Source organism: Enterobacter cloacae complex sp. OE43NF (assembly GCF_023544405.1).
Classification (GTDB): Bacteria; Pseudomonadota; Gammaproteobacteria; order Enterobacterales; family Enterobacteriaceae; genus Enterobacter; species Enterobacter cloacae.
Window position 1 is genome coordinate 55,530 of the sequence record NZ_JAMJFW010000002.1, and the last position, 113,648, is coordinate 169,177.

At 55.6% G+C, this 113,648-nt stretch carries 114 protein-coding genes, 1 other RNA gene, 1 pseudogene and 1 other annotated feature (2 of these 117 cut by a window edge); of the genes and pseudogenes, 47 read left to right on the forward strand and 69 right to left on the reverse strand.

All coding sequences use genetic code 11. From position 1 onward, the window contains the following. From M8370_RS01615 to M8370_RS01640, 6 genes are all read right to left on the reverse strand, one after another. Positions 1-260, reverse strand: partial view of a DUF1996 domain-containing protein gene (locus M8370_RS01615; protein WP_023620676.1) — the 5' portion only. The gene continues 1,147 nt to the left of window position 1, outside the view; only the first 260 of its 1,407 coding nucleotides appear in the window; it begins with the start codon at positions 258-260; the stop codon falls past the left edge of the window. Between the two features lie 144 nt (positions 261-404). Further along, the gene (locus M8370_RS01620) at positions 405-572 is read right to left on the reverse strand and encodes a hypothetical protein (RefSeq protein WP_013096943.1); all 168 of its coding nucleotides are present in this window, start codon (positions 570-572) and stop codon (positions 405-407) included. 118 nt (positions 573-690) lie between these two features. Then, a complete protein-coding gene (fumD, locus tag M8370_RS01625) occupies positions 691-900 on the reverse strand; it encodes a fumarate hydratase FumD (protein WP_013096944.1) in 210 nt (69 codons plus the stop codon). A gap of 109 nt (positions 901-1,009) precedes the next feature. Next, positions 1,010-1,822, reverse strand: coding sequence for a MetQ/NlpA family ABC transporter substrate-binding protein (locus tag M8370_RS01630; RefSeq protein ID WP_047352554.1), 813 nt, complete (start codon positions 1,820-1,822; stop codon positions 1,010-1,012). 24 nt (positions 1,823-1,846) lie between these two features. Continuing rightward, positions 1,847-2,515: a methionine ABC transporter permease gene (locus M8370_RS01635; RefSeq protein WP_013096946.1), complete on the reverse strand. Its 669-nt coding sequence runs from the start codon at positions 2,513-2,515 to the stop codon at positions 1,847-1,849. Beyond that, positions 2,508-3,530: a methionine ABC transporter ATP-binding protein gene (locus tag M8370_RS01640; protein WP_250020402.1), complete on the reverse strand. Its 1,023-nt coding sequence runs from the start codon at positions 3,528-3,530 to the stop codon at positions 2,508-2,510. Before M8370_RS01640 ends, M8370_RS01635 begins: the two co-directional genes overlap by 8 nt. Before the next feature lie 398 nt (positions 3,531-3,928). Between M8370_RS01640 and M8370_RS01645 the strand changes: the two genes are divergently transcribed. The 5 genes from M8370_RS01645 to lpp all read left to right on the forward strand — a co-directional run bounded on the left by M8370_RS01645 (position 3,929) and on the right by lpp (position 8,793). Continuing rightward, complete coding sequence (locus tag M8370_RS01645; RefSeq protein ID WP_250020403.1) at positions 3,929-5,299, forward strand: pyridoxal-phosphate dependent enzyme; 1,371 nt, start codon at positions 3,929-3,931, stop codon at positions 5,297-5,299. Between the two features lie 10 nt (positions 5,300-5,309). After that, positions 5,310-6,455, forward strand: coding sequence for a trans-sulfuration enzyme family protein (locus M8370_RS01650; RefSeq protein ID WP_250020404.1), 1,146 nt, complete (start codon positions 5,310-5,312; stop codon positions 6,453-6,455). Between the two features lie 73 nt (positions 6,456-6,528). After that, entirely contained in the window at positions 6,529-6,825 is a 297-nt protein-coding gene (gene ynhH, locus M8370_RS23550; protein WP_418250441.1) for a protein YnhH, read from the forward strand. A gap of 7 nt (positions 6,826-6,832) precedes the next feature. Further along, positions 6,833-8,245: a pyruvate kinase PykF gene (gene pykF / locus M8370_RS01655; protein WP_058651509.1), complete on the forward strand. Its 1,413-nt coding sequence runs from the start codon at positions 6,833-6,835 to the stop codon at positions 8,243-8,245. A 311-nt stretch (positions 8,246-8,556) separates the two neighbouring features. Beyond that, complete coding sequence (gene lpp, locus M8370_RS01660) at positions 8,557-8,793, forward strand: murein lipoprotein Lpp (protein WP_001082307.1); 237 nt, start codon at positions 8,557-8,559, stop codon at positions 8,791-8,793. Positions 8,794-8,854: 61 nt separating this feature from the next. Here lpp and ldtE read toward each other — a convergent pair whose 3' ends face one another. The 9 genes from ldtE to M8370_RS01705 all read right to left on the reverse strand — a co-directional run bounded on the left by ldtE (position 8,855) and on the right by M8370_RS01705 (position 17,935). Next, complete coding sequence (gene ldtE, locus M8370_RS01665; protein ID WP_023620680.1) at positions 8,855-9,868, reverse strand: L,D-transpeptidase LdtE; 1,014 nt, start codon at positions 9,866-9,868, stop codon at positions 8,855-8,857. Positions 9,869-9,965: 97 nt separating this feature from the next. Continuing rightward, the gene (sufE, locus tag M8370_RS01670; protein WP_013096952.1) at positions 9,966-10,382 is read right to left on the reverse strand and encodes a cysteine desulfuration protein SufE; all 417 of its coding nucleotides are present in this window, start codon (positions 10,380-10,382) and stop codon (positions 9,966-9,968) included. A 14-nt stretch (positions 10,383-10,396) separates the two neighbouring features. Further along, entirely contained in the window at positions 10,397-11,617 is a 1,221-nt protein-coding gene (sufS, locus tag M8370_RS01675) for a cysteine desulfurase SufS (RefSeq protein WP_250020405.1), read from the reverse strand. Beyond that, positions 11,614-12,885 (reverse strand): Fe-S cluster assembly protein SufD, encoded by a 1,272-nt coding sequence (gene sufD / locus M8370_RS01680; RefSeq protein ID WP_136374256.1) that lies wholly within the window; start codon positions 12,883-12,885, stop codon positions 11,614-11,616. Before sufD ends, sufS begins: the two co-directional genes overlap by 4 nt. Beyond that, positions 12,860-13,606 (reverse strand): Fe-S cluster assembly ATPase SufC, encoded by a 747-nt coding sequence (gene sufC, locus M8370_RS01685; protein ID WP_013096955.1) that lies wholly within the window; start codon positions 13,604-13,606, stop codon positions 12,860-12,862. Before sufC ends, sufD begins: the two co-directional genes overlap by 26 nt. 9 nt (positions 13,607-13,615) lie before the next feature. Beyond that, entirely contained in the window at positions 13,616-15,106 is a 1,491-nt protein-coding gene (sufB, locus tag M8370_RS01690) for a Fe-S cluster assembly protein SufB (RefSeq protein ID WP_013096956.1), read from the reverse strand. 8 nt (positions 15,107-15,114) lie between these two features. Continuing rightward, a complete protein-coding gene (gene sufA, locus M8370_RS01695) occupies positions 15,115-15,483 on the reverse strand; it encodes a Fe-S cluster assembly scaffold SufA (protein ID WP_250020406.1) in 369 nt (122 codons plus the stop codon). 312 nt (positions 15,484-15,795) lie between these two features. Continuing rightward, positions 15,796-16,524 (reverse strand): MerR family transcriptional regulator, encoded by a 729-nt coding sequence (locus M8370_RS01700; RefSeq protein ID WP_058681469.1) that lies wholly within the window; start codon positions 16,522-16,524, stop codon positions 15,796-15,798. A gap of 190 nt (positions 16,525-16,714) precedes the next feature. After that, positions 16,715-17,935, reverse strand: a complete 1,221-nt coding sequence (locus M8370_RS01705; RefSeq protein ID WP_013096959.1) for a diguanylate phosphodiesterase — start codon at positions 17,933-17,935, stop codon at positions 16,715-16,717. 341 nt (positions 17,936-18,276) lie between these two features. On the opposite strand from M8370_RS01705, the gene ycgZ reads away from it, so the two are divergent. The 4 genes and pseudogenes from ycgZ to fdhF all read left to right on the forward strand — a co-directional run bounded on the left by ycgZ (position 18,277) and on the right by fdhF (position 21,494). After that, positions 18,277-18,516, forward strand: a complete 240-nt coding sequence (ycgZ, locus tag M8370_RS01710) for a regulatory protein YcgZ (protein ID WP_013096960.1) — start codon at positions 18,277-18,279, stop codon at positions 18,514-18,516. 4 nt (positions 18,517-18,520) lie between these two features. After that, complete coding sequence (locus M8370_RS01715) at positions 18,521-18,841, forward strand: hypothetical protein (RefSeq protein ID WP_058684468.1); 321 nt, start codon at positions 18,521-18,523, stop codon at positions 18,839-18,841. Between the two features lie 29 nt (positions 18,842-18,870). After that, positions 18,871-19,149, forward strand: coding sequence for a biofilm development regulator YmgB/AriR family protein (locus tag M8370_RS01720; protein WP_013096961.1), 279 nt, complete (start codon positions 18,871-18,873; stop codon positions 19,147-19,149). Between the two features lie 175 nt (positions 19,150-19,324). After that, positions 19,325-21,494 (forward strand): annotated as a pseudogene (gene fdhF / locus M8370_RS01725) (formate dehydrogenase subunit alpha). A gap of 47 nt (positions 21,495-21,541) precedes the next feature. Here the strand turns inward: fdhF and fliB are convergent. The 7 genes from fliB to M8370_RS01760 all read right to left on the reverse strand — a co-directional run bounded on the left by fliB (position 21,542) and on the right by M8370_RS01760 (position 28,864). Beyond that, the gene (gene fliB / locus M8370_RS01730; RefSeq protein ID WP_250020407.1) at positions 21,542-22,759 is read right to left on the reverse strand and encodes a flagellin lysine-N-methylase; all 1,218 of its coding nucleotides are present in this window, start codon (positions 22,757-22,759) and stop codon (positions 21,542-21,544) included. A gap of 88 nt (positions 22,760-22,847) precedes the next feature. Continuing rightward, positions 22,848-23,492, reverse strand: a complete 645-nt coding sequence (locus M8370_RS01735) for a helix-turn-helix transcriptional regulator (protein WP_013096964.1) — start codon at positions 23,490-23,492, stop codon at positions 22,848-22,850. A 51-nt stretch (positions 23,493-23,543) separates the two neighbouring features. Continuing rightward, a complete protein-coding gene (locus M8370_RS01740) occupies positions 23,544-24,032 on the reverse strand; it encodes a fimbrial protein (RefSeq protein WP_100168537.1) in 489 nt (162 codons plus the stop codon). Positions 24,033-24,067: 35 nt separating this feature from the next. Further along, positions 24,068-25,015: a fimbrial protein gene (locus M8370_RS01745; RefSeq protein WP_149896460.1), complete on the reverse strand. Its 948-nt coding sequence runs from the start codon at positions 25,013-25,015 to the stop codon at positions 24,068-24,070. 1 nt (position 25,016) lies between these two features. Beyond that, positions 25,017-27,554, reverse strand: coding sequence for a fimbria/pilus outer membrane usher protein (locus M8370_RS01750; RefSeq protein WP_250020408.1), 2,538 nt, complete (start codon positions 27,552-27,554; stop codon positions 25,017-25,019). Positions 27,555-27,598: 44 nt separating this feature from the next. Then, positions 27,599-28,276 (reverse strand): fimbrial biogenesis chaperone, encoded by a 678-nt coding sequence (locus M8370_RS01755; RefSeq protein WP_058684475.1) that lies wholly within the window; start codon positions 28,274-28,276, stop codon positions 27,599-27,601. Between the two features lie 57 nt (positions 28,277-28,333). Next, the gene (locus M8370_RS01760) at positions 28,334-28,864 is read right to left on the reverse strand and encodes a fimbrial protein (protein ID WP_029882031.1); all 531 of its coding nucleotides are present in this window, start codon (positions 28,862-28,864) and stop codon (positions 28,334-28,336) included. Positions 28,865-29,220: 356 nt separating this feature from the next. On the opposite strand from M8370_RS01760, the gene M8370_RS01765 reads away from it, so the two are divergent. Then, positions 29,221-29,880, forward strand: coding sequence for a helix-turn-helix domain-containing protein (locus M8370_RS01765; protein WP_013096970.1), 660 nt, complete (start codon positions 29,221-29,223; stop codon positions 29,878-29,880). Between the two features lie 66 nt (positions 29,881-29,946). Then, complete coding sequence (locus M8370_RS01770; RefSeq protein ID WP_114518701.1) at positions 29,947-30,576, forward strand: helix-turn-helix domain-containing protein; 630 nt, start codon at positions 29,947-29,949, stop codon at positions 30,574-30,576. A 44-nt stretch (positions 30,577-30,620) separates the two neighbouring features. On the opposite strand, the gene M8370_RS01775 is transcribed toward M8370_RS01770, so the two are convergent. The 3 genes from M8370_RS01775 to ydiJ form a co-directional block, all read right to left on the reverse strand. Then, entirely contained in the window at positions 30,621-30,815 is a 195-nt protein-coding gene (locus M8370_RS01775) for a YdiH family protein (RefSeq protein ID WP_013096972.1), read from the reverse strand. An 85-nt stretch (positions 30,816-30,900) separates the two neighbouring features. Next, positions 30,901-31,311, reverse strand: coding sequence for a 1,4-dihydroxy-2-naphthoyl-CoA hydrolase (gene menI / locus M8370_RS01780; protein ID WP_023620692.1), 411 nt, complete (start codon positions 31,309-31,311; stop codon positions 30,901-30,903). Beyond that, positions 31,308-34,364 carry a D-2-hydroxyglutarate dehydrogenase YdiJ gene (gene ydiJ, locus M8370_RS01785; protein WP_250020409.1) on the reverse strand — a complete coding sequence of 1,019 codons (3,057 nt, stop codon included), beginning with the start codon at positions 34,362-34,364 and terminating at the stop codon, positions 31,308-31,310. The genes menI and ydiJ overlap by 4 nt, the downstream gene beginning before the upstream one ends. Before the next feature lie 199 nt (positions 34,365-34,563). Between ydiJ and ydiK the strand changes: the two genes are divergently transcribed. Both ydiK and rprA read left to right on the forward strand, forming a co-directional pair. Beyond that, a complete protein-coding gene (ydiK, locus tag M8370_RS01790) occupies positions 34,564-35,679 on the forward strand; it encodes an AI-2E family transporter YdiK (protein WP_250020410.1) in 1,116 nt (371 codons plus the stop codon). Between the two features lie 208 nt (positions 35,680-35,887). Then, positions 35,888-35,995, forward strand: an RNA gene (gene rprA, locus M8370_RS01795) — antisense sRNA RprA. A 5-nt stretch (positions 35,996-36,000) separates the two neighbouring features. Here the strand turns inward: rprA and M8370_RS01800 are convergent. The 3 genes from M8370_RS01800 to ppsA form a co-directional block, all read right to left on the reverse strand. Further along, positions 36,001-38,376, reverse strand: coding sequence for a glycoside hydrolase family 3 N-terminal domain-containing protein (locus tag M8370_RS01800; RefSeq protein WP_250020411.1), 2,376 nt, complete (start codon positions 38,374-38,376; stop codon positions 36,001-36,003). A 3-nt stretch (positions 38,377-38,379) separates the two neighbouring features. Continuing rightward, positions 38,380-39,780, reverse strand: coding sequence for an MFS transporter (locus tag M8370_RS01805; protein ID WP_250020412.1), 1,401 nt, complete (start codon positions 39,778-39,780; stop codon positions 38,380-38,382). Between the two features lie 233 nt (positions 39,781-40,013). After that, positions 40,014-42,392 carry a phosphoenolpyruvate synthase gene (gene ppsA, locus M8370_RS01810; protein WP_250020413.1) on the reverse strand — a complete coding sequence of 793 codons (2,379 nt, stop codon included), beginning with the start codon at positions 42,390-42,392 and terminating at the stop codon, positions 40,014-40,016. Between the two features lie 335 nt (positions 42,393-42,727). Between ppsA and ppsR the strand changes: the two genes are divergently transcribed. The 8 genes from ppsR to M8370_RS01850 all read left to right on the forward strand — a co-directional run bounded on the left by ppsR (position 42,728) and on the right by M8370_RS01850 (position 50,871). Continuing rightward, positions 42,728-43,561 carry a posphoenolpyruvate synthetase regulatory kinase/phosphorylase PpsR gene (gene ppsR, locus M8370_RS01815; protein WP_023620693.1) on the forward strand — a complete coding sequence of 278 codons (834 nt, stop codon included), beginning with the start codon at positions 42,728-42,730 and terminating at the stop codon, positions 43,559-43,561. 152 nt (positions 43,562-43,713) lie between these two features. Next, a complete protein-coding gene (gene aroH / locus M8370_RS01820) occupies positions 43,714-44,760 on the forward strand; it encodes a 3-deoxy-7-phosphoheptulonate synthase AroH (RefSeq protein WP_038980294.1) in 1,047 nt (348 codons plus the stop codon). A 210-nt stretch (positions 44,761-44,970) separates the two neighbouring features. After that, positions 44,971-45,153 (forward strand): hemin uptake protein HemP, encoded by a 183-nt coding sequence (hemP, locus tag M8370_RS01825; protein WP_020688348.1) that lies wholly within the window; start codon positions 44,971-44,973, stop codon positions 45,151-45,153. Positions 45,154-45,229: 76 nt separating this feature from the next. Beyond that, positions 45,230-47,215, forward strand: a complete 1,986-nt coding sequence (locus tag M8370_RS01830; RefSeq protein ID WP_038980292.1) for a TonB-dependent hemoglobin/transferrin/lactoferrin family receptor — start codon at positions 45,230-45,232, stop codon at positions 47,213-47,215. 45 nt (positions 47,216-47,260) lie between these two features. After that, a complete protein-coding gene (locus M8370_RS01835; protein WP_108453528.1) occupies positions 47,261-48,289 on the forward strand; it encodes a hemin-degrading factor in 1,029 nt (342 codons plus the stop codon). Then, entirely contained in the window at positions 48,286-49,107 is an 822-nt protein-coding gene (locus M8370_RS01840) for a heme/hemin ABC transporter substrate-binding protein (protein WP_045295838.1), read from the forward strand. The genes M8370_RS01835 and M8370_RS01840 overlap by 4 nt, the downstream gene beginning before the upstream one ends. Next, positions 49,107-50,099, forward strand: a complete 993-nt coding sequence (locus M8370_RS01845; protein WP_023620696.1) for a FecCD family ABC transporter permease — start codon at positions 49,107-49,109, stop codon at positions 50,097-50,099. The genes M8370_RS01840 and M8370_RS01845 overlap by 1 nt, the downstream gene beginning before the upstream one ends. Next, positions 50,092-50,871, forward strand: a complete 780-nt coding sequence (locus tag M8370_RS01850; protein ID WP_250020414.1) for a heme ABC transporter ATP-binding protein — start codon at positions 50,092-50,094, stop codon at positions 50,869-50,871. The genes M8370_RS01845 and M8370_RS01850 overlap by 8 nt, the downstream gene beginning before the upstream one ends. On the opposite strand, the gene M8370_RS01855 is transcribed toward M8370_RS01850, so the two are convergent. Continuing rightward, entirely contained in the window at positions 50,850-51,761 is a 912-nt protein-coding gene (locus tag M8370_RS01855) for a LysR family transcriptional regulator (protein WP_250020415.1), read from the reverse strand. The two genes, M8370_RS01850 and M8370_RS01855, sit on opposite strands and share 22 nt — an antisense overlap. A gap of 140 nt (positions 51,762-51,901) precedes the next feature. On the opposite strand from M8370_RS01855, the gene M8370_RS01860 reads away from it, so the two are divergent. From M8370_RS01860 to M8370_RS01880, 5 genes are read left to right on the forward strand one after another with little or no spacing between them, the layout of a single operon-like run. Beyond that, the gene (locus M8370_RS01860) at positions 51,902-52,609 is read left to right on the forward strand and encodes a CoA transferase subunit A (RefSeq protein ID WP_020688355.1); all 708 of its coding nucleotides are present in this window, start codon (positions 51,902-51,904) and stop codon (positions 52,607-52,609) included. Between the two features lie 2 nt (positions 52,610-52,611). After that, positions 52,612-53,268 (forward strand): CoA transferase subunit B, encoded by a 657-nt coding sequence (locus tag M8370_RS01865; RefSeq protein WP_020688356.1) that lies wholly within the window; start codon positions 52,612-52,614, stop codon positions 53,266-53,268. 9 nt (positions 53,269-53,277) lie between these two features. After that, a complete protein-coding gene (locus tag M8370_RS01870) occupies positions 53,278-54,459 on the forward strand; it encodes an acetyl-CoA C-acetyltransferase (protein ID WP_250020416.1) in 1,182 nt (393 codons plus the stop codon). 43 nt (positions 54,460-54,502) lie between these two features. Beyond that, positions 54,503-55,894: a GntP family permease gene (locus tag M8370_RS01875; RefSeq protein ID WP_250020417.1), complete on the forward strand. Its 1,392-nt coding sequence runs from the start codon at positions 54,503-54,505 to the stop codon at positions 55,892-55,894. A 10-nt stretch (positions 55,895-55,904) separates the two neighbouring features. Then, positions 55,905-56,675 carry a 3-hydroxybutyrate dehydrogenase gene (locus M8370_RS01880; protein ID WP_250020418.1) on the forward strand — a complete coding sequence of 257 codons (771 nt, stop codon included), beginning with the start codon at positions 55,905-55,907 and terminating at the stop codon, positions 56,673-56,675. Between the two features lie 39 nt (positions 56,676-56,714). On the opposite strand, the gene selO is transcribed toward M8370_RS01880, so the two are convergent. The 14 genes from selO to thrS all read right to left on the reverse strand — a co-directional run bounded on the left by selO (position 56,715) and on the right by thrS (position 69,410). Further along, positions 56,715-58,157, reverse strand: coding sequence for a protein adenylyltransferase SelO (gene selO, locus M8370_RS01885; protein ID WP_250020419.1), 1,443 nt, complete (start codon positions 58,155-58,157; stop codon positions 56,715-56,717). 64 nt (positions 58,158-58,221) lie between these two features. Next, entirely contained in the window at positions 58,222-58,932 is a 711-nt protein-coding gene (locus M8370_RS01890; RefSeq protein ID WP_020688361.1) for an EAL domain-containing protein, read from the reverse strand. Positions 58,933-59,225: 293 nt separating this feature from the next. After that, a complete protein-coding gene (locus tag M8370_RS01895) occupies positions 59,226-59,690 on the reverse strand; it encodes a C40 family peptidase (protein ID WP_023620702.1) in 465 nt (154 codons plus the stop codon). A 74-nt stretch (positions 59,691-59,764) separates the two neighbouring features. Beyond that, on the reverse strand, positions 59,765-60,520 hold the full coding sequence (gene btuD, locus M8370_RS01900; RefSeq protein ID WP_038419165.1) for a vitamin B12 ABC transporter ATP-binding protein BtuD: 756 nt from the start codon (positions 60,518-60,520) through the stop codon (positions 59,765-59,767). Then, positions 60,520-61,071 carry a glutathione peroxidase gene (locus tag M8370_RS01905; protein ID WP_020688363.1) on the reverse strand — a complete coding sequence of 184 codons (552 nt, stop codon included), beginning with the start codon at positions 61,069-61,071 and terminating at the stop codon, positions 60,520-60,522. The genes btuD and M8370_RS01905 overlap by 1 nt, the downstream gene beginning before the upstream one ends. 22 nt (positions 61,072-61,093) lie before the next feature. Then, on the reverse strand, positions 61,094-62,074 hold the full coding sequence (gene btuC / locus M8370_RS01910; RefSeq protein WP_038980278.1) for a vitamin B12 ABC transporter permease BtuC: 981 nt from the start codon (positions 62,072-62,074) through the stop codon (positions 61,094-61,096). A 103-nt stretch (positions 62,075-62,177) separates the two neighbouring features. Then, a complete protein-coding gene (gene ihfA / locus M8370_RS01915) occupies positions 62,178-62,477 on the reverse strand; it encodes an integration host factor subunit alpha (protein ID WP_013097001.1) in 300 nt (99 codons plus the stop codon). A 4-nt stretch (positions 62,478-62,481) separates the two neighbouring features. Beyond that, positions 62,482-64,869 (reverse strand): phenylalanine--tRNA ligase subunit beta, encoded by a 2,388-nt coding sequence (gene pheT / locus M8370_RS01920; protein WP_045295826.1) that lies wholly within the window; start codon positions 64,867-64,869, stop codon positions 62,482-62,484. A gap of 15 nt (positions 64,870-64,884) precedes the next feature. Beyond that, positions 64,885-65,868, reverse strand: coding sequence for a phenylalanine--tRNA ligase subunit alpha (pheS, locus tag M8370_RS01925; RefSeq protein ID WP_013097003.1), 984 nt, complete (start codon positions 65,866-65,868; stop codon positions 64,885-64,887). Between the two features lie 62 nt (positions 65,869-65,930). Beyond that, positions 65,931-66,055, reverse strand: a sequence feature (Phe leader region). Beyond that, positions 66,006-66,050, reverse strand: a complete 45-nt coding sequence (gene pheM, locus M8370_RS01930; protein ID WP_001386830.1) for a pheST operon leader peptide PheM — start codon at positions 66,048-66,050, stop codon at positions 66,006-66,008. It overlaps the preceding feature by 45 nt. A gap of 178 nt (positions 66,056-66,233) precedes the next feature. Continuing rightward, positions 66,234-66,590, reverse strand: a complete 357-nt coding sequence (gene rplT, locus M8370_RS01935; RefSeq protein WP_000124850.1) for a 50S ribosomal protein L20 — start codon at positions 66,588-66,590, stop codon at positions 66,234-66,236. Positions 66,591-66,640: 50 nt separating this feature from the next. After that, entirely contained in the window at positions 66,641-66,838 is a 198-nt protein-coding gene (rpmI, locus tag M8370_RS01940; protein ID WP_001124225.1) for a 50S ribosomal protein L35, read from the reverse strand. A gap of 97 nt (positions 66,839-66,935) precedes the next feature. Further along, positions 66,936-67,478 carry a translation initiation factor IF-3 gene (gene infC, locus M8370_RS01945; RefSeq protein ID WP_023616141.1) on the reverse strand — a complete coding sequence of 181 codons (543 nt, stop codon included), beginning with the start codon at positions 67,476-67,478 and terminating at the stop codon, positions 66,936-66,938. A gap of 3 nt (positions 67,479-67,481) precedes the next feature. Then, on the reverse strand, positions 67,482-69,410 hold the full coding sequence (gene thrS, locus M8370_RS01950) for a threonine--tRNA ligase (protein WP_013097005.1): 1,929 nt from the start codon (positions 69,408-69,410) through the stop codon (positions 67,482-67,484). A 306-nt stretch (positions 69,411-69,716) separates the two neighbouring features. Between thrS and yncL the strand changes: the two genes are divergently transcribed. After that, positions 69,717-69,809: a stress response membrane protein YncL gene (gene yncL, locus M8370_RS01955; protein WP_023620707.1), complete on the forward strand. Its 93-nt coding sequence runs from the start codon at positions 69,717-69,719 to the stop codon at positions 69,807-69,809. An 85-nt stretch (positions 69,810-69,894) separates the two neighbouring features. Then, positions 69,895-70,002, forward strand: a complete 108-nt coding sequence (yniD, locus tag M8370_RS01960; protein ID WP_008500658.1) for a small membrane protein YniD — start codon at positions 69,895-69,897, stop codon at positions 70,000-70,002. 107 nt (positions 70,003-70,109) lie between these two features. Here yniD and M8370_RS01965 read toward each other — a convergent pair whose 3' ends face one another. Together M8370_RS01965 and M8370_RS01970 are read right to left on the reverse strand one after the other, a co-directional pair. Next, positions 70,110-70,319: a hypothetical protein gene (locus M8370_RS01965; RefSeq protein ID WP_013097006.1), complete on the reverse strand. Its 210-nt coding sequence runs from the start codon at positions 70,317-70,319 to the stop codon at positions 70,110-70,112. A gap of 261 nt (positions 70,320-70,580) precedes the next feature. Beyond that, the gene (locus M8370_RS01970; protein WP_013097007.1) at positions 70,581-71,339 is read right to left on the reverse strand and encodes a DUF481 domain-containing protein; all 759 of its coding nucleotides are present in this window, start codon (positions 71,337-71,339) and stop codon (positions 70,581-70,583) included. A gap of 295 nt (positions 71,340-71,634) precedes the next feature. On the opposite strand from M8370_RS01970, the gene pfkB reads away from it, so the two are divergent. The 3 genes from pfkB to M8370_RS01985 all read left to right on the forward strand — a co-directional run bounded on the left by pfkB (position 71,635) and on the right by M8370_RS01985 (position 73,927). Continuing rightward, positions 71,635-72,567, forward strand: a complete 933-nt coding sequence (gene pfkB / locus M8370_RS01975; protein ID WP_020688369.1) for a 6-phosphofructokinase II — start codon at positions 71,635-71,637, stop codon at positions 72,565-72,567. A 103-nt stretch (positions 72,568-72,670) separates the two neighbouring features. Continuing rightward, positions 72,671-72,961, forward strand: a complete 291-nt coding sequence (ghoS, locus tag M8370_RS01980; protein ID WP_013097009.1) for a type V toxin-antitoxin system endoribonuclease antitoxin GhoS — start codon at positions 72,671-72,673, stop codon at positions 72,959-72,961. A 105-nt stretch (positions 72,962-73,066) separates the two neighbouring features. Further along, the gene (locus tag M8370_RS01985) at positions 73,067-73,927 is read left to right on the forward strand and encodes a fructosamine kinase family protein (RefSeq protein ID WP_013097010.1); all 861 of its coding nucleotides are present in this window, start codon (positions 73,067-73,069) and stop codon (positions 73,925-73,927) included. Positions 73,928-73,960: 33 nt separating this feature from the next. Here the strand turns inward: M8370_RS01985 and M8370_RS01990 are convergent, their stop codons facing one another. Next, positions 73,961-74,497, reverse strand: coding sequence for a YniB family protein (locus M8370_RS01990; protein WP_013097011.1), 537 nt, complete (start codon positions 74,495-74,497; stop codon positions 73,961-73,963). A gap of 148 nt (positions 74,498-74,645) precedes the next feature. On the opposite strand from M8370_RS01990, the gene hxpB reads away from it, so the two are divergent. From hxpB to tcyP, 4 genes are all read left to right on the forward strand, one after another. After that, positions 74,646-75,317 carry a hexitol phosphatase HxpB gene (hxpB, locus tag M8370_RS01995; protein ID WP_013097012.1) on the forward strand — a complete coding sequence of 224 codons (672 nt, stop codon included), beginning with the start codon at positions 74,646-74,648 and terminating at the stop codon, positions 75,315-75,317. Positions 75,318-75,446: 129 nt separating this feature from the next. Beyond that, complete coding sequence (gene kduD, locus M8370_RS02000) at positions 75,447-76,208, forward strand: 2-dehydro-3-deoxy-D-gluconate 5-dehydrogenase KduD (RefSeq protein ID WP_038979918.1); 762 nt, start codon at positions 75,447-75,449, stop codon at positions 76,206-76,208. 93 nt (positions 76,209-76,301) lie between these two features. Further along, complete coding sequence (locus tag M8370_RS02005; protein WP_250020420.1) at positions 76,302-76,892, forward strand: metal-dependent hydrolase; 591 nt, start codon at positions 76,302-76,304, stop codon at positions 76,890-76,892. A gap of 127 nt (positions 76,893-77,019) precedes the next feature. Beyond that, a complete protein-coding gene (gene tcyP, locus M8370_RS02010; RefSeq protein ID WP_038419159.1) occupies positions 77,020-78,411 on the forward strand; it encodes a cystine/sulfocysteine:cation symporter in 1,392 nt (463 codons plus the stop codon). 53 nt (positions 78,412-78,464) lie between these two features. Here tcyP and cedA read toward each other — a convergent pair whose 3' ends face one another. Continuing rightward, entirely contained in the window at positions 78,465-78,713 is a 249-nt protein-coding gene (cedA, locus tag M8370_RS02015) for a cell division activator CedA (RefSeq protein WP_071829998.1), read from the reverse strand. A 188-nt stretch (positions 78,714-78,901) separates the two neighbouring features. On the opposite strand from cedA, the gene katE reads away from it, so the two are divergent. Next, positions 78,902-81,151: a catalase HPII gene (gene katE / locus M8370_RS02020; RefSeq protein ID WP_038979915.1), complete on the forward strand. Its 2,250-nt coding sequence runs from the start codon at positions 78,902-78,904 to the stop codon at positions 81,149-81,151. Positions 81,152-81,240: 89 nt separating this feature from the next. Here katE and chbG read toward each other — a convergent pair whose 3' ends face one another. From chbG to osmE, 7 genes are all read right to left on the reverse strand, one after another. Beyond that, positions 81,241-81,990, reverse strand: a complete 750-nt coding sequence (chbG, locus tag M8370_RS02025; protein ID WP_187170925.1) for a chitin disaccharide deacetylase — start codon at positions 81,988-81,990, stop codon at positions 81,241-81,243. A gap of 11 nt (positions 81,991-82,001) precedes the next feature. Beyond that, complete coding sequence (locus M8370_RS02030) at positions 82,002-83,357, reverse strand: 6-phospho-beta-glucosidase (RefSeq protein ID WP_045295823.1); 1,356 nt, start codon at positions 83,355-83,357, stop codon at positions 82,002-82,004. A 110-nt stretch (positions 83,358-83,467) separates the two neighbouring features. Next, complete coding sequence (chbR, locus tag M8370_RS02035) at positions 83,468-84,286, reverse strand: transcriptional regulator ChbR (RefSeq protein WP_013097020.1); 819 nt, start codon at positions 84,284-84,286, stop codon at positions 83,468-83,470. Between the two features lie 29 nt (positions 84,287-84,315). After that, positions 84,316-84,663 carry a PTS N,N'-diacetylchitobiose transporter subunit IIA gene (gene chbA / locus M8370_RS02040; RefSeq protein ID WP_013097021.1) on the reverse strand — a complete coding sequence of 116 codons (348 nt, stop codon included), beginning with the start codon at positions 84,661-84,663 and terminating at the stop codon, positions 84,316-84,318. 48 nt (positions 84,664-84,711) lie between these two features. Continuing rightward, positions 84,712-86,070 carry a PTS N,N'-diacetylchitobiose transporter subunit IIC gene (chbC, locus tag M8370_RS02045; protein WP_013097022.1) on the reverse strand — a complete coding sequence of 453 codons (1,359 nt, stop codon included), beginning with the start codon at positions 86,068-86,070 and terminating at the stop codon, positions 84,712-84,714. A gap of 79 nt (positions 86,071-86,149) precedes the next feature. Then, a complete protein-coding gene (gene chbB, locus M8370_RS02050) occupies positions 86,150-86,467 on the reverse strand; it encodes a PTS N,N'-diacetylchitobiose transporter subunit IIB (RefSeq protein WP_013097023.1) in 318 nt (105 codons plus the stop codon). Positions 86,468-86,748: 281 nt separating this feature from the next. Next, positions 86,749-87,093, reverse strand: a complete 345-nt coding sequence (gene osmE, locus M8370_RS02055; RefSeq protein ID WP_003857836.1) for an osmotically-inducible lipoprotein OsmE — start codon at positions 87,091-87,093, stop codon at positions 86,749-86,751. A 232-nt stretch (positions 87,094-87,325) separates the two neighbouring features. On the opposite strand from osmE, the gene nadE reads away from it, so the two are divergent. Further along, positions 87,326-88,153 (forward strand): NAD(+) synthase, encoded by an 828-nt coding sequence (nadE, locus tag M8370_RS02060; RefSeq protein ID WP_013097024.1) that lies wholly within the window; start codon positions 87,326-87,328, stop codon positions 88,151-88,153. A 137-nt stretch (positions 88,154-88,290) separates the two neighbouring features. After that, positions 88,291-89,181, forward strand: coding sequence for an excinuclease Cho (gene cho, locus M8370_RS02065; RefSeq protein ID WP_020688382.1), 891 nt, complete (start codon positions 88,291-88,293; stop codon positions 89,179-89,181). On the opposite strand, the gene ves is transcribed toward cho, so the two are convergent. From ves to astC, 7 genes are all read right to left on the reverse strand, one after another. Continuing rightward, a complete protein-coding gene (gene ves / locus M8370_RS02070; protein WP_013097026.1) occupies positions 89,159-89,716 on the reverse strand; it encodes an environmental stress-induced protein Ves in 558 nt (185 codons plus the stop codon). The two genes, cho and ves, sit on opposite strands and share 23 nt — an antisense overlap. A 287-nt stretch (positions 89,717-90,003) precedes the next feature. After that, a complete protein-coding gene (gene spy, locus M8370_RS02075; protein WP_047023728.1) occupies positions 90,004-90,495 on the reverse strand; it encodes an ATP-independent periplasmic protein-refolding chaperone Spy in 492 nt (163 codons plus the stop codon). Between the two features lie 337 nt (positions 90,496-90,832). Further along, complete coding sequence (gene astE, locus M8370_RS02080; RefSeq protein WP_248058070.1) at positions 90,833-91,798, reverse strand: succinylglutamate desuccinylase; 966 nt, start codon at positions 91,796-91,798, stop codon at positions 90,833-90,835. A 10-nt stretch (positions 91,799-91,808) separates the two neighbouring features. Beyond that, positions 91,809-93,134: an N-succinylarginine dihydrolase gene (gene astB / locus M8370_RS02085; protein ID WP_250020421.1), complete on the reverse strand. Its 1,326-nt coding sequence runs from the start codon at positions 93,132-93,134 to the stop codon at positions 91,809-91,811. After that, complete coding sequence (astD, locus tag M8370_RS02090; protein WP_250020422.1) at positions 93,121-94,608, reverse strand: succinylglutamate-semialdehyde dehydrogenase; 1,488 nt, start codon at positions 94,606-94,608, stop codon at positions 93,121-93,123. The genes astB and astD overlap by 14 nt, the downstream gene beginning before the upstream one ends. After that, positions 94,605-95,639 carry an arginine N-succinyltransferase gene (gene astA / locus M8370_RS02095; RefSeq protein WP_250020423.1) on the reverse strand — a complete coding sequence of 345 codons (1,035 nt, stop codon included), beginning with the start codon at positions 95,637-95,639 and terminating at the stop codon, positions 94,605-94,607. The genes astD and astA overlap by 4 nt, the downstream gene beginning before the upstream one ends. Then, positions 95,636-96,856, reverse strand: coding sequence for a succinylornithine/acetylornithine transaminase (gene astC, locus M8370_RS02100; protein ID WP_250020424.1), 1,221 nt, complete (start codon positions 96,854-96,856; stop codon positions 95,636-95,638). Before astC ends, astA begins: the two co-directional genes overlap by 4 nt. A gap of 433 nt (positions 96,857-97,289) precedes the next feature. Here astC and xthA point away from each other — a divergent pair, with 433 nt between their 5' ends. Continuing rightward, positions 97,290-98,096 (forward strand): exodeoxyribonuclease III, encoded by an 807-nt coding sequence (gene xthA / locus M8370_RS02105; protein WP_023620719.1) that lies wholly within the window; start codon positions 97,290-97,292, stop codon positions 98,094-98,096. 6 nt (positions 98,097-98,102) lie between these two features. Next, entirely contained in the window at positions 98,103-98,777 is a 675-nt protein-coding gene (locus M8370_RS02110; protein ID WP_250020425.1) for a TVP38/TMEM64 family protein, read from the forward strand. Positions 98,778-98,872: 95 nt separating this feature from the next. Here M8370_RS02110 and M8370_RS02115 read toward each other — a convergent pair whose 3' ends face one another. After that, positions 98,873-99,436 (reverse strand): hypothetical protein, encoded by a 564-nt coding sequence (locus M8370_RS02115; RefSeq protein WP_250020426.1) that lies wholly within the window; start codon positions 99,434-99,436, stop codon positions 98,873-98,875. Then, positions 99,417-99,869: a hypothetical protein gene (locus tag M8370_RS02120; RefSeq protein ID WP_250020427.1), complete on the reverse strand. Its 453-nt coding sequence runs from the start codon at positions 99,867-99,869 to the stop codon at positions 99,417-99,419. The genes M8370_RS02115 and M8370_RS02120 overlap by 20 nt, the downstream gene beginning before the upstream one ends. A gap of 332 nt (positions 99,870-100,201) precedes the next feature. On the opposite strand from M8370_RS02120, the gene M8370_RS02125 reads away from it, so the two are divergent. The 4 genes from M8370_RS02125 (at position 100,202) to M8370_RS02140 (ending at position 104,865) form a co-directional block, all read left to right on the forward strand. Beyond that, on the forward strand, positions 100,202-101,362 hold the full coding sequence (locus M8370_RS02125; RefSeq protein WP_409244199.1) for an ABC transporter substrate-binding protein: 1,161 nt from the start codon (positions 100,202-100,204) through the stop codon (positions 101,360-101,362). Continuing rightward, complete coding sequence (locus M8370_RS02130; RefSeq protein ID WP_250020429.1) at positions 101,335-102,864, forward strand: ABC transporter permease family protein; 1,530 nt, start codon at positions 101,335-101,337, stop codon at positions 102,862-102,864. Before M8370_RS02125 ends, M8370_RS02130 begins: the two co-directional genes overlap by 28 nt. Beyond that, positions 102,864-103,484 (forward strand): ATP-binding cassette domain-containing protein, encoded by a 621-nt coding sequence (locus M8370_RS02135; protein WP_038419146.1) that lies wholly within the window; start codon positions 102,864-102,866, stop codon positions 103,482-103,484. Before M8370_RS02130 ends, M8370_RS02135 begins: the two co-directional genes overlap by 1 nt. 73 nt (positions 103,485-103,557) lie before the next feature. Beyond that, entirely contained in the window at positions 103,558-104,865 is a 1,308-nt protein-coding gene (locus tag M8370_RS02140; RefSeq protein WP_250020430.1) for a sulfurtransferase, read from the forward strand. Here the strand turns inward: M8370_RS02140 and M8370_RS02145 are convergent. Next, positions 104,862-105,479 carry a CDP-alcohol phosphatidyltransferase family protein gene (locus M8370_RS02145; RefSeq protein WP_250020431.1) on the reverse strand — a complete coding sequence of 206 codons (618 nt, stop codon included), beginning with the start codon at positions 105,477-105,479 and terminating at the stop codon, positions 104,862-104,864. The two genes, M8370_RS02140 and M8370_RS02145, sit on opposite strands and share 4 nt — an antisense overlap. Continuing rightward, positions 105,472-106,041 carry a carboxymuconolactone decarboxylase family protein gene (locus M8370_RS02150; protein ID WP_250020432.1) on the reverse strand — a complete coding sequence of 190 codons (570 nt, stop codon included), beginning with the start codon at positions 106,039-106,041 and terminating at the stop codon, positions 105,472-105,474. Before M8370_RS02150 ends, M8370_RS02145 begins: the two co-directional genes overlap by 8 nt. 75 nt (positions 106,042-106,116) lie before the next feature. Here M8370_RS02150 and M8370_RS02155 point away from each other — a divergent pair, with 75 nt between their 5' ends. Next, complete coding sequence (locus M8370_RS02155; protein WP_062857261.1) at positions 106,117-106,533, forward strand: pyrimidine (deoxy)nucleoside triphosphate diphosphatase; 417 nt, start codon at positions 106,117-106,119, stop codon at positions 106,531-106,533. Here M8370_RS02155 and M8370_RS02160 read toward each other — a convergent pair. After that, positions 106,493-106,765 (reverse strand): YnjH family protein, encoded by a 273-nt coding sequence (locus M8370_RS02160; protein ID WP_250020433.1) that lies wholly within the window; start codon positions 106,763-106,765, stop codon positions 106,493-106,495. The two genes, M8370_RS02155 and M8370_RS02160, sit on opposite strands and share 41 nt — an antisense overlap. A gap of 228 nt (positions 106,766-106,993) precedes the next feature. Here M8370_RS02160 and gdhA point away from each other — a divergent pair, with 228 nt between their 5' ends. Continuing rightward, the gene (gene gdhA / locus M8370_RS02165) at positions 106,994-108,337 is read left to right on the forward strand and encodes an NADP-specific glutamate dehydrogenase (RefSeq protein ID WP_020688396.1); all 1,344 of its coding nucleotides are present in this window, start codon (positions 106,994-106,996) and stop codon (positions 108,335-108,337) included. 57 nt (positions 108,338-108,394) lie between these two features. Here gdhA and M8370_RS02170 read toward each other — a convergent pair whose 3' ends face one another. From M8370_RS02170 to M8370_RS02180, 3 genes are all read right to left on the reverse strand, one after another. After that, positions 108,395-110,302 (reverse strand): DNA topoisomerase III, encoded by a 1,908-nt coding sequence (locus M8370_RS02170; protein WP_038979877.1) that lies wholly within the window; start codon positions 110,300-110,302, stop codon positions 108,395-108,397. Between the two features lie 4 nt (positions 110,303-110,306). Beyond that, positions 110,307-111,350 (reverse strand): selenide, water dikinase SelD, encoded by a 1,044-nt coding sequence (gene selD, locus M8370_RS02175; RefSeq protein ID WP_014831513.1) that lies wholly within the window; start codon positions 111,348-111,350, stop codon positions 110,307-110,309. Positions 111,351-111,466: 116 nt separating this feature from the next. Beyond that, positions 111,467-112,018 carry an NAD(P)H nitroreductase gene (locus M8370_RS02180; RefSeq protein WP_013097046.1) on the reverse strand — a complete coding sequence of 184 codons (552 nt, stop codon included), beginning with the start codon at positions 112,016-112,018 and terminating at the stop codon, positions 111,467-111,469. A gap of 167 nt (positions 112,019-112,185) precedes the next feature. Here M8370_RS02180 and sppA point away from each other — a divergent pair, with 167 nt between their 5' ends. Continuing rightward, positions 112,186-113,648: the 5' portion of a signal peptide peptidase SppA gene (sppA, locus tag M8370_RS02185; protein ID WP_020690337.1), read on the forward strand. It continues 394 nt past the right edge of the window; the window shows 1,463 of its 1,857 coding nt (coding positions 1-1,463); it begins with the start codon at positions 112,186-112,188; its stop codon lies off the right edge, out of view.

The following is a 113,648-nucleotide window of genomic DNA, read 5'->3' on the forward strand; positions in this document are numbered from 1 at the left end:
GAGCCGTCGGCCTTGTTATCACAGGTCGTCTCTTCATGCTGGCGCAAGGTTTCCCGGGTTGAAAAGGCATCGGTATGGGTATTGCCAAAGAAATCGTGCCACATGGCCTGGTTGGGCATACCAAACATCATGATGGCGTCATCGCCGAGGGTGTGGGAGTAACTGCAGACCACATGCGCCTGTGGCCCGGCATGGGCCGCCTGCATGGCAATCAGTAACGCGGTGGCTAAAAGGGCGGGCGTGAATACAGTCCGTTTCATCTTCATCTCCATCTGTGAAAGGAGATATTGGTAACAAAACGGCCTGCGTTAACCGAGGATTTCCCAGCGTATTTTTCCGCTCATCCACGCTTTACAGCATCGAGGCACAGCTCATTCCAGTACATTTCGCGCGTGCGGCGCAGTTCAGCGTGACGTTTTATCATGGAACCACTCCGGGTCAATGTTGGCCACGTCCACGCCATACAGACTGGCGACAGGCAGTATCGACTCAAGAACACGTTGCGCGCTGTTCTCCGCATTCGCGGGCCGGGTCGCAAAAAACCGCCGTAACGTGCTTATCCACTTTTTCATCGTCTGTACCCCTCTCGCTTTACCTGACTTCAGTAAAACACGCCTCCATCAGGAAGGGGAAATAACAATAACGACAGTTGATATGCAGGATTTGAGTAACTCGCGAAACGCTGGTGCCTTACCCGGCCAGCGCCTTCACCACTGTCTCCATCGCCTGGGTGGTTAACTCGCTCCGTTTTACGCGCTGGTTCGCCAGCGCCGTACGCAGTACCCCGGCAATCACGATATGCTTGGGCTCCTGCCCTAAGTCACGCATCTCCAGAACGACCTTCCCTACCACCCGACACATCTCCTGGTACAGCTCTTCGTCTTTGGTCACATTGCCCATAGCGATCCACTCCGTTGCCCTAAACCGTCAGCTTAAATGATCCCTCGCCCGGATACAAAAAAGAAGCCCGGCGAGAAACTCACCGGGCTTCCTAAGCTAAATCAATTAATTAGTTATTTACCGGGATCACCGCACCTTTGTACTTGGTGCGGATCCAGTCCTGAATCTCTTTGGAGTGCAGCACATTCACCAGCGCAACGATATCTTTCTTCTTCTCGTCACCGCGATGCACGGTAATGATATTGGCATACGGGTTGTTTTCACCGCTCTCAACTGCAATCGGGTCGTGAACCGGATCCAGACCGGCGTCAATCGCGTAGTTGGCGTTGATCACGACCGCCGCGCCTTCATCGTTGTTATACATCTGCGGCAGCAGAGACGCTTCCACGTCAGGAGTAAACTGCAGCTTTTTCGGGTTCTCCACGATGTCGCTGATGCGCGCGGTCACTTTGTCGATGCCAGGCTTCAGCTTGATCACCCCTTCTTTTTCGAAGATAGAGAGAATACGCCCCTCTTCAGAAACGGCATCACGCATGATGATTTTGCCGCCTTCCGGCAGGTCTTTCAGCGACTTGTATTTTTTGGAGTAGATGCCGATGGGCTCGATGTGGATCGCGCCTGCGCTGACAAAATCATAATCCTTATCGCCTTCGTGATCTTTCAGCACGCTGTTCAGGTAAGGGATGTGCTGGAAGTAGTTCGCGTCAATGTCATGACCCGCCAGGGCAGTGTTGGGCAGAATGTAGTCCTGGAACGGTTTGATCTCCAGGTCGATACCCTGCTTCGCCAGAATCGGCTTCGCCTGCTCAAGAATTTCAGCATGTGGCGTATTGGACGCGCCCACAGTGAGGGTGTCAGCCCAGGAGGCAAAGCTCAGGGCGCTGAGGGTTGCTGCGGCGATCAGTGTCAGTGTCTTTTTCATGATGATGGTTCCTGTGTGTATTTATTAGCGTTTATCTAACAGTGAGGTAATGATGTCGCCGCAGAACTGGATAACGAAAACGATGATCAAAATGGTCACCGTTGCCACCAGCGTGACGTCACCATGGTTGCGCTGGAATCCTTCCAGATAAGCCAGATTTCCCAACCCACCGGCGCCGATCACTCCGGCCATTGCGCTGTAGCTCACCAGCGCAATCAGCGTCACCGTAATACCTGAAACCAGTGCGGGTGATGATTCCGGCAGTAAAACCCGAAACACTAAGGTGCTCAGTCGTGCCCCCATTGAGCGCGTTGCTTCTATGACCCCTTTGTCCACTTCACGCAGGGCGATCTCCACCAGACGGGCGTAGAACGGTGCGGCGCCCACAATCAGGGCAGGCAGTGCCGCGTTAGCTCCCAGGATGGTGCCAACAACGGTCTTGGTGAACGGGATCAGCAAAACAATCAGAATGATGAACGGGATAGAGCGGAACACGTTCACCACAATTGAAATGACGCTATAGACCGTGCGGTTGTGGAACAATCCGCCGCGGGCGGTTAAAAACAGCGCCAGACCCAGTACGATCCCCAGCACAAAGGTCGCCACACCGGAGAGCGCGGTCATGTACAGCGTCTCAAGCGTTGCCGCCCAGAGCTGATCCCACTTCAGATGCGGAAAGAGATTCTCAGCCATGTTTAATCACCTCGCCTTCAATATCGCTGTGCTTCAGGTCGGCGAGGATATTGTTCAGTTGTTCATCGGATGCCACCACGTGTACCCACAGCTGGCCAAACACGCCGTGCGCCGTCTGGGTCATTTTTCCGTGCAGAATGTTAAACGGCAGGCCGTAGCGCAGCGTCAATTCACCCACAATCGGTTTATGTGTGCTGTGCCCGGTGAAGGTCAGACGGATGACCGTCCCTTCCAGATCGTTTGCCAGCTCGGTATTAAAGGTCTCTTCCTCGGCGTACTGGCTCACCTGGCGGACAAACTGCTGCGTAATCGGCTGCTGCGGATGGGTAAAGACGCTCAGCACGTCGCCCTCTTCCACCACTTTACCGTTCTCCATCACCGCCACCCGGTCACAGATTTTGCGCACCACGTGCATCTCGTGGGTGATGAGGACGATGGTCAACCTGAAACGACGGTTTATGTCCAGCAGCAGATCGAGGATCTGATCGGTGGTCTGTGGGTCGAGCGCAGAGGTGGCTTCGTCACAGAGCAGCACGTCCGGGTTGTTCGCCAGCGCACGCGCAATGCCCACGCGCTGCTTTTGCCCGCCGCTGAGCTGCGACGGATACGCATTTTCGCGGCCTTTCAGCCCGACCAGTTCCACCAGCTCGGCCACGCGGGCCTGAATTTTGGCTTTTGGCACCCCGGCGATCTGCATCGAAAAGGCAATATTTTCCGCAACCGTCCGCGACCACAGCAGATTGAAGTGCTGGAACACCATACTGATCTTCAGACGCGCCTGTCGCAGCACTTCCCCCTTTGCGGCAGAAATGTCCTGACCGTTAATGGTCACGCTGCCGCTGCTCGGTTTTTCCAGACCATTTAACAGGCGGATAAGCGTACTTTTCCCCGCGCCGCTGTAGCCAATAATGCCGTATATCTGCCCCTGCTCAATCGTCAGATTGACGTTATCAACGGCCGTGAGCGCCACCTTGCCGTTGTCAAAGACCTTCGAAATATTGCTGAGAACAATCATTCTTAATCGTTATCCGTCCGCCCTGGCGGTTTAGAAGTATGGATGTCCAAACGATAGTAATCAGCCGTTACTTGCTTTTAAATGAACAAAAAAGCATGTGTTATAACCAGCGGGAATAAACACTGCCTGTCGCGGGCGGGACCCGTTTAGACCAATTTCAGCAATGTTTATCTGCACGATGCATATGTCAGAGGCGACCCACGCCAAAAACGCGCATTTTTTCAACATATTCTGTTGATATAGCCATCCTCACATCCGGAGCACTTTACGTCTTGCTATCCTGACATCCAAAAACACCATTTATATTCTTTTCTGTTCTAAAAAGCAGAGATTCGTTCTTTCTTGCGAAATTTTCACCGCCCTATCATCCCATCATGACCTCCTGAAAGGAAAAAACCATGACGATTTACCACTCCGTCACTGAACTGATTGGCCAAACACCGGTTATCCAGCTGCATAAACTGGACACCGGCCTCTGCTCGCTGTTTCTGAAACTGGAGAACCAGAACCCGGGTGGCTCTATAAAGGACCGCGTGGCGCTGTCGATGATCAATGAAGCGGAGCGCACCGGCCAGCTGCAGCCGGGCGGCACGATTATTGAGGCCACGGCGGGGAATACCGGTCTGGGTCTGGCCCTTATCGCCGCCCAGAAAGGCTATTCGCTGATCCTGGTGGTACCGGACAAAATGAGCCGCGAGAAAATCTTCCACCTTCGCGCGCTGGGTGCCCAGGTGGTACTGACGCGTTCGGACGTCAATAAGGGCCATGCCGCCTATTACCAGGATTACGCCCGGCGTCTGGCGAGTGAACTGCCCGGCGCGTTTTACATCGACCAGTTCAACAACGAAGCCAATCCGCTGGCGCACCGTACCACCACCGCGCCGGAGCTGTTTGAACAGCTTAACGGCAGGATCGACGCCATCGTGGTGGGCGTGGGATCAGGCGGCACGCTGGGTGGCCTGCAGGCGTGGTTCGCCGAACACTCTCCGCACACTGAGTTTGTCCTCGCAGACCCGGCAGGATCGGTTCTGGCCGACCAGGTGGAAACCGGACGCTACCGCGACGCGGGCTCCTGGCTGGTTGAGGGAATTGGCGAAGACTTTATTCCGCCACTGGCCCACATTGACGGGGTGAATCGCGCCTGGCGCATCACCGACCGCGACGCGTTCGCCACCGCGCGCGAGCTGCTGAAAACGGAAGGCATTCTGGCTGGCTCCTCCAGCGGAACCCTGCTGGCAGCCGCGCTGAAGTATTGCCAGGCACAGACCACGCCGAAACGCGTGGTGACCTTCGCCTGCGACAGCGGCAACAAATACCTCTCAAAGATGTTCAACGATGACTGGATGCGCCAGCAGGGGCTGATGTCTCGCCCGCAGGCAGGCGATCTCTCCGACTACATTGCGCTGCGCCACGACGAGGGCGCCACCGTCACCGCCGCCCCGGACGACACGCTTTCCACCGTACTGGCACGCATGCGCCTGTATGACATCTCGCAGCTGCCGGTGCTGGAGAACGGCAAGGTGGTAGGCATTATTGATGAGTGGGATCTGCTGCGCCACATTGGCGGTGACGGGGCTCGCTTTGCCCTCCCCGTCACGGCGGCCATGACGCAACAGGTGGAGATTCTTGATAAGCACGCGCCGGAAAGTGCCCTGCACGCCATCTTTGACCGCGGTCTGGTGGCGGTGATTAATGACAATGACCGTTTTCTGGGTCTGATCACCCGCAGCGATCTCCTCACCTCCTGGCGCAACCGTCTACAGCAATAAGGAAACAAGAATGAAAAATCTCGCCACGCTCAGCGTACACAGCGGCCAGGTTAACGATCAATACGGCGCGGTCATGCCGCCCATTTACGCCACCTCGACGTTTGCGCAACCGTCGCCGGGGGAGCATACCGGCTACGAATATTCCCGTAGCGGCAATCCTACCCGCCATGCGCTGGAAACCGCCATCGCCGAACTGGAAGGCGGCACGCGCGGCTATGCTTTTGCCTCCGGTCTGGCCGCCATTTCCACCGTACTGGAGCTGCTGGATAAAGACAGCCATATCGTCGCCATAGATGACGTCTATGGCGGCACCTACCGTCTGATTGAAAACGTGCGCAAGCGCAGCACCGGGCTGCGGGTCAGCTGGGTAAAGCCCGACGATCTGGCCGCGCTGGAAGCCGCCATTGGCCCCCAAACGCGCATGATCTGGGTGGAGACGCCGACTAACCCGCTGCTGAAACTGGCCGACCTGGCAGCCATCGGGGCCATTGCCCGCCGCCATAACGTGATAAGTGTGGCGGATAACACCTTCGCCTCCCCGGTCATTCACCGTCCGCTGGAGCTGGGTTTTGATATCGTAGTGCACTCCGCCACTAAATACCTGAACGGCCATTCCGACGTGGTAGCCGGGCTGGCGGTGGTGGGCGATAACCCGGCGCTGGCGGAACGGTTGGGTTATCTGCAAAACGCCATCGGCGGCGTGCTCGATCCCTTCAGCAGTTTTCTGACGCTGCGCGGAATGCGTACCCTGGCTCTGCGGATGGAAAAGCACAGCAGCAACGCGCTGGCGATTGCGCAATGGCTTGCGCAGCAGCCGCAGGTCGAAAAGGTGTTCTATCCGGGGCTGGATTCGCACCCGCACTATCAGCTCGCCCGCAGGCAAATGGCGCTGCCGGGCGGGATGATTTCCGTCGTGGTGAAAGGCGATGCGCAACGTGCGACGGAGGTGATCCGCAAGCTGAAGCTGTTCACCCTCGCAGAAAGTCTCGGCGGTGTGGAAAGCCTGGTGAGTCAGCCCTACAGCATGACCCACGCCTCAATTCCGCGCGAGCAGCGTCTGGCTAACGGCATTGTGCCGCAGCTAATCCGCCTGTCCGTGGGGATCGAAGAGGCAGACGATCTGATTGCCGATCTGAGTCAGGCGCTGGAAAAATAAGCAAAAGGCGGCAGGGCCCTCGCCTGCCGCCATAAGATGTCATTATGCCTTAACGCATTGATAACAATATTATGTGAAACTGCACAGATTATTTCTGAAACACCGTTTCCATTTTCCTTTTATCTTAAAATCAGCGTATAATGCGCGCCAAATCCCTGGTGAATGGTTTCAGCGCTTGGAATACAAAAAACAACGTACAACTTCTCCTCTCCTTCGTTGGGCTGTCACTCAGGCACACTTTCTTCTGCACGCTCATTTGATGTCTCCTATCCTTAGTGCGTGTCATATACTCTTTTGCAACACAGGTTTGACTCCGCGGCGGTGCGCCCCCGGAGCGAGATTTCCATATCCTTCCCAACTTAAAGACTAAGACTGTCATGAAAAAGACGAAAATTGTTTGTACCATCGGCCCGAAAACCGAATCTGAAGAGATGCTGACCAAAATGCTGGACGCCGGCATGAACGTTATGCGTCTGAACTTCTCTCACGGTGACTACGCTGAACATGGTCAGCGTATCCAGAACTTGCGCAACGTCATGAGCAAGACCGGTAAAAAAGCCGCCATCCTGCTGGATACCAAAGGTCCTGAAATCCGCACCATCAAACTGGAAGGCGGTAACGACGTCTCCCTGAAAGCGGGCCAGACCTTCACCTTCACCACTGACAAGTCTGTGGTCGGTAACAGCGAAATCGTTGCGGTAACCTATGAAGGCTTCACCAGCGATCTGTCTGTGGGTAACACCGTGCTGGTAGACGATGGTCTGATCGGAATGGAAGTCACCTCCATCGAAGGCAACAAAGTCATCTGTAAAGTGCTGAACAACGGCGACCTGGGCGAAAACAAAGGCGTTAACCTGCCAGGCGTTTCCATCGCGCTGCCAGCACTGGCTGAAAAAGACAAGCAAGACCTGATCTTCGGCTGCGAGCAAGGCGTTGATTTCGTTGCTGCCTCCTTCATCCGTAAACGTTCCGACGTGGTTGAAATCCGTGAGCACCTGAAAGCGCACGGCGGCGAGAAGATCCAGATCATCTCCAAAATCGAAAACCAGGAAGGCCTGAACAACTTCGACGAAATCCTCGAAGCGTCTGACGGTATCATGGTTGCGCGTGGCGACCTGGGTGTTGAAATCCCGGTAGAAGAGGTGATCTTCGCGCAGAAGATGATGATCGAGAAATGTGTCCGCGCACGTAAAGTGGTTATCACTGCCACCCAGATGCTGGACTCCATGATCAAAAACCCACGTCCAACCCGCGCAGAAGCAGGCGACGTGGCGAACGCCATCCTCGACGGTACTGATGCCGTCATGCTGTCTGGCGAATCTGCGAAAGGTAAATATCCGCTGGAAGCGGTGTCCATCATGGCCACCATCTGCGAACGTACTGACCGCGTGATGACCAGCCGTCTGGACTTCAACAACGACAGCCGCAAACTGCGCATCACTGAAGCAGTCTGCCGCGGTGCGGTAGAAACGGCTGAGAAGCTGGAAGCGCCACTGATCGTGGTTGCAACGCAGGGCGGTAAATCTGCGCGTGCCGTACGTAAATACTTCCCGGATGCTACCATCCTGGCGCTGACCACCAATGAAACCACTGCGCGTCAGCTGGTGCTGAGCAAAGGTGTTGTTGCGCACCTGGTGAAAGAGATCGCCTCTACTGACGATTTCTACATTCAGGGTAAAGAACTGGCGCTGGAAAGCGGCCTGGCACAGAAAGGCGACGTGGTTGTAATGGTATCGGGTGCACTGGTACCGAGTGGTACAACCAATACCGCCTCTGTTCACGTGCTGTAATAATGTTCAAACGAATTAGTTTTTGATAAAAAGCGTCCTTCGGGGCGCTTTTTTTATTCGTGGTATTAGCCAACTCTATTCAAAAAGCAAATCGGGTTTTTCTATTTAATCGCGATTTATGTAAGATGAATCCGATGAAAAATGCCTTTTTTAACATAGCTTTTTCGACAAAAATGCCGAATTCGTTGCTTCTTTGAGCGAACGATCAAAAATAGGCGTATTCCCATCAAAAAAATATTCTCAACCCAAAAAAGTTTGTGTAATACTTGTAACGCTACATGGAGATTAACTCAATCTAGAGGGTATTAATAATGAATCGTACTAAACTGGTACTGGGCGCGGTAATCCTGGGTTCTACTCTGCTGGCAGGTTGCTCCAGCAACGCTAAAATCGATCAGCTGTCTTCTGACGTTCAGACTCTGAACGCTAAAGTTGACCAGCTGAGCAACGACGTGAACGCAATGCGTTCCGACGTTCAGGCTGCTAAAGACGACGCAGCTCGCGCTAACCAGCGTCTGGACAACCAGGCTACTAAATACCGTAAGTAATAGTACCTGTTAATAAAATGGCGCACATTGTGCGCCATTTTTTTTGCCTGCGTCAAACGTCCTACTGCGTCACCTTCTCGCCATCCTCTTCCGTTACCGCAGCAGAGACACGGCTGTTCTGTACGGACTGCACGTTGTTGCTGGCTGATGGGCCGTTAGCCGCCGATACGGCGACCGGGATCCCCGCCCGGCGCGACAAGGCTTTATCAATAAGCGCTTTATCACTTCCCGCCTGAGAAACAAACGAGGCAAAGTCAGCGGAATGGGTAATAGGTGTAATCTGCGGGTTTTCTCCCTCCACCTGCGCCAGCGGACGATGTACTTCAATATAGCGTTTGCCATCCGGCTCGACGGAGAACTTCACCGGCTCATTAATAATCTGCACCCGTGTGCCGACCCGCACCTGTTCGAACAAGGCTTTAATGTCCGGGGCATTCATGCGCATACAACCTGAACTCACCCGCAGCCCAACGCTGTCCGGCGCACTGGTACCGTGGATGAGATATTCCCCATTGCCCACGCCTAAACGCAGTGCAAAGCGTCCCAGCGGGTTATTTGGCCCGGCGGGTACGACCGGCGGCAATTTAATGCCCTGCTCCAGAGAGCGCGCTCTGATGCCCGGCGTCGGGGTCCAGGTTGGATTAGGGATCTTCTGACTCACGCGGGTCGTCGTGACCGGCGTCTCCAGCCCCAGCTGTCCAATCCCCAGCGGGAAGACCTGGACAATATTTCCCCCCGGCGGATAGTAGTAAAGCCGTAACTCGGCCAGGTTCACCACAATACCTTCGCGTGGCGTGTCCGGAAGCAGCATCTGGGATGGAATGGTAATCACCGTTCCCGGCGCAGGGTTTACCGGCGCAATGGTATTATTGGTTTCAAGGATGAGCTGTGCCGCAGTATTAAACCGACGTGCGATGGTCTGAAGTTTGGTATCCCCTTCCTGTATTGTGTAGGTTTGATTTTGCCCAATCAGACGGCTGCCTGCGGGCGGTAACGGATAATCCATCGCACTGGCCGAATTAAGAGCGCCGAGCGAACCAAGGAGTAAGAGTGTTATTAGAGACGCGCGCTTCATGCTGAGATTCCTTATTCACTGACAGAACGCCAGAAAGCTGAAAAACCAGCGAGGCGGGAACCACCTCGCGAAACAGAATGAATGCTGTCCTGTAAGTCTAGCTAATGATTGCAGCTTTGGCGCGGATGGCGCGAATCATCGCTTCCAGCCCCTGGGAGCGGGACGGGGTGAGGTGTTGGGTCAGGGCCATTTTTTCAAACCACGGGCGCACATCAAAGGCGACAATATCCTGCGCGGACATCTGATGGTAGAGAATAAAGACCACGGCGATAAGCCCTTTCACAATCGCGGCATCGCTGTCGCCGTGCAATTCAATCGTACCGTCGCCCTTTTGCTCCATCACAATCCACACCTGGCTCTGGCAGCCCTGAATAATATTATCCGGGTTATGCGCCGCTTCACTGAGCGGCGGCAAACGCTGCCCCAGCTCAATAATATAGAGATACTTCTCTTCCCAGTTTGCGCAACGTCCGAAGTTACGCAGTAATTTATCTTTGTCCGGCAACTCTGCCATTGTTCGCTTCTCCGTTAGCCCAGCAACTGGTGAATGCGTTTTAGCCCCGCCACCAGCCTGTCGACCTCTTCCGTTGTGTTGTACATCACCAGCGACGCGCGGCACATTGCCGGGACCTGATAAAATGCCATCAGCGGCATGGCACAGTGGTGCCCGGTACGCACGGCCACGCCATAGTTATCGAGGAAACTGCCCACATCATAGGCATGGTGTTTTCCCAGATTGAACGCAATCACGCCCTGCCGGTTGGCCGGGCCATACAGGGTCAACTCGGGCACGCTGGCAAGCTCCTGCAGCGCGTAGTGCATCAGCATCTGCTCATACTCCTGGATGGCCTCAAGGCCAATGGAGGAGACATAAGAGAGAGCAGCCCCAAGCCCGATAATCCCGCCGGTATTGGGCGTACCAGCCTCAAAACGCCACGGCGCGCGCGCGTAGGTGGTCCCTTCCGACAGGCTGACGGTGGCGATCATCGAGCCGCCCCCTTCCCACGGCGGCATGGCCTGCAAAATATCGTCTTTCACATACAACACGCCGATCCCGGTTGGGCCATAAAGCTTATGCCCGGAGAAGACGAAAAAATCGCAGTCCAGCGCCTGAACATCCACCGCGTGATGCATCACCGCCTGAGCGCCATCAATCAGGACCTTCGCGCCCGCCCGGTGGGCTTTTTCGACGATCTCTGCCACCGGGTTTTCAGTGCCCAGCACGTTAGAGACCTGGGTTATCGCCACCAGCCGCGTGCGGTCGTCCAGCAGGGCATCAAGGTGCTCAAGCTGAAGCGTGCCGTCCTGATTCAACGGGATCACCCGTAGCGCAGCACCCACACGCTCACAGAGCATCTGCCACGGCACGATATTGGCGTGGTGTTCCATCTCGGTGATGATGATGTTATCGCCCGCGTGGACCTGCGCACTGCCCCAGCTGTTGGCGACAAGGTTGATCCCTTCCGTCGTGCCGCGCACAAACACCAGTTCTTCCGGTGAGCGCGCATTCAGAAAAGCGGCCACCTGGGTGCGGACGTTCTCCATACGCTGGGTCGCCTCTGCGCTCAGCGTATGAATACCGCGATGCACGGCGGCGTAACCGTGGCGGTAGAATTCGGCTTCTGCATCCACCACCTGATTCGGTTTTTGCGCGCTGGCAGCGCTGTCGAGATAGGCCAGCGGCAGTCCATTCACTTCACGGGTCAGAACCGGGAAATCGGCCCGTACTTTCTCTACGGGAAAACTCATGCTTCGCCTCCAGGCAGACGCTGACCAATACGGGTCAGCACCTGCTGTTTTAACAGGCCATCGTCCAGCGCCTCCGTCAGCTCTGCGGCAAAGGCGTAGATAATCATTTTCTGCGCCGCCTGCTGGTCAATACCGCGCGAACGCAAATAGAACATCTGTTCATCGTCAATGCGCCCGACCGTGGCGCCGTGGCTGCATTTGACGTCGTCGGCATAGATCTCCAGCTGCGGCTTGGTGTCCACTTCTGCCAGGCGCCCCAGCAGCAGGTTGTTGTTGGTCATCTGCCCGTCGGTCTTAATGGCGTGTTGCGCCACATTGATCAGACCGTTAAACACCGCGCGGCCTTTGTCGCTGACAATGGTTTTGTGCAGCTGGCGGCTGTTGCAGTAGCCTTTGTTGTGCTCAAGCCAGGTCCGCGTATCGCACACTTCCGATTTGACCGGCATCGCCAGGCTGTTGATGCGCAGGGTGGTATTCTCGCCGTTAAGCTGCGTACTGGTATTGTGACGCAGTACCGCGCCCCCCAGCAGGAAGCTGTGGCTGTATGCCGCTGCATCTTGTCCAAGCAGGATATCGTTATGCGCAAAGTGGTGACTCTGCGGGTTCTCGAATGCCAGCTTGATATGGTGCAGCTGAGCGTTGGCGGCGACATTCATCGTCAGGCGCGCCCCGGTAAAGTGGCGGGTATCGTTGAGGCTGACGTAATGTTCAATGATCGTGGCTTCCGCCCCCTCCGCCAGCTCCAGATGGTGGCGATAGTGCGCAGTATTGATTTCATCGCCGTCCAGGCCCTGGGTGATGTGCATCAGCAGCAGCGGTTTCGCCGGGCGCTGGTTTCGCTTCACGTGAATCTGCGTCACACTCTGCGCCAGGCTCTCGGTAAGGTGCAGAAAGACCTCCGGCTGCACGGGTGCCGTCAGGCTCTGGCGCTCATCATTAATAGTGATCGTATAACCGCTCTCGTCGGTGCTGTCGCTCAGATCAGGACGGAACTGGCCGTCGACAAACACCAGGCGCAGGGCATCCACATTCAGCGCCAGTGCATCGCGCTGCGTCGGTGTGATATCCGCCCGTTGCGAGACAAATTCAGCGTTCAGCAGGCCCTCAAGCGGCGTGTACTTCCAGTTCTCATGTTTACGCGTGGGTAAACCGAGGCGCAGCATCTGTTGCAGGTGCTGTTGTGCCTGCTCAGAACGCCTTCCGCCCTGCGCTTCAAACAGACGGTGCCACTGCTGGAGCGCATTACTGCTGTTCGGTAAGCCAGCCATAACCCTGCTCCTCCAGTTGTTTGACCAGCGTGAAATCACCGGATTTCACAATGCGCCCCTGGTAAAGCACGTGGACGTAATCCGGTTTGATGTAGTCAAGAATACGCTGATAGTGGGTGACGATAATGAATGAGCGTTTGCCGTCGCGCAGAGAATTCACCCCGTCGGCGACAATCTTGAGGGCATCGATATCCAGACCGGAATCGGTCTCATCCAGAATGCACAGTTCAGGTTCAAGCACCGCCATCTGCAGAATGTCGTTGCGCTTCTTCTCGCCGCCGGAGAAACCGACGTTCACCGAGCGGGTCAGCAGATCTTCCGGCATTTTCAGCAGCTTGATCTTCTCTTCCATCAGGTCCTGAAAATCAAAACGATCCAGCGCCTCCAGGCCACGGTATTTGCGTACCGCGTTGAGCGCCGTTTGCAGGAAGAACTGATTACTGACGCCCGGAATTTCGACCGGATACTGGAAAGCCATAAAGATGCCCTCCCCCGCGCGCTCTTCCGGCGACATCTCCAGCAAATCTTTGCCGTTAAACTCCACCGAGCCGTTGGTCACTTCGTAATCTTCGCGTCCCGCCAGCGTCGCGGAAAGCGTACTTTTCCCGGAGCCATTCGGCCCCATAATGGCGTGGACTTCACCCGGCTTGACGTCAAAATTGAGGCCACGCAGGATGGCTTTGTCTTCCACGCTAACCTGTAAATCTTTAATACTTAACATGTGCTTTCCTTAACCGACGCTGTGTTCAAGACTAATGGCGAGGAGTTTCTGGGCTTCAACGGCAAATTCCAGCGGCAGTTCAGAGAACACGTCCTTACAGAAGCCGTTGACAATCATCGAGATGGCATCTTCTTCACTGATCCCGCGCTGCAGGCAGTAGAAAAGCTGATCTTCCCCGATACGCGACGTTGTCGCCTCATGCTCAAGCTGGGCGCTGTTGTTGCGACACTCCACGTACGGGAAGGTATGCGCGCCGCAGTCTGCGCCAATCAGCATGGAGTCACACTGGGTAAAGTTTCGCGCGTTGGTGGCCGTAGGCATGATTTTCACCAGCCCGCGATAGCTGTTCTGGCTGTGTCCGGCGGAAATACCTTTTGAGATGATGGTCGATTTGGTGTTTTTACCAATGTGGATCATCTTGGTGCCGGTATCCGCCTGCTGATGGCCGCTGGTCAGCGCAACGGAATAAAACTCGCCGATGGAGTTATCCCCGCGCAAAATACAGCTCGGATACTTCCAGGTAATGGCCGAGCCGGTTTCAGACTGGGTCCAGGACATCTTGCTGTTTTCGCCTTCGCACAGCGCACGCTTGGTGACGAAGTTGAGGATACCGCCGGTATTACCGTCGCCCGGGAACCAGTTCTGCACCGTGGAGTATTTCACTTCGGCGTCTTTATGGATGATGACTTCAACCACCGCGGCGTGGAGCTGATAGCTGTCGCGCACCGGCGCGGAACACCCTTCGATGTAGCTGACGTAGCTGCCTTCGTCCGCCACCAGAATGGTGCGCTCGAACTGGCCGGTCTTTTCCGCGTTGATGCGGAAATAGGTTGACAGCTCCATTGGACAACGTACCCCTTTCGGCACGTAGATGAAGGTGCCGTCTGAGGCGACCGCTGCGTTGAGCGCCGCGAAGAAGTTGTCGTTAGACGGTACCACGGTGCCAATGTACTTTTTCACCAGTTCCGGGTGATCGTGGATCGCTTCGCCGAAAGAGCAGAAAATGATCCCCTGTTCCGCCAGCTTCTCACGGTAGGTGGTTGCCACCGAGACAGAGTCAAAAATGGCGTCCACCGCCACCTCTTTCCCCTCGCGAACCGGTACGCCAAGCTGGTTAAACGCCTCTTCCACCTCTTTACTCAGGAAGCTATTATCCGCGCCAGTTTGCTGTACCGCGCCGGGCTGCGAGGCGCAGGTGTCGTCACAGCTGCCGCAGGAAGGTGCAGAGTAGTAGCTGTAATCCTGATAATTCAGCTTATCGTAGTGGGCTTTCAGCCAGTGCGGCTCTTCCATCTCCAGCCAGGCCCGGTAAGCGCTCAGGCGGAATTCGAGCATCCATTCCGGCTCGTTACGTTTGGCTGAAATTGCGCGCACGACATCTTCGTTGATGCCCTTCGCCAGTTCATCAGTTTGCAGCTGGGTGAAGAACCCCTCTTTATAGTTGAGGTGTCCGCCGCTCCAGGTATTTACTTCACTCGTTGCTTCAGTATTACGAGACATAGTACCGCCTATACCCCAAAGCTTTCGCCGCAGCCACATTCGTTCTGGGCTTTCGGGTTATGAAATTTGAATAACTGGTTTAAACCTTCACGCACGTAGTCCACTTCGGTGCCGTCGATAAACGGCATCGCCTGAAGCGCGACATACAGTTTTGCGCCATCCGTTTCAAACACCAGATCATCTTTTTCGGGTTTGGTGACGGTGTCGAGCACATAACCAAACCCCGCGCAGCCGGTCTGCTTGACCCCTAAACGCACACCGAGGAACTCTGGCTTTTTCGCCACCAGCTCATGAATATGTGCCGCCGCCGCTGGCGTGAGCGTTAAACCGCGCCAGGCGAAATCGGCAGGGTTAAAGGTTTCTGAATGCAGTTCCATAGGTCCACCTCATCTGATAAGCCATCAGGGCATAACACCATGTTAGTGATAACGATTATCACTTCAACCCTCTGACAGCAGGGGCATTAGGCTTAATCGCCCTTTTTGCCTGGTTTTATTAAGCATAGACCCTGTGAGAGGATGCTGGCGGGATGGATTTAATTGTTCAATGCATTGATTAATAATGCATTTCGCTGCGTCGCTCGTCTGATTAAAAGGAAAAGCAAAATATGCATCGGAAATGCCTATTTTTGAGATAGCTTTTGCGCAGGACAGAACAGAAAGAAAAAAGGCCCTCAAGGCCTCTGATGATTAATGATGAAAGGCGACGGAAAAACCCTGTTCACGCCAGTGATCGAGCTGTTCCTGCTGACGGGGCGTGGGCGATTTTCCCGTCCAGACAAAGAGTTTCTGCCCGGGGAAGAGTTCGGGACGCGGTGAATCAATCGGCTCTGCCAGCACGTCGATATGCCAGCCCTTATTGGCTAAGCGCGCGGCTTCAAGCCACAGATGAGTGCGGTCGTCGCACTCCCAACCGATGAGCAACGCATCTTTACCGGCTTTTTTACGCGATTCTGCCAGGCTTGCCACGGCGAATTCGATCAGCACACCATCAAACAGGCTCGCCATGTGGCGCACCGTATTTTGATCCTGATTCATGCGCTGCCTTACAGGGGTAATAATGTTGTCGATCAGCGCATCCATGGTGTGATCGCGGCGAAACTCGCCAATTTTTGCGCGCAGTTTTGCCGGGCTGGCATAGCGCAAAACGGTCATCATCTCTTCCTGGAAAGCGGCCCAGTTACCCTGGGTCATCACTTCCTTGTTTTCCAGCAAGGCTTTTACTTTCCCCACCGAAACGCCTGATTTCATCAGACGTTTGATCTCTTCAATACGCAGGATATCCTCGTCGTCGAACTGACGATGACCCCCTTCACTGCGCTGCGGCTTCAACAAACCATAACGGCGCTGCCAGGCACGCAGCGTAACGGGGTTGATACCGCATCGTTCGGCGACTTCGCCGATACTGTAATAGGCCATTAACTCCCTCACGCTCAATACTTCCATACCCAACCACAGCAACCTTATCAGATTGTACAAGCTATTTGTATAACTAAGACCTCAGTTTGAAACAGGTGAATGGTGAGGACACCATCCACGCCGTTAACTCTATTGTTGTCTAAATTCCGCCTTCCGTACAGTTAACTCTGCCAAAGGTTGTACAGCATTATCACAATCCAGACTTTTTCTCGGGCCACGAAATTGCCGGAATGCCGCCATGTCGGGGGCTGGCAAACAGATGCCCCTGGAACTGGGAAATTCCCGCAGATTCCAGCCACATCCACTCCTCAGCCTTCTCTACGCCAACGGCGCAGAACTGAATTTCCAGCGAGGAACAGCACTTGATAATCGCCTGAATGATGGCCTGACGCGGACCGCTTTTATGCACATCCAGCACCAGATCGCGATTAATCTTAATTCTGTCCGGCTGGAACTGGGCCAGCAACTGCAGCCCGGCAAAACCGGCCCCGAAGTGATCGATCGTCACGCTGATACCGGCACTTTTTAACTGCCGGACCGAATGGGTAAACTCATCGAAGCGCGAGATGGCTTCACTTTCGGTGAATTCCACCACAATTTGCTCCGGCACAAAGCCGTTCGCGTCGATAGCGGTGAGCAGGAAATCGACGGCATGCGGGACATTGACCAGCGTCATGGGCAACAGGTTAATCGACAGCGTCTGATTCTGTAGCCCCAGCGCACTGGCCATGGAGAGCGCAACCTGTTTGCTGTGCAAATCTGCTGCGTAGACCTCTTCGCGCGGAAGCGCCGCAAAATAGGCCCGTGGCGAGTCGCCGGATGGCGTGCGCAGCAGTGCTTCCCAGGAGACCACCTCCTGCATAAAGGGATCCACAATCGGCTGAAATGCAAAGCTGCAGTCTGCCCCTTTTGCTACCACCGGCGGTTGTGCGGATAACGGCGTCTCCTCGGGGATAAAATCCCAGGCATCGGCGGGCGGCAATTCAAAATAGTTGGCCTTCTCGGTTGCCTCAACGAACGTGCGGAAGAACTGCAGCGGACGATCGTTATAGGTCAGCTGATAGCGGGTCGTGCCCTTATTAAGCACCTGCTGAAGAACATCTTCCCGGTCGAAGTGACGCAAATCAAAGAGCTCCATCCCAACATTGCCAAAACGCCGGGAAGGTCCGTGATCGCGCATCAGTTCCACCACATTGTGGTGACGCGGATCGCGGCAGATCTGCTCATAAATGGCGGTCACGTTTTCGACTGGCCCTTCGAGCAACTGAAAAAAGTGCGTGCCGTTAAACAACAGGATCCCCGTGACGTCGGATTGTCGGTTTTTACTATCTGCAGCAGCGACCATGGTTTCCAGCGCTTTCACCGGAACGTCATCGCAGATATGGCTGCGGTATATGATGGTTGTCAGCATGCTTTTCCTGGAGGGGTTAGGGGTTTGGCCACGAAAACGCGTGGATAGAGTTCTGTTATAGCATATTAATTGTCAGGCAAATAATTTACGTCTCAATGATTTAGGACGTTTATGACCCGAGTTTTCGATGTTGTACAACTTAACCACGACGCTTCAAGTTGTACAATATATTTTGTTACGATACCGTTACAAACTCCATCAATAACCCTCTGAAATATAAAAAGTTTATAAAATATATCATAAAATATTTAAAAATCTGTACATTTTTAATGTACAGATTTGGGATTTATGTATACCTTAAATGTAACGTTAGTGATTACTAAATTTTACAGGAGCGAAACATGCAACAGAACGGTTACGTCGCAGATTCTGCCGCCGCTATTGCGCAGTACTTCGAAAAAGCCGCGCTTCCAACGCAACAGGAAACGCTGGGTGAAGTTGTGGTTGAAATTCTTAGCGACGGGCGAAACCTCAACCGCAAGTCGCTCTGCACCAAACTCTTAAGTCGCCTCGAAAAGGCCGAAGGGCCGGAAGAGGAACAGCATTACCACATGCTGCTTGGTTTGCTCTTCGAACGGTAACGTTATGAATCGCAGTGACGCTGAAAGACTCACAGACCAGCTTATCGGTGAAGCCGTGCTTTCCCTCCTGAAAGAACGGGGGCCACTGACGACCGATTCCCTGGTACAGCGTCTGCGTAAAATGCAAATTCATGAAAAAGATCCCCGGCGGCGGGAGACACTGGCGAGGGTGATAGCCGACATCGGCTCAAAAAACAGCGCCTTTATACGTCGCAGAACCGCGCAAGGACGACCAATCAGAGAGGGATCTCTCAAGGATAACAGAGACAATGTTGTGCCGTTATTTGGTGATGGAAAACCGTCCACTCCCAGGAAAATACATTGACTGCAATTTAACAGCTACGGTGAGAACAAATGAGACAGAATATTCAGCCACAACCCGAATACCATTCGGCTTTTCTGGACAGTGCTTTGTCGGAGTATTTCCGCCACGCTGGCGATCGTTTTGCTGAAGAATCCGCGATTTTTTCTACTGCAGTACGTTGTGTCCTGGCCACGGAAGGTCACCTTACCAACAAAGCGATCATTCTCTGGCTGATCCAGACGCTGGAAGCGACGGATGACGTGGTTCAGGCCGACGTCATTCGTAAAACGCTGGAAATTGTTGTGGGTTACACAATGGACGACCTTTAAAATTAGCTAACGTGTCATCGTCATAACTGTCGACCAGCCTGACGATGACACCCCTCCCCCCTCATAACACCCTGTGAAACACGCATCGTAAAGATGGCACACTTCCTGCTTACTCCTCTTTACGGGATCGGGCTCTCCGGTCATCTTGCTTCATTTCTTAACAGGTCTGTTATTGATGAAAAAAATCGCCAGCGTCTGCCCTTACTGTGGTGCAGGCTGTAAATTAAACCTCGTTGTTGAAAATAACCGTATTATCCGTGCCGAAGCCGCAGACGGCGTAACCAATCAGGGCACCTTGTGCCTGAAAGGCTTTTACGGCTGGGACTTCCTTAACGATACCCGCTTGCTCACCCCTCGCCTGACGCAACCGATGATCCGCTACCACAAAGGCGAACCCTTTACCCCGGTCACCTGGGACGAGGCCATTCGTTATACCGCCAACAAGCTTAAAAACATTAAAGCGCAGTTCGGCCCGCGGTCCATCATGACCACCGGCTCTTCCCGGGGGACGGGCAATGAAACCAACTATGTGATGCAGAAATTCGCCCGTGCGGTACTCCATACCAACAACGTGGACTGCTGCGCACGCGTCTGCCACGGGCCTTCCGTGGCGGGTTTGCAGGAAACGCTGGGCAACGGCGCGATGAGTAATTTCATTAACGACATTGAACACTCAAAATGCCTGCTGGTTTTCGGATACAACTGCGCCGATTCCCATCCTATTGTCGCCCGCCGCGTGCTGAAAGCCCGTGAGAACGGTGCGAAAATTATCGTCTGCGATCCGCGTCGGATTGAAACAGCCCGCATTGCCGACCAACATCTGCAACTGAAAAACGGCAGCAATATGGCACTGGTTAACGCCTTTGGCTATGTGCTGCTGGAAGAGGAGTTGTACGACAAAAACTACGTCGCACGCTTCACGGAGGGGCTTGAGGCCTACCGGCAGACGGTGAAAGAGTACGCGCCAGAGAAGGTCGAACATCTGACCGGCATACCCGCCCACGATGTCCGCCAGGCGATGCGCACTTTCGCAGCGGCCCCTTCCGCGACCGTGATGTGGGGAATGGGCGTCACACAGTTTGGTCAGGCCGTAGATGTGGTAAAAGGGCTCTCGAGTCTGGCGCTGTTAACCGGTAACCTTGGTCGCCCTGCCGTCGGCGTCGGTCCCGTTCGCGGACAAAATAACGTGCAGGGAGCGTGTGACATGGGCGTTTTGCCCAATATGTTCCCCGGCTATCAGGACGTGACGGACCCGGCTATCAGGCAGAAGTTCGCCGATGCCTGGGGAATTGACGTTACGGTAATGGACGATCGCGTCGGCACGCGTATTACCGAGGTGCCGCATCTCGCCCTGGAAGGTAAAGTCAAAGCCTATTACATCATGGGGGAAGATCCGCTGCAGACGGAGGCCGATCTCGGTCTGGTGCGCAGCGGCTTTGAGGCGCTCGACTTTGTGGTGGTTCAGGACATCTTCATGACCAAAACGGCGGAAGTGGCGGATGTTCTGTTACCCGCCACCTCCTGGGGCGAACACGGGGGCGTCTTTACCTGTGCCGATCGTGGCTTCCAGCGTTTCGGCAAGGCCATTGAGGCCAGCGGCAACGTAAAACGCGACTGGGAGATCATCAGCCTGCTGGCGACAGAAATGGGCTATCCGATGCACTACACCTCAAACCAGCAGATCTGGGATGAGATGCGCGCGCTGTGTCCGCTGTTCTACGGCGTAACATACGAAAAAATGGGCGAAATGGGCCATGTCCAGTGGCCATGCCCAACGCTCGATCACCCCGGCACACCGTATTTGTACAAAGATAATCACTTCGACACGCCAACCGGCAAAGGGCAACTGTTTGCCGCGCCCTGGCGAGCGCCCGCTGAAACACCAGACGAAGACTATCCTCTGGTGCTCTGCACAGTGCGCGAAGTGGGGCATTACTCCTGTCGTTCCATGACCGGGAACTGCGCTGCGCTGCAAAGCCTGGCCGACGAACCGGGTCGGGTACAATTGAACCCGGCGGATGCGGAACAACGCGGTATCACTGACGGGCAACTGGTCTGGGTGCGTTCGCGCCGCGGTAAAGTGATTACCCGCGCCAGCCTCAGCGAACGCATCAACCCCGGGGCTGTATATATGACCTATCACTGTATATATGACCTATCAGTGGTGGATTGGTGCCTGCAACGAACTGACGCAGGATAATCTTGATCCCATCTCCAAAACGCCGGAAACGAAATATTGTGCGGTTCAGCTGGACGCCATTGCGGATCAACGCTGGGCTGAGGACTTTGCGGCATCGGCGTACCAGTCCATGAAGTCTCGGCTGATCAGTGCGGTGAATGCCTGAGAAAATGCCGGGTGGCGCTGCGCTTACCCGGCCTACGTTACGGGCGTTTATCCAATCAACAGCAGGCAGGATAAATCATCGCCGCCATTGATTTTATCAATCGCAGCGTCCATGCGGGCATCAATGGTGTTATTGTGCATGGTCTTTTCGGAGAGGCTGGCGATGGTTTTCATTACCACCTGTTGGTCGATTTCGCCCTGCATCGATCTTACGCTGAGGATGAATTTGATATAGAAAAAGTCCAGCACGATACGATAAAACTGACGCATCATCGTCGCCATGTTTTTGCCGGGGAAATAGCTGCTGTAGAGTTTGTACAGCAGGTAATTGCGTAACACGTAAGGTTCTGACAAACAGGAATCCTCACATAATTTGTGCCACTGCTGATTAATCGCGTCGAATTTTGTCTCCAGTTCCGCCGCGTCGCTAATACCGTCAACATCCAGGTATGCGGCAATTTGCTGATGCCCTTCAAGAATAAAACCGTCCCGGGCTGAATCTTTTGCAACATGCGTTCCCATGACGGACAACGCCAGATATTTCATTGCGTTTGACTTCGCCAGATGTCCGGAATCCATCAGCGATTTTCCGCTTTGCAGCTCATCGAGAAGCGCTTCGTAGAAATTTTCCACTTCAGCAAATTTATTATGTAGATCGACGTTAACGTGCTGGAGACAAAGAATAAACTGCGCCAGCGCCATCAAATTTTCTTCTATATTACGGGATGGCGACTGGATTAAATTCCAGGCGAAAAGATGGATCACCTGCTGTGTCTGCGAGACAGACTGGCGCTGCCCAATCAAATTGGTTTTATAGCCCGCCACCAGCTCATCCTGCTCCTGAAGCAGCATCGCATCCGGGTCAAACAGCACCCGCCGCACCACCTCCGGGCAGGAGAGCGTCATCGTGTGCCGTGTCTCATCCTGGTAGCGAGTTGAACTCCGGGGGTAAGTGCTGCAGGTATGCGAAAGCGCCTCTTCCCCCAGATCGCGGTGGACCATGCAGAGCTTGTTTTCATCGATAAAAGGACAGTCCCCTTTTTCGTTTAACTTCACTCTGGAGTAGCTATTCTTACCCTTTCTCTGCAGGATAAGGTTCTTTTTGGCAATGGCGGCAATCTCTGTGTGCGAGGAGAGAACGTATTTCTGATGAGTTTTCTTGTCGATAGCGATTGTCCAGCCACGACAACATGACATTAAGCATTCTGGCCCAACACACTTAAATTTACAGACAAAAATCGGCTTGATGGTTTTGTGAATTTGCATAGCGAAGGCGTCATTATATAAAGCATAAAAAGTACCATGACGCGCGCGCTATGCTAAAGGCGCATAACGGCGCACAAATTCAGGTAATTTACAGTATCAAAGAGAATGCGAGATAGTCACCGAGCCGGTTTGGGTAACTGTTCCTTTGCACCATTCGGCGAATAAGGGCAATCAGTTCAAAATCGGTTCGCAGATTAAACTTTTGCATCATTACATACTTTTGCGTAAAAACGGTTTTATCGCTGATCTTCAGCGCATGCGCGATCTGCACTACCGATAATCCCCGGTAAAAATTGGCCATAATGCGTTTTTGCTGGGGTGATAATATTTTATGCTGACACTCTGCGCAGCTTTTTTGCTTCCAGCTGTTCCCCGCCAGCTCTGCGCGGTACCAGGCAATGAACAGCACCTGGCTTATCCGATCAAGAGAAGCACGACGTGAAATAAAAATAATATCGTTAAAGCAGGAGGGTAAGGCAGAAAAATGATATTCATCTTCTACCAATCCGATCACAATCCCTTTCTGGCGCGCCTGTAATTCGGGAAAACAGACCAGCGCCTCCCCCATACAAAACGAGAGAACGATAATATCGGCGGCACTGACGTTATCACGGCTAAGCTCCGCCTCGAAATGAATCTGCTGCTTAAAATTACGCAAAAAGAATTCCACAAAGAAACACTGCAGCCCATGGTGAAAAAATTGGTCTGTCTCTTGAATCAGAATATTCAACATAGCAAATACCGATGTGGGTCAGTCAATAAGCGTTATTAACGCGCGGGATTGTTAATTGTATTGCATGGTCATCACAACAACTGCGCTGACGCTGCCCGGCGTCGCGCCACCGGTAACAGATTTTACCGAAGCCTGCATGGCCATGGTCGCCGTTCTGTCCGGCGCAATATTTTGCGTTATGCTGGACCCGGTCCCCTTCAACGTTCCCGTTGCGGCCTCACGCATGGCTATCGCCACGTTTGTCGCCGAGCCGCTGTTCATGTAGTAGTCCGCACCGGCCGCCGGATCGGGGGTGCCGGTGAACGAGACCGTGACGCTGCGGGTCCCCGCCGGGCACTGGGTAAATTGCAAATTAAACGGCACCGGATCTGATGTCGATCCCGGCGTCGCCATATTAGTCGCCTGTATATTTCCAAGATTAATATCCAGGTTTGCGCTCCCGCCATTAAATACACAGGGCGAGGCGATGATATTTCCCGTCACGCCCAGATTAACGCTATCAGCCGCAACGACGTTCCAGCTGAATGCAAGGAGGAACATCCCTCTCCTGAAGGGTAATTTCATCATTTCACCTGTTACTGGTAGGTCAAATTAAGGGTGGCGGAGGCATTTGCCGAGCCGGACTCAACGGATGTTAATGTCTGGTAATAGCGTGCCGTTAACGGGAGCGTCTCCTGCCCGCCTGCTGACTGTTTTAATAAAAGACGGCTGTTTAACGTCAGCGGCGAGCCATTATAGAGAAGCTGCACGCCAACGCCTTTTGCGGTGCCGCTGTTTCCCTGCCCTGTTAATGCCATTACGCTGGTATTCGCACTGTCCGGGTTCTGTATTCCGCTCAGGGAAACCGAAATATTGGTGCCAACGCTGCAGTTCAACCCGAGGTTTTGCGTATTCTGCGCAACTGCTGGCGTGGTCCCCACCACTGAGCCAAATGCTGCGGCCGAAATATCACCAATCGGGAACGTCAGCTGCGGCGTGGTGATGGTGCAGGCCAGCGCGTTGATTGTGCCGCCGGTCAGCTGCACGGTTAACCCGTCACGGTAAATACCGTCGCTGCCCTGCAGCGTCACCGCCCCTATGGGGCCTGGCGTTAAGGCGCCGGACGATACCGGGCCAGTCACCACCAACTCGACCCAGCCCCCGTACCAGACCACATACGAGGTCTGCGCACTATACGAGAACGTATTGCTCGGGTTCTCAAAATAGGCATTTGATGAAAGCCGAATGCCAATCCCGCTAACGTTGGTGTTGTAAACATGATTGCCGTAGCTGCTCAGCGCGGCATTGTTGTATCGCATGCTAAAACCCAACATAAGTGGATTGGTACACCCGCTAAGGTAGGTGCCGGTATTACTCGCCGCGCCGGAAAAAATCACCGTGCCGACAGGCGCATCGCGCTGAACATTGATTGTGCCCACCGACAGTGTAGAAAGTTGAGGCGTAATGGTGGTGCAGGTCCCGGCCCGGGCGATATGCCATGCGCAAAGACAGCACAGCAGTAATAACATGTTGATCCGTTTCATCTTAATGCTCCCGGCGACACGAGACGCTGATGTCCGTGATGCCGCCGTATTGCGCTTCATTCGGCAGGCTAAAATCTGCCCGACACTGCTGGTGAGGTTGATGTCCCCATGTTGCCAGGACCGTGCCCTGGTCGCGCAGGCCGGTTAAATAGACCTGGCCGCGATCGCCCACGATAAAGCTGCTCTTGTCATCATCCGCCAGGGTAACAACCGCGCCAAACGGCACGAACTGCTCAGGCGTCGTCAACGTCATCAGCACCCGACGTCCGACTTTGGACAAATAATCGGCTTTTACCACCGCGCCGCGCGTAGGCGTGACCGTGCGGGTGTTGATCTCCAGCTCCACATCGTCAGGCATATTTTCCGGATCGAGAGTGAGATCGTTTTTGCGGTATACGGAGAGGTTATTCACCACCGTATAGCCCCGGAAATCCGTTCGCACGCCGGACTGATTACGAATATTCACGCCGTGCGCGCCCGGGGCTTTGATTAACGCGTTGGTTTCCCCCAGCGGCTGAGACAGCGTCACGCCATCAGCATGCGCGAGGATCCCTCCCTGCAAACCATAGCTAAGGCGCTCGCTATGTTTGTCGTACCCATAGCCCGCCGTAACTTCCCCGTACGTGCCTTTATAGTCGCCGTTGAGCGTACCGGTATAGCCCACGCCATCCGTACCGTAACCCTGCTGGATATTCCAGCTCAGGGCGCTATTGTCGAGGGCCACCCCGTTCATGCCGATACTGTGCGTCGTGCCACTGTTCTTGCTGGCGTTCAGGCCATAGTTAGCCCACGTCTGCGGCAGAAATTTATCCAGCGGTACGCTAACGGTCAGCGCCAGAAGCTGGTCGTTAGCGTAGGTCTTTGTACTTCCACTGCCAGACGACGGGCTGCCATTTTTGCTGTATGTCCAGCTCACGCCATAGCTGATGTTGTGCCAGTCATTGTTGTAGCCGACACTCCACGACGCCATGGGTCTGTCAGCGTTCCAGTAATCTTCCCGCGCGGCGCTGAGCGTCAGCGCGCCCCGGTCACCGCCCAGCGTCTGGCTCATGGTGAGCTCCAGGCGGTTACGCCGTCTGTCCTGAAGTGCGCCGCTGTTCCCCCAGGAGTCCAGCACGTCCTGGAGTCCGTAATAGCCGCGCGTTGAATAACGGTACCCCGCAATCGAAAAGTTGGTGCCGGTATTAATAACGTTCTTGCTGTAACGCGCTCGCCAGGACTGCCCCTGCGTTTTTGCAGTATTGGCCGGCGTTGACCAGGCCTGGGTGACATCGACGGAAAGCGCGCCGAAGTCCCCCATGTTTTTACCAGCTCCGACCGCAAGCGACTGATATTTGCTGGCACCCTGCCCCCCGCCATAGATCGTGATGCCCTTCTGAAGCCCATAAATCGCGGCGATCTGCCCGAACGGGGTTTTCTCCACGCTGCTGTTGTAGGCGCGATACTGTCCACCGGTGAGGGCATATTTCAGTCGCCCTTCGCGCTGCAATACCGGTACCGAGGCATACGGCAGCGTGAAATGCTGCTCGCTGCCATCGGCCTCTTTGATGGTCACGTCTAAATCGCCCGCGCCACCGGTGGGATACATATCGGTAATTTCAAACGCGCCCGGCGCCACGTAGCTTTGGTAGATCTGATAGCCATTCTGGCGAATCACCACCTGAGCATTGGTGCGCGCGATCCCGCGGACCACTGGGGCATAGCCTTTCAGGGAATCCGGTAACATGTCATCATCCGAGGCCAGCTGAACCCCGCGAAAAGGCACGCTGTCAAAGACATCCGCCGGGGCGGAACTGTCCCCAAGGGTAAGCTGCGCTTTCAGGGGAATAACGGCACGTTGCAGATAGCTGTAGACCGTGTCCCATCGATCTTTCCCCGCGCCATCCCGTGACCAGGTGGTGTAGTTGCGTAGACGCCACGGGCCAATATTTATCCCCGGACGCAGGTTCGCATACTGGCTGTTGCTGCTGGCCCCCTCACCCGCTTTCGCCCGGCTGTTCGCGCCGCTGAGGCTGTAATTGAGCATGGCTGCCGTTATCCCCTCATCCCACATCTCCGGCGGCACATAGCCTCTTGCCGGCAGATCGATGGCGGCCTGCGGAATACTCAACACCAGACGCTGGGCACCAAACTGGAAATCAGCACTTGCCTGGGGAATCGCCTGAAGATTGACGCATTCATCGTGTCCTGCACTGAGCGCAGGAAATAATGCCGTTTTCACCCCCCAGCGTTTTAATTGCGCAAGACTCAGACAAGGCTGCAATGACGCATCGCCGTTGTCGGCTTTGCTCGCGGTAAACTGAATATCCCCCGTCTCCAGAAACGCGTCGTCGACAATAATATCGACATGGTAGATCCCCGGTGCCTGCGAGCCTGATTCAAAGGCCGACAAATCGGCTTTATCCATGCCTGGATTATCCAGCTCAATTAATTCGGAGTTAAAGGCAACACTGGCGTAGAGCGAGGTTGAGGATCCGCCAAACGCTAAGGCGATAAACATCGCCAGGCGTGCGGGTTTCATTGTGTTATTTACCGTCATTGCGAATTACCGGGTTAATGCAGGCGTTGCCGTTTGTGAAAGGATCACAAACTGGCTTTATGTAATACGCCGGGACTGCCATAGTCGTTAATAATTTTAAACGTGAGTGAATTTCCCCTTGCCTCATTGGGTAATACAAACCGGGCTGAGGCACCGGGTAACACGTAGGTCACATCGTCCAGCTTTTTCCCCCCCAGCGTAATTTCATTAAAATTGACGACATATTGCGTGGGGTTGTTGACCTGAATTTCATTCCCGGCGCGTTGCCAGGTTAATTTATTAGCCTGTTCTTCTGGCGTAGACGCCCGCAAACTTTCTGGCCGGTAGATCAGTTTGATGCGCGTTTTCACTGCTATTTGCAGGGCGTTCGTCTGTTTTGATGCTGAAGGGATCGCTTTAATATTCAGCCAAAATAAACTTTCCTGCTGCTGAGGCAGTGCACCCGCCATCACAATTCGCTCGACGTTTTTTTGCCCGCCATCCAGTCGGTATAACGGTGGGGTAATAATAAAAGGCGCTTTACCTGAATTACCTTCCGGCAAATCTATCCATGACTGAATTAAATAAGGCGTCGCGTCAGGATTATTAATGCTTATTGACGCCTCTTTTTTTGTCCCATCGAAAATGATACGGGTACCGCCAATAATCACTCCGGCCTGCGCTGTGCTCAGCGTCAGTGCTGACAGCGCTACGGCCAGTCCGGTTGTGTTGATAAAACGCATTGTAAACCACATACCACAAAGGGGCCGGGATGGCCCCCTGCACATTGCTGCAAACGATTAGTTGTAAACCACGGAGAAGTTAGCGACAGAATTCGCCGGACCGGCGGTGACAGTCGCTGCGGTGGAAATATACTGAGCGTAGAAACTCAGGGTATTATCCGCGGTGCTGCTCAGCACATAGCTATAGCTGTTGCTGCCGTGAAGCGGCAGATCCGCCTTATCCGCACTCATCAGGTTGATTGCCACTCCGGTCGCCGCTCCCGCCGCGGACGAATCAATCGCCAGCAGGCTGGAATTGGTGGCATCTGGCGTACCATCAAAGCGAACCTTCGCGTTGGTCACCGTCACCGGGCAATTTTTCAACACGATATTAAATTGCGTGGCTGCGGTTCTGGCCCCGGTGGTCGGAAACTCGGTCTTATAATAATCACCTAATACCACCACCTGGTTCTGCGAAGCCACATCAACGTCACAGGCGGAATCCAGAATATTTCCGTTAAAATTAACGGTACCTGCTGCGGCGAAAGCGTGGGTTGCTGTCAGGGCGGAACCCACTGCCAGCAGGGTTATCATCATTTTATTTTTCATCATCAAATCCTGTATCACTTTATTTATTACTGAAATCCAGATTACATAATTCGGGCTTCATCAGCCGATGACCGAAATTTATACAACTCTTTTTCGGTACACAATCTATTTTGAGGTCTAGCTGTAGACTTCTCTTTAACAAAATAAATACATTTCAGTTTTGAAATTTCTTAAGCCTTTCTATTTCGAGTCTACTTTTAGACCCCTAATTTACGTCCTTAAAATTCATATAATTAGGCTCGTCATTTACTGCGGTCTATTTTTGGACCCGTCTTAAATATTCCACGACTCGCTGTTTTTTAAGATAATTCTCTATATCGATCAAATAATGATCGCGTCCGTGAGTGAGGTATCTGATGAACACCCGAATGGCTCCCAGTCTCGATAATGAAAAAGCCACCGTGCTTACGGCTAAACCCTATAAGCACATCGAGAAATTAATTGATCATCTTCTTCCGTTGGCAGAGAGGCGCATACTGTCCCGGGGGGAAGTGCTCCACTATTATGCAAACGACGTGCGTCAGTGTTTTTTATTGCTCCAGGGCAGCGTGGCGTTGCACCGTCGGGGAGATGGCATCGTCTTAAATTCTGAATCCGCGCCGTTTATTCTTGGCGTGAGTAGCCAGTTCTCCTCAGAGCACCTGTATGTCAGGGCGCTGGAGACCTCCGAACTCGCCGGGGTTTCGCTGGAGCGTTTTAACGGCGTGATTGCGCAACACAATTTGTGGGAGCCGTTTTCGCATCTGCTGATCTATACCGCCTCCCGGGTCTATGAGCACTGCTCCCGGATCTCGCAGATGTCGGCCTATGACATCATCCGTTTTCAGCTGGTTGAATTGATGCAGGAGCCCGAAGCAATACGGCTGAACACCACGGCGGCCGCCTATATACAAAGTCGCACCTGGCTTTCGCGTAGCGGGATAATGCGGATCCTGGCCGAACTGCGCACCGGGAAGTACATTACGATGGAGCGAGGCGTGCTGCTTGATGTCCACCATCTGCCGCGGAAATACTGATTCAGGTGATGTCGGTAATAAGGAGTAACGCTATAATCAGAAAGACGATTCTTTCAGGTTCAGGTTATGTCCTCCACAGAAAAACCCCATCGTGGTTCTCCCTATGCGCAAGCGCTGATTACGCACTTACAACCTTATTCTTCTGTCCGTCATCTCGATCGCGGGGAGCAGCTGGATCTGGTGGTTAATGGCCGGGGAATGAGTTATTTGATTCTGGAAGGGACCGTTGCCATTTACCGACGCAGCGACAATCTGATGCTGTCGACCGCGAAAAGCCCGGCGTTATTTGGAGTGGCTAATATTAATGACATCTTTTTTGACGACTACCTGAAAACAGTGACCCCCTGCAAGATTGGAACGCTGACCGCAGAGCAGCTCCACGGCATTATTCAGGAGAAGGCGCTGTGGGGGTTGATATCAAACCACCTGATGTTTATGTACAACCGGCTCTATAACACCGTCATGCCAAAGGGTGCCCCGACGGCCTATGAGATGATCCGCCAGCAGCTGATGTTATTAATGAATGAAGATGAATCTTATCGCCGGGAGATAACCGCAGAACGCTACATTCGCGATAAAACCCAGCTTTCCCGCAGCGGCGTGATGCGTATCCTGGCCGATCTCAAAACGGGGGGCTTTATTGAAATGGAAGATGGCAGGCTGATTAAAATCAATAAACTTCCCGCCCGGTACTGAATTGCAGACACAAAAAAGGCCGCGCTCGCGGCCTTTTCACTCTCTCAATGGACGTGAACGCCCAAGCGCCAGGCAAAATAGATCTCTTCTTTCAGTTCATTCGAAGAGAGCGCCAGCAAATCTGTAAACTCCAGTTCAAGCTGTTTCAGCTTTTTCAGGTACTGCGCCGGAGACAGGTTGCTGTTATCGCGACGTAAATATTCAATTGCCAGTTGCGTTGGGGTTATTTCAGTATCCATGATGTCCTCACTTGTGTACAAATCCAGACCAGTATATCACAACACCCTGGCGAGATTTTGACCAAATGCAAAAACATCAGGAAATTTACACCACCGCCGTCGTCAGCCTGGATGAGCAGCACAGCCGATCCTGCTCATCGAGAATATCAATCTGCCACACCTGATGACGGCTACCGGCGTGCAGCGCGCGGCAAATACCGCGCACGCGCCCGCTGCGCACCGAGCGAATATGGTTGGCGTTCACCTCAAGCCCGACGACCTTCTGCTCCCCTTCGGTGCAGAGATACCCCGCCACCGAGCCCAGGGTTTCGGCCAGCACCACGGACGCACCGCCGTGCAGTAAACCAAACGGCTGGTGCGTACGATGATCGACAGGCATGGTGGCCTCCAGATCGTCTTCGCCGATGCGGATAAACTGAATATCCAGCAACCCGACCATATTCCCCTCGCCCATGGCGTTTAACGCCTGTAGCGTGACGGCACGTTTCCAGATCATCCGATAATCTCCAGTAAAGCCTGTAACGGATGGCGTACCCCGTTACCTTCAACACGTTTCACCTGGCTGCGGCAGGAGTAGCCCGTTGCCAGGCAGCGGTTTCGCGGCAAGCGCTGCATCGCCTGATGCCATGACAGCTCGTAAATACCGAGCGAGTTGGCGTGATTCTTCACTTCATGCCCGTAAGTGCCTGCCATGCCGCAGCAACCGACGCTGACGCTCTCAAGCTTCGCGCCAAAGCGGGCAAAAATAGAGGCCCATTGCGCAGGTGCGCCCGGCAGCGCGGTGACTTCGGTACAGTGGCCAAACAGGTACCACGGCTCACCGCTGACCTCCATGGCGCTGGTCTGCTCGAGGGCCGCTGGCAGCCACTCGTGCACCAGCATAACGTGGAACGCCCCGCGTTTATCACCCAGCGTCTGCTTATATTCATCGCGATAGCAGAGCACCAGCGCCGGATCGACACCCACCATCGGCATGCCCAGCCCGGCGACCCGGTTAAGGAAATCAGACGTTTTTTGCGCCGTTTTCGCGAAGCGGTTGAGGAAGCCTTTAATGTGTTGCGCCTTACCGTTGGGTGAGAACGGCAGAACCACCGGCTGATACCCCAGTTTTTCCGCCAGACGGACAAAATCGGCCACCACCTGCGCGTCGTAATAGCTGGTAAACGGATCCTGCACCACCAGCACCACCTTCGCTTTTTGCTCAGGACTTAACGCCTCAAGCTGCTCCAGGGTCATGTTTGCCGAGCGGTGCCCCACCAGCTGACGCTGCAGCGACGGCACCGAGAGCAGCGGCAGATCCACCATCCCGATATGCTTTTCGGAAAGCTTGCGCACCAGCGGCTGATTGATAAAGAAGTTGAACGTCTTTGGCGCCCGGGCCATCAGCGGGGCATAGCTCTCCACCGTTGCCACCAGATGGTCGCGCATCGGGCGCAGATAGCGCGTGTGGTAGATCTGCAGGAAGCGCGAGCGGAACTCCGGTACGTCTATCTTAATCGGGCACTGGGTCGAACAGGCTTTACAGGCCAGGCAGCCGGACATGGCCTCTTTCACCTCATGGGAGAAATCATACTCGCCCTTATTCGCATGCCAGCTGTTGCGGGTGCGCTCAATCAGGGAACGCAGGCTGGCCCGTTTTTCCGGCAACTCCTGCTCCAGCTTGAGCGGGTCGATACCGCGATCGGCCAGCAAACGCAGCCATTCGCGTACCAGCGTCGCACGCCCTTTTGGCGAATGAATGCGGTTGCTGGTGATTTTCATCGACGGGCACATCGGGCTTTTCACGTCGAAGTTAAAGCACAGGCCGTTGCCGTTACACTCCAGCGCCCCGCGCCAGGACGCGCGCACGGCAATGGGGATTTGTCTGTCGTACGTGCCGCGTTTGACGGCATCCACCTGCAGCATGGGCGCGTCCACCCCCTCCGGCGGACAAATTTTCCCCGGATTGAGACGGTTATTGGGATCGAACGCCGCTTTGACCTTGCGCAGCTCGCCGAAGAGCTGTTCACCGAAGAACGCCGGGCTGTACTCGGCGCGGAACCCTTTTCCGTGTTCCCCCCACAGCAGGCCGCCATATTTCGCGGTTAAGGCCACCACCTCATCGGAGATCTGTTTCATCAGGATCTCCTGCTGCGGATCGCACATGTCCAGGGCCGGACGCACATGCAGCACCCCGGCATCAACGTGGCCGAACATGCCATAGCTCAGGCCGTGGCTGTCCAGCAGCGCACGGAATTCAACGATATAATCCGCCAGATGCTCAGGAGGGACGCAGGTATCTTCCGCAAACGGAATCGGCTTCGCGGCGCCTTTGGCATTGCCGAGCAGCCCCACCGCTTTTTTACGCATCGCGTAGATACGCTCAATGCCGGCCAGGTCGTTACAGAGCTGCCAGCCAATGACCCCGCCTTCGCCGTGGGCGATCAGTTCATCAAGCCGCTGACAGAGCGTGGTCACCTGGCTATCGATAAGTTCTGCATCGTCTCCGGCAAATTCAACAATGTTAAGCCCAAGCATCTCTTTGTCCGGCACATCGGTAATCAGCTCCCGCACCGAGTGCCAGACGATATCTTCCCGCGCCAGATTAAGCACCTTCGAGTCAACGGTTTCCACCGACAGCGCCTGCGCCTCCACCATAAACGGGGCATTACGCAGCGCGGAATCAAAAGAGTCATATTTGACGTTCACCAGGCGGCGCACTTTGGGCAGCCGGGTGATATCCAGCCGCGCCTCGGTAATAAACGCCAGCGTTCCTTCGGAGCCGGTCAGCACACGGGTCAAATCAAACTGGGTCAGTTCGTCGTTAAAGACGTGACGCAGGTCGTAACCGGTGAGGAAACGGTTCAGTTTGGGGAATTTGTCGAGGATCAGCTGGCGGTTATCGCGACAGCGTTCCAGCACGGTGCGATAGATGCGCCCGCTTGCGGTGTTCTCTTTACCCAGCGTTTCAGCCAGCTCAACCGGCACAGGCTGGGTATCCAGGATATCACCGCCCAGCAGCACCGCCCGTATGCCCAGAACATGATCGGAGGTTTTTCCGTAGACCAGCGACCCCTGCCCGGAGGCATCGGTGTTGATCATCCCGCCGATGGTTGCCCGGTTGCTGGTAGAAAGCTCGGGCGCAAAAAAGTAACCGTAGGGCTTCAGATACTGGTTGAGCTGATCCTTAATCACCCCCGCTTCAACGCGAACCCATCCCTCTTCAGGATTGATCTCGATGATGCGATTCATATAGCGCGACATATCAATGATGATGCCCTGGTTCAGGGCCTGGCCATTTGTTCCGGTGCCGCCGCCGCGCGGGGTGAACACCAGAGCGCTAAAACGCTCTTGCGTCGCCAGCCGGGCAATCAGCGCCACATCGGCCGTTGAACGTGGAAAGACGACTGCATCGGGAAGAAGCTGGTAAATACTGTTATCGGTCGCCATCGTCAGCCTGTCGGCATAGTTCGTGGCGGTATCACCTGTAAAACCCTGTTGCTCCAGTGCCTGCAAAAAATTAAGCACCAGCTGAACGACGCCAGGTGCTTGAGAAATCTGTGGGATCATGACTGTCGACCCTAATTAGAGTAGTGTGAAATCGTTTGCGTTGTGTCTGGAAAGTTTTATCACATTTTTTTCTTATGTGCTTCGCTGAATTACGGGCAAAATCCGCCTGTCAAAAATCGCTGATATCATTAATGATTAGAGTGACGCGGTTATCCGTTCCCGCCAGCCTCGCTGGTGTTTATTAAGGAAAGTTTCATTTATGGTCAATCTTCGCCAGCCCAGGGATGTTGCGCAAATTTTGCTGTCGGTGCTGTTTCTGGCCCTCATGATTATTGCGTGTCTGTGGATTGTTCAACCTTTCATACTTGGCTTCGCCTGGGCCGCGACGGTGGTCGTGGCGACCTGGCCGGTGCTGTTACGTTTGCAGAAACTGCTGTTTGGCCGCCGCGGTCTGGCGGTACTGGTCATGACGCTACTGCTGTTCCTGCTGTTTATTATTCCGATTGCGCTGCTGGTGAACAGCCTTGTCGATTCCAGTGGCCCGGTTATTCGCGCCGTCACCAGCGGTGATTTAACGCTGCCGGATCTCGCCTGGCTGAACAGCATTCCGGTGGTAGGCGCCAAACTTTACAGCGGCTGGCACAGCCTGCTGGAGATGGGCGGCAGCGCGTTGATGGCGAAAGTGCGTCCGTATATTGGCACCACCACCACCTGGTTTGTGGGTCAGGCGGCACATATTGGTCGCTTTATGATGCACTGTGCGCTGATGCTGGTCTTCAGCGCCCTGCTCTACTGGCGCGGTGAGCAGGTAGCGTTGGGCGTACGCCATTTCGCTACCCGACTGGCCGGTAAACGCGGCGATGCCGCAGTTCTGCTGGCGGCGCAGGCCGTGCGGGCGGTTGCGCTTGGGGTGGTCGTCACGGCGCTGGTGCAGGCGGTGCTGGGCGGTATTGGCCTGGCCATTTCTGGCGTGCCGTACGCTACCGTCTTTACGGTGGTGATGCTGATGACCAGTCTTGCTCAGTTGGGGCCGTTGCTGGTGCTGGTCCCCAGCATCATCTGGCTTTACTGGACGGGGGATACCACGTGGGGAACCGTTCTGCTGGTCTGGAGCTGCGTGGTCGGCACCATGGATAACGTGATTCGTCCCATCCTCATCCGCATGGGCGCGGACCTGCCGCTGATCCTGATCCTCTCCGGCGTCATTGGCGGGTTAATCGCCTTTGGGATGATCGGTCTGTTTATTGGACCGGTGCTGCTTGCCGTCACCTGGCGTCTCTTCTCCGCCTGGGTACACGAAGTGCCGCCGCCGGGCACCGACCCGGATGTGATTTTGAGCGAGCTCGAAGAGCTGGAAGAGAAGAATACGCAGTAAAAGGGGTTGCCGGGTGGCGTGACGCTTACCCGGCCTACATTCCCCCCGGCAATACTTAAACGTTGCTAAACTATTTATTCGTTGCGCACTGGTCCGACCCGCCTTTTTTGCTCTAAGTCCGCTATTCACCTCAAGAAATCTTTACTTCTCTTTAACTATTGAGACGAATCTGATCGACGCTCAAGGTTGGCATGCCTACTATTAGCTCACGGTTATAAATCAACACCTTGATTTATAAGCATGGAAATCCCCTGAGTGAAACAACGAATTGCTGTGTGTAGTCTTTGCCCATCTCCCACGATGGGCTTTTTTTTATCCTGACTACGCGTGCTGAACCTGACAGGTGCTTAGCATGCGCCATTCAGCAGGCAGCACCCGCGTCTCTCCCGTCACATTGACCGTCACCACGTCGCGAATATCCGCCGACGATGCTCCCACCTGTAGCTCAAACTCGCCCGGCTCGACAATGCGTTTGCCGTCCCGACGGGTAAAGTTGAACATCTCCACGGGCAGCGTAAAGGTGAGCGTGGCCGTTTCGCCCGGCGCGAGCGCCACACGCTGGAACGCTTTCAGCTCCTGAAGCGGCCGCACCTGCGTGGCAACCTTATCCCGGACGTACACCTGCACCACCTCGCTGCCGCTGCGTTCACCGCGGTTGGTGACGTCAATATTCAACACAACCTCGCCGTCCACCGGTACGCTGTTTTGCGCGAGGCGTGCTGCGCCCCAGTTAAATTGCGTCCAGCCAAGGCCGAAACCAAAGGGATAGCGGGAGCCAAAGTGGAACGCGAATGGCGTGCCGCCGCTTTTCAGCTTGTGGTTGTAGTAGTACGGCATGGCGCCCGCACTTTTCGGCACGCTCACCACCAGACGTCCCTGCGGCTCCGCGCGGCCGGTTAACACATCGGCAATTGCCCAGCCCCCTTCCTGCCCAGGTGCCCAGGCCATCATCAGCGCCGCGACCTTATCTTCCAGCCCCTGAAGATTGTACGGCCGCCCACCGGTCATCACGACAATCACCGGTTTGCCCGTGGCGACCAGGGCTTCCAGCAGTTGTTGCTGAACGCCAGGCAGGTGCAGGGAGTCGGTATCGGATCCTTCCCCTACCGTGCCGCTCTGGAACAAACCGGCGAGGTCGCCGACGCAGGCCACCACCACGTCGCTCTCCTGCGCGGCGTTCACGGCTTCGGGGATCAGCGCGGTACTTTGCGACACCGGCGACTGCTGCATCGGTTTGCCCCCACTGTCACCCGGGAAGACCGGCGCGCCCGCCATTCGTTTTTCGATGATGTGACACCCTTTGGCATAACGCACGTTCGACGCGCCCAGATAGTGCTCCAGCGCCGCGCGCGGAGTCGTCACCTGCGACGTTTCGTCAACCATATCGCTGATAATCAAATGCACCGGGAAGCTGTAGCCGCTGAGCAACGCCAGCGGATCGTCCGCCGTGGGGCCCACCACCGCCACACGGGGTTTGCCGCCGAGAGGCAAAATGCCGTTATTCTCCAGCAGCGTCAGCGAGCGGGTCGCCACCTCACGTGCAACCTGCCGGGTGGTCTCATTTTGCAAATCAATGCCACTTTCATCGGCATACGGGTTTTCAAACAGGCCGAGACGGAATTTTTCGGTCAGCACGCGTCCTACAATCTCGTCCACTTTCGCCATAGAGATCAGACCACGCTCAACGGCCTCGGCCAGATGGCGGGCGCAGTCATCTTTCGGCAGCTCAACATCAAGCCCGGCGTTAAAGGCCAGCGCGGCGGATTCGGTCGCATCATGCGAGACCCCGTGATGCTGATGCAGCAGGCTGACGCCGCCATAGTCCGCCACAACGATCCCGTCAAAGCCCCACTGTTCGCGCAGGACGGTGGTCAGCAGGAAGTGGTCACTGTGCCCCGGCTGATTGTCGATATCGTGGTAGGCAGGCATCACCGACCCGGCATTGGCCAGCTTCACCGCCATTTCAAACGGCAGCAGGAAGGTATCATTCAGTTCGCTAAAGCCCAGATGAACCGGGGCATGGTTGCGCGCTCCCTCGCTGAACGAGTGGCCCACATAGTGCTTAAGCGTGGCCAGCAGATCGCGTTTATCGCCCTGCAGCCCTTTAACGTAGGCCGTGGCCATCACGCCCACCAGCCAGGGATCTTCGCCAAAGGTCTCTTCCGTGCGCCCCCAGCGCACATCGCGGGAGACATCCAGCACCGGGGCCAGCCCCTGCTGGCAGCCCACAGAGCGCGCCTCTTTGCCTATCTGCTCGGCTGCCCGCTGTACCAGCGCCGGATCCCAGGTTGAACCGTAGTTGAGCGACGACGGGAACAGCGTGGCCGCTTTGCACAACAACCCCACCAGACACTCCTCATGGAACAGCGCCGGAATGCCGAGCCGCGTCTCTTCCATCATCATCCGCTGCAGACGGTTGGCGGCGCGCACGCCGGTTTGCGCATCAACGATATGGGTACCCAGCGGACGGGTAATCTGCCCGACGCCCAGCTTAAGCCGTTCGCTGAGCGAGGCCTGTTCACTCACCCCCGCGAATTCGTCACTCAAGTCGCTGCGTTCACGGTGGTTGCCGTTTTCATCGAGGATCAGCCAGTACGCGTGCATCTGGGCGAACTTCTCTTCCGGGGTCATGCGTGCCAGCAAGTCGGCGACGCGCTCGTGCACGGGACGTCCCGCGTCCTTATAGATTGCAGTCATGTTTTACTCCTGTAGTGCGGAAGGGGCAGCCGGGCTGAGTTGCCCTGCTTCTGGCCGCACGTCGCGCTTGCTGGCCAGTTCGCGGGCGATGGAATCCACCAGCCGACTGTTGAGTTTGTAGATGGCAAGCAGCGCGACCATGCAGAGGAACAGCACGCACGGAATGAGGGTAAACAGTGCGTTAATGGTCGTGAGTACGTGCGGCGTCTGGGTTGCCTGGCCTGGCGCGTAATCCACCATCCCGAGCACCCAACCCACCACTGCCCCACCCAACGCCAGACCAAATTTGATGGCGAACAGCGCGGTGGAGAAGACCAGACCATCGAGCCGGCGACCGCTGCGGTGCTCTTCATAGTCGACCACATCGGAGAACATGGTCCACTGCAGCGGCGTGGTCAGGTTCTGGATGAAGCTAAAGACAATATTGAGGCCGAAAATCAGCCAGACCTGTGAAGGCGGCAGGAAGAAGATCAGCGCCCCAAAAATCACGAAGGAAATAATGGTCCACTGATAAGCGCGAACGCGGTCAAATTTCCCCAGCAGCCGTTCGGATAATAATGCGCCACTTAAGGAGGCCACCATCCCGGAGACGATAAAGGCAAACACCTGTTCCGGACGCAACAGCACATAATTCACGTAATACATCGTGGCAGAGCCGCGCGTCACGACCGCCGTTAACAGCAAAATATTAAACAGGAACACAATTCGCCACTGGCTGTTCCCAGCCAGCAGTTTTAAATCGGTGAGCATGGAGCCAGAAGTATCATTCCGCGGAGAATAGCGCTCGCGGGTCATCAGGAAGCAGCAGAAGAATAAAATAATCCCCAGTAATCCCATCAGGCTCATGGCATAGAAATAGCCTTTCTGTACGTTGCCCTGTCCAAGATGCGAAACCAACGGCAAAGCGATAACCGTCACAATCAACCCGCCGATAAACGACAGGCCAAAGCGCCACGACTGCAGCGAATGGCGCTCGCGCGGATCCAGCGTCAGCGCGCCCGGCATGGCGCAGTAAGGGACGTTAATGGCGGAATAGATGAGGCTTAAAATCCCGTAGGTCACACAGGCATAGACGATTTTCGCCGTGGGCCCGACGTCGGGAACGTAGTACGTAATGAGGCAGCTCACGCCAAACGGAATGGCAAACCACAGCAGCCATGGACGGAAACGACCGTGACGCGTTTGGGTGCGATCCACCAGCGCGCCGATACAGGGATCAATAAAGGCATCGACCACGCGCACCACTAAAAACATGGTGCCCATAATGGCCGCAGGTAAACCGAAAACGTCTGTATAGAAATAAGCAAGAAATAACGTCGCTGTTTGCCAGACCAGCGCACTGGCCATATCACCTAAGCCATAACCTATTTTATCTTTGGTACGCAGTACAGAGGAGATTGTCATTTGTTATTTGCCTTTTTATCAGGTTAAAACGTATTTCAACCAGTTGCGCAAAATCCTGTTGATTTGCGCGGTAAGGCTCAAGTATTAGCAACCCTTTGTGTGCTAACAATTGTCTAAATTAACAGACAAATTATGATATTTGGTTTTTTACTTTATTTGTGATGGGGAGCAAATATAAGCGGAAATAAAAAAGGCGAGGATTATTTCCCTCGCCTTTTCAGATACGGAAGACGTTACTTGTTCAGTTCAGCCAAGCTCAGCCAGGTTTGCACCACGGTGTCCGGGTTGAGGGAAAGACTGTCGATCCCCTCTTCCATCAGCCAGGCCGCGAAGTCTTCATGGTCAGAAGGCCCCTGGCCACAAATCCCGACGTATTTACCCTGTTTCTTCGCCGCACGGATGGACATCGACAGCAGGGCTTTCACCGCCTCGTTGCGTTCGTCGAACAGCTCAGAGACCACGCCGGAGTCACGGTCCAGACCCAGCGTCAGCTGCGTCATGTCATTCGAACCGATAGAGAAGCCGTCGAAGTGCTCCAGGAACTGCTCTGCCAGCAGGGCGTTGGACGGGATCTCACACATCATGATGATCTTCAGCCCATTTTCGCCGCGCTTCAGCCCCTGACGCGCCAGCTCGTCCACCACCGCTTTCGCCTGGTCCACGGTACGTACGAACGGGATCATGATCTCAACGTTAGTCAGCCCCATGTCGTTGCGCACGCGTTTTACCGCTTCACATTCCAGCGCGAAGCAGTCGCGGAAGCTGTCGGAGACATAACGTCCGGCCCCACGGAAGCCCAGCATCGGGTTCTCTTCTTCCGGCTCGTAACGCTCGCCGCCCACCAGGTTGGCGTATTCGTTAGACTTAAAGTCTGACAGACGCACGATCACGCGCTTCGGATAAAACGCCGCCCCGAGCGTCGCGATCCCTTCGGTCAGACGGCCAACATAAAACTCTTTCGGCGAGTCGTAGCCTTTCATCATCTCGCGAATTTCGTTCTGCAGCTTTGCGTCCTGGTCGTCAAATTCCAGCAGCGCGCGCGGGTGAACGCCAATCATACGGTTGATGATGAATTCCAGACGCGCCAGGCCCACGCCTTCGTTCGGCAGGCAGGCGAAGTCAAACGCGCGGTCCGGGTTACCGACGTTCATCATGATCTTCAGCGGCAGGTCCGGCATGGTATCGACGCTGGAGCTTTTCACGCTGAAGTCAAGGATGTCAGCATACACGTAGCCGGTATCCCCTTCGGCACAGGAGACGGTCACGTTCTGTCCGTCCTTCATGCGTTCGGTTGCGTCACCGCAGCCGACAACCGCCGGGATCCCCAGCTCGCGGGCGATGATCGCCGCGTGACAGGTACGCCCGCCACGGTTGGTGACGATAGCCGCGGCTTTCTTCATGATCGGTTCCCAGTCCGGATCGGTCATGTCGGTTACCAGCACGTCGCCCGGTTCAATGCGGTTCATCTCGCTGATATCGTGGATCACTTTCACCGGACCGGCACCAATGCGGTGACCAATCGCGCGACCTTCCGCCACGATTTTGCCCTGCGCGTGGAGGGTATAACGCTCCATCACCTGGCCGCGGGAGCGAACCGTTTCCGGGCGCGCCTGGACGATGAACAGCTTGCCGGTGTGACCGTCTTTGGCCCATTCGATGTCCATCGGACGGCCGTAGTGTTTTTCAATCTGCACCGCCTGCTTCGCCAGCTCCTGCACTTCGGCGTCGGTCAGGGAGAAGCGGTCGCGCAGCTCCTGCGGTACATCTTCAATCTTCACCTGCTTGCCATGCTCCTGGGTCGGGGCATAGATCATGCGGATTTTTTTCGAGCCCATGGTGCGACGAACCACCGCCGGACGGTTGGCGGCAAGCGTCGGTTTGTGGACGTAGAATTCGTCAGGGTTCACGGCCCCCTGCACCACCATCTCACCCAGACCCCACGCGGAGGTGATGAATACCACCTGGTCGAAGCCGGACTCGGTATCAATGGAGAACATCACGCCGGAAGAGCCCACGTCGGAACGCACCATACGCTGTACGCCCGCAGAGAGCGCGACGCCGCGATGGTCATAGCCCTGATGCACGCGATAGGAGATAGCGCGATCGTTAAACAGGGAGGCGAACACGTGTTTCACCGCCACCAGTACCGCATCATATCCCTGAACGTTCAGGAAAGTTTCCTGTTGTCCGGCGAACGAGGCATCCGGCATGTCTTCTGCGGTTGCAGAGGAGCGCACGGCGAAAGAGGCCTGCGCATCATCAGCGGAGAGCTGGTTGTACGCATCGTGAATGGCTTTTTCCAGTTCCGGCTGTAAAGGTGTGTCGATAATCCACTGGCGGATCTGCGCCCCGGCTTTAGCAAGCGCGGTAACGTCATCAATATCCGTTTTATCCAGCAGGTCGTAAATGCGCTGGTTTACACCGCTCTGGTCTAAAAACAGGTTAAACGCATCGGCGGTCGTGGCAAACCCGTTTGGTACGGAGACACCCATACCGGACAGATTTGTAATCATTTCACCCAGGGAGGCATTTTTGCCCCCAACTCTGTCTACATCATTCATGCCGAGTTGGTTATACCAAAGCACCAGCGGTGACGAGCCATTGTTGGACATCGAAACAATCCTTTTGTGATATTTGATCGGAGTAAGAAACACCTGACTACGTATTTATACTGGCATATTTATTTACGCTAAAAAAACGGTGAATCGTGTAAGCAATTTAAATTTTCAACTTTTCGGATACTTTCCCTCCACCGGATAAGCCGATGATTCCTATATATTCAGCCAAAAACCACAAAAATGACGTCGCTATTTGAAAAATGAAATCCACTTTTCAGGAAAATCAAAAACACCATTTCATTTTAAATTCAGATAACTTCTTTGCTGTGCAATTAACTTTTTTAATTTATGCTTTCAGACAATTAGGTCCGATATTCAGGGTGGATAAAATGGATAATGCTGTCGATCGCCACGTTTTTTATATTTCTGATGGTACGGCGATTACCGCCGAGGTGCTGGGGCATGCGGTGATGTCACAGTTCCCCGTTTCGATTAACAGCATCACGCTGCCGTTTGTGGAAAATGAGAGCCGCGCGCGCGCGGTCAAGGACCAGATTGATGCCATTTACCAGCAGACGGGCGTACGCCCGCTGGTGTTCTACTCCATCGTGATCCCGGAAATTCGCAACATCATTCTGCAAAGCGAAGGCTTTTGTCAGGATATCGTGCAGGCGCTGGTGGCCCCGCTGCAGAGCGAGCTGAAGCTCGACCCGACCCCCATCGCCCACCGAACCCACGGGCTGAACCCCGGCAACCTGACCAAATACGATGCGCGTATCGCCGCCATTGACTACACCCTGGCGCATGACGACGGCATCTCGCTGCGAAACCTCGACCAGGCGCAGGTCATTTTGCTGGGCGTCTCGCGCTGCGGCAAAACCCCTACCAGCCTCTACCTGGCGATGCAGTTTGGTATTCGTGCCGCCAACTACCCGTTCATTGCCGATGATATGGACAATCTGGTGCTGCCTGCCGCCCTGAAGCCGCTGCAGCACAAGCTGTTCGGGCTGACCATTAATCCGGAGCGCCTTGCCGCCATCCGCGAAGAGCGCCGCGAGAACAGCCGCTACGCCTCCATGCGCCAGTGTCGAATGGAGGTCTCCGAAGTGGAAGCACTGTACCGCAAAAACCAGATCCCTTGGCTGAACAGCACCAACTATTCGGTCGAAGAGATCGCCACCAAAATTCTCGACATCATGGGTCTTAATCGCCGCATGTACTAATATGCTAGTACATTAGCTCAGATTCAGGTATCATCCACCACATCCTCGGGGCGGAGCCGCCCCGAACTTGAAATCAGCAGGGATTGGTTTAAGGTGATGCCCATCACTTCCCGGTAGTCTGCCGATGAAGCAAAAAATTTCTGAGACATTCCATGAATAAAACCGACGAACTCCGCACAGCGCGCATTGACAGCCTGGTTACACCGGCTGAACTGGCACAGCGGCATCCACTTTCCGCAGGCGTTGCGGAGCATGTTACGGCCTCGCGCCGACGCATTGAAAAAATTCTTAATGGTGAAGACAAACGTCTTCTGGTGGTAATTGGCCCCTGCTCGATCCATGACCTGGACGCGGCGATGGATTATGCAAAACGGCTACAGGGGCTGCGGGAACAACACCAGCATCGCCTTGAGATCGTGATGCGGACCTACTTTGAAAAACCCCGCACCGTGGTGGGCTGGAAAGGATTAATTTCAGACCCCGATCTCAACGGCAGCTATCGCGTTAACCATGGGATTGAGCTGGCACGTAAGCTGCTTTTGCAGGTGAACGAGCTGGGCGTTCCCACGGCCACCGAGTTTCTCGATATGGTGACCGGCCAGTTTATCGCCGATCTGATCAGCTGGGGCGCGATTGGCGCGCGGACCACCGAGAGCCAGATCCACCGTGAAATGGCCTCTGCCCTCTCCTGCCCGGTCGGGTTTAAAAACGGAACCGATGGCAACACCCGGATTGCGGTCGATGCGATCCGCGCTGCGCGTGCCAGCCACATGTTCCTCTCGCCGGATAAGAGCGGCCAGATGACCATCTACCAGACCAGCGGTAATCCGTACGGGCATATCATTATGCGCGGCGGCAAGAAACCGAACTATCACGCCGGGGATATCGCCGCGGCCTGTGAAACGCTGGCCGAGTTCGATCTGCCGGAACATCTGGTGGTGGACTTCAGCCACGGTAACTGTCAGAAACAGCACCGTCGCCAGCTGGATGTCTGCGATGAGATCTGCCAGCAGATCCGCAGCGGTTCAAGCGCCATTGCGGGCATTATGGCCGAAAGCTTTATCCGCGAAGGCACGCAGAAAATCGTGTCGGGTCAGCCGCTGGTTTACGGCCAGTCGATCACCGACCCGTGCCTGAGCTGGGAAGACAGCGAACTGCTGCTGGAGAAGCTGGCGTCTGCGGTAGATTCGCGCTTCTGATGTTATTGTCGGGTGGCGCTGCGCTTACCCTACCTACGATACGTACCCTTCTCCCTCTCCCTGTGGGAGAGGGTCGGGGTGAGGGCATCTGACCGCACTTCACCCCCAAATTTGATCCTCTCACCCTTTTTTCACAAAAACGCTTGCCGCGAATTTGCAGTTTATTGATAATGATTATCATTGTTACATTGATTGTTATTTATAAACATTATGTCACGTACGGATAACACTGCGGCAACGCCGCCAAAAACAGACACAGCATCCGCCCCCGCCGAGCGTCGCATTGACAGCAAAACCCTGCTGGGCGATGAGGGACGGGTCATTATAGAGCATGACGGTCAACGCTACCTGCTGCGCCAGACCCATGCCGGAAAATTGATCCTCACAAAATAAACAACACAAAAACTCCGCCAGCCACCCAGGTGAACCCCAGGCAGCCAGCGCTTTCAATTCTTAATGGAGAGTTGCTATGCCACACCTGCCTTCCGCGCCTTTACGTCCGTCACTTCTGGCGCTGGCGATTGTCAGCACCCTGCCGGGCGTCGCGTTTGCTACCACAGATGAAATGACCGTGACCGCCACGGGTAACGCCCGTAGCGCCTTCGAAGCCCCCATGATGGTAAGCGTGATTGACGCCAGCACACCGGATAAACAAACTGCCAGCTCGGCAGCCGACCTGCTGCGTAACGTCCCCGGCCTAACGCTCGATGGCACCGGACGTACCAACGGCCAGGACGTTAACCTGCGCGGTTATGACCGTCGCGGCGTGCTGGTACTGGTTGACGGCGTGCGCCAGGGAACCGACACCGGCCACCTGAACAGCACGTTCCTCGATCCGGCGCTGATTAAACGTATCGAAGTGGTGCGCGGTCCGTCGGCCCTGCTGTACGGCAGCGGCGCGCTGGGCGGTGTGATTGCCTATGACACCGTCGATGCCAAAGATCTGCTTGAGCCGGGTAAAAACAGCGGCTATCGGGTGTTCGCTACCGGTGCGACGGGCGATCACAGCATCGGCATGGGGGCCAGCGCCTATGGCCGCACCGATACCCTGGACGGGCTGCTCTCCTGGTCGAGCCGGGATCGTGGCGATCTGCGCCAGAGTGACGGCACCACCGCCCCGAACGACGAATCCATTCAGAACATGCTGGCGAAGGGTAGCTGGAAAATCGACGCGGCCCAGAGCCTGAGCGGCTCCCTGCGCTATTACAATAACGCTGCACAGGAGCCGAAAAACCCGCAAACCAGTGCAGCAGACAGCAGCAGTAACCCGCTGACCGACCGCTCCACCATCCAGCGTGACGCACAGCTCGGTTATCACCTTGCTCCACAGGGTAACGACTGGCTGAACGCCGACGCGAAAATTTACTGGTCCGAAGCACGTATCAACGCCCAGAACATCGACGGCAGCGGTGAGTTTCGCAAACAGACCACCAAAGGCGGCAAGGTGGAGAACCGCACCCGCCTGTTCAGCGATTCCTTTGCGTCGCACCTGCTGACCTACGGCGGTGAGTATTATCGTCAGGAGCAACGCCCGGGCGGGGCAACAACGGGCTTTCCGCAGGCACAAATCGATTTCAGCTCCGGCTGGCTGCAGGATGAAATCACCCTGCGCGACCTCCCCGTGACCCTTCTTGGCGGCACGCGCTACGACAACTACCGCGGCAGCAGCGACGGCTACAAGGATGTGGATGCCGATAAGTGGTCCTCCCGCGCCGGGTTAACCGTCAGCCCGACCGACTGGCTGATGCTGTTCGGCTCTTACGCGCAGGCGTTCCGCGCGCCAACCATGGGCGAAATGTATAACGACGCCAAACACTTCTCCATTGGCCGCTTCTATACCAACTACTGGGTGCCCAACCCCAATCTGCGCCCGGAAACCAACGAAACGCAGGAGTATGGTTTTGGTCTGCGCTTTGATGATCTGATGCTGGCCAACGATGCGCTGGAGTTTAAAGCCAGCTATTTCGATACCAACGCCAAAGACTACATCTCCACTACCGTCGATTTTGCGGCGGCGACCACCATGTCATATAACGTCCCGAACGCCAAAATCTGGGGCTGGGACGTGATGGCGAAATACTCCGCCGACCTGTTCAACCTCGACCTCGCCTATAACCGCACGCGCGGAAAAGATACCGACACGGGCGAGTATATTTCCAGCATCAACCCGGATACCGTCACCAGCAAGCTGGATATTCCGCTGGCACAAAGCGGCTTCTCCGTCGGCTGGATCGGCACCTTTGTCGATCGCTCAACGCACATCAGCAGCAGCTACAGCGAGCAACCCGGCTACGCGGTTAATGATTTCTACGTGAGCTACACCGGCCAGGCGCAGCTTAAAGGCGTCACCACGACGCTGGTGCTGGGCAACGCCTTCGACAAACAATACTGGTCGCCACAGGGCATTCCGCAGGATGGCCGAAACGGGAAGATTTTCGTCAGTTATCAATGGTAATCCCCGCCCCGGCTGGCCGGGGCAATGCTTTGAGAGGAAAAGACAATGCATCACTACACACGCTGGCTTGAGCTAAAAGAAGAAAATCCGGGTAAGTACGCGCGCGACATTGCAGGTTTAATGAACATCAGCGAAGCCGAGCTGACCTTCGCCCGTGTGGGCCATGACGCCTGGCGCCTGCGCGGTGATGCCCGCGAGATCCTGGCCGCGCTGGAAGCGGTGGGCGAAACCAAATGCATCTGCCGCAACGACTACGCCGTTCACGAGCAGGTCGGCGCCTTTACCCATCAACACCTGAGCGGCCACGCCGGGCTGATCCTCAACCCGCGCGCGCTGGATCTGCGCCTGTTCCTTAACCAGTGGGCGAGCGTATTTCATATCAGCGAGGCCACCGCCCACGGCGAGCGGCAGAGCATTCAGTTCTTCGACCACCAGGGCGACGCCCTGCTGAAGGTTTACGCCACGGATAACACCGACCTCACCGCCTGGGGCGATCTGCTCACCCGCTTTATCTTTGCCGGGAATCCGCCGCTGGCGTTGAAAACGGCCGATGTCCCGGCTCACGCTGAAAACCCGGACGCCTCGCTCGTGGACACAGAGTGGCGTGCCATGACCGACGTGCATCAGTTCTTCAGCCTGCTCAAGCGCCACAACCTCAGCCGTCAACAGGCGTTTCGCCTGGTGGGCGACGATCTGGCCTGCAGGGTCGACAACACCGCGCTGGCCCAGCTGCTGGAAACGGCACGCCAGGACGGGAACGAAATCATGATTTTCGTCGGCAACCGCGGCTGCGTGCAGATCTTCACCGGCGTGGTGGAAAAACTGATGCCGATGAAGGGCTGGCTGAACATCTTCAACCCGGCTTTTACCCTGCATCTGCTGGAAGGCGCCATCGCCGAATCCTGGGTCACGCGCAAACCGACGGCTGACGGACATGTCACCAGCCTGGAGCTGTTTGCCGCCGACGGCACGCAGATTGCCCAGCTGTACGGCCAGCGGAGCGAAGGCGAACCCGAGCAGAGTCAGTGGCGCAGCCAGATCGACGCCTTAACGGCAAAAGGGCTGGCCGCATGAAAAAATGGCTTGCCCTGATCAGCGCCCTGCCGCTGCTGGCACTTGCTGCGCCGCAGGAGAAAATCGTCGCGCTCGGCGGCGACGTTACCGAGATTGTCTATGCGCTCGGCGCTGCGTCTTCGCTGGTGGCACGCGACAGCACCAGCCAGTGGCCACAGGCGGCGAACACGCTGCCGGACGTGGGCTATCTGCGCCAGCTGAATGCCGAAGGCATTTTGTCCATGCGCCCCACGCTGGTGCTGGCCAGTGCACAGGCACAGCCGTCTCTGGCGTTAAAACAGGTAGAGCAGAGCCACGTCAGGGTGATCACCGTTCCGGCAGGCAATGACCTCAGTGTTATCGATGAAAAGGTTCGGGTTATTGCTGAGGCGACGCACCGCGAGGCAGAAGGGAAAACCCTGCGCAGCTCGCTGCGTCAGGCGCTGTCGGCGCTTCCCGCGTCACCGCTCAATAAACGGGTGCTGTTTATTCTCAACCACGGCGGGATGACCGCGATGGCCGCCGGGCAACAAACCGCAGCGGATGCTGCCATTCGTGCGGCAGGGCTGCAGAACGCGATGCAGGGCTTCACTCGCTATCAGCCGCTGTCTCAAGAAGGCGTTATCGCCAGTCAGCCCGACCTGGTGGTGATCTCGCAGGATGGCGTGAACGCTCTGGGTGGGGCGGATGCGGTGTGGCAACTGCCCGGTCTGGCGCAAACTCCAGCGGGACGTCACCGGCAGATGCTGGCCATCGACGATATGGCGCTGCTGGGCTTTAGCGTGCGAACGCCACAGGCGATCCAGCAGTTACGCCGTAAAGCGGAGCAACTGCCCTGATGTCCCGACGCGCCGTACTGGCATTGTGGTTGCTGGCCGCGCTGCTGGCCGTCATGACGCTGGCGGCCAGCGGTGTGGGCGCGTTGCGCCTGCCGGTCAGCCTGCTGTGGAGCGGCAGCGACGACGCGCTGCGTCAGATCTGGCTGACAATCCGCCTGCCCCGCGTGCTGCTGGCGCTGGCGATCGGCGGTTCGCTGGCGCTGGCGGGCTGCGTGATGCAGGGACTGTTTCGTAACCCGCTGGCCGACCCGGGCCTGCTGGGGATCAGCAGCGGCGCAGCACTCGCCGTCGCGCTGTGGGTGGTTCTTCCGCTCTCGCTGCCCGCGCTGGTGATGCTGTACGCCCCGATGATGGCGGCGTTTCTCGGCGCGCTGGCCGCGACATTCGTCATTTTCCTGCTCAGCCGGCAGCGTGACAGTTCCCTGTCGCGACTGCTGCTGGTGGGGATTGCCATCAATGCCCTGTGCGGGGCGGCCGTCGGCGTGCTGTCCTGGCTCAGTAATGATGCCCAGCTTCGCCAGCTCTCACTCTGGGGCATGGGCAGCCTCGGCCAGGCCCAGTGGTCAACGCTGCTGGCCGTCTGTTCGTTGATGGTTCCCACCGTGCTGGTTATCTGGCGCCTGGCTGGCGCACTTAATTTGCTGCAGCTTGGCGAGGAAGAGGCGCACTACCTCGGGGTGGAGGTGGCCGTTGTACAGCGGCTCCTGCTGCTGTGCAGCGCCCTGCTGGTGGCCGCCGCGGTGGCCGTCAGCGGTGTCATCGGCTTTGTTGGCCTTGTGGTGCCACACCTGGTGCGCATGTGGCTGGGGGCCGACCACCGGGCGGTGATCCCCGGCTCGGTACTGGCCGGTGCGTTGCTGTTGCTGGCTGCCGATACGCTGGCGCGTACCCTGGTCGCCCCGGCGGAAATGCCGGTCGGTTTATTGACCAGTCTTCTCGGTGCGCCGTGGTTCCTGTGGCTTATCTTTCGTCGCGGAGGTGCGCATGGCTGAACGCTACTGTGCGGAAAATATTGTCTTTCACGCCGGACAACGGACGCTGATCGACGACGTGTCGCTGACCCTCTCTCAGGGCGAACTGGTGGCGTTGATTGGCCCCAACGGTGCCGGGAAATCGACCTTGTTACGCCTGCTTACCGGCTATCTCAAACCCGCGAGCGGACGGTGCAGTCTGGCGGGAACGCCGCTTGCGGCCTGGCCGCCGGACAGACTCTCCCGCTACCGGGCGGTCATGCGCCAGAGTACCCAACTCGGATTCGACTGGCCGGTAGAAGCGGTGATCGGGATGGGGCGTGCGCCGTGGACGCGACGCCCTGAGGCGTCGGTGATTGAGGAGGTGATGGCCATCTCCGGCTGTTTACCGCTGGCGGGCAGGCAGTTTGCGGCGCTCTCCGGCGGGGAGCAGCAACACGTTCAACTCGCCCGCGCGCTGGCACAGCTCTGGTGCGACGGTGCGCCGCGCGGCTGGCTGTTTCTGGATGAACCCACGTCCGCGCTGGATCTTTACCACCAGCAGCATCTGCTGCGCCTGCTCTCTTCCCTGACCCGTCGGGGGCATTTGCATGTCTGTGTTGTGCTGCACGATCTCAATCTGGCGGCGCTGTGGGCGGATCGGATCCTGTTGTTACATAACGGCAAAATGGTCGCTCAGGGGGCCCCGGAGGCGGTTCTGCAGGCCGATACGCTGACGCGCTGGTACGGCGCGCAGGTGCAGGTTGGCCGACACCCGGCTCATGCTGCACCTCAGGTGTTTCTCGCCCCCTGATCGGGCTGATAAAAATCTTTCAGGGTTTCCAGCAGGGCATGCGCCGCTTTTGAGAGCTGCGTGTGCCCCGGATGGATCACCCCGATACACTTTTCTATCGGCGGGCTGTCCAGCGGAATGCAGACCGCACCCAGCGATGTCATCTGCGCCTCGCACAGCGCCGGTACGGCACTGCCGCCCAGCCCGCTGGCGACCATCCTTCCTACCGTCACCAGCTGATGGCTCTCCAGCGCCACCTCCAGCTTGCGGCCGCTACGGGCCAGTTCCTCTTCCATCATCAGGCGCACCGCCGAGGGGCGCTGCAGGGTAATGAAATCCAGCGTCAGCAGTTCATTCCAGGAGAGGCGTTTTTTCATCGCAAGGGGGGACGCTTTCGGCACAATGGCGACAAACCGGTCGAGGCCCAGCGGCGTAAACAGCAGGTTATGCGTCGGCGCCGGTTCAAAGGCGATCCCCATCTCGACCCGCCCTTCCCGCACCATCTCAATCACCTGTTCGTTGATGACATCATGCACGGTGACGTTGATCCCGGCATGGCGATCGCGAAACGCTTTCAGCACCTCCGGCAGGACGTTAGTCGCAAACGACGGCATGGCCGCGACCGAGATTTTGCCGCGCTGCAACGTAAAGCACTGGTGCATTGCCTCTTCCACGTTATCCCAGTCAGCCAGCAGCTGCCGCGCCATCGGTAAAAAGGTTTCGCCCTCCTGCGTCAGGGTGACCTTACGCGTGCTTCGCTGCAGCAGCGGGCCTCCCAGCGCATCCTCCAGCCCTTTAATCGTCAGGCTGAGGGCTGGCTGAGAAAGATTTAACCGTTCGCTGGCGTGCGCAAAATTGAGAGTGTGAGCTACCGCTAAAAACACGCGTAACTGTTTGACACTCATTCTCATTTTTCATCCTGTTAACTAATTGAAAAAATTTAGTTAACAGGAAATTAATAAAAAAACCCAATGAGTAGGTCACAAATTCAAAATTAACAAAAGAGTTGTCGCCCCCAATGATACCGCCACGGACAACAGGAGGGATGGCTATGGCAGGACTGGATAAGCGCGTCGGCAGCTATGCGCAGGCGCTGGAGGGGCTGACGGACGGGATGACATTGCTGGCGGGCGGCTTTGGCCTGTGCGGTATTCCTGAAAATCTGATTGCGGAAGTCAAACGCCGTCAGGTGCAGGGCCTGACAGTGGTATCGAACAACTGCGGCGTGGATGGTTTCGGGCTCGGGCTGCTGCTGGAGACACGCCAGGTGCGGAAGGTGGTGGCGTCTTACGTCGGCGAGAACGCGCTGTTCGAACAGCAGGTGCTGAGCGGCGAGCTGGAGGTTGAGCTGACGCCCCAGGGCACGCTGGCCGAAAAGGTGCGCGCGGGCGGGGCCGGTATTCCGGCATTTTACACAGCCACCGGCTATGGCACGCCCGTGGCCGCCGGGAAAGAGGTACGTCAGTTTGCCGGTAAGCACTACATCCTTGAAGAGGCCATTACCGGCGATTTTGCGCTGATCAAAGGCTGGAAAGCGGACTGGTACGGCAACGTCATCTACCGCCACACCGCGCAAAATTTCAACCCGCTAATGGCCACCGCAGGACGGATAACCGTGGTGGAGGTGGAAGAGATTGTCCCGCCGGGTGAGCTGCCGCCGTCCGCCATTCACACCCCGGGAATTTACGTCGACAGGCTGATTGTCGGCCAGTTTGAGAAACGCATTGAACAGCGCACGCTGCGCGCAGAGGGAGTCTGACCATGTTAACCCGCGAACAGATGGCCATGCGCGTCGCCCGCGAGCTGCGCGACGGTTACTACGTCAACCTGGGGATCGGTATCCCGACGCTGGTGGCGAACTACATCCCGGCCGGCATGGACGTGATGCTCCAGTCAGAAAACGGACTGCTGGGGATGGGGGAATTTCCCGATGCGCAGAGCCTTGATGCCGACATGATTAACGCTGGTAAGCAGACCGTTACCGCACGAACCGGTGCCGCCATTTTCGACTCGGCCCAGTCCTTCGCCATGATCCGGGGGGGTCACGTCGACCTCACGGTGCTCGGGGCGTTTGAGGTGGACGTGGAAGGCAACATCGCCTCGTGGATGATCCCCGGAAAGATGGTGAAAGGCATGGGCGGCGCCATGGATCTTGTCGCCGGGGCGCAGAACATTATTGTCGTGATGACCCACGCGTCGAAGAGCGGTGAGTCCAAACTGCTGTCGCGCTGCACGCTACCGCTCACCGGCGTGGGCTGCATCCGCCGGGTGTTAACCGACCTGGCCCTGCTGGAAATTAAAGACGGTGCGTTCATTCTGCGTGAATACGCCCCCGGCGTCGGCATTGACGAGATCGTCAGCAAAACTGCCGGAAAAATCATCGTGGCGGACGACGTTCGCGAAATGCGCTTTAGCTGAGGACTCAACATGAAAAACGTCATGATAGTCGGGGCAACGCGAACGCCGATTGGCAGTTTTCGCGGTTCGCTCTCTCCCCTTTCCGCCGTTGAACTTGGTGCTGTCGCGGTGCGCCGCCTGCTTGAGGAGAGCTCGCTTTCGGCAGGTGACACAGACGAACTGATTTTTGGGCAGGTGCTGACGGCAGGCTGCGGACAAAACCCGGCACGTCAGACGGCTATCGCCGCCGGGCTGCCCGTCAGTACCCCTGCCACCACGGTCAATCTGGTCTGCGGCGCGGGGCTGAAGGCGGTACAGCTTGCGGCACAGGCTATCCGCTGTGGAGACGCAGAGGTGGTGATCGCGGGCGGTCAGGAGAGCATGAGCAATGCCCCTTACCTGCTGGATGGCGCCCGTTCCGGGCTGCGTTTTGGCCACACGGGCCTGCAGGACAGCATGATCGTCGACGGCCTGTGGGATGCGTTTAACGATTACCACATGGGGATCACCGCGGAAAACGTCGCCCGGCAGTACGGCATTTCACGCGAACAGCAGGATGCCTTCGCCGCCGGGTCACAGCAAAAGGCGGCGTCTGCCATCGAATCTGCTCGCTTTGAGGCCGAGATTACCCCGGTAACGGTGAAACAGGGCAAGAAGCCGCCATTGGTGATTCGTCATGACGAACAACCCCGGCCAGGAACCACCGCAGAGCAGCTTGCGCAACTGCGCCCCGCGTTTCGCCAGGAGGACGGCACGGTCACGGCGGGGAATGCCTCCACCCTGAACGATGGCGCCGCCGCGGTGTTGCTGATGAGCGAAGAAAAAGCGCGGGCGAGCGGACTACCGGTGCTGGGCCGGATCGTGAGCTACGCCGTTACCGGGGTTGACCCGTCCGTAATGGGCATCGGCCCCGTCAGTGCCTGCCAGACCGCGCTGGCGCGGGCAGGCTGGACGCTGGATGAGGTGGATCTCATCGAAGCCAACGAAGCTTTTGCCGCGCAGGCGCTGGCGGTTGGTGACCTGCTTGGCTGGGATGCGCGCAAGGTGAATGTTAACGGTGGCGCTATCGCGCTGGGCCATCCGATTGGTGCATCCGGCTGTCGGATCCTTGTGACGCTGCTGCATGAGATGCAGCGCCGTGACGCCAAAAAAGGGCTGGTCACTCTGTGCATAGGCGGCGGGCAAGGCATTGCGCTGACCGTCGAGCGTTAAACCTCTCGTGAGTACCCGAATATAACAACAGTAAGGAGTCGCAATGAGTGTGTTAATTGCCCTGGCGGCGCTGGCGCTGCTGATGCTGGCGGCCTATCGCGGATATAGCGTTATTCTTTTTGCGCCCATTGCGGCGCTGGGTGCCGTGCTGTTAACCGACCCGGGCGCTGTCGGCCCGACGTTTACCGGCCTGTTTATGGAAAAGATGGTGGGCTTCGTCAAGCTCTACTTCCCGGTGTTCCTGCTGGGCGCCGTGTTTGGCAAGCTGATTGAACTCTCCGGCTTCTCACGCTCCATTGTTGCCGCAGCGATTCAAATCCTTGGCCGCCGCCACGCCATTCCGGTGATTGTGCTGGTCTGCGCGCTGTTAACCTACGGCGGCGTGTCGCTCTTTGTGGTGGCGTTTGCCGTTTATCCTTTCGCCGCCGAACTGTTTCGCCAGAGCGGGATCCCCAAACGGCTGATCCCGGCGACCGTGGCGCTGGGGGCATTCTCGTTCACCATGGACGCCCTGCCCGGCACGCCGCAGATCCAGAATATTATCCCCACCAGCTTCTTCGGCACTAATGCCTGGGCTGCCCCCTGGCTGGGGCTGATTGGCTCGCTGTTTATTATCTGCTTTGGCCTGCTCTGGCTGGAGCGCCAGCGGCGGAAAGCGCTCAATAACAATGAAGGTTACGGCACGGATCTGAAAAACGAACCGGAAACGCCGGATAACATTAACCTTCCCCATCCGCTGATTGCGATTTCCCCCCTGCTGGTGGTGGGGATCCTCAACCTGCTGTTTACCCGCTGGATCCCCGGCTGGTATGGCACCAGCCACGAGCTGACCCTGCCCGGACTGGCAAAGCCGATTGTGACCGAGGTCAGCAAGATCACCGCCATCTGGGCCGTGGAAGCCGCGCTGATTTCCGGTATCGTGCTGGTGCTGATCTTTGGTTTTCGCAACATCCGGGGACGTCTGGCGGAAGGCAGCCGGACGGCAGTGAGCGGCGCGATCCTGGCGGCGATGAATACCGCCTCGGAATATGGTTTCGGTGCAGTTATCGCCGCCCTGCCCGGCTTTCTGGTCTTATCCCACGCGCTGGCGGCTATTCCGAACCCGTTACTGAATGAAGCGATCAGCGTGACCGTTCTCGCCGGGATCACCGGTTCGGCTTCAGGTGGGATGAGCATTGCGCTGGCGGCCATGGCAGACAGCTTTGTCGCCGCCGCCCATGCCGCGAATATTCCGCTGGAGGTCCTGCACCGGGTGGCTTCTATGGCCAGCGGTGGCATGGATACACTCCCCCATAACGGCGCGGTGATTACGCTGCTGGCCATCACCGGTCTTAGCCATCGTCAGGCCTATGACGGTATTTTCGCCATCACGATCATCAAAAGTCTGGCGGTGCTTTTTGTCATTGCCGTGTTCTATCTCACCGGCATTGTGTAAGGAGAATAAAATGAATCTGAACGGTAAAACGGCGCTGGTGACCGGCTCGACCAGCGGTATTGGTCTGGGCATCGCCCGCGTACTGGCAAAGGCCGGAGCGCAGCTGATCCTCAACGGTTTTGGCGACAGTGACGCAGCAAGAGAAGAGATCGCCCGGCTGGGGAAAAAACCGGGCTATCACGATGCAGATCTGCGTGACGCCCTGCAAATCGATGCGATGATGCGCTACGCCGACACGCAGTTCGGCGGGGTGGATATTCTTATCAATAATGCCGGGATACAGCATATCGCCCCGATTGAGGCGTTCCCGGTGGAGAAATGGAACGACATTATTGCCATTAACCTGTCGTCGGTGTTTCACACCAGCCGACTGGCGCTGCCTGCAATGCGCGAGAAAAACTGGGGACGCATCATTAATATCGCCTCCGTGCATGGGCTGGTGGCGTCAAAAGAGAAGTCAGCCTATGTCGCCGCCAAGCACGGGGTGGTCGGTTTTACAAAATCCCTGGCGCTGGAGACTGCCCGCACCGGTATTACTGCTAACGCCATCTGCCCGGGATGGGTGCTTACGCCGCTGGTTCAGCAGCAGATCGACAAACGTATCGCAGAAGGTGTGCCTGCGGATCGGGCGCGCGAGCAGTTGCTTGCGGAGAAACAGCCATCAGGAGAGTTTGTTACGCCAGAACAGCTGGGTGAACTGGCGCTGTTTTTATGTAGCGACAGCGCCGTGCACGTGCGGGGCGCGGCGTGGAATATGGACGGCGGGTGGGTCGCCCAGTGACGTATCGGCCGGGCAAGCCTGTGCTTCCCGGCCAAAACATTAGCTTGAGCAGCTGACCTCCAGCCGCTTGCCCCAGTCAGGCGGGCGGCTGACATAATCGTCGTCCCGGTCGGCAAACGGCGTGCGCAACGCTACGTGCAGCCGGTGTAATTCTGCATACTCACCTTGCTCCGCCTGCTCAATCGCCCGCTGCGCCAGCCAGTTGCGCAAGACCATCGCCGGGTTCGCCGCGTTCATCTGCGCCTGCCGGGTCGCGTCATCCACCTGCTCTTGTTGCAGGCGCGCGCGGTAAGTGGCAAACCAGTCGTCAAACGCCTGTCGGTCGATAAACTCATCGCGCAGCGGTGAGGCAGCGCTATGCTGCTCTGTCTGGCCGAGCATACGGAAGGTACGGGTATAGTCGCTGCCCTCACGCGCCATGAGCGCAAACAAGCCATTCAGAATCGCGTTATCGCCCTTCTCCTGCGTCATCAGCCCCAGCTTGTTGCGCATCAGCGTGCCGTATTCGCGCAGCAATATCTCCTGATAGCCGTCGAGCGCATCATTCAGGGCATCAACGTCGATAAACGGCGACAGGGATTGCGCCAGACGCTGCAGATTCCACAGCCCCACCGCCGGCTGATTGTCAAAGCTGTAGCGCCCCTGATAGTCCGAGTGGTTGCAGATATACCCCGGCTGATAGTCATCGAGAAAACCAAACGGACCGTAATCAAAGGTCAGCCCCAGAATTGACATGTTGTCGGTGTTCATCACGCCATGAGCAAAGCCTACGGACTGCCAGCGGGCAATCATGATTGCCGTGCGGGCAACCACATCCCGGAACCAGAGGTGGTATTTGTCGGCCTCGTCCTGTAACTGCGGCCAGTGCCGTCGGATGGCGTAATCGGCAAGCTGGCGTACGTTTTCCGGCTCGCGGCGATAATAAAAGTGTTCAAAATGGCCGAAACGCAGATGGCTTTGCGCAATGCGCATCAGCATCGCGCCTTTCTCTACCGTTTCGCGGACCACCGGGGTGTCACTGGTCACTATCGTCAGCGCGCGCGTGGTGGGAATACCCAGCGCATGCATCGCTTCCGACGCCAGACTTTCACGGATGGTTGAGCGCAGTACCGCGCGCCCGTCGCCCATGCGTGAATAGGGTGTGAGACCCGCCCCTTTCAGGTGCCAGTCGACCGTCTCTCCGCCGGGGAGCTGTTGTTCGCCGAGCAGGATCCCACGGCCGTCTCCCAGCTGTCCCGCCCAGACGCCAAACTGGTGTCCGCTATAGACCTGAGCGAGGGGCTGCATGCCATCGAGCAGCGTTTCCCCTCCCCAGACGCCCGCGCCGTCTGAAGGCTGGAACATTTCCGGTGGGATAGCCAGGTCGTTCGCCAGCGAATCGTTATGCCAGACAAGACGGGAATGATGTAATGGTGTTGGTTTGAGTGCGGTATAAAAACCCGGCAACTCGTCATGCCAGTGCGCAGTAAAAGACAGGGTCATAAGTCCTCCTGCTTTTAGTGTAGAGGGTTTAGCCGGACTTAAACACGGGCGAAAGAAAGGGTTATCACTGAACCAGCGTGGTGACGCGCTCTGCAGTTACGGCAGGCCACAGCGCCCCCTGCATGGCACCAAAGTTGAAGGATAAAACGCGCTGCAACAGGGCATGATCGTCAATACCGGCGACGAGCACAGACTGACAATGTGACGTTATTTGCCACAGAATAGCACGCATAAAGGGCTCAAAAGAAAGCGCTGCCGCGTGCTGCTGGATAAACCCTTTGTCCAGAATGACACGTTTAAACAAACCATCATAAACGGCTTTAAGCGAGGCTTCACCGGCACCAAAGTTTGCCAGCACCAGCGGAAAATGAATCGCCATTCTCGCCAGTTCGGGATCGTCTTTTCCGTTATTTAAACCTGGATAATTCTCATTAACAGTAAACTCAAGAAACGGATAACGCTCAAGTATTGAAACAGCGTTCCCATTACTTAATAAAAACTCAACTATTACAGGTGTAATATTGATCCATGCAATTAACTGATGCTGAATAAAAAACAGTTTGCAGGTATCAAGCAATTGCAGTTTTTCTTGAAACAGCGCTAACTCTTCTGCCGGTGTCAGACGTGGGATAACGAGTTCAGTGGGGATCCGTACATCGCTGCCGACGCCAGTAAAGTTAACCGTCACCTCTAATCCTTTAAGCTCACCGGCATTATTGCGGGCAGGCTGGAGCAACAGTTCAGACTGGTAGGCATTATCTAACGTAATAATCATTGCACTCGCCCCGCATTAAAGATGAGAGAGGACATCCTGGAGCAATTGCTGACACAATTCCACTGTCTTGATTTTAATAAGTTTAATTTCATTAGATCCGTATTAATTTTCAGATTTATCCCTGAATCTAAAATAATCTTATCCTGGTTGCTGCGTAATAGCCAGTTTTAGATAAAACAGACACATAAGGACATAAGTAATTTGTTGTAAATTTAACTTTAATCATCTTATTTGCAAAAAAACGGCATGGTTTAATTGTGCCATGCCGTCAGAAATGCGTGGTCGGTGGCGGACTAAATACGTCGTGCCTGCCAGAAATTTTTACGCCAGTAAACATTATCGAGCGAAGAACGCATCACCCCACGACTGGTCGAGGCATGAATAAACTGGTTATCCGTATCATAAATGCCAACATGCAGACCACTTTCACCCGAGCCGGTTTTGAAAAAAACCAGGTCGCCGGGTAACAACTCATCTTTATCAATTTCGGTACCGATTTCAGCCTGTTTGCGCGTTTCGCGTGGAAGCTGCAAATCAAACTTATCCCGGAACGTCATCAGCACAAAGCCGGAGCAATCCACCCCACCGCGACTCATGCCACCGTAGCGATACGGTGTCCCGCGCCAGTTGCTCAGCTGATCGTTCAGGCTGGCAATCACGGTGATTGAATCTGAAAGTCGTGGGTTAGGCGGCGGTGCGCGATGGCTACTGCATCCCGCAAGAAATAACGCTGCCACCATGAGAAACCAGAATCGCATGTCCAGACGAATCCTCTGCTTTTTTTATTCTTTTCGTAATTTAGCGTGCAATGGCGCTAACAGGCAAGAAACGGTTACTCGTGTGCGGTAGAAATCAGCATCTTATGTCCTTCGATATCCAGCCTGCGGAACGGCATATGGTAAGCACGAGCGAGATTTGGCGGCGTAAGGACGCTATCGCGCGTGCCGCTGGCAATCATCTTCCCGCGCGCCAGAAGCCAGACGCTGTGCGCATGGCGCAGCGTATGGTTAAGGTCATGGCTGCTCATCACCACGGCAATGCCTTGTCGACACAGTGCGCTGAGGAGCGTGTCCAGCGCCGCCTGTTGCGCCACGTCCAGACCGCTCATCGGCTCGTCCAGCAACAACAGTCGCCCGTGAGGGTTGCCCGCCGGATGGATCTGAAGGATCACCGCCGCCAGACGGACGCGCTGCCACTCGCCACCGGAAAGCTGGCTGGCATGCCGGGAAAGTTTGTCCTCTAACCCCAACGCTGCCGCCACTTCGGTGAGCAGCGCGGTCTGCTGTTTATCGTGCAGATGCAGCATCAGATAGTGCCAGACCGGCATCGCAAACGGCGGGACCTGCTGCTGAACAAGGTAGCTCCGCCGGTGCGCCAGCGCGACCGCCGACCAGTCACCAAGGGGGCTATCGAGCAAGGTGATCGAGCCTGGCCCGACTGTCAGCCCCGCCATGCGCGCCAGCAGCGTACTCTTCCCTGCCCCGTTCGGCCCCACCAGATGCAGGATTTCACCTGCACGGATGGCCGCCGTCACCGGCTCCAGACGCCCCGTCTCGGCAACGTCCGTGAGCTGCATCAGCTGCGTCATTATTTCGCCAGCGCCAGCTTGATTGACTCCATGACGATAGGATCTTCAGGCGTCATATCCGGAGAAAAACGCTGAACGACCTGGCCGTCACGACCAATCAGGAATTTTTCGAAATTCCACAGGATGTCGTCCGGATAGAGCGGTGCTCGCCCTTTGCTGGCCATACGCTCGTAAAAGCCACTGCCTTCCGGTGCCACGGCGGTCGGCGCGGCGGCCACCAGTTTGGCATACAGCGGGTGACGATTTTCGCCATTCACATCAATTTTGCTGAACATCGGGAACGTCACGCCATAGGTGGTGCTGCAAAACGTTTTGATCTCCTCTTCGCTGCCCGGCTCCTGACCCAGGAACTGATTGCACGGGAAGCCCAGCACGGTAAAGCCGTCTTTCTCCCAGGCTTTCTGAATGTTCTCCAGCTGCTCGTACTGCGGCGTCAGACCACATTTAGACGCCACGTTCACAATGAGCAACACGTTGCCTTTGTAGCGTTCCAGGGTGGTTTTGTCCCCGTCGATGGTGGTCACTTCGGTATTCAGAATATCAGACTGCATAGCATTTCCTCAGGTTATCGATTTAACGTCCAGCTTTTAATAGTAGCCAGATAAACACCGGCGCGCCCAGCGTGGCGGTGACCACACCGATGGGCAACTCAGCGGCGTTCAGGGCGAGCCTGGCGATGATATCCGCCACCAGCAGCGTTGCCGCACCGGCCACTGCCGAGGCGGGAAGTAAGATTCGATGGTCGGTGATGCCACACAGACGCAGCATGTGCGGGATAACCAGCCCGATAAAGCCAATCGCCCCCGCCAGCGCCACGCTCACTCCCACCAGCCAGCCGATTGCAATCACCAGCGCGTTGCGCCAGACGCCAATCGGCATCCCGAGCTGGCGGGCTGAGGTTTCACCAAGAGCGAGAATATTCAGCGGCTGCGACTGCACGCCCGCCCACAGTATGACCGGGACCAGCAGCACCATCAGCCAGCCCTGCCGCCAGTCTACGCCGCCAAACCCGCCCATCATCCAGTACATCAGCTGACGCAGATCGAACGAGGTGGAGAAGTAGACCGCCCAGGTCATCAACGCGCTGCAGATGATCCCCAACGCAACCCCGGCAAGCAGCAGCCGACTGGTTGATAAATGGCGTCGTGCGAAGCGCAGGAGAATAAGGGTGATCAGCAATGCCCCGAGAATGGCGCTGAGGCTAACCCCCCAGGGGGAAAGCGCCCCACCGCCGAGCATCACCGCGGCAATCAGCCCTACACCGGCGCCATTTGAGACACCGAGCAGCCCCGGCTCTGCCAGAGGGTTTTCAAACAACGCCTGCATAATGGTGCCTGAGAGCGCCAGCGCGGCACCGACCAGGATCACCGCCAGCGTGCGCGGCAGACGAATTTGCCAGACGAAAAGCTGCCCTTCAGGACCAAACCAGCGTGCCGGGCTTAGCCACTGGTCGCCGGCACACAGGCTAAAACTGGCGGCAACAAAAAGCAGCAGTACCAGCAAAAGCAGGCGGCGTCGATCGGAACGCTGTTGGCGATGGGCAAAATCAAGCATGTGTACGGTTTTATTAGCGTGAGATGTAATTGATTTTACGGCGGGTTTGCCAGCGAGAGCAAAGAAAAAAGGCCGCGAAAGCGGCCTTTTTAGTTAGTTCATATTACTCTGTTTTGGGCGTTGCGTTTTCGACACGGCTTTTTAACTTCTGTCCGGGTCTGAAGGTCACCACGCGGCGGGCTGTAATGGGAATATCTTCCCCCGTCTTCGGGTTACGGCCCGGACGTTGGTTTTTGTCTCGCAAATCAAAATTGCCAAAGCCGGAGAGTTTTACCTGCTCACCATTTTCCAGAGCACGACGGATCTCTTCGAAAAACAGCTCTACCAGCTCTTTGGCATCCCGTTTGCTAAGCCCAAGCTTATCAAACAGATATTCTGACATTTCAGCTTTTGTAAGCGCCATAGGTTCAATCCCTCAATGATGCCTGGAATCGCTCTTTTAATGCCTCTACACATTTGGCGACGGTAGCGGCAATCTCCTCTTCTTCGAGTGTACGGCTGGTATCCTGAAGGATAAGGCTGATAGCGAGGCTCTTGAAACCTTCTGCTACGCCCTTGCCGCGGTACACGTCAAATAAGTTTACGCCAACTACCTGATTTACGCCAACTTTCTTACACTCGGCCAAAATATCTGCTGCAGGCACGTTTTCAGCGACCACAACCGCGATATCACGGCGGTTTGCCGGGAAGCGAGAGACGTCCTGCGCCTGTGGAATCACGCGGTCTGCAACCGGACTCCATTCCAGCTCAAACACGATGGTACGGCCGTTCAGGTCCAGTTTACGTTCCAGCTCAGGATGAACAACGCCAATAAAACCAATGCGTTTGCCCGCTAAATAGATAGCCGCACTTTGACCCGGATGGAGTGCCGGAATGGCTTCTGCACGGAATTCAATTTCAGATAATTTACCGGTCAGATCGAGAATCGCTTCCAGATCGCCCTTCATATCGTAGAAATCAACCGTGCCTTTTGCCAGGTCCCAGTGCTCTTCATAGCGATTACCGCTGATGGCGCCAGCCAGCATGAGATCCTGACGGATGCCTAAATTTGCCTGATTATCCGGCACAAAGCGCAAACCGCTTTCGAAAATTCGCACACGGTTTTGCTGACGATTCTGGTTGTAGACAATCGTGCCCAGCAGGCCGGTCCACAGAGACAGGCGCATCGCCGACATCTCGCTGGAGATCGGGCTTGGCAGGATCAGCGCCTCCTGGCCTGGATGGATCAGCTGCTGCAGCTTAGGATCGACAAAGCTGTAGGTGATCACTTCCTGATAACCTTTGTCGTTCAGCATGGTTTTCACACGCTTCAGGGAGAGATCGGCTTCACGGTGGGAGCCCATCACCAGACCGGCCTGTACCGGCTCGTCAGGGATGTTGTTGTAGCCGTAGACGCGGGCCACTTCTTCCACCAGATCTTCTTCAATCTCCATGTCGAAACGCCATGATGGCGCAACGGCTTTCCACTCGTCCTGCCCTTCCGTCACGTCGCAACCCAGACGTTTCAGAATATCGGTGACCTGTGCATCGGCAACGTGGTGGCCAATCAGGCGATCCAGCTTGCTGCGACGCAGGGTAATGGTCGCGCGCTTCGGCAGGGTGTCTTCGTTGGTTACATCAATAACCGGGCCCGCTTCGCCGCCGCAGATGTCGATCAGCAGACGGGTCGCACGTTCCATCGCTTTGTACTGCAGCGCCGGGTCAACGCCGCGCTCGTAGCGGTGAGAGGCATCGGTGTGCAGACCATGACGACGCGCACGACCGGTAATAGAGAGCGGGCTGAAGAAGGCACATTCCAGCAGAACGTTTTGCGTTTCATCGTTCACGCCAGAGTGTTCGCCACCGAAGATCCCGCCCATCGCCAGCGCCTTACCGTGATCGGCAATCACCAGCGTGTCGGCATTCAGTTTTGCTTCGCTGCCGTCCAGCAGAACCAGGGTTTCACCCTCTTTCGCCATACGCACGATAATCCCACCGTCGATACGATCTTTATCGAACGCGTGCATTGGCTGACCCAGTTCCAGCAGAACATAGTTGGTCACGTCAACAACCGCATCAATAGAACGGATACCGCAGCGACGCAGTTTTTCTTTCATCCACAGCGGGGTTGGCGCTTTGACGTTGATACCTTTCACCACACGACCGAGGTAGCGTGGGCAGGCTTCAGGCGCGTCTACCTGAATAGGCAGGACGTCGCTGATGGTAGCAGCAACCGGGACAATCTCCGGCGCGTTCAGTTCGGTCTGGTTCAGCACCGCAACATCGCGAGCCACGCCGATAATCCCTAAGCAGTCCGCACGGTTTGGCGTCACGCTGATTTCGATGGTGTTGTCATCGAGCTTCAGGTATTCGCGGATATCGGTGCCGATTGGCGCATCCAGCGGCAGTTCAATAATGCCGTTGTGATCGTCGGAAATACCCAGCTCGGAGAACGAGCACAGCATGCCTTCAGACGGCTCGCCGCGCAGTTTGGCCGCTTTAATTTTGAAATCGCCCGGCAGCACAGCGCCGACAGTCGCCACGGCCACTTTCAGGCCCTGACGGCAGTTTGGCGCGCCGCAGACGATATCCAGCAGACGATCGCCACCCACATTAACTTTGGTGACGCGCAATTTGTCAGCGTTAGGATGCTGACCACATTCAACCACTTCGCCCACAACCACGCCGGTGAAGGCGCCAGAAACCGGCTCTACACCGTCAACTTCCAGACCCGCCATGGTGATCTGGTTGGAAAGCGCTTCGCTGTCCAGCGTGGTGTTCACCCATTCGCGTAACCACAGTTCACTGAATTTCATTGTTCTGTCCTGCCCTTATTTAAACTGTTTGAGGAAACGCAGATCGTTTTCGAAGAATGCACGCAAATCGGTCACGCCATAACGCAGCATGGTCAGACGCTCCATGCCCATCCCAAACGCAAAGCCGGAGTAAACTTCCGGGTCGATACCCACGTTGCGCAGTACGTTCGGATGCACCATGCCGCAGCCCAGCACTTCCAGCCATTTGCCGTTTTTGCCCATCACGTCCACTTCCGCAGACGGTTCGGTGAACGGGAAATAGGACGGACGGAAACGAACCTGCAGATCTTCCTCAAAAAAGTTGTTCAGGAAGTCGTGCAGCGTGCCTTTCAGGTTGGTGAAGCTGATGTTTTTATCAACGATCAGCCCTTCCATCTGGTGGAACATTGGGGTGTGGGTCTGATCGTAATCGTTACGGTAGACGCGGCCCGGTGCAATGATACGGATCGGGGGTTCCTGCTCCTTCATGGTACGGATCTGTACGCCGGAGGTCTGAGTACGCAGCAGACGGGTGGCGTCGAACCAGAAAGTGTCGTGGTCAGCACGTGCCGGATGATGGCCTGGAATATTCAGAGCGTCGAAGTTATGGTAATCATCTTCGATTTCCGGGCCAGTCGCCACGGTAAAGCCGAGCTCACCGAAGAAACTTTCAATACGATCGATGGTACGAGTCACCGGATGCAGGCCACCGTTTTCGATACGGCGCCCAGGCAGAGAAACATCGATCGTCTCTGCCGCCAGACGCGCATTCAGCACGGCACTTTCCAGCGCCGCTTTACGCGCGTTCAGAGCCTGTTGCACCTGCTCTTTGGCTTCGTTTATCACCGCACCGGCTGCCGGGCGCTCTTCCGGCGGCAACTCACGCAGGGTAGTCATTTGAAGGGTCAGATGCCCTTTCTTACCCAGATATTCGACGCGGACATTGTCTAACGCGGCAACATCTGAGGCCTGATTAATGGCGGCTGTTGCACTGGCAACCAGCTCTGCGAGATGTGACATGATTTTCCTCATTATGTCGGTACAGACACCGATTTGGTGGACGTATTCTCTCAAATTCAGGCACAAAAAAAGCCTCCATCGGGAGGCTTATCTGGCGCTGTTTTTCGTTTCATCTTTCACGCGCTAGCCTCCTGAAGTCAGGTGCTAAAGTAAAAGAAGAAGCGGAAAATAGCAGCATTCATGCTTGCGTTACCTTGTGTGGTAAAAACCGTTAAGACCTTATTGAAAAGCCTGCACGGATAAAAGTCAATCTTCTGATAAGGTTATACCCTAAATAATTCGGAACGAACGCAGCCAACGCAGGTACAGCTTGAAGTATGACGGGTATATGAAAAGAGGGAGCCAGGCCCCCTCTCTCAACTGGCTTATGCCAGTGCTGCTTTCGCTTTTTCGACCAGCGCGGTGAACGCGACTTTGTCGAATACTGCGATGTCAGCCAGGATCTTACGGTCGATTTCAACAGAGGCTTTTTTCAGGCCGTTGATGAATTTGCTGTAAGAAATACCGTTCTGACGTGCTGCTGCGTTGATACGCGCAATCCACAGTTGACGGAACTGACGCTTACGCTGACGACGGTCACGGTAAGCGTACTGACCTGCTTTGATAACAGCCTGGAAGGCAACGCGGTATACGCGTGAACGCGCACCGTAGTAGCCTTTAGCTTGTTTCAAAATTTTCTTGTGACGTGCACGTGCAATTACACCACGTTTTACGCGAGCCATGTGTGCTCTCCTGTATCTATTCTAAGTTAAAAAAGTTAAACGTTAACGACTTATGCGTACGGCAGGCACGCGATAACCAGGCCCAGATCGCCTTTAGAAACCATGGCTTTTGGACGCAGGTGACGTTTACGCTTGGTAGCTTTCTTAGTCAGAATGTGACGCAGGTTAGCGTGCTTGTGCTTAAAACCACCTTTACCGGTTTTTTTGAAGCGCTTAGCAGCACCGCGTACGGTCTTAATTTTTGGCATTTTAATAACTTCCACTTCGCATTGTTAAATAAACGAAACATAGGCGAGCAAAACCTATGAGGCCCGAAGGCTCCACAGATTTTGCTGCTTGAAGGCCTTACTGTTTCTTCTTAGGAGCGAGCACCATGATCATCTGGCGGCCTTCGATCTTCGTAGGGAAGGATTCGACTACTGCCAGTTCACTCAGATCGTCACGGACGCGGTTAAGCACTTCCATACCAATCTGTTGGTGGGCCATTTCACGACCGCGGAAACGCAGTGTGATCTTGGCCTTATCGCCATCTTCCAGAAAGCGAATCAGGCTGCGGAGTTTTACCTGATAATCGCCATCGTCGGTACCAGGACGGAATTTAATTTCCTTAACCTGGATAACTTTTTGCTTCTTCTTCTGTTCCTTAGAAGACTTACTTTTTTCATAAAGGAACTTGCCGTAGTCCATGATACGACAAACTGGCGGTTCGGCGTTAGGGCTGATTTCAACTAAATCTACTCCAGCTTCTTCAGCTTTTTCGATTGCTTCTCTCAGACTCACAATCCCCAGCTGCTCGCCTTCCAGACCTGTTAAGCGAACTTCCTGGGCGCGAATCTCGCCATTGATACGATTCGGACGTGCCGTTTGAACTCGTTTTCCGCCTTTAATACCTTATTCCTCCAGTTGTTGAAGACTGCGGCTGCGAATCTCTTGTTGCAGCTTCTCAATCACTTCACTTACGTCCAGGCTGCCCAGGTCTTTACCACGGCGGGTGCGAACGGCAACTTTGCCTGCTTCCACCTCTTTATCACCACAGACCAACATATACGGGACACGACGTAAAGTGTGCTCGCGGATTTTAAAGCCAATCTTCTCATTTCTCAAGTCTGCTTTTACGCGAATGCCCGCATTTTGTAGTTTCTGCGTCAATTCTTTAACGTAATCCGCCTGAGAATCGGTAATGTTCATGACCACTACCTGCACCGGCGCAAGCCAGGTTGGGAAGAAGCCCGCGAACTCTTCGGTCAGGATGCCAATGAAGCGCTCCAGAGAACCGAGAATAGCACGGTGAATCATTACAGGGACCTGACGCTCGTTGTCTTCGCCAACGTAAGAGGCGCTTAAACGCTGAGGCAGGGAGAAGTCCAGCTGTACTGTGCCGCACTGCCATGCGCGATCGAGGCAGTCATACAGGGTAAATTCAATTTTCGGACCGTAGAAGGCGCCCTCACCCAGCTGGTATTCAAACGGAATTCCGTTCTCTTCCAGCGCCACGGCGAGATCCGCTTCTGCACGATCCCAGGTCTCATCGCTACCGATACGTTTTTCCGGACGCGTTGAGAGTTTGACCACGATCTTCTCGAAGCCAAAGGTACTATACATATCGTAGACCATACGAATACAGGCGTTAACTTCATCACGTACCTGATCTTCAGTACAGAAGATATGCGCATCATCCTGCGTAAAGCCACGAACACGCATCAGACCGTGCAGCGCACCTGATGGCTCGTTACGGTGGCAGCTACCGAACTCTGCCATACGCAGCGGCAGATCGCGGTAAGATTTCAGACCCTGGTTAAAGATCTGAACGTGGCCCGGGCAGTTCATTGGCTTGATGCAGTATTCACGGTTCTCAGAAGAGGTGGTGAACATCGCATCTTTGTAGTTGTCCCAGTGGCCGGTTTTTTCCCACAGCACACGGTCCATCATGAACGGACCTTTCACTTCCTGATACTGGTACTCTTTCAGCTTGGAACGCACGAAGGTTTCCAGTTCACGGAAAATAGTCCAGCCGTCGTTATGCCAGAAGACCATACCCGGTGCTTCTTCCTGCATATGGTACAGGTCAAGCTGTTTACCGATTTTACGGTGGTCACGCTTCGCCGCCTCTTCCAGGCGCTGCAGGTAGGCGTTCAGGGCCTTTTTATCTGCCCACGCGGTACCATAAATACGCTGCAACATCTTGTTGTTGCTATCGCCACGCCAGTAGGCGCCAGCAATTTTCATCAGCTTGAAGTGATGACAGAAGCGCATGTTCGGCACGTGCGGCCCGCGGCACATGTCGATGTATTCCTGGTGATGATACAAGCCAGGCTTGTCATCATGAGCAATGTTCTCATCAAGAATAGAGACTTTATAGCTCTCGCCACGCTTCACGAAGGTTTCACGCGCTTCGTGCCAGCTGACTTTCTTCTTAATGACGTCATAGTTGGTTTCGGCGAGCTCGTGCATACGTTTCTCGAGCGCGTCGATATCTTCCTGGGTCAGGGTGTGGTCAAGGTCAACGTCGTAGTAGAAGCCGTTGTCGATAACCGGGCCGATCGCCATTTTGGTGTTTGGCCACAGCTGTTTGATGGCATGACCTAACAGGTGCGCACAGGAGTGACGAATGATCTCCAGACCTTCTTCATCTTTTGCGGTGATGATAGAGAGTTGCGCGTCGTTTTCGATCAGATCGGATGCATCAACCAGCTCACCGTTCACACGGCCCGCGATGGTCGCTTTCGCGAGTCCAGGACCGATGTCCAGGGCAACATCCATTGGGCTAACGGCGTGGTCGAAATGGCGTTGGCTGCCATCAGGAAGAGTAATTACAGGCATTTTATATCCTTATTTGCAGTGATGCCCCACACATAAGAGCATATACAAAGAAAATAATCATAGTTTAACAAGAGATTACGACACCATCTGACCAACAATCGTCAAATTGGCTCGTCATCCTGCACCTGCCAAAATCAGAATAATGCCGGTTTACGGCAGGCTTTCTAATGGTAACACTAATGACAGGGCGTATGCACCCTCTGCGACCAGTTTGAACGTATGAGGGCACGATCGCCTGCCAGAGCTCGCAATACCCGATTGTTGAGCTATTCTTGAACAGGTCCTGACACAGCCATGAGGCATCACATGAATGTATCCAGTAGAACCGTAGTGATATTGAATATACTTTCTGCTGCCGGTTTAGCGTTGATCCTTGCCGAGAGATTTCATTGGTTCTAGCCCAACCGATGATGTGGCATAACCTTCTGTCCCCGACAGCGCGTATTTTGATAGACTGAAGGCATCAACAGACAAGGATTAGGTTATGCCAACTAAACGATTTGCCGTCAAACACTGGAAAATGGTGCTGGTCTTAATTGCCATCTGCGGTGCAATGCTGCTATTGCGTTGGGCGGCGATGATTTGGGGCTAAGCGGGAATTTGACGCTACGGCGTACGGAATAAAACACGTTATCGATATTCCACCTGTTTTTCGTCAAGGCGAAATACAGGTGGAATAATGGCGTACACAATTACCTGTCAGGACCATTCACCTGCTACCAGTTTATGTACATCAAACGCGTCATTCATTGATTGACCGGTAGACGGCGCGCCCGGCGCGATGTTTGACCCGGCTTCAACGTCAGAAGCGCGAGTCATTCCAACCTGACTGGCATCATCTGCAGCGAATACACCAAACGAAAGTGCAGAAAGCACCATGGCTGCAGCAGTATTTTTGATTTTTTTCATACTATTATTCTCTTTCTGAAGACATGCAATACTTCTCAAGGCAAATAAATGCCTGTGTATTGAGTATAACGCTGGTTCATCCTTTTGCCTCGCCTGGTTATTATCAATTTGTGTCAAATAAACAGAATGCGGTCTGGCCAGGATGAATTATGAAGAAATTAAGAAGATTTTTGAGGACCAATTATTTTAAAACGGCGTTTAATATAAAACAGCACAGTTTCTGAAAATAAAAAACGGGCCGAAATAATCGGCCCGTCTGCATTACATCTTATAGCCCAGTGAAACGGTGGTTCTGCGGTCGGTATGATCCGGCGCAGTCTCTGGAGGCGAAGAGTTCCAGGTCACGTTATAGGCCACTTTCAGGCCAAAGTGTTCGTTGATGTCCACATTCAGCGCTGTCTCAGAATTCAGCGTTGTGTCCTCGGCGCCAAACACAGAAACACCCTGGGTGAACTTCGTGTTGTCGGTCATCTGCCAGGCGTAGGTGCCAGACGCATAGCCGAGCGGTTGCGTTTTGGTATCGCCGTCGGTGAACTCGTCATAACGGACACCCGGACCGAATTCGAAGCGGAAGCTATGAACCGGACCGTTCAGGAACTGACGACCATAACCTGCGGTGAAGACATCGCGTTGACGATAGCCGTTGTAGCGGTCAGTCAGCCAGCTTGCCTGGCCAAACAGGTAGTCATAGTCAGTCATGTTGTAACGGCTACGTCCACCTACCGCGTATTTCTCGGAGGAGCGTTCATCGTTAGCGGAGGTGTTGCTGGCGTTTCCCCACAGAGACCAGGCGGTGGTGTTACCGTACCAGGTCAACGTGCTATCCGCCGTCAGAGAGGAGCTTTTCGTGTTACCGGATTGCGCCAGGTACCCGGCGTTCAAATTACCTTCAAAAGGTTTTTTCGCCGCGGTGGGATCGTCCATGACAGTAAAAACGGAATCATCAGCGGTTGCGCTCATAGCCGCAAACACGCCACCCGCCAGCATCAGTGCAGCGGGCACTGTCTTCAAAAGCTTCATTTTATTAAGGAGTCCGTACAACAAAAAAAGAGACCACACGGTCCCGGAAACTTTCTTGAGGATCAATGACAAGGCGTCCAGAGAAAGGTAACAAATTATAAAAAGCCGCAAATAACATAGCAATGTTTTCTTATTTCATTTTTTGAATAAGAACGATCCCAAAATGCGTTTTATTTTATATATCGCTTAGCCTTCGCTTTGTCATTATTCATATTGAAAATCATACTGTTATTTACATTGCCTTCCTGCCAAATGGTGCCAGACTAAAAGGAACCCACGCTAAAAGGAGGTAATGATGGTTTCTATCTACACTCTGACGCTCTCCCCTTCCCTCGATTCCGCCACCCTCACGCCGCAGATTTACCCGGAAGGTAAACTCCGCTGCAGTGCCCCGGTGTTTGAGCCCGGCGGCGGAGGGATCAACGTGGCACGCGCCATCACCCATCTCGGTGGGAAAGCCACGGCGATATTCCCCGCAGGCGGAGCCACCGGCGAACATCTCGTCTCTCTGCTGGCAGATGAACAGGTCGCCGTGGAGACGGTCGAGGCCAAAGACTGGACACGTCAAAATCTGCACGTGCACGTGGAGTCCAGCGGAGAGCAATATCGCTTTGTGATGCCAGGCGCCAGACTGAGCGACGACGAGTTCCGTCAGCTTGAAGAGAAAGTGCTGACGATTGAAAGCGGTTCACTGCTGGTCATCAGCGGCAGTCTGCCACCCGGTGTCAGTACGGAAAAGCTGACGGCGCTCATTCGGGCCGCACAGCAGCGCGGCATCCGCTGTATTGTAGACAGCAGTGGCGAGGCGTTGCAGGCAGCGTTAGAGCCGGGCAATCTTGAGCTGGTCAAACCAAACCAGAAAGAGCTGAGCGCGCTGGTTAACCGCGAACTCACTCAGCCAGATGATGTGCGCAGCGCGGCCCAGGAGCTGGTGCGCACGGGTAAAGCGCGGCGCGTAGTGGTCTCTCTTGGCCCGCAGGGGGCGCTGGCCGTGGATGAAACGGGGTCAGTGCAGGTTGTCCCGCCACCGATGAAAAGCCAGAGCACCGTAGGCGCAGGCGACAGCATGGTTGGGGCAATGACGCTAAAACTGGCGCAGGGCGCGACGCTGCTTGAGATGACACGCTACGGCGTGGCGGCAGGTAGCGCGGCAACCATCAACCAGGGAACGCGGCTGTGTTCGCTGGCCGATACGCAAAAAATTGTCGATTACCTGTCCCGAAATTAACCCGCTTTCCCCTTCGCGCTGAAGGGGAAATGCAGTGCAAAGTCGCCAAACACACACTATCGACTATGCTAAGAAAACTTTCATGATAACAATGAGGTGAATTATGAGCAGTGGTGACATCACCCGCTACGTCGTTACCGTCAACATTCATGAAGCGTCGCTGACCGAGCTGAATGAGCTTAACAACGCCTTTACCCGGGCCAATTTCCTGCTCACGCTGACGGATGAAGAAGGCAATATTCATGATCTAGGCACGCTGGCATTCGGCCTGATAAGCGCCCTCAGCGAAGAGGAGGTTCGCGCGCTGGCGGAAAGCCTGGCTGAGAGCGTGACCGATAAACCTGCCGAAATTGATGTGGATACCTGGGAAACCTGGCAGAAAAAAGAACAATAAGTGCCCTGCATGAAGGTAAACCGCTCAGGTGTGCGTTAGTTCGTATTTTTTTACCGCAGTTATGCGCTAACTTTATGATCTGGCAGACAACATGGGAGAGAGATCATGTGGCAGGCTATCAGTCATCTTTTACGTGAACAACTGGGCGAAGGTGAAATTGAACTGCGTAACGAACTGCCAGGCGGAGAGATCCACGCCGCATGGCACATACGCTACTCAGGGCGCGATCTCTTCGTAAAATGCGACGAGCGAGAGTTGCTCCCGATTTTCACCGCCGAAGCAGATCAGCTGGAACTGTTGTCGCGCAGCAAAACGGTCACCGTCCCGGAGGTGCTGGCCGTGGGCAGCGACCGCGACTACAGCTTTCTGGTGATGGAATATCTCCCTGCCCGTCCGCTGGATGCCCACAATGCGTTTATTCTGGGACAGCAGATAGCGCGCCTGCATCAATGGAGCGACCAGCCGCAGTTTGGTCTCGACTTTGATAACGATCTCTCCACCACACCACAACCGAATGCCTGGCAACGCCGCTGGTCAACCTTTTTTGCCGAGCAGCGTATCGGCTGGCAACTTGAGCTCGCCGCCGAGAAAGGCCTCGAATTTGGCAACATTGATGCCATCGTCGAGCATATACAGCAGCGCCTGGCCTCTCATCAGCCTCAGCCTTCTTTGCTGCATGGCGATTTGTGGTCCGATAACTGCGCGCTGGGCCCCAATGGGCCTTATATATACGATCCGGCCTGCTACTGGGGCGACAGAGAGTGCGACCTCGCCATGTTGCCCCTCCACCCCGAGCAGCCGCCACAAATTTATGACGGCTATCAGTCAATCTCCCCCTTACCGCAGGGCTTCCTCGACCGCCAGCCGGTGTATCAGCTTTATACCCTGATGAACCGCGCAATCCTGTTTGGGGGTGAGCATCTGGTGAACGCACAGCGGGCGCTTGAGCGCGTACTGGCCGCGTGAAGGCAGGACGGGTGGCCTCAGGCCACCCTGTGATTATAAAAAGCCGAGCAGTGAGAAAAAGAAGTAGCCCGCCACAATAATGATCACCGGCAGGACATAGAGCGGAAAGATTTGCAGGAAGATAGAGTGACGCGGCACCACGATGCGGGACTCGATCTGCTCACGCGTCATCCCTTCCGGGCCTTTGGCCTGTTCCAGAATCATCTGGTCTTCCACCCCTTCACGTAAAAAACGGGTCTGACGGCTCATGCGTGCGCCTGACGCCTGTAACGCCATGGCGATAAAAATCAGCGCATAAATCACCCAAAACCCGATATTCAGCTGCTGGTGAAAGTCCGGCGTGGGCGAGTTGAACCAGAAGATATTCAAAAATGGCGTGTTGAAACGCATCATCTCAATCATGACATGCGCAAAATCAAGCATGACCGCATTGATACCCGGCTGTTTTTCGCTGTGATCGTACATAAACTTGAGCACAGAAATCAGCGTAGAAATAACGGCAGGAATAAAAATCACCCAGCCAGCAACCCGTTTTAAGACAGCAATGCGTCCAGCTTGTTGATACGTCATCAGTTCCTCTTCATAAAGACGCGTTATTTGTGGCTAAGTCTACCTCCTGACCGTCATTTTCGCCCGATCTTTAAAGGCAATATGCTAAATTGCAGATTGTACTTAGCACGTATCGTCTGTCGTACACCCTTAATAAGGAGACGTTGTGATGTCGACACCGCGCCAAATTCTTGCCGCTATTTTTGACATGGATGGATTACTGATCGATTCCGAACCGCTCTGGGATCGTGCTGAACTGGACGTCATGGCCAGCCTCGGCGTCGATATCAGCCGCCGCCATGAACTTCCGGATACGCTGGGCTTGCGTATCGATATGGTGGTTGACCTGTGGTATGCCCATCAGCCATGGGTGGGCCCGGATCGCGATGAGGTCACCGCCCGCATTATCAGCCGCGCCATTGCGCTGGTGGAAGAGTCCAGGCCGCTGCTGCCGGGCGTCCGTGAAGCTGTCGCCCTGTGCAAGGCGCAGGGGCTGAAGGTGGGACTGGCCTCCGCCTCCCCGCTGCACATGCTGGAAAAAGTGCTCACCATGTTCGAGCTGCGTGACAGTTTCGATGCGCTGGCCTCTGCGGAAAAGCTCCCCTACAGTAAGCCCCATCCCCAGGTGTATATGGACTGTGCCGCTAAGCTCGGTCTTGATCCACTAACCTGCGTGGCGCTGGAAGATTCCGTTAACGGCATGGTGGCCTCTAAAGCTGCGCGGATGCGTTCCATTGTCGTTCCTGCTGAAGAGGGCCGACACGATCCCCGTTTTGCGCTTGCCGACGTGAAGCTAAACTCCCTGGCTGACCTGACGGTGCAACACCTGCGAGGCGAATAAACGCTCTGTTTCAGGCAGCCTCGTGCTGCCTGAAAATAAAATAAAACACCGTTCCATTTCGGTTGCATTTCTCACGCCCGACTCCTATTCTAAGTTTCAGAACGACAATCACCTGCTTCTGAGGCGCGAATGATACTGGATACCTTTACTCTTTCAGGAAAAGTGGCCATCGTCACCGGATGCGATACCGGTCTGGGGCAAGGCATGGCCATCGCGCTGGCACAGGCGGGCTGCGATATCGTGGGCGTAAACCGTAAAGCGCCTGAGCAAACAGCGGCCAGCGTGACGGGGCTCGGCAGACGGTTTACGGCCATTCGGGCCGACCTCGGCCAGCAGGCGAGTCTTCAGGGCGTTGTGGAGCGTGCCGTCGCTGAGATGGGGCGCGTCGATATTCTGGTGAATAACGCCGGGACGATTCGCCGGGAAGATGCGCTGGCGTTCACGGAAAAGGACTGGGATGAGGTGATCGACCTCAATCTGAAATCCGTCTTCTTCCTCTCACAGGCCGTGGCAAAGCAGTTTATCGCCCAGGGTCAGGGTGGGAAAATCATCAACATCGCCTCAATGCTCTCCTTCCAGGGCGGCATCCGCGTGCCTTCTTATACCGCCTCAAAAAGTGGCGTGCTGGGGATCACCCGTCTGCTGGCGAACGAGTGGGCGGCGCATGGCATTAACGTCAACGCTATCGCACCGGGTTACATGGCGACCAATAATACGCAGCAACTGCGTGATGACGAGCAGCGTAGCCAGGAAATCCTTGACCGCATTCCTGCCGGGCGTTGGGGCGTACCGGAAGATCTGCAGGGCCCGGTGGTGTTTTTGGCCTCCGCCGCCTCAGACTACGTGAACGGCCATACCCTGGCCGTCGACGGGGGCTGGCTGGCGCGTTGACCCGCTTTGTGACAAAGAGTTACACCGTCACCTCTTTCGCCTACTGTATAAAAACCCTATACTGTATGAATTGACAGTTTCCTGGGTTTTATCATGACGGCGGAAGGCCACCTGCTTTTTTCCATTGCGTGCGCAGTATTTGCCAAAAACGCTGAGCTTACCCCCGTGCTTGCACAGGGGGACTGGTGGCATATTGTTCCTTCTGCCGTGCTGACCTGCCTGTTGCCCGACATCGACCATCCTAAATCTTTTCTTGGGCAACGCCTGAAGTGGATCTCAAAACCTATCGCCCGTGCGTTTGGCCATCGCGGGTTTACGCACAGCCTGCTGGCCGTGTTTGCCCTGCTGACGCTGTTCTATTTAAAAGTACCTGAAAGCTGGATAGTGCCCGCCGATGCCATTCAGGGCATGGTGCTGGGTTATTTGAGTCATATTCTCGCCGATATGCTGACGCCTGCTGGCGTGCCGCTGCTGTGGCCCTGCCGCTGGCGTTTCCGCCTGCCTGTTCTCGTTCCCCAGAAAGGGAATCAGCTTGAGCGCGTGTTGTGCATGGCTCTGTTCGCCTATGCCGTCTGGATGCCGCATACATTGCCCGAAAACAGTGCAGTGCGCTGGTCATCTCAGATGATCAATTCGCTGCAATTTCAGTTCAATCGCTTTATTCATCACCAGATTGAACAGTAAACCAGCAAAATTATCGCATTTGTCATAACCCATTCCATTTGGATATAAGCGCGACATCACACTTCTGCTAACCTTGCGCCAACAGGACCGGTAAAAACCGGCCACATAATAAATCAGGAGAACGGGGATGAATTTTCCACTCATCGCGAACATTGTCGTGTTCGTTATATTGCTATTGCTTCTCGCCCAGGCGCGCCACAAACAGTGGAGCCTGGCGAAGAAAGTGCTGGTGGGTCTGGTCATGGGTGTCGTGTTTGGCCTGGCCTTACATGCCGTCTACGGCTCCGATAGCCCGATACTGAAAGACTCCATTCAGTGGTTCAATATTGTCGGTAACGGCTATGTCCAGTTGCTGCAGATGATCGTCATGCCGCTGGTATTTGCCTCTATTCTGAGCGCTGTTGCTCGTCTGCATAACGCTACGCAGTTGGGTAAAATCAGTTTCCTGACCATTGGTACGCTGCTGTTTACCACGCTGATTGCTGCGCTGGTGGGGGTGCTGGTGACCAACCTGTTCGGCCTGACCGCCGAAGGTCTGGTTCAGGGTACCGCTGAAACCGCGCGTCTGACCGCAATTCAGACCAACTACGTGGGTAAAGTCGCTGACCTGACGGTGCCGCAGATGGTGCTCTCCTTCATTCCGAAGAACCCGTTTGCTGACCTGACAGGCGCCAGCCCAACTTCCATCATCAGCGTGGTGATTTTTGCTGCCTTCCTGGGCGTGGCGGCACTGAAGCTGCTGAAAGACGATGCGCCGAAAGGCGAGCGCGTGCTGACCGCTATTGATACCCTGCAAAGCTGGGTGATGAAGCTGGTTCGTCTGGTGATGCAGCTGACCCCTTACGGTGTTCTGGCGCTGATGACCAAAGTGGTTGCTGGCTCTAACCTGCAGGACATCATTAAGCTGGGCAGCTTCGTTGTCGCCTCTTATCTGGGTCTGGGCATTATGTTTGTCGTACACGGCATCCTGCTGGGTGTGAACGGCGTAAGCCCGCTGAAATACTTCCGTAAAGTCTGGCCGGTGCTGACCTTTGCCTTCACCAGCCGTTCCAGCGCCGCATCTATTCCGCTGAACGTCGAAGCGCAGACTCGTCGCCTGGGTGTACCTGAGTCTATTGCCAGCTTCTCGGCCTCCTTTGGTGCCACGATTGGTCAGAACGGGTGTGCGGGTCTCTACCCGGCGATGCTGGCCGTGATGGTTGCGCCAACGGTTGGGATCAATCCGCTGGATCCGGTCTGGATTGCTACGCTGGTCGGTATTGTCACCATTAGCTCCGCAGGCGTTGCGGGCGTGGGCGGCGGTGCTACCTTCGCCGCGCTGATTGTTCTGCCTGCGCTGGGCCTGCCGGTAACGCTGGTGGCCCTGCTGATCTCCGTTGAACCGCTGATCGACATGGGGCGTACCGCACTGAACGTGAGCGGCTCAATGACGGCCGGTACGCTGACCAGCCAGTGGCTGAAGCAGACCGACAAAGCCATCCTGGATAGTGAAGACGACGCCGAGCTGGCGCACCGTTAATCATTGAAAATAAAAAAACCGCCATCAGGCGGTTTTTTTATACGTGTTATTTTTCAAACTTCTTCATCCTGTCGAATTTGTACCGCCCACCGCTGGGCCGCTTCCGGCACAGTAAACACCGGAGAACGACGGAAATGCTCGCCAATCAGCACAAAGGCCACATATTTGCCACGTAACTGCCAGACATCGCGATAGCCATCCACCTTCAGCGCATGTTCAGGGGGAGCGGGTTCGACACGGGGCACGTAGCTAATAACCTGGCGATTTTGTTGACGAAGAGGTTTCATAAGCGACTGGTTCATTAAAGCACATTCTGAAAGCAGGAAATTTCTATGATAGCCGATCCTGCCCCCACGCGTCGCGCCTTGCGTGTGGTGGACCGCCTCTTTTACTAAGGCGGTGTCTGAAAAAGCTGAGTTCGCCTGCCCTTTCCGTACATTGTTCTATAGTTAACAGGGTTTTTTAGGAATGAATAAAGGAGAAGCGTGCAATGTCGAACAAAGATAACACACATCAATCACCCATTCATGGCACTGAAGAATCACAGCCGGGTATGGACTCCCTTGCACCTGAAGATGGCTCTCATCGCCCTTCACCGGGCCCCTCAGCCCCTGGCGAGCAGCCCACCGCGCCCGGTAGCATGAAATCGCCGGACACCGGCAATGAGAAGCTAAAATCACTCGAGCCACACCGCAAAGGCGGAGAAGGCTATGCGTTGACCACCAATCAGGGGGTGCGCATCGCTGACGATCAGAATTCCCTGCGCGCGGGATCCCGCGGACCGACTCTGCTGGAAGACTTCATCCTGCGGGAAAAAATTACCCACTTTGACCATGAGCGTATCCCGGAGCGTATCGTGCACGCGCGCGGTTCCGCCGCTCACGGCTATTTCCAGCCCTACAAGAGCCTGAAGGAAATCACCAAAGCTGACTTCCTTTCAGACCCGGATAAGATCACCCCCGTGTTTGTGCGCTTTTCCACCGTGCAGGGTGGCGCAGGTTCGGCTGATACCGTGCGAGATATTCGCGGCTTTGCCACCAAGTTTTATACCGAAGAGGGTATCTTCGACCTGGTCGGCAATAACACCCCGGTCTTTTTCATTCAGGATGCGCATAAATTTCCTGACTTTGTCCATGCGGTAAAACCGGAGCCCCACTGGGCGATACCGCAGGGACAAAGTGCGCATGACACCTTCTGGGACTATGTCTCCCTGCAACCCGAGACGTTACACAACGTGATGTGGGCGATGTCTGACCGCGGGATCCCGCGCAGCTATCGCACCATGGAAGGGTTTGGCATTCATACCTTCCGGATGATCAACGCCGAGGGCAAAGCGACGTTTGTCCGTTTCCACTGGAAACCGGTCGCCGGGAAAGCCTCGCTGGTGTGGGATGAAGCCCAGAAGCTGACCGGGCGCGATCCGGACTTCCATCGCCGCGAGCTGTGGGAATCCATTGAAGCGGGCGACTTCCCGGAATATGAGCTGGGGTTACAGCTGATCCCGGAAGAGGACGAATTCAAATTCGATTTTGACCTGCTGGATCCGACCAAACTGATCCCCGAGGAGCTGGTACCGGTTCAGCTGGTGGGCAAAATGGTGCTTAACCGCAACCCGGATAACTTCTTTGCCGAGAACGAACAGGCGGCTTTCCACCCCGGTCATATCGTCCCGGGCCTGGATTTCACCAACGATCCGCTGCTGCAGGGGCGACTGTTCTCCTACACCGATACGCAGATCAGCCGACTCGGCGGGCCGAACTTCCATGAAATTCCGATCAACCGCCCCACCTGTCCGTACCACAATTTCCAGCGCGACGGGATGCATCGTCAGGATATCGATACCAACCCGGCCAACTATGAGCCGAACTCCATCAACGATAACTGGCCGCGTGAAACGCCTCCTGGCCCGAAACGGGGTGGATTTGAGTCGTATCAGGAACGTGTGGATGGCAACAAAATCCGCGAGCGCAGCCCGTCATTTGGAGAGTATTACGCCCACCCTCGCCTGTTCTGGAACAGCCAGACACCGATTGAGCAGCAGCATATTATCGGCGGCTTCAGCTTCGAACTGAGCAAGGTTGTGCGGACCTACATCCGCGAACGCGTTGTCGATCAGCTGGCACACATTGATATTCAACTCGCCCAGAGCGTGGCCGATAACCTCGGCATTACGCTGACGGATGAGCAACGCAATCTTGCCCCGCCAAAAGAGGTCAACGGGGTGAAAAAAGATCCGTCGCTCAGCCTGTACGCGGTGCCGGGAGGCTCGATTAAAGGCCGGGTGGTGGCGATCCTGCTTAACGACAAAACCCGCGCCAGCGACGTGCTGGGGATCATGCAGGCGCTGAAAACCAAAGGCGTACACGCCAAATTGCTCTACTCCCGAATGGGTGAAGTGACTGCCGATGACGGGTCAGTGCTGCCGGTTGCCGCCACCTTTGCCGGTGCGCCATCCCTGACAGTGGACGCGGTGATTGTGCCGTGCGGCGATATTGCCAGCCTGCTGAGCAACGGTGACGCGGTCTATTATCTGCTTGAAGCCTATAAGCATCTGAAGCCGATCGCCCTTTCCGGTGATGCGCGACAGTTTAAAGCACGCCTGAACGTGGCCGATCAGGGTGAAGACGGGATTGTGGAAGGCGATAACGTCGACGACGCGTTTATGACGAAGCTGTTTGATCTGCTAGCCGCGCACCGCGTCTGGTCGCGCAGCAGCAAGATTGACCAGATACCGGCGTAAAAAAAGCCGGGTGGCGCTTGCGCTTACCCGGCCTACATTTCGACTGGTTTTGTAGGCCCGGTAAGGCGAAGCCGCCACCGGGCTTTGTCTTAAAGATCCCCGAAAGTCCCCAACCGATACCCGCGCTCGGCAATCGCGTATTTCAGCGACGGCGACGTCAGCACCTCCAGCTCCGCCAGGCGCGGCCAGCAGTAGGCGCTCTTACGGACGGTGTTATCGACAAACGCAGGATGCGCCATCACCTCCAGCGACCGTTCCCCCCGGGCTGCGGAATCATCCAGCACCTTCAGGAACAGCGCTTCGTCGATCTCCTCACCGTAAAATGCGCTGCTGAACCCCTCCGATGTGGTCACGGCAAAGTCCGGCAACCCGCGCACGTCACGATCCACACGCATCGCCACGCCTTTACGCTGAGCAAAATCCGCAATGAGCGGAAAAATCGCCGGGATCATATGCACATGATGATGGCTGTCGATATGGGTTGGTTCGCGACCAAAGAGGTCAACAAAACGGTTGTACTGACAGTCCAGCTCGCGGGCAATCTCTTCGAGCGGCAGCGCGTCCTGCTCCGCCAGTTCCCAAATCCATTTCCCGAGTTGCCCGTCACGCGTCAGGCCCGGCATCGCTGAAAGCGGCCTCCCCAGCGTCAACACAAAGTGCATGCCCACGCCCAGCTCAGGCGCTTCACGGCTCAGCTGCGCCGCGTGCTCTATCGCCTCTCCATTCACCAGCGCGGTGGTCGAGGTCACCACACCCCGTCGGCAGGCTTCAACAATGCCGTAATTTTGCCCCTTAGACAGGCCAAAATCATCAGCATTGACGATCAGCAGGTTTTCCATCGCACGTCCTCTTAACGGTGTTGGTGTTTGAGCTTCTCAACCGTGGCGGCAAAGTTTGGCAGCCATTTTTCATGCGCCAGTATCATCTCGCTGGCCAGCCCTTCCGCATCGCGGTCGGAATGCACCAGCGGGCTGAGGTTCAACGCCAGCAGCACATCATTCAACTCACCGCTCAGCGCAGCGTTGCTGGCCGCCACTTCAAACCCTTTGATGGTATGGATGAGCCCCATCACTTTGTCATCAAAGTGGGTAATACGCGGATGCGGTTTTGCCCCCTCACGGCCCAGGATACAGGTCATCTCTACGGCCCAGTCGGCCGGGATATTGTCGATATGGCCGTGGTGCGGCACATTGACGTAGTGCTCAGCCTGCTTGTCATTGTAAATGGCGTTGATCACTTCGCACGCCGCGTCGGAATAGTACGCTCCACCGCGCTGTTCAAGCTCTTTCGGCTTCACGTTCAGGTTTGGATCTTTATACAAATCAAACAGCTGCTTTTCAACTTTCTGCACAACCTGAGCGCGGGCACCGCCTTTATAGTACTCGCCCATTTCGATGGCCAGCATCTCTTTCTGCTTGAAGTAGTAAAGCAAATACGAGCATGGCAGCAGATTCAGGGAACGGATGAGCCCTTCGCTGAACGGCAGGTCGAAGATATTTTTTACGGATGCTGCGGTCAGGCGGCCGGAAGCCACGCCGTCCAGCAGTTCAGCAAAGCGAGACTGGCCGTTGACTATCACATCTCTGATGAACACCATGTGGTTAAGGCCAAACAGATCGATAGAGAGATCGTCGTTGTCGGTCAGCTCCAGCACGTCGCGGATGAACATCTTCATGCCAATCGGAATATTGCAGACGCCGATAAAACGCTTGAAGCTGGTATGGCGATAGACCGCCTCGGTGACCATCCCGGCCGGGTTGGTAAAGTTAATCACCCATGCGTTCGGGCAGATCTCCTGCACATCTTTGATGATGTCGAAAATGACCGGGATGGTGCGCAAACCTTTAAACAGGCCGCCCGCACCGTTGGTTTCCTGTCCCAGATAGCCGTGGCTCAGCGGAATGCGTTCGTCCAGTTCACGCGCTTTGAGCTGGCCCACGCGTAGCTGAGTGGTGACGAAGTCAGCGTCCTGCAATGCCAGGCGACGATCGAGGGTTTTATGCACGGTTAAGGGCACACCGGCTTTTTCTACCATCCGCTGGCACAGGTCAAAAATAATATTCAGCTTTTCCTGCCCTTCTTCAACATCCACCAGCCATAATTCACTGACCGGTAATTCATGATAACGTTTCAGGAAACCTTCCAGTAATTCCGGGGTATAGCTGCTGCCGCCGCCAATGGTCACGACTTTTAATTTCTTTTGCATAACATCTCCCTTAGCGTATCAGGTTAATCGCCTGCAAGGTATAGCGGACTCTTCCCGCTATTTGGGCAAGCAATCAAGTCAATATTCGTGGCGAATAAACTCGCCAGGCACTAATTAATTACCGTCAAATTCTTCCGGTAACTGTTTGGTGTGAATGAGGTAAATTTCTTAAAGGTTTTAATAAACAGGCTGGGGCTACTGTAACCGGACTCATAAGCAATATCGGTGACAGAGTAGTTGGTAATTTCCAGCTGTTTTTTGGCAAAATTAATGCGGATTTCATTAATAATTTGCACAGGCGTTTTACGATAATAACGCTGTGTCGCCCGGGTCAGGTATTCCTGGGATTTTCCGGACAGTGACACCATATTTTCCAGAGCATTCTCGCTGAACTGCCCTTTGTCGTGCATCAACTCGACGGTACTGCGCAGCCATTGCGGAATGTCGTCGCTCACCTGCTGCTCTTCACGGTGGTGGCGAAGGCGGTTCATCACATAGAACGTCACGGTTTCAATAAATTCATCGAACTCATTGTCGCGGAAGTTGAGCGAGGCGATCACCGTTTCGATCCAGGTCATAAATTCGTTTTTCACGCGATAGACCTGTGACGCCACAAAGCAGAACGGCACCAGCGGCAGATAGTGTTTCTCAAAGAAACGTCTGCTGACGCCAACATTCAGAATACGGGTGGCACCAAATTCGTAAAAGCTCTGGTGATAAGATCCCATCGGCAGGAAAACAAAGTCACCGCGCTCCAGCAGGACACGCTTGCCGTTAATCTCCTGATAGTAGCGGCCGGTCAGAACAATCGTGAACTCGTAGTAGTCATGCTGGTGCAGACCACTGGCGCTCTCCGTCTTGTTGTAAATAACCACGTGAAAATTCTTGCCATTAAACAGTTGCTGTTCAAGTGCGGTTTTAATTTCCATCGTGCTGACCTCCTGCCACTCAGTCTGACTTACTGCAGCTTCTCGTGAAGCTCAATTAACTCTGCCACCAGCTCGCGTGCCAGCATCGAGGTCATCAGGTGATCCTGTGCATGCACCAGCACCAGGCTGACTTTCATCTTCCCTTCCCCCTGGTCGCCTTCGATAAGCTTAGTCTGCACCAGGTGCGCTTCATTCAGCGCGATACGGGATTGATCCATCATGGTCTTAGCGGCGGCAAAATCGCCCTGCTTGGCCTGCTTCAGGGCAGCATACGCCAGGCTACGTGCTTGCCCGGAGTTGATGATAAGCCCCATCACCACTTCTTCCAGATCGTTCTCTACGGCGTCTTCGGCTACGATACTATCCAAATCTAACATCTCTAAGCTCCTTTTCGCTGGCGCGGGTTACCCCGCGCCGGGCAATATTTAGAATTTCAGTGCGAGGGCGATATCCTCTTCGCTCTCTTCTTCATCAATCACGGTCGCGGCTTTGTTGGCTATCGCCACGAATGGCATGTAGAGCAGTGTTGCAATCCCGAGGTTGAATATCGCCAGCAGGAAGGCCGCGACACTACCGTTGGTGTTGAAGAACGCCCCCAGCCCCGCCGGCATGGTCCACGGCGCAATGTTGGTAACAGGCGGGATAATGCCCAGGTAATAGGCCGTCAGGGTGATCCCCGCCAGCAGCGGCTGAATCAGGACGAATGGAATGAACATCACCGGGTTCATGATGATAGGCAGACCAAACAGAATCGGCTCGTTAATCTGGAAGATGCCTGACGGCAGCGCCAGCTTCGCAACCTGACGATGGTCAGCGCGACGAGAGACAATAAAGACCGCGATGATCAGACCCAGCGTCGCCCCGGTACCCCCCAGGAAGATATAAGAGTCCAGCATCGGCTTCGCCCACACATGGAAGGTTTTACCGGCTGCCAGCGCCGCATCAACGGAGCCGTACTGCTGATAAAGTGCAACGTTTTCCAGTGCCCATGGGGTCATGATACCGCTGTCCAGCGCGGCCAGTGCCAGTGAACCATGTACGCCGAAGAACCACAGCAGGGAGGTGAAAATCACGTACGCCCAACCGACCACGCCCCCCATCGACGCCAGCGGCGTTGAGATAGAGTCCATGATGATCTGGTGGAAGTTTGTGCCCCAGTGAGAGAGCGCCCAGGCAATAATCCCCATGATGGAGAGAATAATGAAGCCTGGAATCAACGCGGAAAATGAACGGGAAACGGAGCCCGGTACGCTATCCGGCAGGCGAATTACCCAGTTGCGACGGATAATAAAGGTGAACATCTCGGCAACCACCAGACCGATAACGATACCGGAAATAATGTTTGCCCCACCCAGCCAGTTGGCACCCACAGCATAAGCTTCACCCACGCTGTATGGGGTGACGGTCATAAAGGCGGCAACGGACAATAACCCCGCGGCCAGCGGATCCACCTTACGTTCTTCGGCTAATGCCATCCCAATAAAGAAAGGCGCCATCAGCGACATAATACCCAACGTACCGTTATATACGTTGCCGCCGATGGCTTTAAAACCGTTAAGGGTTTCAATGGTTGAAGCGTCTAACCGAATTCCTAATGAATAAAAAAAGGAACCTTCACCAAAGCTCAGAAAAACGTTGTTAATTAAAACGAACATTGCCCCGGCCAGCGTCAACGGCATTAATTTAATAAAGCCGTTTTTGATGGCGTTAACGTGAGGCTGCTTTCCTATTTTAACAGCAAAAGGAAGGAGTACCTTTTCAAGTGAAGCGATGACTTTACTCATAGGAAAATACCCTTAAATGCCGCAACGTATGTCGCGGCGTATTGTGTGTGAAATAACTCTTTGACGGGAAAAATAAAAATTAATTAGCAGCTTTTTTAATTGCTGCCACAGCAGCTTTCAGTACACCTAAACCATCAATCTTACCGTACAGCCCTGAGTCGATAACCTCGACCGGTTTATTCGGTAACAGACGTTGAATTTCTGGCAACATGTAAGCGATCTGCGGCCCCAGTAAAATAACATCTGCGGTCTGGCCTTTTTCACCCGCCAGCGTTTCCGGGAACGCTTCGATCACCACCGGCACTTCATACTTTTCGGCCTGTGCACGCATCTTCGACACCAGCAGTGACGTTGACATGCCTGCAGAGCAGAACAGGTAGATATGTTTCTTTTCCATCATGATTTCCCTCTTTTATGACTACCTGCCGTCTCGCTATCACTCGACTCGCTCTCCTGGCTGACAGGTAATGTGCTGACTGTTGTTTATCGTTGGAGTGAGTATACGTAATGGTACAGAGGGGGGATAATTCTGCACAGGCCTAAATTGTCTCTCATTGACCTGGCTTGTTGACTACCTTCACATTTCAGGCAAATAATTCGCGCAAAGAAATAAGATTTACGTATGCATAAAAAAACCGGCCCAAAGGCCGGCTTGTTAACATCCTCAGGCAAGCAGGGTTACTGCGCCTTAGGTGCCTGCGGATCGGTATCGTATTCTGCACAGGTCTGGTAACCGGAATTGATGACGTGACCGGTGTCATCCAGAGCAACAAAGTAGGTTTCTGCCTTACCATCACGTTGACCCAGGATATAGGTCTGGCAGGTACCACGCGCGTGGATCATGGTCACTTCTGACGAAGGCTTACCGGCAATCGCAGCCACCTGCGAACGGGTCATGCCTTTTTTGACATCTTTCACTACCGGCTGTGTAAACTGATCTTTGGTGCGATCGTAAGCCGTACACCCTGCCAGCATAGTCAGTACCGCCGCTGCGCTAAGAATTCCTGCTACGTTCTTGTTCATATTCCGTCCTCTTGTTTATCAGCGTGTTATCTAAGCATGGGATAAAAAGTACTATTGTTCAACTTTGCGAGTTACGCCAGACGAATTTCGGAAAATTCTAATAAAACAACGATAAGCTGCTAAAACGCCGCAAAATAGCGCACTCGAAACTGTGATCCTTGTCGTTTTACGCCTGAAGGGTTAGTTTTAACAGTTAACACATTCTGTTTATGGTCTGCATATGGAGGGCGTGATGGCTCTGCAACACGAGATTATTCAGGCGCTGGGCGCGAAGCCTGCGGTAGATGCAAATGAAGAGATCCGCCGAAGCGTTGATTTTTTAAAATCCTATTTAAAAACGAACTCGTTTCTGAAAACGCTGGTACTGGGCATCAGCGGCGGGCAGGACTCGACGCTGACCGGCAAACTCTGCCAGATGGCAATTTCAGAGCTGCGCGAAGAGACGGGAGATGAAGCGCTGCAGTTTATCGCCGTGCGTCTTCCGTATGGCGTGCAGGCAGACGAACAGGATTGTCAGGATGCCATCGCCTTTATCCAGCCAGACCGCGTACTGACGGTCAATATCAAAGGATCGGTGCTGGCGAGTGAACAGGCGCTGCGCGAAGCGGGCATTGAGCTGAGCGATTTTGTGCGCGGCAATGAAAAAGCGCGCGAACGTATGAAAGCGCAGTACAGCATTGCAGGCATGACCAAAGGCGTGGTTGTCGGGACCGATCACGCGGCAGAAGCCATCACCGGTTTCTTCACCAAATATGGCGACGGGGGCACCGACATTAACCCTATCTTCCGTTTGAACAAGCGTCAGGGTAAACAACTGCTGGCTGCGCTGGGCTGCCCGGAGCATTTATACAAGAAAGCGCCAACGGCGGATCTGGAAGACGATCGCCCTTCCCTGCCGGATGAAGCGGCGCTCGGTGTGACCTATGACAACATCGATGATTATCTGGAAGGCAAGAAACTGGACGAGAGTATCGCGAAGATTATCGAAGGCTGGTATCTGAAAACCGAGCACAAACGCCGCCCACCCATTACCGTGTTTGACGATTTCTGGAAGAAATAAAAGCAAAACGGTAACCCAGGTTACCGTTTTTAGTGTTTGCGCCCTCTCCCGAGGGAGAGGGTTGGGGTGAGAGCATCAGGCGACCCGGCTCTTTTTTAACCACCCTACACCTGCTACACTGTATACCTGAACAGTATATGGAGTCGTATGTGAGCAGGCGTCAATCTGCCCCGCGTCTGGAGTTTGAAGCGGCGGCTATCTATGAATATCCCGAACATCTCCGCCCCTGGCTTGAGGAATTACCTAAACAGCCGGGCGTTTACATCTTTCATGGCGAAAGCGACACCCTGCCGCTCTATATCGGCAAAAGCGTGAATATTCGCAGCCGGGTGCTGTCCCATCTGCGCACGCCGGACGAAGCCGCCATGCTCCGCCAGTCGCGACGCATCAGCTGGTATCCGACGGCAGGGGAAATGGGAGCGCTCTTACTGGAAGCCCGGCTGATCAAAGAGCAACAGCCCTTGTTTAATAAGCGTCTGCGCCGCAATCGTCAGCTCTGCTCGCTACAGATAACCGCGGGCAAACCGCAGGTTGTCTATGCGCGCGACGTCGATTTTTCGCACGCACCGAATCTGTACGGCCTGTTCGCCAACAAACGTGCGGCGCTACAGGCGCTACAAACGCTGGCGGACGAGCAGCAGCTTTGCTACAGCCTGCTGGGGCTGGAGGCCACCACTCGTGGACGCGCCTGTTTCCGCTCTGCGCTCAAACGCTGTGCGGGGGCCTGCTGCGGCAAAGAGAGCGTCGAGGATCATCACGCCCGGCTTCTTGGCGGGCTGGCGGCCATCAGCGTGAAGTGCTGGCCATGGGAAGGGGCCGTTGCGCTAAAAGAGGTGGGAGAGACAATGACGCAGTACCACATCGTTCATAACTGGTTCTGGCTGGGGGCGGTCGATAATCTGCAGGAGGCCGCCACCCTGTTACGCACACCCGCCGGCTTCGACCATGATGGCTACAAAATTCTCTGTAAGCCCGTGCTGACCGGCGAGTTTGACGTTATTGTGCTTAATGACCAGGCAGCCAGTTGATTTCGCTGAATAATAACCTGCCGTGCGATTCCAGCAAACGCAGGGTGTGGGTTCCCTCCTCCCAGCTCGCGCCCTGATCGGCTGTCAGCAATTTATCCCCCAACTGCCACGCACCGCTTAAGACGAAGACCACCCCCCCGCGTGAGCCAAAGGTAGTGAAGGTGCGGTCCGCCACCCGCACTTTCGCCTGGCAGCAATCCCGCCGGGTCATGATGTTGAAGTCCATCGACATCTGCCCGTCGCTTAACAGCGCTTTTACCGGCTGGTCGCCGGAAAAACAAAAGGGCTGATGGTGCTTCAGGGTATGGCAAAACGCCTGACCGGCATCCAGCGTCACTTCCCCCCCTTCCAGCAGGGTGATAACCCGGTCAACACCGGGAAAGGAGGAGAATTCGCCATTGCTGGCGATGGTCGCAATGCTGGCACGCCAGAAAAAATCGCGCGTCGCGGGAGGAAAACAACAAATTTCGCGCGTCTCACCAGCACCATTGCGCCAGAGACTGACCGGCATTTTACGGATATCAAAGAACTCCATCACCACTCCTGAATGGCGCAACGAGCGCCAGGGCAAGGATATTGCTATCGTTGCTGTCTTGTTTGTTATGATTGAATAGTTACAGACGTAGTATCGGCAGCAGAGCGGGCAAGCCTTAGCCGAACGCTGATAAAAAATCTAACGTCATGAATTCTCTGAGCGATGACAGGAGAATACCGCGCCTGTTGCGGCAGACAAGAGGGTAAGAAAGAAAAAACCGCCGGTCCTGTCCACAGCATTTGCGCTTTTGTAGACAGGATCCCGGCGGTCTTAAGAGAGTGAACCGATTATTCGGTTGGTGCTGGCATTTTACCTTCCATTGCCGGACGTTCTGTCAGACGCTTCTCAAAATTGGCATTAAATTGTTTTTTCTGTTCCGGCGTCAGAATGTTGTAGATCTTGTTCTGGGTTTCCATATGAGCCAGCATGCGGGCTTTATGCTGCTCAGCCATTTTGTCGATCTGCGCTTCGGCTTTTGCCTTATCGAAGCTGTCGCTGGCGATAATGTCATGCATCGCGCGGCGCTCTTCCAGCGGAGGACGTTTCATCTGATCACGCTGGCTTTTCATGATGTCGCGGATCTGCTGTTTCTGCGTATCCGTCAGGTTCAGATCTTTGAACATCATCATCTCGTGCATACCCGGCTTGCCTTTGTGATGCATCATCATTTTGCCTTCAGCAGGCGCGGCAGTGGTGGTTGCGGTATCTGCGGCGAACGCCATGCTGGTAGCGCCCAGAGCCAGGGTAGAAGCAACAAACAGTGCAGTAAACTTACGCATAATTTATTTCCTTACTTTCAGTTATTCTTCGGCGCTATGCCGTGTTGACGAGATTAACTTTACGGGGTTTATCGTCAATTAGTCAGAGCAACGGTAAAACAATGAAAGTGTAAAAAACAAATTTTCGCCAAATATGGAGGAAATAAGGATAAAGCGTGGAGAGTTGCAACAAAAATATGCAATAAGCTGATTATTAAGAGATTGTGCAGAAGTATAACCAACTACCGTTTAATAATAAAGCAATTATCCAGGAATATTCTGCAAAGAAAATGCGATCGCCTTAATCGCTAAGAATATAGTTTTAATATTCCCCTCCCGCAGACAGGAGGGGAAACGATCAGGACACTTTTTCCAGCATCAGCCCGGCCCGCAGACCAAAGGCCACCGACGGGTTGGGGAACAGCACATATTCGGTTGTTTTCTGCACCTCATAGCGCTCGTCGCCATCCTCCGCCAGTAATGCTCCCTTGCGAAACGGCGTAAAATTGAGCGTGTGGGCCGCCATGTGTAGCTGGAAAGCCTCGCTACGGCGGGTGATCTGCTGCACAACCCGATAACGCTCGACGGGCTGGCTGGTGTGCTCCGGCTCCGTCCCCCCCAGCAGCGCCCGCAGCGCAAGATGCGTCGGGGCAAAGCGCGTAAGATCGTTTTGCCCAAACGGCAGCGCTTTTCCCAGCTCCAGCGTGCAGGCCAGCGCGCCGAAACATTCGCAGGTAAAGTGCGTGAAGGTCCCCCCCGGCGACTGATGGAAGACCAGCGCTTCCAGCCCCGCATCCCCCAGCCAGCGCAGAAAATCTTCCTCCCAGGGCTGGTTACGCTGCGGCAGTACGCCAAAACGCACGTGATACGAGGCGCGGATCGCCGTATGCAGATCGAGATGCCAGCGCGATGGCCCCGCGTCGGTGAAAAAGGTGGTGACGATCTGCTCCAGCCACTGCGCCCGTGCCGTTTCATCACTTTGTGGGAATTGCGACCAGCGGCCACCGAACATGCGGTTGATGTCGCTCACCAGATAGCGTTTGTTTTGCGCCAGCGCAGGCGGGTTTCCCAGAACCACCAGCAGACGGCAGTGCAGCGCGATCTCCCCGCTATACAACGCGCGCAGCAGCATGTCGACAATCTCGACGGGCGCCGTTTCATTGCCGTGAATGCCGGTTGAGAGCAGAAGCGACAGTTCACTCCTGGCGGTCGGTGTCAGTTCAAGCACGCCGCGCCCCAGCCACCGCCAGTGGAATGAGGGGCCCTCCCCCTCACGTTGTGAGGGCGTTTCATCGGCCAGCGTCAGCGCCAGTAAATTTTCCATAGCGCCTCCTTTAGCGCTGGAACGGGTAAACCGAACCCAGTTGCAGGATTGAGGTTAACGCGTCCAGCGCCTCGCGGCCTTCGCGCAGCAGCTGCGGGTCAACCAGATCGGCCTGCGTTAACCGGTCGCGATAGTAGCGGTCCACCCAGTCGTTCAGGGTGTTAAACAGCGTCTCATTCATCATCACTGCCGGGTTAACGGCCTGCATTTCGGCAGGCGTCAGGACCACGCGCAGGCGTAAACAGGCCGGACCGCCCCCGTTTGCCATGCTCTCGCGCAGATCAAAGACGCGCAGTTCCGCAATCGGGTTATCGGCTTTCACCAGTTCAGTCAGATAACGCCACACGCCCGGGTGATCGCTGGACTCCTGCGGCAGCACCAGCATCATGCTGCCATCGTCCCGGCTCAACAGCTGGCTGTTAAAGAGGTAGGTCTCAACCGCATCCTGCACGCTCACCGCCTGCGTCGGCACCTGAATCGGCGTAAACCCGGGCACGCGTTCATGCAGCGTGGCGAGGAGTTTCTCCTGATGGGCGAACGCCTGCTCGTGGCAGAACAGAACCTGGCGGTTAGAGACGGCAATCACGTCGTTATGGAACACGCCCTGGTCGATCACATGCGGGTTCTGCTGGGCAAAAATCACCTGCGACGGATTGACCTGATTCAGACGCGCCACGGCCTGGCTTGCCGCCAGCGTCTGTCGGGCCGGGTAGCGGGTTGGCGCAGAGTGGCCACCCTCTTCCCGCCCGTAAATAAACAGCTGTAACCCCGGTTCGCCGTAATCGCCGCCCAGACGGTTATGGTTGGCAGCGCCTTCATCACCAAACATCGCCACCTGCGGCAGAGCCGGATGGACAGTAAAATGGGCGTCATTATGGAAAATGGCGCGCAGCACGCGCTCCGTGGTCTCCGCTTCGGTGGCGCGGTGGAATTTGTTGTTCAGGTTCGCCACCGTCAAATGGACCTTGCCATCCAGCGTATCGGCAGAGGGCGCAACGGTCGCCGCATTGGCCACCCACATTGAGGAGGCAGAACTCGCCGCCGAGAGCAGGTGTGGCGTCTGCGTTCCCGCTTTCTCCACCACCTGTTCATCAGTACCGCTAAAACCAAGCTGACGTAACACCGCCACGTTTGGACGATCCTGCGGCGGGATCACCGCCTGCGGAAAACCGGCGTCCGATAACGCCTTCATTTTCAGCAGCCCCTGCTTTGCCGCCAGTTTCGGGTTGGAGACCTGAAAACGGTGTTTCGTCGAGGCTTCATTACCAAAGGAGAGCCCAGCATAGTGGTGCGTCAGCCCCACCAGTCCGTCAAAATTGACTTCACGCGCTTTCATGGCGATCTCCCTGACTAAAATCCAGACCCGGACTCAGCGTTTCCGGCAGCGTCAGCGCGGGTGTTTCCAGGCTCGCCATCGGCCACGCGCAGTAATCTGCGGCATACCACGCGCTGGCGCGATGGTTCCCGGAAGCTCCTACGCCGCCAAACGGGGCGGTACTCGCGGCACCGGTCAGCGGTTTGTTCCAGTTCACAATCCCGGCGCGCGCTTCGAGCAGCAGCTGATCAAACTTCTCGCGCTGCGGTGAAATCAGACCGCTCGACAGGCCGTAGCGGGTGTTGTTGGCCATCGTAATGGCACTGTCAAAATCGTCATAGCGCCAGACGCACAGCAGTGGTCCAAAGACCTCGTCATCCGGCACGTTGCTCGCGCCGCTCATCTCAACAATGCCCGGCGTCAGCAGCGACGTGCCCGGCTGAACCTGCTTCGGCTCCAGCAAGGTTTTCGCGCCGCGTGAGACATGGTCCTGCCAGGCTTTCAGAACGTTCAGCGCCGCCTGTTCGGAGATGAGCCCGCCGATAAACGGCTGCGGGTCGGCATCCCACGTCGCAGGCACCAGACGCGCGCTCACCTCAACCAGACGCCTGAGGAACGCATCGCCCTGCGCCCCGCGCTTCACCAGCAGACGACGCGCGCAGGTGCAGCGCTGACCGGCAGTAATAAAGGCCGACTGGATGGTCAGGTGGACTGCCGCGTCAATATCATCAGGATCTTCCACAATGAGCGGGTTGTTTCCGCCCATCTCCAGCGCCAGAATTTTTTCCGGCTGCCCGGCCAGCTGGCGATGCAGCTGATAGCCCGTCCCGGCGCTGCCGGTAAACAGCAGGCCATCAATATCACTTAACGCGCTCAGCGCCTGGCCGGTTTCACGCCCGCCCTGCACCAGGTTCAGCACGCCCGGCGGCAAACCCGCCTGCTCCCAGAGCTTCACCACCACCTCACCGGTCAGCGGCGTTAATTCACTCGGTTTGAAAATGACGCTATTTCCCGCCAGCAGTGCGGGCACAATATGCCCGTTTGGCAGATGCCCCGGGAAGTTGTAGGGGCCAAACACCGCCAGCACGCCGTGGGGGCGATGGCGCAGCGTGGCCGCGCCGTCAGCCATTTCGGTATGCTGCTCGCCGGTGCGGGTATGGTACGCCTTTACCGAGATGGCGATTTTGTTGATCATCGCCGTCACTTCAGTCGCCGCTTCCCAGCGTGGCTTGCTGGTCTCCAGGGCGATCGTGCGGGTCAACTCGGTTTTGTTCGCTTCCAGCAGAGACGCAAACTTTTCGACAATCCCCTGGCGCACAGTGAACGGCTGTTTCGCCCACGCCGGAAACGCGCGGCGCGCGGCGTGGCAGGCCTGTTCAACCTGCCCGGCGCTGGCATCATTACCTTTCCAGAGCACCTCGTTGCCGACCGGATTGGTCTTCACTCGCTGTTCACCTTCGCCCGTTACCCAGTCTCCGTTGATCCATAAAGTCATGCTGTTTTCTCCTCAGGGTAGAGTCGCACCAGGCGAACCGTATCGCCGGCATTACATTTCAGGGCATCCAGTTCTGCAGCCGTCAGCACCAGACGTTCACATTTCGGGTTGGTACGCACCAGCATGGCGCGGAAGTTGGTGTAATTTTCGTTCGCCACCAGGCACGCCGGCCAGTCACCCGGCGCGGGCTGACCTTCAGAGACGTCAACCAGTCGGCTTTTACGGATCGCGCGCACGCGGTCGATGTCGCACTCCAGCGTCGGCCCGCCGTCAAAGATGTCGACATAGTTACGGTAGCGGAAGCCTTCTTTCTCCAGCACCGCGCGGGCAGGCGCCGTTTGCGGATGGACTTCGCCAATCACCGCCTGTGCTTCCGGGGTTAAGAAATGAGTATAGATAGGGTGTTTCGGCATCAGCTCAGCGATAAACGCTTTCTGTCCGGTGCCGCAAAGATAGTCTGCCCGGCTGAACTCCATCGAGAAGAAACGCTCGCCCAGGCTCTCCCAGAACGGCGAATAACCTTTATCGTCGATCACGCCCCGCATTTCAGCCACCACCTTTTCGTTAAAACGATCGCGGAAAGCGGCCATAAACATAAAGCGCGATTTGGAGAGCAGATACCCGTTGCCCTCTTTACGCCACGCCGGATCAAGGAACAGCGTGCAAAGCTCGCTGGCACCGGTGTGGTCATTACAGAGAAACAGCGTCGGCAGCGCATTATAGACGTTCAGCTCTTTCGAGGCATGAACCATGGTGCCCACGCGGTAGTTGTACCACGGGTCGTTAAGGCCAACGGCCACTTCGATGGCGCAGATCCCGGCTACGGTCCCCGTGTCGGTATCTTCCAGCACGAACACATAGCCCTGTTCGCTTTTTGGCAACGTCCCCTGCCAGGTTTGCAGGGCGCGCTCAATGCGCGCCGACAGCGTTTTTTCATCGGCAGGAAGCGAGGTCAGCCCGCCCCCCGTCTTACCGGCAAGCTGCATGAGCCCGGCGAGATCGCCGCGCTCAACGGGACGGATGACCATCATGATGACACCCCGGATTTCACACGTTCACAGGCCAGCGCAAAACGGTCTAAACCGGTGCTCACCTCTTCCTCGCTGACAATCAGCGCAGGGGCAAAACGCACCACGTTGGCACCGGCAATCAGCACCATCACGCCCTGTTTCGCCGCTTCCTGTGAAATAAGTTTAGCTTTTCCGGCAAACTCCGGCGTCAGTTCGCAGCCAATTAACAGCCCCAGGCCACGAATCTCTTTAAACAGAGCGGTCTTGCTGTTAATGGCGTTCAGACGCTCCACAAACCAGTCGTGACGCTGTTTAACCCCCTTCAGCACTTCCGGTGTATTGATGATATCCAGAACCTGTCCGGCCACGGCCGTTGCCAGCGGGTTACCGCCATAGGTGGTGCCATGCGTGCCCACGACCATTACGCCGGCGAATTTATCGGAGGTCAGCATCGCGCCAATCGGGAAGCCGCCGCCCAGCGCTTTCGCCGTTGAGAGAACGTCCGGCGTTACGCCGTAGTGCATATACGCATACAGCTCACCGGTACGGCCTACGCCGGTCTGCACTTCATCGAAAATCAGTACCGCGTTGTGACGGTCGCACAGTTCGCGCAGCCCTTGCAGGAACGCTTTCTGTGCGGGCAGCACACCGCCTTCTCCCTGCATTGGCTCAACGATCACCGCGCAGGTGGTGTCGTCGATCAGCTCGCGGGCTGACTGCAGATCGTTATACACCCCGTGGCGGATATCCGGCGGCAGCGGCGCAAAGTCCTGCGAGTAGGACGGCTGCCCCCCTGCGCTGACGGTAAAGAGCGTACGGCCATGGAACGCGTTCTTAAAGGCCACAATCCCGCTCTTGTGCACACCGAATTTATCGTGCGCATATTTGCGTGCCAGCTTCAGTGCCGCTTCGTTCGCCTCCGCGCCCGAGTTGCAGAAAAAGACTTTCTCCGCAAACGTCGCGTCGATCAGTTTTTTCGCCAGACGCAGCGCCGGTTCGTTGGTATAGCCGTTCCCGGTGTGCCAGAACTTCGCCGCCTGGTCGTTTAACGCCTGGCGCAGCGCCGGGTGTGCATGGCCCAGCGCGTTAACCGCAATCCCGCCCGCAAAGTCGATATACTCTTTACCCTGTTGATCCCACAGGCGCGAGCCTTCCCCACGAACCGGAATAAAAGCCGCCGGAGCGTAAACCGGCATCATCCATTCATCGAAATTTTCACGCGTAATTGACAGAGACATAGCGACCTCATCCGGTAAATAAAAAGTTATTTGAATGTTAAATAATTGAGTGTTTGCACTGTGAATGTAGATTGCAGCCTTCGTGCCAGCCAGCGATAAAAATGCATAAACGGGTGGGGGTAACAGAATATCAATAAGTTACAACATGGAGTTATTCACTGTTAGTGCATAAAAAGTGAATATTTTTACGACAAGCGGCGCTTTGCCGCATGAAAATCAGAAAGAGTATGCAGAGGCCAAATATAATTCTGGAATTGTGATCGCTCGCGAAATTTATCGGCCATTTACGCCCCTTTTAAGGGCGAAGCGCGTCAGAATGGTGCAAATATTGCACCGTTGGCATTATCTGTCGCAGTTATTGGTCAATCCCCGTAACAGACGACGCAAATTCTGCTACCATCCATGCACTATTCACCTTGCACTGGCAGCGACTATGAAATTTGTCTCTTTTAATATCAACGGCCTGCGTGCCCGCCCTCACCAGCTTGAAGCGATTGTTGAACAACATCAGCCTGATGTGATCGGCCTGCAGGAGACAAAAGTTCACGACGATATGTTCCCCCTCGAAGAGGTGGTGAAACTGGGATACAACGTCTTTTATCACGGGCAGAAAGGGCATTACGGCGTTGCCCTGCTGACCAAAGAGACGCCGGTTTCCGTCCGCCGCGGCTTCCCGGGTGATGGCGAAGAAGCGCAGCGCCGGATCATCATGGCGGAAATTCCTTCAGCGCTCGGCAATATCACCGTGATCAACGGCTATTTCCCGCAGGGGGAGAGCCGTGACCATGAGACCAAATTCCCGGCGAAAGCGAAGTTTTATCAGGATCTGCAGAATTACCTGACCACCGAACTGAAAAAAGAGAATCCGGTGCTGATCATGGGCGACATGAATATTAGCCCGACCGATCTGGATATCGGCATTGGTGAAGAGAACCGCAAACGCTGGTTGCGCACCGGCAAATGTTCATTCCTGCCGGAAGAGCGGGAGTGGATGGATCGTCTGCTGAGCTGGGGTCTGGTGGATACCTTCCGCACGGCTAACCCGGACACCCAGGATCGCTTCTCATGGTTCGATTACCGCTCAAAAGGCTTTGATGACAACCGCGGGCTGCGCATAGACCTGCTGCTGGCAAGCTCCCCGCTGGCGGAACGCTGCATTGAAACCGGGATCGACTACGATATCCGCAGCATGGAAAAACCGTCGGACCACGCGCCGGTGTGGGCGAAATTCAAGCTGTAACCCCGTGTGAACATTCGAAAAATTGTCGTACTGTGCGCCCTGCTGGGCGCCTTTATGCTGACGTGGCTCACTCTTCCTCCGGGCACGCTCTCTCTTGAAACCGTCAAAACGCATCAGCAGACCTTGCTCGCCTGCGTCGAACACGCCCCGCAGCAAAGTGCGCTGATCTTTTTTGCGCTCTATGTGGTGGTTTCCGCCCTGTCTATCCCCGGTGCCGCGATACTGACTCTGCTGGGCGGCGCGCTGTTTACGCTGTGGAAGGGGACGCTGCTGGTGTCGTTTGCCTCCACGCTCGGCGCCACGCTCGCGATGCTTGCCAGCCGTTATCTGCTGCGCGACTGGGTTCAGCGACGGTTTGCCCAACAGATGAAAACGGTGAACGCGGGGATGGCGCGTGACGGCGCAGGGTATCTATTCGCCCTGCGGATGATGCCGTTGTTCCCGTTTTTTCTGGTCAATCTGCTGATGGGGCTGACCCGTATTGGGGTGCGTCGGTACTGGTGGGTCAGCCAGCTCGCCATGCTGCCCGCAACGGTTATCTTCCTCAACGCCGGCCGCGAGCTGGGAAAAATCACCTCGCTGCGCGATATTCTGTCGCCGGGCATGCTGTTAGCCTTTACACTACTGGGGTTATTACCGCTGATGAGCCGATGGCTATTCAGAAAATTTAAAATAAAATAAATTACCATTAATAGTATCAAATACGGTATTTAATGCCGATAAAAATAAAAAAAATCCCATTATATTAGTTAAGAATATAATGGGAGTTTTTAAATTTACAATCTCCGTTTAGAAGAAAATTTAATATTCGCTTGTTTATACTCATCCAATTTTTCAGACTTGTAAGCTGAATTTAAATTGATTGGTAATTTTGTTTTCGCTTTAAATTGTTCATCACTCACACACAACGCTCCATCATAGCGTGTGTTGAAGGATGAATCATTGTTTATTTCACCAATTTTATCTATTAATAGTTTCTGAATTGCTGTTTTATTCAAGCCACCAGACTTAGTATGTATCTCATGTAGCAAAGAAATTATTTTTTCTTTTGGTGAAAGACTCTGATAAGCCTTTTTAGATTCATCAATTTCATTTCTAAGGCCGTTGATAATCAGATCTTTTTCATCTGCCTTACATGAAACTCTGTACGAAGTATAAAGTCCACTAAAAAATGATGCAATCAAATAAGCTATTATTGCGATTTTATCACCATATTGGCGGTAAGCTTCAGGGTAATATTTCTGAATGCATAGCAAAAATATAAGTGGTAATCCAACAGCGAGTGCAGTTGCTATCCAGCCAATAATGAATAGTCCAGTATCACTTCTCTTCTCGGCCATTTTCAAATTCATCCATGCTTAAAGAAAAAATTTCCAATGACTTATGAAGTAAAGAAATGGAAAACTTAATACGTTCATCAATTAAATCTTTGTTGAACCTATCTTTAATACGAATAACCTCTTCCCTAGAAAACATGACCTGTTTCTTTTCAAGATCAGCAATTACACCTTTAACCCCAATTGCTTTTTTATTGAAATCATTTGCTATTTCAAAATTGACTATTGCCGCTTCATCATCAATATAAGTTATAGGGTTGGTAATATTAATAAGCAAATATTCATCAAGAAAATGCTTGAGCATTCCAAAAAACTGGTCTCCCTCAAAGTCCAGTTGAAAAATTAAAGAACCATCGCTCAACTCTTTATAAGAAGCGCATTTGAAAGATGAGATCTTTTCTAGCGTATTTTTAGCATCCAAAACAAATTCATTCATTGAAATCAATCCATAATACAAGTTAGTAACAACAAATTAAATCACTACCTTATACAATTTTAACACATTGCATTATGCCTCGCCAATCTTTTTATTAACACGTATTAATATTGCGTATCATCAATTTATGAAGGTTATATATTCTAATATTTGCTTTAGGATGTGAACTTAAGTAAAAAACAGTAGTGAGTTAGCAAAACATAGCGAAAAGAAAATATACGAAGACTATCCTTTCCTTAAGCACGTCTTCCGTATATAGGATAGAATATTAAATTATGATTTAATATGACATATTTTAACTTAAGCATATTTAAGGAGGCATTATGCGCCGTGTGCGTTTTTGCGCGTTTCTGACCGGTCTGCTGCTGACCACTCCTCTGTGTGCCGCCGACAGCTGGCACGTTATCCAACAACAGGCCAAAGGCCAGACCGTCTGGTTTAACGCCTGGGGAGGCGATCAGGCGGTTAACCGCTACCTCGACTGGGTCAGCGGCGAGATGAAAACGCACTACGCTGTCAACCTCAACATTGTCCACCTGGCCGATGCGGCGGATGCGGTAAAACGGATCCAGACAGAAGCTGCCGCCGGGCGTAAGACCCATGGCTCGGTGGATCTTTTGTGGGTTAACGGTGAGAATTTCCGCACGCTGAAAGAGGCTAACCTGCTGCAAACCGGATGGGCACAGACGCTGCCTAACTGGCGTTATGTCGACACGGGCAAACCGGTCACGGAAGATTTCGCCCTGCCAACCGAGGGCGCAGAATCTCCGTGGGGTGGCGCGCAGCTCACCTTTATCGCCCGCAAAGCGAGCATGCCCACTCCACCGTCAGACCCGCAGGGATTACTGGCCTGGGCCAAGCAGCATCCGGGTAAAATCAGCTATCCTCGTCCGCCTGATTTTACCGGCACCGCGTTTCTGGAACAGTTGCTTCTCACGCTCACCTCCCGGCCCGATGCGCTGAAACGCGCGCCCGATGACACCTTTGCACTGGTTACCGCGCCGCTCTGGGACTACCTCGACAAACTCCACCCGCTGCTGTGGCGAGAAGGAAAAGATTTCCCGCCTTCACCTGCGCGGATGGATACCCTGCTCGCCCGCGGCAGTCTGAGCCTGTCGCTGACCTTTAACCCGGCACATGCGCTGCAAAAAGTGGCCAGCGGTGAACTGCCTGCCGACAGCTACAGCTTTGGTTTTCACAACGGGATGATCGGTAACGTTCATTTTGTTGCCATCCCGACGAACGCCAGCGCCAGTGCGGGGGCCAGGGTGGTTGCCAATTTCCTGCTCTCACCTCAGGCGCAGATCCGCAAAGCCGACCCGGCTATCTGGGGCGATCCGAGCGTACTGCAGGCGAACACGCTGCCCGCAGATGAAGCAAAACAGCTTCAGGCCCACACGCCACAAGGGCTTCCGCGGATGCTTGCGGAGCCACACGCAGCCTGGGTTAACGCGCTGGAGCAGGAATGGCTGCGTCGTTACGGCACCCGCTGAGCGCACTCATCTGGCTGGCGATGGCGGCAGTGTATCTGCCGCTTGTTCCCGCCGCCGCCATGCTGTTGACTCCGGCGCTGTCGGCAGGAAACTGGCAACGCCTGTTTGACGACCCGCAGATCCCGCAGGCGCTCGCCGCCACCCTGGTATCCACGCTGATTGCCACTCTCGGCGCCCTGTTTATCGCCCTGATTTTCGTCACCACGCTCTGGCCCGGTGAGCGCTGGCGTCGTCTGTGTACCCGTTTCCCGTGGCTGCTGGCCGTTCCCCACGTTGCTTTCGCCACCAGCGTGTTGTTGACGTTTGCCGAAGGCGGTCTGTTTTATCAGCTCTGTACACGCTGCTCCCCGATGTTGGATCGCTACGGGATTGGGCTGGGGCTGACTCTCGCCGTCAAGGAGAGCGCCTTCGTGCTGTGGGCGATATACGCGGTGTTACCTGAAACCCGGCTGGGTCGCCAGAATGTCGTGTTGCAAACCCTGGGATACGGGCGGTTCCAGCGACTGTGCTGGCTGGTTATCCCGGAGATCGCGCCGGCGCTGGGTGCCACAATGCTGGCGGTGCTCGCCTGGTCCCTCTCTGTTGTGGATGTCGCCATTATCCTGGGGCCGGGGAATCCTCCTACCCTGGCGGTACTGGCCTGGCAGTGGCTGACCCAGGGCGACGTGCAGCAGCAAACGAAAGGAATGCTGCTCTGCCTGCTGATGCTCGCGCTGCTGGCCGTGCTTTCGGCGCTGGGGTTCGGTATCTGGAAGGCGTGGCGTCGCACGTTGCCTGCGCTGACAGGGGTGCGACGCACGTTCCCCCTCGCGCCGCCCGCCCGTATGCTCAGCGGAATCCTCCCCGCGTGCGGCATGCTTTGCGCCGGAGTGCTGCTGATGCTGGCCCAGTGGGATGATGTTAGCGCCGTGCGTGCCAGCTTATCGTTCGGCCTGCTCGCCAGCCTGATAGGCCTGATCATGATACTGCTCTGGCTGGAATGGGGGCCGCGGCGTGGTGCGCAGTGGGTCTGGCTCCCTCTCGCCCTTCCTGCGCTGCCGCTGGTTTCCGGGCAATACAGGGTGGCGTTATGGCTGGGTATCGACGGGCAGTACGCCGCCGTGCTCTGGAGTCATCTGCTGTGGGTGTTGCCGTGGATGCTGCTGATACTGCAACCCGCCTGGCGGCGCATCGATCCGCGGCTTCTCCTCACGGCCAGAACGCTTGGCTGGCGGCGGACAAAAGTCTTCTGCCTGATCAAATGTCCCCTGCTGTTGCGCCCCGCGCTGCTGGCGTTTGCAACCGGATTTTCGGTCAGCATGGCGCAATACATGCCAACACTCTGGCTCGGCGCGGGGCGTTTCAGCACCCTTACCACCGAAACCGTAGCGCTCAGCAGTGGCGGCAGCATCCCGATTCTGGCTAACCGGGCGCTGTGGCTTCTGTTGGTGACAGGGGCCGTCTTCGGCGTTGCCGCACTGTTATCCCGGCTCGCAGGCCATTATCGACGAGGATTACGTTAATGCTGAAGGTCAACAATCTCACCATTGCGCCGCTGTTCCGTGAGGTTAACTTTTATGTCCCTCGCGGTGAAATCGTCACCCTGATGGGGCCGTCCGGCAGCGGGAAATCGACCCTGTTCTCATGGATGGTTGGGGCACTGTCTGACGACTTTCAGGCGCAGGGCGAGCTGTGGCTTGACGATCGCCGCTGTGACGGGCTGCCTGTCGAGCAACGCGGGATCGGTATTCTCTTTCAGGACGCACTGCTGTTTGACCAGTACAGCGTCGGGCAAAATCTGCTGCTGGCGTTACCGGCGCGAATAACCGGACGCGCTCGCCGGGAAAGGGTGCAACAGGCCCTGGATTCAGCCGGGCTAAATCGCCACTATGCCAGCGATCCGGCCACGCTGTCCGGCGGGGAGCGTGCCAGGGTGAGCCTGCTGCGGGCTCTGCTTGCCGAGCCACAGGCGTTGTTGCTGGACGAACCGTTTAGCCGCCTTGATAAATCACTGCGGTCGTCCTTTCGGACATGGGTGTTTGATGCCCTGCGCGCACGCAATATCCCGGTGGTGCTGGTCACGCATGACGATGAAGATATTCCGCCGGGTGGCGAGGTGATTGAGATTTCTCGCTGGCAATAATGTGCTAACGCAATGTTTTACCTTTCAGGAGAGACGACAATGCCCCCCTCTTTTACTGACGTCAGGTTATTCGATGAAACGTGTTTCTCAACTGACCGCGCTGGCCCTGCTTTGCGGCCTCGCCTCACTCTCTTGCATGGCCGCTGATATGCCCCATTCGCTCACACTGGCTCAGCTTCAGGAACAGCACGGCGCGGCGATCGATACCCGTGCCAGTGCGTTTTATAACGGCTGGCCGCAAACGCTGAGCGCCCCCTCCGGGCACGAGCCCGCTGCGCTTAACCTCTCTGCCACGTGGCTGAGCGCGATGAGCGACGACCAGATTGGCCGCTGGGCAAAACAGCATCAGCTTACCCCCACAACGACTATCGCCCTCTACGGCAGTGACGCTGACAACCAGGCGGTGAGCGCCCGCCTGAAGAAAGCCGGTTATCCCCGGGTTTCCGTTCTCAGCGATGCCCTGCGGTCCCCTGAGCGTCTGCAGCGCCTGCCGCACTTTGAACAGCTCGTTTACCCGCAGTGGATTTATCAGCTTTCGCAGGGCAAACCGGTGGCAGCCGCCCCGGCCGGTGACTGGAAAGTGATTGAAGCCGCCTGGGGTGCGCCAAAGTTCTATCTGCTGAACCACATTCCCGGCGCGGATTATATTGATACCAACGAAGTGGAAAGCGAGCCGCTGTGGAATAAGGTTTCTGACGACAAACTGAAAGCGATGCTGGCAAAACACGGGATCCGTCACGATACCACCGTCATTCTGTATGGTCGCGATGTCTATGCCGCCGCCCGCGTGGCACAAATTATGCTCTACGCGGGCGTGAAGGACGTGCGTATTCTTGATGGTGGCTGGAAAGCGTGGTCAGAGGCCAACCTGCCGGTGGAAAGAGGGATGCCTGCTGATGTCAAACCCGCTCCCGATTTCGGCGCGCCGATCCCCGGTCAGCCACAGCTGATGATCGATATGGCGCAGGCGCGCGGGATGCTGCATCGCCAGGATGCTTCGCTGGTCAGCATTCGCTCGTGGCCGGAGTTTACTGGCGAAACCAGCGGCTACAGCTACATCAAACCCAAAGGTGAAATTGCCGGTGCCCGCTGGGGTCATGCCGGAAGCGATGCCACCCATATGGAAGATTTCCATAACCCGGACGGCACCATGCGCAGCGCCGATGACATCGCCGCCATGTGGAAAAGCTGGAACATCCTGCCAGAACAGCACGTGGCCTTTTATTGCGGTACCGGCTGGCGAGCCTCTGAGGGCTTTATGTATGCCCGGGCGATGGGCTGGAAAAACATCTCCGTCTATGACGGTGGCTGGTACGAATGGAGCAGCCACCCGCAAAACCCGGTGTCGTCTGGCGAGCGCGGACCCGACAGTTCGCGCTAGGGCGTGAGTGAACGCAGCGTCAGATACCCGCTCCAGATGCGCGTTGTGGTGGTCAGCCAGCACAACGCGCCAAATACCCACGCGAGAATCGTGAAGTGCGCCGGAAACAGGCAGCACAACACAAACAGCACGATGGTTTCCGTCCCTTCCGTTAATCCGCCGATATAGTAAAACGACTTGTGCGCATAGCCGGGGTTATCGATATTGTGTTTCGCCGCCAGAGCGGCAAAGGCCAGAAAGCTGCTGCCGGTTCCGATAAAGGCGAACAGTAGCCAGGCCGCGGCCAGCGCATTCTCAGCGGGAGCCGCGAGGGCAAAACCAAACGGCACCAGCGCGTAGAACAGAAAATCGAGCGCGATATCCAGAAACCCGCCCGCATCCGTCAGCCCTCTGCGGCGTGCCAGTGCGCCGTCCAGGCCATCCAGCAGGCGATTAACCACAATGGCGACCAGGGCCGCCGGATACCAGCCAAGCGCCAGAAACGGTAGCGTCAGCACGCCTGCGGCAAATCCGGTTAACGTTAAGCCATCGGGCGTGATGCCGGGTTTATCCAGCCAGGAGGCCAGCCGGTTAAGGGCGGGCTTTACCCGGGGATGAATATGTCGATCAAGCATGCGGCTTTCCTTTAAACGTGTCGCACAGTCCCTGCGCCGGGATATCCAGGGCGGCATTAAAGCGGGCCGAAAGGTTTTGAAACGCAATCAGCGCCGTCATTTCGCTAATCGTCTCATCGGTAAAAAGGCGTTTGAGCTCGCGTTTGAGCACCTCATCCACCTGCGGCGGCGTGGCGGTCACGGCCTCCGCATAGGCCAGCGCCGCGCGCTCCTGCTCATTGAAAAGCGCGGCGTCACGCCACTGGCTGACGGCCTGCACTTTATCCAGCGCGCCCGCGCGTTCGGCCAGGCGCAGGCTGTTGGCATCAATGCAAAATGCACAGTGACAGAGCTGGGATACCCGCGTCATCAGCAGCGAGCGCAGCACCGGCGTCAGGCGGGCGTTGCGTCGCTCCAGAAACCCGACAAACAGCGCCACCAGCCAGAAAAGGCGCGGCATACGTCCCCACCAGCGCGTGGGGTTAAGCACTGCGCCAAAGTGTTTTTTCTGCATGGCGGCAATAGGTTTGAGGCTGGCGGGAAGGGATTCAACCGGGGCAACCCAGGGGGATGTCTCTTTCACGTAATTCTCCTGACGACTGGACTCCTGGAAAGGGCACGATAATATGGTGTTTTTCGCTATCAAGTATTGACGACCATGCTGAAAACACTCGATGTCGTTGCGGCAATCATCGAAAAAGACAATAAAATTTTACTGGCGCAGCGCCCCATGCATGCCGATCAGCCGGGCCTGTGGGAGTTTGCCGGTGGAAAGGTGGAAGCCGGAGAAACGCAGCCCGAAGCGCTGATCCGCGAGCTGCAGGAGGAGTTGGGGATCCACGCGCGACCGTCGTACTACGTGGCAAGCCACCAGCGGGAAGTGTCACAGCGGATAATCCATTTACACGCCTGGCACGTGCCCCACTTCAGCGGTGAACTAACGGCGCACTACCACAGCGCCCTGGTGTGGTGTACGCCTGAAGAGGCGTTTGACTACCCCTTAGCCCCGGCGGATATTCCGCTGCTGGAAGCCTTTATTCTTTTACGCGACGCCAGACCAGTGGGTTCGTACTGATGGTGCGTTCATCGCGCTGGCACTGCAGCAGGATGCCGTCCGCTTTCACCACCGCCCCTTCTGAGTAGTTCTGATCCTGATAGATGCAGCACTGGTTACAGGTCTGCGCTCTCTGGCCGCTGGAGCTAAAGACCTCCGGCGGTACGTTCACTTCCACATCCGGACGAATGCGGTCAGCCTGCGCGCCAGCGCTCAGCATCAAACATAACGCGGTCATCACGTAACGGTTCATAGACTTCTCTTCCTGTTGTGTCCTGATAATGACTATAACGGTTAATCATCGCGGAACCTTTAATTTATCTCGTCATCGCTTTTGGTTATGACGCCGCACTGGTCATTAATTTCCCTTTCGACATAAATTTCTGCTTGCTTCGCAAAGCGGTACGGGTGGTATAGTCAAAAAAACAACACAAATCGTATAAGACACATACGGAAATTATCATAAGAGGTTCTTATATCTATGGATCAGACACGCACTCTGGAAAGTTTTCTCACCCATGTTCAGCAGCGCGACCCGCATCAGAGCGAGTTTGCGCAGGCCGTACGTGAAGTAATGACCACCCTGTGGCCCTTCCTGGAACAAAACCCACGTTATCGTCAGATGTCTTTGCTTGAGCGCCTCGTCGAACCTGAGCGCGTGATCCAGTTCCGCGTGGCGTGGGTGGACGACCGCAATCAGGTGCAGGTGAACCGCGCGTGGCGCGTGCAGTTTAACTCGGCTATCGGGCCGTTTAAGGGCGGGATGCGCTTCCACCCTTCAGTGAACCTGTCGATTTTGAAATTCCTTGGCTTTGAGCAGACCTTTAAAAACGCGCTCACTACCCTGCCGATGGGCGGCGGTAAAGGCGGCAGTGATTTTGACCCGAAAGGCAAAAGCGAAGGCGAAGTGATGCGTTTCTGCCAGGCGCTGATCACCGAGCTTTATCGCCACCTTGGCCCGGACACCGACGTCCCTGCCGGTGATATCGGCGTGGGCGGGCGTGAAGTGGGCTTTATGGCCGGAATGATGAAAAAGCTCTCAAACAACAGCGCCTGCGTCTTTACCGGCAAAGGACTCTCCTTTGGCGGCAGCCTGATCCGCCCGGAAGCGACCGGCTACGGTCTGGTCTATTTCACCGAAGCGATGCTGAAACGCCACGGCTTAGGCTTCGAAGGCATGCGCGTGGCGGTCTCCGGCTCCGGCAACGTGGCGCAATATGCTATCGAAAAAGCAATGCAGTTTGGTGCCCGCGTGGTCACCGCGTCTGATTCCAGCGGTACCGTCGTGGATGAAGCCGGCTTCACGGCTGAGAAACTGGCGCGTCTTTGTGAAATCAAAGCCAGCCGCGATGGCCGCGTGGCCGATTATGCCCGCGAGTTTGGTCTGACCTATCTTGAGGGTAAACAACCGTGGGGCGTGCCGGTGGATATCGCCCTGCCATGTGCAACCCAGAACGAACTGGACGTTGAAGCCGCCCGCACCTTAATCAGCAATGGCGTAAAAGCGGTAGCCGAAGGGGCGAATATGCCAACCACCATCGAGGCGACCGATCTGTTCCTGGAAGCAGGCGTACTGTTTGCACCGGGCAAAGCCGCCAACGCCGGCGGCGTGGCTACGTCCGGTCTGGAGATGGCGCAAAACGCCGCGCGTCTGGGCTGGAAAGCGGAGAAAGTGGATGCCCGTCTGCACCACATCATGCTGGATATTCACCACGCCTGCGTAGAGTACGGCGGTGAGGCCTCGCAAACCAACTACGTGCGTGGTGCGAATATCGCCGGGTTCGTGAAGGTGGCGGACGCGATGATTGGGCAGGGTGTGATTTAAAGTTTATTGTGCGGCCGGGTGCCCTCTCCCACAGGGAGAGGGAAAAAAACGAGGGTATCAGGCCGCGCTCTTTTTCTTTTTAAACGGTTTCTTCGCACCACCACCCGGTGCCACCATTCCTCTGAACCGCTTCACCGGCGTGCTGCGCGCCTGATCGATCAGCTGGTACAGCGTCCCCACCAGCGGCTGCATAAAGTCCTGATAACGGCACTGTTTCTCGCTGATTTGCGTCAGCACCGATTCCCAGTGCGCCGTCATATCCGGCCGGGCGGCCAGCTCCGGCAGGGAGTGGATTAATGCCCTGCCCGGCTCGGTGGAGTGAATATAGCGCCCTTTTTTCTCCAGGAAGCCGCGTTTGAACAGCAGCTCGATGATCCCCGCGCGGGTCGCTTCGGTTCCCAGCCCGTCAGTGGCGCGCAGGATCTTTTTCAGCTCTTTGTCCTGCACAAAACGGGCAATCCCGGTCATGGCGGAGAGCAGCGTCGCATCGGTGAAATGGCGTGGTGGCTGCGTCTGGCGCTCTACCACTTCCCCTTTCTCACACAGCAGCTCGTCGTCTTTAGCCACTACCGGCAGCGGAGTGCCGTCGTTCTCTTCGTCACGCTCTTTGTTGCCAAGCAGCGTACGCCAGCCCGCTTCCGCCAGAAAACGCGCTTTGGCAATAAATTTGCCTTTGGCGATCTCCAGCTCAATGACGCACTTGCGGAACACCGCGTCCGGGCAGAACTGCATCAGATACTGACGCGCGATCAGGTTATAGACCTTCGCTTCGTTCTCCGTCAGGTTGACGTTGCTGGCCCGCGCCGTCGGGATGATCGCATGGTGGGCATCGACTTTTTTATCGTCCCAGCAGCGGTTATGGGTATCCGGGTTGACGACCGGCTGCGGCAGCAGATCCGGCGCATGCACGCCGATGGCGTTCATCACCGCGTGGCGTCCGGCAAAGTGTTCTTCAGGCAGGTAGCGGCTGTCTGAACGCGGATAGGTGATGAGCTTGTGGGTTTCGTAGAGCTTCTGGCAGATATCCAGCACGTTCTGCGCGCTCAGGCCAAAGCGCTTCGCGGCCTCAATCTGCAGGGCAGAAAGTGAAAACGGCAGCGGTGCGGGTTCGGATTCCCGTTTATCGTTATAGCTGGTGACGATGGCAGGTTGACCGGTGATCCGGTTGACCACGTGCTCCGCCAGCGGACGGTGCAGCAGACGGCCCTCTTCATCCTGATACGATTCGCAGGCATCGCTCGGCTGCCAGACGGCGGTAAAACGCTCCTCTTTCGGGGTGACGATGTGCGCTTTCACTTCGAAGAAATCTTTGGCAACGAAGTTTTCAATTTCTTCATCACGGCGCACCACCAGCCCCAGCACCGGCGTTTGCACGCGGCCTACGGAGAGTACCCCCTGATAGCCGGCATTCCGCCCAAGGATCGTGTAGGCGCGGGTCATGTTGATCCCGTACAGCCAGTCTGCGCGCGCACGGGCCAGCGCGGACACGCACAGCGGGATAAACTCGCTGTTGGCGCGAAGGCGCGAAATTGCCCGCTCCACCGCCTGCGGGTTGAGGTCGTTAATCAGGCAGCGCTGCACCTGCTGGCGTTTTTCCGGCGCCAGCTCCAGATAGTCCAGCACTTCATCCACCAGCAGTTGTCCTTCCCTGTCCGGGTCACCGGCGTGGACAACTTCAGACGCTTCATGCAGAAAGCGCTTAATGACGTTGAGCTGTTTGGTGACGGAGGGGCGCGGTTGCAGGCGCCATTTTTCCGGCACGATAGGCAGATCGTTGAGGTTCCAGCGGGCATAGCGGCTGTCGTAGACGTCTGGCTGTGCCTGCTCAAGCAGGTGACCAATGCACCAGGTGACCACCTGCCCGTTACCGCATTCAATAAAGCCGTCGCCTTTGCGATGCGGCTTCGGCAGCACATCGGCGATGGCACGAGCCAGACTCGGCTTTTCGGCAATAAACAACCGCATCGAATTAACGGATCTCAATCATCGGTCGGCCACCGCGCGCGGTCACCAGTTCGCCGATCGCCGTCAGGGTAATACCAAACTCGGCGGCCGTTGCCTGCACCTCGGCTTCTGACTCCGGCGTGACTGCCAGCAGCAGACCACCCGAGGTTTGCGGATCGCACAGCAGGTTACGCCACTCTTCAGGCATTTCGCCCATCAGATGACCATAGCTGGCAAAGTTACGCTGAGTACCGCCCGGCACGGCGCCCTGGGCAATGTACGCTTCCACGCCTGGCAGCTTCGGCACGTCCTGATACCAGACCTGCGCCTGCACACCCGCGCCCTGACACACTTCAGAGAGATGCCCCAACAGGCCAAAACCGGTGACGTCGGTCATCGCCTTCACGCCGTCGATATTGGCGAAAGCGGCACCGGCCAGGTTCATCTGGCACATCACTTCCGTTGCCAGACCTTTATGCTCGGGTTTCAGCAGGGATTTTTTCTCGGCGGTGGTCAGCACGCCAATGCCCAGCGGCTTGGTGAGGAACAGCTTGCAACCCGCCTGCGCGGTGCTGTTGCGTTTGACGCGCTCGGTAGGCACCACGCCCGTGACCGCCAGACCGAAGATCGGCTCCGGCGCATCAATAGAGTGACCACCGGCCAGGGCAATCCCCGCCTGCTGGCAGGCAAAGCGTCCGCCCTCAATCACCTGGCGGGCTATTTCTGGCGCCAGGGTGTTGATCGGCCAGCCCAGAATCGCAATCGCCATAATCGGTTTACCGCCCATCGCGAAGATATCGCTGATGGCGTTGGTCGCCGCGATGCGCCCGAAATCGAACGGGTTATCGACAATCGGCATAAAGAAGTCAGTGGTACTGATAATGCTGGTGCCGTTACCCAAGTCATAAACCGCTGCATCGTCACGCGTTTCGTTGCCAACAAGCAGGTTCGGGTCGACAAACTTCGCCTGTTCGCTGTGCAGGATGGTTTCCAGCACTTTGGGGGAAATTTTACAACCGCAACCGGCTCCGTGGCTGTATTGCGTTAAACGAATGGTTTGCTCGCTCATGGACATCTCCTGTCAATGCAATCGCGCTATGGTAGCGCTCATTCCTTAAAGAGGTAAGTATGACTGTCTGAATTCTGCGGCAGATGCTCAGAATCCAGACAGTTTAGCGCGCGTTATCAGAAACGGCTGACGAAAGGCGTGGTGTCCGGCACGCTAATGGTGCTGGAGGCTTTAAGCTGAGGGGTGCCGAGATAGAGGAAACCGACGATTTTGTCATGCTCGCCGCAGTTGAGTCCGTCGCGCACCGCCGGGCTTTCAGTCAGTGGCCCGGTACGCCAGATACCGTTGAAGCCTTGTGCAACAGCGGCCATCTGCATCGCCATCACCGCGCATCCCGCCGACATCTCCTGCTCCCATACCGGCACTTTATGCTCCGCCTGACACTTCGCCACGACGGCGATAATCATCGGCGCACGGAACGGCGCATTACGGGCTTTATCGATCCCTTTCTCATCCTGACCGGCGGCAACCGCCCCCTGCTCCAGCAGCTGGCTGAAGCGCTCGCGGCCTTCACCTTCAATAATAAAGAAGTGCCACGGCTGAAGTGTGCCGTGATCCGGCGCACGCATACCGGCACGCAGAATGTTCTCCAGCTGCTCACCCGCTGGCGCAGGTTCCGCCAGACGTGACGCGCTACGGCGGTTAACAAGCAGTTCAAGTGCGTCCATTGGTTAACTCCTTTCTTGAAATTTACTCACAAAATTAACACGACGGCAGATTTTGTTACAGCCTGGCAGGCGATTCCTGCTGACAAGTGGCGGTTGGGTCATTACGATAACCCAACATTACCGTCCAGTGGCGACGGAAACAGTCATTTTCTGGTTAGGGAGAATACATGCGAACCCTTTGGCGAATCTTTGCCGGTTTCTTTAAATGGACGTGGCGACTGCTCAATTTCGTCCGCAACCTGGTGATGAACCTCGTTTTCATCCTCCTGGTGCTGGTTTGCGCGGGCATCTGGATGCACATCAGTAACGCAAACCAGTCACAGCATTCGACGCGCGGCGCGCTGCTGCTCGACATCACCGGCGTGATTGTCGATAAGCCTTCCACCAGCAATCGTCTGGGAGTGATTGGTCGTCAGCTATTCGGCGCTACCTCGGACCGCCTGCAGGAAAACTCCCTGTTCGATATTGTCGATACCATTCGTCAGGCAAAAGATGATCGCAACATTACGGGTATCGTGTTGGATCTGAAAGATTTTGCCGGGGCCGACCAGCCTTCCATGCAGTACATCGGCAAAGCCCTGCGTGAATTCCGTGACAGCGGTAAACCGGTGATCGCAATAGGCGACAGCTACAGCCAGGGGCAATATTATCTGGCGAGCTTTGCCAATAAAATCTGGCTTTCGCCTCAGGGTACGGTCGACCTGCACGGCTTTGCCACGAACGGGCTTTACTACAAATCTCTGCTCGACAAGCTGAAGGTCACCACCCACGTGTTCCGCGTCGGTACGTATAAATCTGCCGTGGAGCCATTTATCCGTGATGACATGTCTCCTGCCGCCCGTGAAGCGGACAGCCGCTGGATTGGTGAGCTGTGGCAGAACTATCTGACCACGGTTGCCAGTAACCGCCAGATTACCCCTGCACAGGTCTTCCCTGGTGCTCAGGGCGTGCTGGACGGCTTGCGCAAGGTTGACGGCGATACCGCGAAATATGCGCTTGATAACAAGCTGGTCGATGCCCTGGGAACCAGCGCGGAGATCGAAAAGTCCCTGAGCAAACAGTTCGGCTGGAGCAAAGAGGATAAAAATTACAGCGCGATCAGCATGTACGATTACGCGGCGAAAAAGCCGGATGAGAGCGGTGACAGCGTTGCGGTTGTCTTCGCCAATGGCGCAATCATGGACGGTCAGGAGACTCCGGGGAACGTCGGGGGTGATACCACCGCGTCGCAGATCCGTGACGCGCGTCTTGACCCGAAAGTGAAAGCGATTGTGCTGCGTGTGAACAGCCCGGGGGGCAGCGTCAGCGCCTCTGAAGTGATCCGTGCCGAGCTGGCCGCTGCGCGTGCAGCAGGTAAACCGGTGGTGGTTTCCATGGGCGGCATGGCGGCTTCCGGCGGTTACTGGATCTCAACCCCGGCTAACTACATCGTCGCTAACCCAAGCACCCTGACCGGATCAATTGGCATCTTCGGGGTGATCAACACGGTAGAGAACAGCCTGGATTACCTGGGTGTGCATACGGATGGTGTGGCCACTTCACCGCTGGCGGATGTGTCGGTAACCAAATCCTTGCCACCTGAAGTGTCCGAGATGATGCAGCTCAGCATTGAGAATGGCTACAAGCGCTT

Coding starts and splice junctions, on each gene's coding strand:
- M8370_RS01620 (WP_013096943.1), bottom strand. CDS start 572: ATGAAAAAGTGGATAAGCACGTTACGGCGGTTTTTTGCGACCCGGCCC.
- fumD (WP_013096944.1), bottom strand. CDS start 900: ATGGGCAATGTGACCAAAGACGAAGAGCTGTACCAGGAGATGTGTCGG.
- M8370_RS01630 (WP_047352554.1), bottom strand. CDS start 1,822: ATGAAAAAGACACTGACACTGATCGCCGCAGCAACCCTCAGCGCCCTG.
- M8370_RS01635 (WP_013096946.1), bottom strand. CDS start 2,515: ATGGCTGAGAATCTCTTTCCGCATCTGAAGTGGGATCAGCTCTGGGCG.
- M8370_RS01640 (WP_250020402.1), bottom strand. CDS start 3,530: ATGATTGTTCTCAGCAATATTTCGAAGGTCTTTGACAACGGCAAGGTG.
- M8370_RS01645 (WP_250020403.1), top strand. CDS start 3,929: ATGACGATTTACCACTCCGTCACTGAACTGATTGGCCAAACACCGGTT.
- M8370_RS01650 (WP_250020404.1), top strand. CDS start 5,310: ATGAAAAATCTCGCCACGCTCAGCGTACACAGCGGCCAGGTTAACGAT.
- pykF (WP_058651509.1), top strand. CDS start 6,833: ATGAAAAAGACGAAAATTGTTTGTACCATCGGCCCGAAAACCGAATCT.
- lpp (WP_001082307.1), top strand. CDS start 8,557: ATGAATCGTACTAAACTGGTACTGGGCGCGGTAATCCTGGGTTCTACT.
- ldtE (WP_023620680.1), bottom strand. CDS start 9,868: ATGAAGCGCGCGTCTCTAATAACACTCTTACTCCTTGGTTCGCTCGGC.
- sufE (WP_013096952.1), bottom strand. CDS start 10,382: ATGGCAGAGTTGCCGGACAAAGATAAATTACTGCGTAACTTCGGACGT.
- sufS (WP_250020405.1), bottom strand. CDS start 11,617: ATGAGTTTTCCCGTAGAGAAAGTACGGGCCGATTTCCCGGTTCTGACC.
- sufD (WP_136374256.1), bottom strand. CDS start 12,885: ATGGCTGGCTTACCGAACAGCAGTAATGCGCTCCAGCAGTGGCACCGT.
- sufC (WP_013096955.1), bottom strand. CDS start 13,606: ATGTTAAGTATTAAAGATTTACAGGTTAGCGTGGAAGACAAAGCCATC.
- sufB (WP_013096956.1), bottom strand. CDS start 15,106: ATGTCTCGTAATACTGAAGCAACGAGTGAAGTAAATACCTGGAGCGGC.
- sufA (WP_250020406.1), bottom strand. CDS start 15,483: ATGGAACTGCATTCAGAAACCTTTAACCCTGCCGATTTCGCCTGGCGC.
- M8370_RS01700 (WP_058681469.1), bottom strand. CDS start 16,524: ATGGCCTATTACAGTATCGGCGAAGTCGCCGAACGATGCGGTATCAAC.
- M8370_RS01705 (WP_013096959.1), bottom strand. CDS start 17,935: ATGCTGACAACCATCATATACCGCAGCCATATCTGCGATGACGTTCCG.
- ycgZ (WP_013096960.1), top strand. CDS start 18,277: ATGCAACAGAACGGTTACGTCGCAGATTCTGCCGCCGCTATTGCGCAG.
- M8370_RS01715 (WP_058684468.1), top strand. CDS start 18,521: ATGAATCGCAGTGACGCTGAAAGACTCACAGACCAGCTTATCGGTGAA.
- M8370_RS01720 (WP_013096961.1), top strand. CDS start 18,871: ATGAGACAGAATATTCAGCCACAACCCGAATACCATTCGGCTTTTCTG.
- fliB (WP_250020407.1), bottom strand. CDS start 22,759: ATGCAAATTCACAAAACCATCAAGCCGATTTTTGTCTGTAAATTTAAG.
- M8370_RS01735 (WP_013096964.1), bottom strand. CDS start 23,492: ATGTTGAATATTCTGATTCAAGAGACAGACCAATTTTTTCACCATGGG.
- M8370_RS01740 (WP_100168537.1), bottom strand. CDS start 24,032: ATGTTCCTCCTTGCATTCAGCTGGAACGTCGTTGCGGCTGATAGCGTT.
- M8370_RS01745 (WP_149896460.1), bottom strand. CDS start 25,015: ATGAAACGGATCAACATGTTATTACTGCTGTGCTGTCTTTGCGCATGG.
- M8370_RS01750 (WP_250020408.1), bottom strand. CDS start 27,554: ATGACGGTAAATAACACAATGAAACCCGCACGCCTGGCGATGTTTATC.
- M8370_RS01755 (WP_058684475.1), bottom strand. CDS start 28,276: ATGCGTTTTATCAACACAACCGGACTGGCCGTAGCGCTGTCAGCACTG.
- M8370_RS01760 (WP_029882031.1), bottom strand. CDS start 28,864: ATGAAAAATAAAATGATGATAACCCTGCTGGCAGTGGGTTCCGCCCTG.
- M8370_RS01765 (WP_013096970.1), top strand. CDS start 29,221: ATGAACACCCGAATGGCTCCCAGTCTCGATAATGAAAAAGCCACCGTG.
- M8370_RS01770 (WP_114518701.1), top strand. CDS start 29,947: ATGTCCTCCACAGAAAAACCCCATCGTGGTTCTCCCTATGCGCAAGCG.
- M8370_RS01775 (WP_013096972.1), bottom strand. CDS start 30,815: ATGGATACTGAAATAACCCCAACGCAACTGGCAATTGAATATTTACGT.
- menI (WP_023620692.1), bottom strand. CDS start 31,311: ATGATCTGGAAACGTGCCGTCACGCTACAGGCGTTAAACGCCATGGGC.
- ydiJ (WP_250020409.1), bottom strand. CDS start 34,364: ATGATCCCACAGATTTCTCAAGCACCTGGCGTCGTTCAGCTGGTGCTT.
- ydiK (WP_250020410.1), top strand. CDS start 34,564: ATGGTCAATCTTCGCCAGCCCAGGGATGTTGCGCAAATTTTGCTGTCG.
- M8370_RS01800 (WP_250020411.1), bottom strand. CDS start 38,376: ATGACTGCAATCTATAAGGACGCGGGACGTCCCGTGCACGAGCGCGTC.
- M8370_RS01805 (WP_250020412.1), bottom strand. CDS start 39,780: ATGACAATCTCCTCTGTACTGCGTACCAAAGATAAAATAGGTTATGGC.
- ppsA (WP_250020413.1), bottom strand. CDS start 42,392: ATGTCCAACAATGGCTCGTCACCGCTGGTGCTTTGGTATAACCAACTC.
- ppsR (WP_023620693.1), top strand. CDS start 42,728: ATGGATAATGCTGTCGATCGCCACGTTTTTTATATTTCTGATGGTACG.
- aroH (WP_038980294.1), top strand. CDS start 43,714: ATGAATAAAACCGACGAACTCCGCACAGCGCGCATTGACAGCCTGGTT.
- hemP (WP_020688348.1), top strand. CDS start 44,971: ATGTCACGTACGGATAACACTGCGGCAACGCCGCCAAAAACAGACACA.
- M8370_RS01830 (WP_038980292.1), top strand. CDS start 45,230: ATGCCACACCTGCCTTCCGCGCCTTTACGTCCGTCACTTCTGGCGCTG.
- M8370_RS01835 (WP_108453528.1), top strand. CDS start 47,261: ATGCATCACTACACACGCTGGCTTGAGCTAAAAGAAGAAAATCCGGGT.
- M8370_RS01840 (WP_045295838.1), top strand. CDS start 48,286: ATGAAAAAATGGCTTGCCCTGATCAGCGCCCTGCCGCTGCTGGCACTT.
- M8370_RS01845 (WP_023620696.1), top strand. CDS start 49,107: ATGTCCCGACGCGCCGTACTGGCATTGTGGTTGCTGGCCGCGCTGCTG.
- M8370_RS01850 (WP_250020414.1), top strand. CDS start 50,092: ATGGCTGAACGCTACTGTGCGGAAAATATTGTCTTTCACGCCGGACAA.
- M8370_RS01855 (WP_250020415.1), bottom strand. CDS start 51,761: ATGAGAATGAGTGTCAAACAGTTACGCGTGTTTTTAGCGGTAGCTCAC.
- M8370_RS01860 (WP_020688355.1), top strand. CDS start 51,902: ATGGCAGGACTGGATAAGCGCGTCGGCAGCTATGCGCAGGCGCTGGAG.
- M8370_RS01865 (WP_020688356.1), top strand. CDS start 52,612: ATGTTAACCCGCGAACAGATGGCCATGCGCGTCGCCCGCGAGCTGCGC.
- M8370_RS01870 (WP_250020416.1), top strand. CDS start 53,278: ATGAAAAACGTCATGATAGTCGGGGCAACGCGAACGCCGATTGGCAGT.
- M8370_RS01875 (WP_250020417.1), top strand. CDS start 54,503: ATGAGTGTGTTAATTGCCCTGGCGGCGCTGGCGCTGCTGATGCTGGCG.
- M8370_RS01880 (WP_250020418.1), top strand. CDS start 55,905: ATGAATCTGAACGGTAAAACGGCGCTGGTGACCGGCTCGACCAGCGGT.
- selO (WP_250020419.1), bottom strand. CDS start 58,157: ATGACCCTGTCTTTTACTGCGCACTGGCATGACGAGTTGCCGGGTTTT.
- M8370_RS01890 (WP_020688361.1), bottom strand. CDS start 58,932: ATGATTATTACGTTAGATAATGCCTACCAGTCTGAACTGTTGCTCCAG.
- M8370_RS01895 (WP_023620702.1), bottom strand. CDS start 59,690: ATGCGATTCTGGTTTCTCATGGTGGCAGCGTTATTTCTTGCGGGATGC.
- btuD (WP_038419165.1), bottom strand. CDS start 60,520: ATGACGCAGCTGATGCAGCTCACGGACGTTGCCGAGACGGGGCGTCTG.
- M8370_RS01905 (WP_020688363.1), bottom strand. CDS start 61,071: ATGCAGTCTGATATTCTGAATACCGAAGTGACCACCATCGACGGGGAC.
- btuC (WP_038980278.1), bottom strand. CDS start 62,074: ATGCTTGATTTTGCCCATCGCCAACAGCGTTCCGATCGACGCCGCCTG.
- ihfA (WP_013097001.1), bottom strand. CDS start 62,477: ATGGCGCTTACAAAAGCTGAAATGTCAGAATATCTGTTTGATAAGCTT.
- pheT (WP_045295826.1), bottom strand. CDS start 64,869: ATGAAATTCAGTGAACTGTGGTTACGCGAATGGGTGAACACCACGCTG.
- pheS (WP_013097003.1), bottom strand. CDS start 65,868: ATGTCACATCTCGCAGAGCTGGTTGCCAGTGCAACAGCCGCCATTAAT.
- rplT (WP_000124850.1), bottom strand. CDS start 66,590: ATGGCTCGCGTAAAACGTGGTGTAATTGCACGTGCACGTCACAAGAAA.
- rpmI (WP_001124225.1), bottom strand. CDS start 66,838: ATGCCAAAAATTAAGACCGTACGCGGTGCTGCTAAGCGCTTCAAAAAA.
- thrS (WP_013097005.1), bottom strand. CDS start 69,410: ATGCCTGTAATTACTCTTCCTGATGGCAGCCAACGCCATTTCGACCAC.
- yncL (WP_023620707.1), top strand. CDS start 69,717: ATGAATGTATCCAGTAGAACCGTAGTGATATTGAATATACTTTCTGCT.
- yniD (WP_008500658.1), top strand. CDS start 69,895: ATGCCAACTAAACGATTTGCCGTCAAACACTGGAAAATGGTGCTGGTC.
- M8370_RS01965 (WP_013097006.1), bottom strand. CDS start 70,319: ATGAAAAAAATCAAAAATACTGCTGCAGCCATGGTGCTTTCTGCACTT.
- M8370_RS01970 (WP_013097007.1), bottom strand. CDS start 71,339: ATGAAGCTTTTGAAGACAGTGCCCGCTGCACTGATGCTGGCGGGTGGC.
- pfkB (WP_020688369.1), top strand. CDS start 71,635: ATGGTTTCTATCTACACTCTGACGCTCTCCCCTTCCCTCGATTCCGCC.
- ghoS (WP_013097009.1), top strand. CDS start 72,671: ATGAGCAGTGGTGACATCACCCGCTACGTCGTTACCGTCAACATTCAT.
- M8370_RS01985 (WP_013097010.1), top strand. CDS start 73,067: ATGTGGCAGGCTATCAGTCATCTTTTACGTGAACAACTGGGCGAAGGT.
- M8370_RS01990 (WP_013097011.1), bottom strand. CDS start 74,497: ATGACGTATCAACAAGCTGGACGCATTGCTGTCTTAAAACGGGTTGCT.
- hxpB (WP_013097012.1), top strand. CDS start 74,646: ATGTCGACACCGCGCCAAATTCTTGCCGCTATTTTTGACATGGATGGA.
- kduD (WP_038979918.1), top strand. CDS start 75,447: ATGATACTGGATACCTTTACTCTTTCAGGAAAAGTGGCCATCGTCACC.
- M8370_RS02005 (WP_250020420.1), top strand. CDS start 76,302: ATGACGGCGGAAGGCCACCTGCTTTTTTCCATTGCGTGCGCAGTATTT.
- tcyP (WP_038419159.1), top strand. CDS start 77,020: ATGAATTTTCCACTCATCGCGAACATTGTCGTGTTCGTTATATTGCTA.
- cedA (WP_071829998.1), bottom strand. CDS start 78,713: ATGAACCAGTCGCTTATGAAACCTCTTCGTCAACAAAATCGCCAGGTT.
- katE (WP_038979915.1), top strand. CDS start 78,902: ATGTCGAACAAAGATAACACACATCAATCACCCATTCATGGCACTGAA.
- chbG (WP_187170925.1), bottom strand. CDS start 81,990: ATGGAAAACCTGCTGATCGTCAATGCTGATGATTTTGGCCTGTCTAAG.
- M8370_RS02030 (WP_045295823.1), bottom strand. CDS start 83,357: ATGCAAAAGAAATTAAAAGTCGTGACCATTGGCGGCGGCAGCAGCTAT.
- chbR (WP_013097020.1), bottom strand. CDS start 84,286: ATGGAAATTAAAACCGCACTTGAACAGCAACTGTTTAATGGCAAGAAT.
- chbA (WP_013097021.1), bottom strand. CDS start 84,663: ATGTTAGATTTGGATAGTATCGTAGCCGAAGACGCCGTAGAGAACGAT.
- chbC (WP_013097022.1), bottom strand. CDS start 86,070: ATGAGTAAAGTCATCGCTTCACTTGAAAAGGTACTCCTTCCTTTTGCT.
- chbB (WP_013097023.1), bottom strand. CDS start 86,467: ATGGAAAAGAAACATATCTACCTGTTCTGCTCTGCAGGCATGTCAACG.
- osmE (WP_003857836.1), bottom strand. CDS start 87,093: ATGAACAAGAACGTAGCAGGAATTCTTAGCGCAGCGGCGGTACTGACT.
- nadE (WP_013097024.1), top strand. CDS start 87,326: ATGGCTCTGCAACACGAGATTATTCAGGCGCTGGGCGCGAAGCCTGCG.
- cho (WP_020688382.1), top strand. CDS start 88,291: ATGGAGTCGTATGTGAGCAGGCGTCAATCTGCCCCGCGTCTGGAGTTT.
- ves (WP_013097026.1), bottom strand. CDS start 89,716: ATGGAGTTCTTTGATATCCGTAAAATGCCGGTCAGTCTCTGGCGCAAT.
- spy (WP_047023728.1), bottom strand. CDS start 90,495: ATGCGTAAGTTTACTGCACTGTTTGTTGCTTCTACCCTGGCTCTGGGC.
- astE (WP_248058070.1), bottom strand. CDS start 91,798: ATGGAAAATTTACTGGCGCTGACGCTGGCCGATGAAACGCCCTCACAA.
- astB (WP_250020421.1), bottom strand. CDS start 93,134: ATGAAAGCGCGTGAAGTCAATTTTGACGGACTGGTGGGGCTGACGCAC.
- astD (WP_250020422.1), bottom strand. CDS start 94,608: ATGACTTTATGGATCAACGGAGACTGGGTAACGGGCGAAGGTGAACAG.
- astA (WP_250020423.1), bottom strand. CDS start 95,639: ATGATGGTCATCCGTCCCGTTGAGCGCGGCGATCTCGCCGGGCTCATG.
- astC (WP_250020424.1), bottom strand. CDS start 96,856: ATGTCTCTGTCAATTACGCGTGAAAATTTCGATGAATGGATGATGCCG.
- xthA (WP_023620719.1), top strand. CDS start 97,290: ATGAAATTTGTCTCTTTTAATATCAACGGCCTGCGTGCCCGCCCTCAC.
- M8370_RS02115 (WP_250020426.1), bottom strand. CDS start 99,436: ATGGCCGAGAAGAGAAGTGATACTGGACTATTCATTATTGGCTGGATA.
- M8370_RS02120 (WP_250020427.1), bottom strand. CDS start 99,869: ATGAATGAATTTGTTTTGGATGCTAAAAATACGCTAGAAAAGATCTCA.
- M8370_RS02130 (WP_250020429.1), top strand. CDS start 101,335: ATGGCTGCGTCGTTACGGCACCCGCTGAGCGCACTCATCTGGCTGGCG.
- M8370_RS02135 (WP_038419146.1), top strand. CDS start 102,864: ATGCTGAAGGTCAACAATCTCACCATTGCGCCGCTGTTCCGTGAGGTT.
- M8370_RS02140 (WP_250020430.1), top strand. CDS start 103,558: ATGAAACGTGTTTCTCAACTGACCGCGCTGGCCCTGCTTTGCGGCCTC.
- M8370_RS02145 (WP_250020431.1), bottom strand. CDS start 105,479: ATGCTTGATCGACATATTCATCCCCGGGTAAAGCCCGCCCTTAACCGG.
- M8370_RS02155 (WP_062857261.1), top strand. CDS start 106,117: ATGCTGAAAACACTCGATGTCGTTGCGGCAATCATCGAAAAAGACAAT.
- M8370_RS02160 (WP_250020433.1), bottom strand. CDS start 106,765: ATGAACCGTTACGTGATGACCGCGTTATGTTTGATGCTGAGCGCTGGC.
- gdhA (WP_020688396.1), top strand. CDS start 106,994: ATGGATCAGACACGCACTCTGGAAAGTTTTCTCACCCATGTTCAGCAG.
- M8370_RS02170 (WP_038979877.1), bottom strand. CDS start 110,302: ATGCGGTTGTTTATTGCCGAAAAGCCGAGTCTGGCTCGTGCCATCGCC.
- selD (WP_014831513.1), bottom strand. CDS start 111,350: ATGAGCGAGCAAACCATTCGTTTAACGCAATACAGCCACGGAGCCGGT.
- M8370_RS02180 (WP_013097046.1), bottom strand. CDS start 112,018: ATGGACGCACTTGAACTGCTTGTTAACCGCCGTAGCGCGTCACGTCTG.